Below are 115,343 nucleotides of genomic sequence, written 5' to 3'. Positions count from 1 at the left end.
GGCGCAGCTCGGCGTGCCGGGCCCGGTCCATCAGCTCCCAGACGGCCCGGGCAACCGCGGTGAACGGCGTCGGCTCGGGCACTTCGAGCAGCGGCAGGCCGTACCGGTCGCAGGCCGCGATCAGGGCGCGCGGCACCGTCGCGTGCACCGGCGCGACGCCGAAGCCGAGCGCGGCGCCGCCCGCCGCCACGATCCGGGACACGTAGTCGTCAAGGGCCGCGCCTGAGCCGGTCCCGGCGTCGGCTCTCTCGCTGAAGTGGACGCCCGCGGTCAGGAGCAGCTCGCCGCCGAGTAGATACGGGTACGGGTCGGCCATCTCGCTGGTGTGCACCCCGTGCACCACCACACGCGCGTCGCGCGGGCCCGCGACCTGGGTGAGGCCGAGCTCGGCGCGGGCGAGCAGCGCGGACAGCGGGACCGGCGGCGTGGGCGGCACCGCAAGCGCAGGCGTTTCGGGCTCCGACATGGTGGACGATCCATCCATGGGTAGACGATCCATCCATAGGAAACGGAAAGGATGGATGAAACGTACACTTCAGTGGCGCGTTCCGGCCACTTAGTGTCACGGCCATGGTTGTCGACTACGCGGTCATCGTGGCGTACCTCGCCGGCATGCTCGCCATGGGCTGGTGGGGCATGCGCCGGGCGAAGTCCAAGAGCGAGTTCCTGGTGGCGGGCCGCCGCCTCGGTCCGGCGATGTACTCCGGCACGATGGCCGCCATCGTGCTCGGCGGCGCCTCCACGATCGGCGGCGTCGGGCTCGGCTATCAGTACGGGCTCTCCGGCGCCTGGATGGTGGGCACCATCGGGCTCGGGCTGCTCGCGCTCTCGGTGTTCTTCTCGGCGCGCATCGCCCGCCTGAAGGTCTACACCGTCTCCGAGATGCTCGACCTGCGCTACGGAGGGCGCGCCGGGCTGCTCTCGGGGCTCGTCATGTGGGCGTACACGCTGATGCTGGCGGTCACCTCGACCATTGCGTACGCCTCGATCTTCGACGTCCTCTTCGGGCTCGACCGGACCCTGGCGATCGTCCTGGGCGGCTCGGTGGTGCTCGCGTACTCGACGCTCGGCGGCATGTGGTCGATCACGCTCACCGACATGGTGCAGTTCGTCGTGAAGACCATCGGCGTGCTTCTTCTGTTGCTGCCGATCGCCGTCGTCAAGGCGGGCGGCTTCGCCGAGATGAAGGCGCAGCTGCCCACCGGCTACTTCGACCCGCTCGGCATCGGCGGCGAGACGATCTTCACGTACGTCCTGATCTATACGTTCGGGATGCTGATCGGGCAGGACATCTGGCAGCGCGTGTTCACCGCGCGCAGCGACCGCACGGCCCGCTTGGGCGGCACCGTCGCGGGCGCCTACTGCCTGGCGTACGCGGTCGCCGGGGCCATCATCGGCACGGCAGCGAAGGTCCTCTACCCGAAGCTGCCGAGCGCCGACGACGCCTTCGCCACGATCGTGACGGACGAACTGCCCGTCGGCGTACGCGGGTTGGTCCTCGCGGCCGCCCTCGCGGCGGTGATGTCGACATCCTCCGGTGCCCTGATCGCCTCGGCGACGGTCGCCAACAACGACATCTGGGCGCGGCTGCGGGGGCGCCTCGCCGCCCGCGGCTCCGGGGCGGATGAGCCACACGCCGAGGTCGACGCGGTGGACGAGGTCAAGGGGAACCGGACGTTCATCCTCGTCATGGGCGTCGTGGTGATCGTCGTCGCCACGCAGCTGAACAGCGTCCTCGAAGGCCTGACCGTCGCCTACGACCTCCTTGTCGGCGGGCTCCTGGTGCCGATCCTCGGTGGCCTGCTGTGGAAGCGCGGCACCGCGCAGGGCGCGCTCGCGGCGGTGGCGGCCGGTGGTCTGACGGTGGCCGTGTCGATGGCGGTGCACGGCATTCTCGCCAACGAGCCCGTGTACTACGGCCTGTTGGCGTCCCTCGCGGCGTACGTCGTCGTCTCCCTCGCGACCCCGCCGACCGACCCCGAGGTGCTCGGGGCCTGGCGGGAGCGGCTCGCGGGCCGGGGCGCCGGCGGAACCGACGAGTCCGGCGGAACCGATGAGTCCGGCGGAACCGATGAGTCCGGCGGAAGCGGCGAGTCCGTCGGAAGTTCGGGTTCCGGACAGAGTTATCCACAGGCCGGCGAAGCGGTCTCGAAGCCCAGCTAAAGTCACAAAGCAAGACAGCACAGCGGCGCAATGCAACGAAGCAACGGCGCAAGAAAGAAGGCACAGAACATGAGCAGCACCGAACCCCGTGGCCCCATCGACTCGTCCCGCACCCCGCGGTACGCGGGACCCGCGACGTTCGCGCGGCTGCCCCGCCTCGACGAGGTCGGGCGGGCCGACGTCGCCGTCGTCGGCGTCCCCTTCGACACCGGCGTCTCCTACCGTCCGGGCGCCCGCTTCGGCGGCAACGCCATCCGTGAGGCATCCCGCCTCCTGCGGCCGTACAACCCGGCACAGGACGCCTCGCCGTTCGCCCTCGCGCAGGTCGCGGACGCGGGCGACATAGCCGCCAACCCGTTCAACATCAACGAGGCGGTGGAGACCGTGGAGGCCGCCGCCGACGACCTGCTCGGCACCGGCGCCCGCATGATGACGCTCGGCGGCGACCACACCATCGCCCTGCCGCTGCTCCGCTCCGTCGCCAAGAAGCACGGCCCGGTCGCGCTGCTCCACTTCGACGCCCACCTGGACACGTGGGACACGTACTTCGGCGCCGAGTACACCCACGGCACCCCGTTCCGGCGCGCCTTCGAAGAGGGCATCCTCGACACCTCCGCGCTCTCGCACGTCGGCACCCGCGGCCCGCTCTACGGCAAGCAGGACCTCACGGACGACGAGAAGATGGGCTTCGGCATCGTCACCTCGGCCGACATCTACCGACGCGGCGCCGACGAGGTCGCCGACCAGCTGCGCCAGCGCATCGGCGACCGTCCGCTGTACATATCCATCGACATCGACTGCCTCGACCCGGCCCACGCCCCCGGCACCGGCACCCCCGAGGCGGGCGGCATGACCTCCCGTGAACTCCTGGAGATCCTGCGCGGCCTGTCCTCCTGCAACCTCGTCTCCGCGGACGTCGTCGAGGTCGCCCCGGCCTACGACCACGCCGAGATCACCGCCGTGGCCGCCTCGCACACCGCGTACGAACTGACCACGATCATGTCCCGCCAGATCGCCGAGAGCCGGACCCGGATCCCGGACAGCCGCACCGGAAAGGAGGCCACCGCCCAGTGACCCACGACCACGACCTGGAACTGCGGCCCACTGCGGCGCAGATCGAGGCGGCCCTGAACCCTCCGCCCGGCCGCACCGGCGGCGACCTGGTGATGGAGACCTTGCGCGGCCTCGGCGCGAGCACCGTCTTCGGCCTGCCCGGACAGCACGCCCTCGGCATGTTCGACGCGCTGCGCCGCTCCGATCTGACGTACGTCGGGCTTCGCGTGGAGAACAACGCGGGCTTCGCGGCCGACGCGTACGGCCGGATCAGCGGCGAGGCCGCACCGCTGCTCCTGTCCACCGGGCCAGGCGCGCTGATGTCGCTCGCCGCGCTGCAGGAGGCCGCGGCCGCCAGCGCCCCGGTGCTCGCCATCGGCAGCCAGGTCCCGGTCGCCGGGCTCGGCGGCGGCCGCCACGGCTATCTGCACGAACTGCGCGACCAGTCAGCCTCGTTCCGGGACGTGGTCAAGTCCGTCCACACCGTGCGCACCGCGTCCCAGATTCCGTCCGCGATCGCGGCGGCCTGGGAGTCCGCGCTCACCGCGCCGCATGGCCCGGTGTGGGTGGAGATCCCGCAGGATGTGCTGCTCGCCGAGACGACCCTGCCCGTCGTCACGGCGATGGACGCCACCCCGCGCGAGCTGGTGCCCCGGCCCGAACTGACCGCCGTGGCGGCCGAGTCGCTCGCCACGGCGGAGCGTCCGGCGATCATCGCGGGCGGCGGCGTGGTGCGCGCGGACGCGTCCGGCAAGCTGCGCGCCCTCGCCGAGCGGCTGCACGCCCCCGTGGTCACCACCTTCGGCGGCAAGGGCGCCTTCCCGTGGGAGCATCCGCTCTCGCTCCAGTCCTGGCTGGAGGACCGGCACACCACGGACTTCCTGGAGGACGCGGACGTCCTGCTCGTGGTCGGCTCCGGGCTCGGCGAGCTCTCCTCGAACTACCACACGTTCCGGCCCCGCGGCCGGGTCGTCCAGATCGAGGCGGACGCGGGCAAGCTCGAGTCCAACCACCCCGCGCTCGGCATCCACGCCGACGCCCGCCTGGCCCTGACGGCGCTCCTGGAGACCCTGGACGAGCGGCCCGCCCCGGACCCGGCGGCCGCCGAGCGGGCTGAGGCCAGGGCCGCCGAGCGCGTGGCCGGAGTCCTGGCCGCCGTGCGGGAGCGGATCGACGGCCAGGACCTCGCCCTGGAGCAGCGGGTTCTCGGCGCGGTACGCGAGGCCCTGCCGGACACCGCGCCCAGCTTCTGGGACATGACGATCCTGGCGTACTGGGCCTGGTCCGCCTTCGACCCGCGGCGCCCCAACACCATGCACTCCGCCCAGGGCGCGGGCGGCCTCGGCTACGCCTTCCCGGCGGCACTCGGCGCGGCGGCCGCGGACCCCACGCGGCCGGTCCTCGCGGTCTCCGGCGACGGCGGCGCCATGTACTCCATCGCCGAACTGGCCACGGCCCGGCAGCACGGCCTCAACGTGACCTGGCTGATCGTCGACGACGGCGGCTACGGCATCCTCCGCGAGTACATGACGGACGCCTTCGACGCGGCAACGGGCACGGAACTGGCCCGCCCGGACTTCGTGGCCCTCGCGGAGTCCTTCGGGGTCCCCGGCATACGCACGTCCGTGGACACACTGGCGGAAGACCTGGGCAAGGCCCTGACGGCCCCCGGCCCGTCGGTGGTGGTGCTTCCGGCGGTGCTGCGGATGTTCGCGCCGACGCACGTATAAGCGTCCGCCAGCCAACCGACCGCGGCCCCGTCCACCCAGCCACGCCACAAGCCCACCCGAAGAAGCTCTGCCGAGCGGCTTTCGGGCGGCGTTCGGGCGGTGTCCGGACGGTGTCCGGGGCGGCTTTCGGGCGGCGCGGGTCGTGAAGGACTAGGTCCCTGGATGGGGGCGGCTCGGACCTTCGGTCCTCGATTGTTGCGGAGGGATGAAATCCGCATGCCCCCGTGTTGGGTCAGGCGGTAGATCACATCGACGGGAGGCCATGGTGACCGGCGCGAAGCAGCAGGGGTGGGCACGGCGGCTCGCGGGGTACGCCTGGCGGTACCCGAAGGACGTGGTGCTCGCCCTCGGCGCCTCCCTCGGCGGCATGGCCGTCATGGCCCTCGTCCCACTGATCACCAAGGTGGTCATCGACGACGTCATCGACACCCATAAGCGGTCGCTCGCCGTATGGACCGGGCTGCTGCTCGCCGCCGCCGTCGTGGTCTACGTCCTGACGTACATACGGCGCTACTACGGCGGCCGACTCGCGCTCGACGTCCAGCACGACCTGCGTACCGACATGTACCGGACGATCACCCGGCTCGACGGCAGACGTCAGGACGAGCTGTCCACCGGGCAGGTCGTCGGGCGCGCGACCAGCGACCTCCAGCTGATCCAGTCGCTGCTCTTCATGCTGCCGATGACCATCGGGAACATCCTGCTGTTCCTGATCTCCCTGGCCATCATGGCCTGGCTCTCGCTGCCATTGACGCTGATCGCGCTCGCCGTCGCCCCCGCCCTGTGGTTCATCGCCAAGCGCAGCAGGACCCGTCTGCACCCCGCCACCTGGTACGCCCAGGCCCAGGCGGGCGCGGTCGCGGGCATCGTCGACAGCGCCGTGTCCGGCGTACGCGTGGTGAAGGGCTTCGGGCAGGAGCGGCAGGAGACCGGGAAGCTCAGGGAGGTCGGGCAGCGCCTTTACGCGGGCCGCCTGCGCACCATCCGGCTGAACTCCAAGTACACCCCCGCCCTCCAGTCCGTGCCCGCGCTCGGGCAGGTCGCGATGCTGGCGGTCGGCGGCTGGCTTGCCGTACGCGGCGAGATCACCCTGGGCACCTTCGTCGCCTTCTCCGCCTACCTCGCCCAGCTGGTCGGCCCGGTCCGGATGCTCGCCATGGTGCTCACCGTCGGCCAGCAGGCGCGCGCGGGCGTGGATCGCGTCCTTGACCTCGTCGACACCGAACCGGCGATCAAGGACGGCGGCACCGAGCTGCCCGCCGACGCCCCGGCGAGCGTCGAGTTCGACGACGTGTCGTTCGGATACGGGGACGGGGACGGCGAGGACGGGAACGAGGCGCCCAAGCGCGTGCTCGACGGCTTCTCGCTGACCATCCGGCCCGGCGAGACCGTCGCCGTCGTCGGCTCCTCCGGCAGCGGCAAGTCGACCGTGTCGCTGCTGCTGCCCCGCTACTACGACGTGACGCGCGGCGCCGTCCGGGTCGGCGGGCACGACGTGCGCGACCTGACCTTCGACTCGCTGCGCGCCGCGATCGGCCTCGTGCCCGAGGACTCCTTCCTCTTCTCCGACACCGTCCGCGCCAACCTCGCCTACGGCGCGCCCGACGCCACCCAGGAGCAGATCGAGGCCGCCGCGCGCGCCGCGCAGGCCGACCGCTTCATAGCCGAGCTGCCCGAGGGCTACGACACCAAGGTCGGCGAGCACGGCCTCACCCTCTCCGGCGGCCAGCGCCAGCGCCTCGCCCTGGCCCGCGCCATCCTCACCGACCCCCGGCTGCTCGTCCTCGACGACGCCACCTCGGCCGTCGACGCGCGCGTGGAGCACGAGATCCACGAAGCACTGCGCGGCGTCATGGCCGGGCGTACCACCCTGCTCATCGCCCACCGCCGCTCCACCCTCGGCCTCGCCGACCGGATCGCGGTACTCGACCACGGCCGGCTCGCCGATATCGGCACCCATGAGGAACTGCAGCACCGCTCCGCCCTGTACCGGCGGCTGCTCACCGACCCGGACGAGCTCGGCGGCGTCTCCCCGGGGCACGCCGCGGCCGGGGCGCTCGAGGCCGACGTACGCGCGCAGGAGCGGGACGAGCGGACCGTGCGCGCCGAGCTGGACGCCGAATTCGACGCCGAGCGGGGCATCACCCCCGCCCTGTGGCGCGGTGACCGCGACGCCCAGGGCGACCCGGCCCTGGCCCAGACCCCGGCGACCCCCGAACTCCTCGCCCAGGTCGCGGCGTTGCCCCCGGCCACCGACGTCCCGGACGTCGACGAGGAGCGGGCGGTGCAGCCCGAGACGTCGTACGGCCTGCGCCGACTGCTCCGCGGCTTCGGGCGGCCCCTGCTCTTCGCGCTGTCCCTGGTCGCGGTGGACGCGGGCATGGGCCTGCTGCTCCCCGTCCTGATCCGGCACGGCATCGACGAGGGCGTGTCCCAGCTCGCGCTCGGCGCGGTCTGGACGGCCGCCGGTCTCGGCCTGCTGACCGTACTGATCCAGTGGGCGGCGCAGACCGGCGAGATCCGCAGGACCGGCCGCACCGGCGAGCGGGTGCTCTACGCGCTGCGCCTGAAGATCTTCGCGCAGCTTCAGCGGCTCGGACTCGACTACTACGAGCGGGAGTTGACCGGGCGGATCATGACCCGGATGACGACCGACGTGGACGCCCTGTCGACGTTCCTGCAGACCGGGCTCGTCACCGCCTTCGTCTCCGTGGTCACCTTCCTCGGCATCATGGTCGCGCTCCTCGTGATCGACTTGCAGCTGGCCCTGGTGGTCTTCGCGACCCTGCCGTTGCTGATCGTGGGCACGTACTTCTTCCGCAAGTCCAGCGTCAAGGCGTACGAACTCGCCCGTGAGCGGGTCTCGGCGGTCAACGCCGACCTCCAGGAGTCGGTCTCCGGGCTGCGGATCGTGCAGGCGTTCCGGCGCGAGCGCTCGGGCAACGAGCGGTTCGCCGAGCGGAGCGACAGCTACCGCAGGGCCCGCATCCGCGGCCAGTGGCTGATATCCGTCTACTTCCCGTTCGTGCAGCTGCTCTCCTCGGTGGCGGCGGCCGCGGTGCTCATCGTGGGCGCGGGCCGGGTCGACGCGGGCACGCTGACGACCGGTGCCCTGGTGGCGTATCTGCTCTACATCGAGCTGTTCTTCGCGCCGGTGCAGCAGCTGTCCCAGGTCTTCGACGGCTACCAGCAGGCGACCGTCTCGCTCGGCCGGATCCAGGAGCTGCTGCGCGAGGAGACCTCGACGGCGGCGCCGGAGACACCGCGGGACGTGCGCTCGCTGCGCGGCGCCATAGCGTTCGAGGACGTGCACTTCGCGTACGCCACCGACGGTGTGCCGAACGAGCGGTCCGCCGACGCCGCCGCGAAGGGCGACGAGGCCGGTGCAGAGGCGGTACTCGGGGCCGGTCCCGCGGCCGGTCCCGGCTCCGGTCCCGAGGAGGCGCTCGGCGGGATATCCCTGCGAATACCCGCGGGCCAGACCGTGGCCTTCGTCGGCGAGACCGGCGCGGGCAAGTCGACGCTGGTCAAGCTGGTCGCCCGGTTCTACGACCCGACCTCGGGCCGGGTCACCGTCGACGGCACGGACCTGCGCGACCTGGACCTGACGGCGTACCGCCACCGGCTCGGTGTGGTGCCGCAGGAGGCGTACCTCTTCGTGGGCACGGTGCGCGATGCCATCGCCTACGGCCGCCAGGACGCGACAGACGCCGAGGTCGAGGCCGCGGCCCGGGCCGTGGGCGCGCACGAGATGATCGCCACCCTGGAAGGCGGCTATCTGCACCCGGTCAGCGAGCGCGGCCGCAATCTGTCGGCGGGCCAGCGCCAGCTCATCGCCCTGGCCCGTGCCGAGTTGGTCGACCCGGACGTGCTGCTGCTCGACGAGGCCACGGCCGCCCTGGACCTGGCCACGGAGGCGCAGGTCAACCAGGCCACCGACCGGCTCACCGGCCGCCGCACCACGCTGGTCGTCGCTCACCGCCTGTCCACCGCGGCCCGGGCCGACCGGGTCGTGGTGATGGACCACGGCCGGGTCGCGGAGGACGGCAGCCACGACGAACTGCTCGCCTTGGGCGGGAAGTACGCGCGTCTGTGGCGGACCTTCGTGGGCGAGGAGGAGCCGGCCGCGGCCGCGTAGGCCGGTGCTACGGCCGAGTTGCCCGTCAGTACTTCGACTTGATGCCGGAGATCTTCCGCGTGGACAGGTCCGACTGCACTTCCAGATAGCTGTACCACCGGTCCTCGCCGGTGCCCCAGGTGAGCCGCACCGTCGACCAGGTGTGGCCCATGCCGCTGTCGCCGGCGGTGACCTTCCAGGCGCTGGGGACGTTCTGGGCCCGCAGGACGCCGTCGGCCTCGTTCTGGTGCTCCCACTTGAGCAGCCGCTTGCGTAGTTCGGGAGTGAGGTAGAACTTCCGCAGCTCGCCCGCGACGGTGTTGTCCCCGGGGTCGTTGGCGACGTCGATGTACGCGGCGTAGAAGTGCGCCACCCGCTCGTAGACCGACCCGGGACCGCCGTAGACGGGCGGCGGGTTCTCGTCCGGTGCCTCGGAGGAGGCGGCCGATCGCTCGGCGGCGGTGGACGCGGAGGTTCCCGCCGCGGTCCTGGACTCGGCCGCGGGGGCGGGCTGTTGCGAACGGGACGCGGCCGAGTCTTCCGCGGCCGCACCGTCCGTCCGGGGACTTCGCGGGGGCTCCTGGCTCGCCGCCGCGGCCGGGACGGTGATGAGTGCGGTGAGGGTCATGGCCGCCAGGAGTAACCGGGGTGTGGTCCGGGCCCGGGTCGGGTTCGGTGTCATAAGGGAACCGCCTTTCGCGCTGTGCGCTCTCTCCTGTTGGACCACGCGTATCCCATAGGGGTTGTCCTCCACAACGGAAAGCTCTGGCCAAGCCCGCGCCCCCGGACCGCAACCATGCGGGGGCCCTGCGGCGTCCCTCCTTCAGTACTTCAGTACGCTGCCGGGAACCGTGAGGCAGGGAGGGGCGATAGTGCACGGGAGTGCCGTCATATCGGACCGAGGCGGGCGTGCCCGTAGGTCTGCCGCGCTGACCTGCGTCGCGACCCTGGTCGCCGCGGTGTTGCTCGCCCTCGTCGGCCCAGGCGTCGGTGTCTCGCACGCCGCGTCAAGTTCCTGCGAGGGCCACAAGATACGGACGTTCCGCTTCAAGGCCGGTGAGGTGCGCCTGTACCGGAGCAGCGGGTGGGTCTGCGCCATCACGGTCGCCAAGAAGCCCGGAAAGCTCCAGGTGATGAGCGTCACCGTGAAGCCGCGCGGGCACCGCGCCGTGACCCGCACGGGCCTGTCCACAAAGCGCACGCAGCCGCTGACCGTGTACGCGGGCCACCGCTGCGTGAAGGTCGCGGGCTCGGTCGGCGGCAGTTCGTACGCGTCCCGCTGGATCCTGTGCTGAGCCTTTCGGTCGCTCACACCTTTCGACCGAGGCCGCCGAAACCCCCTCAACAGTCACGAATTCCCCCTGGTGGAGCGGGAGTTGCTCCGCTAGGTTCCGGCCGACATCCGTGACTCAGGGGAGGGTGCATGCGCAAGGCACTCAGATGGCTGCTGTCGCTCGTGGTGCTGACCGGCACCGTGAGCGCGGCGGGGTCGGCCACCGCCGCCCAGCCGCAGCAGCGGCCGCACACTGCCGGAACGGCGGCCGGGACCACCGCCGCGACGGCAACCGAGGAGACCGACATCAAGGACCGGCTCCTCGCGATACCGGGCATGAGCCTGGTCGAGGAGAAGCCCTACGACGGCTACCGCTTCTTCGTCCTGAAGTACACCCAGCCCGTCGACCACGAGAACCCCGGCGCGGGCACCTTCCAGCAGCGCCTCACCGTGCTGCACAAGGACACCTCACGCCCGACCGTCTTCTACACCTCGGGCTACAACGTCTCCACGCAGCCGCGCCGCAGCGAGCCGACCCGGATCGTCGACGGCAACCAGATCTCCATGGAGTACCGCTTCTTCACGCCGTCCCGGCCCGAGCCCGCCGACTGGTCCAAGCTGGACATCCGGCAGGCGGCCGCCGACCAGCACCGCATATTCACCGCGCTCAAGCCGATCTACGAGCAGAAGTGGCTGGCCACCGGCGGCTCCAAGGGCGGCATGACGGCCACGTACTACGAGCGCTTCCACCCCGACGACATGGACGGCGTCGTCGCCTACGTCGCGCCCAACGACGTGGTGAACGAGGAGGACTCGGCGTACGACCGGTTCTTCGCGAACGTCGGCCCCAAGAAGTGCCGCGAGGCGCTGCAGGCGGTGGAGCGCGAGGCGCTGATCCGCCGCGAGCCGCTCCAGAAGCTCTACCAGGAGTACCTTGCCGCGAAGGACCTGACCGTCGACACGGTCGGCACCCTCGACAAGGCGTACGAGGCCACCGTCCTCGACACGGCGTGGGGCTTCTGGCAGTACAGCCATCAGTCGGACTGCCCCAAGGTGCCGGACGCGCCGAACGCCACCGACCAGGAACTCTTCGCCTACATCGAGGAGATCTCCGGCTGGTCGGCGTACGCGGACCAGAGCCTGTCGAACTACACGCCGTACTACTACCAGGCGGGCACCGAGCTGGGCGCGCCCACCATCCAGCAGCCGCATCTGGAGGGCCTGACCCGCTACGGCTACCAGCCGCCGCGGAACTTCGTGCCGCGTGACATCCCGATGGAGTTCAAGCCGCGGACGATGCGGGACATCGACACCTGGGTGCGCAAAAACGCCGAGCGGATGCTCTTCGTGTACGGCGAGAACGACCCCTGGGGTTCTGAGCGGTTCCGTCCCGGCCGGGGCACCGACGAGTCGTACGTGGTGACCGCGCCCGGCGCCAACCACGGCGCGAACGTCGCCGGCCTGGTCGAGGACGAGAAGGCCAAGGCGACCGCGGACATCCTGAAGTGGGCGGGCGTCGCCCCGGCCGCCGTCAAGTCCGACCCGGCGAAGGCCGAGCCGCTCGCCGGGTACGACGCCAAGCTCGACAAGAAGGACGAGCGCCGGACGCTGCGGCCGTAACCGCTTTAACCGGCTGAAGCCGTCCCTACTTCAGTAGGGGCGGCTTCAGCGGCCCGGCTTCAGCGGTCCAGGCTTCAGCGGCCTCGGTTTCAGCAGTCCGCCTACGCCGCCTCATTGAGCAGCCGCAGCAGATGCTTCCGTCCCTCGGTGAGGAGCTCCGGGAGCGCGGCTGCCTCCGGGTACCAGCGGTGCTCGTACTCCCAGCACAGCCAGCCGTCCCAGCCGCGCCTGCTGAGCACCTCGACGCACTCGGTGAGCGGCAGCACGCCAGCGCCGAGCCCGAGCGGCGTCGTGTCCTCGGCCGAGGCGATGTCCTTCACCTGGACGTAGCCGAGATACGGGGCCAACGCCTCGTACGACGCGGCGGGTTGCTCCCCGCCGAGCCAGGTGTGCATCACGTCCCACAGGGCGCCGACCTGAGGGTGCCGTACCTGGTCGAGTACGCGCCGGGCGGCGGCCCCGGTGCGGTGCGAGTCATGGGTCTCCAGGAGGATCCGCACCCCGGCGTCCTTGGCATGCTCCGCGGCCGCCCCGAGCCGCCGCGCGGCGGTGGCGTCGGAGTCGTCCGTACTTTTGTTGTCGCCGCCTCCGGGAAAGACCCGCACATAGGGGGCGCCGATGTCCCGGGCGAGATCGAGGAGGCCCCGGAGCTCCGCGAGCACGGGCTCGTCGTCACCGGCCGCCGCCACGCGCGCGTAGCCCGCGAGGCCCACGACCTCGACCCCGCCCGTCTTGAACTCGGCGGCGACATCGGCCCGTTCGGCCGCATCGAGCCCGGGGTGCACCGGCTCCTCGGGGTGGGCGCGCAACTCGACGCCGTGGTAGCCGTGGGCGGTGGCGAGCCGCACCACGTCGCGCAGGGGCAGTCCTGGTACGCCAAGGGTGGAGAAGGCCAGCTTCATGACGGGCTCCCGGGGTTCGCGGACCGGGGCGGACCCGGTCGAAGCGGACCCTAGGAACGGCCCGGCATCCCGTCAAGCGGCAACGGCACCGCGTCGTACCGCGGTTGACCCGGCCGTACGACGGACGGCCCGCACGCTCATTCCGGCGCCTCGTGCAGCGACAGCCGCCAGTCCTGGCCGACCAGGTCCGCGCCGAAGGAGCGGTGCGCCTTCTCCGCGACCAGGACGAAGCCGTACCGCTCGTAGATAGAGCGGGCGGAGGTCAGCACGTCGTTGGTCCACAGGACCAGCTCGCGGTAGCCCTGCTCGCGGGCGAAGTCGATACAGGCGCCGACGAGTTGGGCGCCGATCCCCAGACCCCGGGCATCCGGCTCCACCAGCAGCAGCCGAAGCCTGGCGGTGCCGGGCGCGTCATCGCGTACACACATCACCGAGCCGACCGGACGCCCGTCGAGCTCGGCGATCCACACCCGCTCCAGATGCGGGTCATGGTCCTGCGCGAAGTCGGCGACGATACGGGCGACCAGACCCTCGTAGTCGGCGTTCCAGCCGTACTCGGCGGCGTAGATCGCGCCGTTGCGCATGACCATCCAGCCCAGGTCTCCGGGGGCGGGTTCGCGCAGCCGCACCCTTTCTGACGGCCGCACGGCGGGAGAGGTCATTGGAAGCCGTCCGTATGGAAGCGGCCGCGGGTGTTGCGCTCGGCACCGGAGGCAATGATGGCGAGGTCGGGGGCGTAGCCGTAGCTGCTGAACGGGAAGTCGATCCTCACGTCCCACGCGCTCGACGTTTCCAAGATCACGTTCGCCATTACGGGCCCTCCGAGGTCTCGTATGCCGATATCAACAACGATAGCCCCGGGGTTCGGTCACGCGTTCCCCGTGGACCCCCGCACCACCAAATCCCCCCGCACCGTAGCCACCCCGCCCGCAGGCTCCGCCTCGCGCCCCATAGCGATCCGCCCGGCCCGCGCGCCCGCCTCCGACAGCGGGAGGCGGACCGTCGTCAGGGCGGGCACCGCGTCAACACAGAAGGGCAGGTCGTCGAAGCCCGCCACGGATACGTCGTCCGGGATCCGCCGCCCGGAGTCGCGCAGCGCCGCGCACGCGCCGAGCGCCACCGTGTCGTTCGCGGCCACGACCGCCGTCAAGTCCGGCTCGCGGCGCAGGAGTTCCAGGGTCGCCTCGTACCCGGAGGCGCGCGTGTACGGGCCGTGCGCGGTCACGCCCGGGTCCGGGACGCCCGCCGCCGCGAGGGCCTCCAGGTGGCCCTCCAGGCGGTGCCGGGTCGTGGTGCGCTCCTCAGGGCCCGCGACGTAGCCGATGCGGCGGTGTCCGAGGGTCAGCAGGTGCTCGGTGAGGCGCCGCCCGCCGCCCCGGTTGTCGAAGGTGAGCGCGACGGCCCCGGTGTCGGGCGTGGGCGGGCGGCCGAGCAGCACCACGCGCGTGCCGGCCTCCGTGAGCCGCTGGAGCTTCGCGGTGAGCGCCACCGCGTGCTCCGGGTTCTCGACGGCGCCGCCGGTGATGACGACGGCCGCGGCGCGCTGCCGCTGCAGCAGCGTGAGATAGGTGAGTTCGCGCTCCGGGGAGCCGCCCGTGTTGCACACCACGGCCAGGCGCTCCCCGCCCGCGCGCCCGCCCGGACCGCCGATCTCGGACTGCACGGCCCCGGCCATGATCCCGAAGAACGGGTCGGCGATGTCGTTGACCAGGATGCCGACCAGGTCCGAGGTGGCGGCGGCGAGCGAGCTCGCCGGTCCGTTGAGCACGTAGTCCAGTTCGTCGACCGCTCGCAGCACCCGCTCGCGGGTGGCGGCGGCGACCGGATAGTTGCCGTTCAGCACGCGGGAGACGGTCGCGGGGGAGACGTGGGCGCGGGCCGCCACGTCCGCCAGTGTCACGGTCATCTCGTCGTCCTCCGGGGAGTGTCCGTAAGTCCCGCCGTGGTGCGGGGGAGGGGCAGGGCCTGTGTCGGACCCAGGCCCCAATCGCTGTCCCCGCGGTGCGGGTTGTTGTCCCGGCCTCTTGTACGGGCTGTGTGGGCAGGCTAGCTTTTTCGCGTATAGAAAGCGCTTGCTGTACTTGTCAGCCCGGTCTACGGAGGGACATTCGTGACACGCAAGACGGTGCGTATCGCCATGAACGGCGTGACCGGCCGGATGGGCCACCGCCAGCACCTCGTCCGCTCGATCCTGGCGCTGCGCGAGCAGGGCGGACTCGACCTCGGCGACGGCACCTCCCTGTGGCCGGAGCCGGTGCTCGTCGGCCGCCGCGCCCACGCCCTGCGGGACCTCGCCGACCGGTACGGCCTGGAGCACTGGACCACCGACCTGGACGCGGCCCTCTCCGACGAGACGATCGACATCTACTTCGACGCACAGGTCACCGCCGCCCGCGAAGAGGCGGTCAAGAAGGCGATCGCCGCCGGAAAGCACCTCTACGTAGAAAAGCCGAGCGCGAGCTCGCTCACCGGCGCCCTCGAACTGGCCCGCCTCGCAGAGGAGACCGGAATCAAGCACGGCGTTGTCCAGGACAAGATCTTCCTGCCGGGCCTGCTCAAGCTGAAGCGGCTGATCGACGGCGGTTTCTTCGGCCGGATCCTGTCCGTGCGCGGCGAGTTCGGCTACTGGGTCTTCGAGGGCGACTGGCAGCAGGCGCAGCGGCCCAGCTGGAACTACCGCGCCGAGGACGGCGGCGGCATCGTCGCGGACATGTTCCCGCACTGGGAGTACGTCCTGCACGAGCTGTTCGGCCGCGTCAGCGCCGTCACCGCGCTCGCCACCACACACGTCCCGCGCCGCTGGGACGAGCGGAACGAGCCGTACCGGGCGACCGCCGACGACGCCGCGTACGGCATCTTCGAGCTCGACGGCGGCGCGGTCGCGCAGATCAACTCGTCCTGGGCGGTACGGGTGCACCGCGACGAGCTGGTGGAGTTCCAGGTCGACGGCACCGAGGGCTCGGCCGTCGCGGGCCTGCGCGGCTGCCGCGCCCAGCACCGCGGCGCGACCCCCAAACCGGTCTGGGACCCTGACGTACCGGCCACCGAGCGGTTCCGCGAGCAGTGGCAGGAGGTGCCGGACAACGGCGCCTTCGACAACGGCTTCAAGGCCCAGTGGCAGCTGTTCCTGCGCCATGTGGTCCTGGACGAGCCGTACCGCTGGGACCTGCTCGCCGGGGCGCGCGGGGTGCAGCTGGCCGAACTCGGCCTCAAGTCCTCGGCCGACGGCCGCCGTTACGAGGTTCCGGAGCTGACCCTGTGACGCTTCGACTGCCGCTCGCGGACGGCTCCGGCACGCGCGCGTACACACCGCGCACCGAACCCCGCCTCCCCTCCGGGGGAGGACCGCTCACCTTCCGTACGGTCTTCGCGGCCGCCCACGTCGTCGCCGACCCGTACGCCGACACGTCCCCGGACGCGCCCGCCGCGGTCGACTGGGACGCCACCCTCGCCTTCCGCCGCCACCTGTGGTCCCACGGCCTCGCCGTCGCCGAGGCGATGGACACCGCACAGCGCGGCATGGGCCTCGACTGGCCGGGCGCCGCCGAACTGATCCGGCGGTCCGCGGCAGAGGCCCGGGCGACCGGCGGCCGGATCGCCTGCGGCGTGGGCACCGACCAGCTCACCGGACCGGCGACACCGGCCGAGGTGCGGGCGGCGTACGAGCAACAGCTCGCGCTCGTGGAGGGGGCGGGCGCGCAGGCCATCCTCATGGCCTCCAGGGCCCTCGCGGCCGCGGCCCGGGGCCCGGAGGACTACGCGGAGGTCTACGGCCACCTGCTGCGGCAGGCCGCCGAGCCGGTGATCCTGCACTGGCTGGGCCCCATGTTCGACCCGGCCCTCGAGGGCTACTGGGGCGCGGCCGACCTGGATACGGCGACGGACACGTTCCTGGAGATCATCGCGGCGCACCCGGACAAGGTGGACGGCGTGAAGATCTCGCTGCTCGACGCGGACCGGGAGGTGGAGCTCCGAAAGCGGCTCCCCTACGGAGTGCGCTGCTACACGGGCGACGACTTCCACTACCCGGAGCTGATCGCGGGCGACGGACACGGTTTCAGCCACGCCCTGCTCGGCATCTTCGACCCGCTCGGGCCGCTGGCGGCGGACGCGGTACGGATCCTGGACACCGGCGATACGGACGGATTCCGGAAACTCCTCGACCCGACGGTCGCGTTGTCCCGCCATCTCTTCGAGGCGCCGACCCGCTTCTACAAGACGGGCGTCGTGCTGCTCGCCTGGCTCGCCGGGCACCAGACGCACTTCACGATGGTCGGCGGCCTCCAGTCGGCCCGCTCGCTGCCGCACCTGGCGCGGGCGTACGAACTCGCCGACGGCCTCGGCCTGTTCCCCGACCCGGACCTGGCGGCATCCCGGATGAAGTCCCTCCTGACCGTGTACGGAGTGCCCCAATGAGGACCACAGACCCAGCCGCCCCAGTCCTCGCCGCCCGCTTCAGCATCAACCAGATGACGGTGAAACAGCTGTCCCTGCCGGAACTGGCCACCGCCTGCGCCGACTTGGGGGTCGGCGGCGTCGGCCTGTGGCGCGAGCCCGTCCAGGAGTACGGCGTCGAGCGGGCGGCGAAGCTCGTGCGGGACACCGGCCTGACGGTCACCACGCTGTGCCGCGGCGGCTTCTTCACGGCGACCGACCGGCACGCGCGCGTGCGGGCGCTCGACGACAACAGAAGAGCGGTCGACGAGGCGGCCGCCCTGAGCACCGACACCCTCGTCCTGGTCTCGGGCGGCCTCCCGCCCGGCAGCCGGGACCTGGGTGCCGCCCGGGAACGCATCGCCGAGGCCCTGGCCGAACTCGCCCCCTACGCGCGCGAACGGGGCATCCGCCTGGCCATCGAGCCGCTGCACCCCATGTACGCGGCGGACCGCTGCGTCGTCTCGACCCTCACCCAGGCCCTTGACCTGGCGGAGCGCTTCGCGCCCGACGAGGTGGGCGTCTGCGTGGACACGTACCACGTCTGGTGGGACGACCGTGCGCCCGCGCAGATCGCCCGCGCGGGTGCGGGCGGCCGCCTGCACGCCTTCCAACTCGCGGACTGGACGGCTCCGCTGCCGCACGGCGTGCTCACCGGCCGCGGCCAACTCGGCGACGGGGCCATTGAGCTGAGCAGGTGGCGGGAGCGCGTGGACGCGGCCGGGTACGCGGGCCCGATCGAGGTGGAGCTGTTCAACGAGGAGCTGTGGGCCAGGGAGGGCAGGTCGGTCCTGGCGGAGACGCTGGCACGCTACAAGGAGCACGTGTAGGGGGCGTCGCGAGGGTTCGTCGCTGTTGTGGCCGTGGCCGTGGCCGTGGCCGTGGCAGTGGCACTGGCCGTGGCAGTGACCGGAAACCGGCGTACTCAGGCCCCGGAAAATTACTGCCCGCGGTCGTACAACCCTTTCCCGGTGACGAAGGTCGTATGGAGCATCAGGACTTCTGGGAGGGGATCTGGGGGGATCGGGAAGTCCTGGCATGGAGGGGGGATCGCCGAGGGGGCCCGGTCGTCGGACCGGGTCCCCTCGATTCGCGCCGCGCCGTGGTCGGCGCCGACCCGGTTATCCACAGGCCGCCCACGCTGTCGTAGCCCGGCGGTAGCGTCGGATCATGTCGAAAACGGTGGGAACCAACGCACCGGGGCGGACGCCGCACCTGGCGGTGGTCGAGGGCGTCCTCGAACGCATCACGTACGCGAACGAGGAGAACGGCTACACGGTCGCCCGGGTCGACACCGGCCGCGGTAGCGGCGACCTGCTCACCGTCGTGGGCTCGCTCCTCGGTGCTCAGGTGGGCGAGTCCCTGCGGATGGAGGGCCGCTGGGGCTCGCACCCGCAGTACGGCAAGCAGTTCACGGTGGAGAACTACACGACGGTCCTTCCCGCCACCATCCAGGGCATCCGCCGGTACCTCGGCTCCGGCCTCGTCAAGGGCATCGGGCCGGTCTTCGCCGACCGCATCACCCAGCACTTCGGCCTGGACACCCTGGACATCATCGAGCACGAGCCGAAGCGCCTCATCGAGGTCCCGGGCCTGGGCCCGAAGCGCACGAAGAAGATCGCCGAAGCCTGGGAGGAGCAGAAGGCCATCAAGGAGGTGATGGTCTTCCTCCAGTCCGTCGAGGTCTCCACCTCCATCGCGGTGCGCATCTACAAGAAGTACGGCGACGCCTCGATCTCCGTCGTCAAGAACCAGCCATACCGCCTGGCCGCCGACGTCTGGGGCATCGGCTTCCTCACCGCCGACCGCATCGCCCAGGCCGTCGGCATCCCGCACGACAGCCCGGAGCGGGTCAAGGCGGGCCTCCAGTACGCCCTTTCGCAGTCCACCGAGCAGGGCCACTGCTTCCTGCCCGAGGAGCAGCTCATCACGGACGCGGTGAAGCTGCTCCAGGTCGACACCGGTCTGGTCATCGACTGCCTCGCCGAACTCGCGCGGGCCGGCGACGAGGAGCCGGGCGTCGTACGCGAGACCGTCCCCGGCCCCGAGGGCGGTGGCGAGACCGTCACGGCCGTCTATCTGGTGCCCTTCCACCGTGCGGAGCTGTCCCTCTCCGGCCAGCTCCTCCGCCTGTTGCGCAGCGACGAGGACCGCCTGGCCGCCTTCCAGGACGTCGCCTGGGACAAGGCCCTGGAGTGGCTGCGCGGCCGCACCGGCGCCGAACTCGCCCCCGAGCAGGAGCAGGCCGTGAAGCTGGCCCTCACCCGCAAGGTCGCCGTCCTGACCGGCGGCCCCGGCTGTGGCAAGTCCTTCACGGTCCGCTCCGTGGTCGAACTGGCCCGCGCCAAGCGGGCCAAGGTGATCCTGGCCGCCCCCACGGGCCGGGCCGCCAAGCGTCTCGCCGAGCTCACCGGTGCCGAGGCGTCCACGGTGCACCGGCTGCTCGAACTCAAGCCGGGCGGCGACGCGGCGTACGACCGGGACCGGCCGCTCGACGCCGACCTGGTGGTGGTCGACGAGGCGTCCATGCTCGACCTGCTGCTCGCCAACAAGCTGGCGAAGGCCGTCCCGCCGGGCGCGCATCTCCTGTTCGTCGGCGATGTCGACCAACTGCCCAGCGTCGGCGCCGGAGAGGTGCTCCGCGACCTCCTCGCAGAGCGGAGCCCGATTCCCGCGGTCCGCCTGACCCGCATCTTCCGGCAGGCGCAGCAGTCCGGCGTGGTCACCAACGCCCACCGGATCAACTCCGGTGCGCCGCCGGTGACTCAGGGCCTGAAGGACTTCTTCCTCTTCGTCGAGGACGACACCGAGGAGGCCGGGCGGCTCACCGTGGACGTGGCCGCGCGGCGGCTGCCCGCCAAGTTCGGCCTCGACCCGCGCCGCGACGTCCAGGTCCTCGCGCCCATGCACCGCGGCCCGGCCGGTGCCGGTGCCCTCAACGGCTTGTTGCAGCAGGCGATTACGCCGGGCCGCCCGGAGCTGCCGGAGAAGAGATTCGGCGGCCGTACGTTCCGCGTCGGCGACAAGGTCACCCAGATCCGCAACAACTACGAGAAAGGGAAAAACGGCGTCTTCAACGGCACCGTCGGCGTGGTCACTTCCCTCGATCCGGACGAGCAACGTCTCACCGTCCTGACGGACGAGGACGAGGAGGTGCCGTACGACTTCGACGAATTGGACGAACTGGCCCACGCCTACGCGGTGACGATCCATCGCTCGCAGGGCAGCGAGTACCCCGCGGTGGTGATTCCGGTCACCACCAGTGCCTGGATGATGCTTCAGCGGAATCTGCTCTACACCGCGGTGACCCGGGCCAAGCGGCTGGTCGTCCTGGTCGGCTCGCGCAAGGCGTTGGGCCAGGCGGTTCGCACTGTTTCGGCCGGGCGCCGCTGCACCGCACTTGACCACCGGCTCCGCGGCACCTGACGATTCGCGGGCTTGATCGTTGATCGATCATTCTGGTGGCAATGGTCACCCAGGGCTTCCGGAACCAGGGCCAAGGGGGGCAGGATGGGCAAGCTGGCGGCACTGAGTGCCGCCGATAAGCCCAATGGTCGACCCCGAGTGCACTCTCCAGGGCCAAATGGGGGATGGTAGAGACAGTCAGGGCACCTCGAAGAAGAGGCACTACGTCGGTGAGGGATGACGTGAGCGAGAACAGCAACAACGCTGTAGTACTGCGGTACGGCGATGGCGAGTACACCTACCCGGTGATCGACAGCACCGTCGGCGACAAGGGCTTCGACATTGGGAAGCTCCGCGCCCAGACCGGTCTGGTGACCCTGGACAGCGGCTACGGCAACACCGCCGCTTATAAATCCGCCATCACCTATCTGGACGGTGAGCGGGGCATCCTGCGCTATCGCGGCTACCCGATCGAGCAGCTCGCCGAGCGCTCGACCTTCCTCGAGGTGGCGTACCTGCTCATCAACGGCGAGCTGCCCACCGTGGACGAGCTTTCCGCGTTCCGTAACGAGATCACCCAGCACACGCTGCTGCACGAGGACGTCAAGCGGTTCTACGACGGCTTCCCGCGCGACGCCCACCCGATGGCCATGCTGTCCTCCGTGGTCAGCGCGCTGTCGACGTTCTACCAGGACAGCCACAACCCATTCGACGAGAAGCAGCGGGACCTCTCGACGATCCGTCTGCTCGCCAAGCTGCCGACGATCGCGGCGTACGCGTACAAGAAGTCCGTGGGTCACCCGGTCGTCTACCCGCGCAACGACCTGGGCTACGTCGAGAACTTCCTGCGCATGACGTTCTCGGTCCCGGCCGCCGAGTTCGACCTGGACCCGACCGTCGTCTCCGCGCTCGACAAGCTGCTCATCCTGCACGCGGACCACGAGCAGAACTGCTCGACCTCCACGGTCCGCCTGGTCGGCTCCTCGCAGGCGAACATGTTCGCCTCGATCTCCGCCGGTATCTCCGCCCTCTGGGGCCCGCTGCACGGCGGCGCCAACCAGTCGGTCCTGGAGATGCTGGAGGGCATCCGGGACGCCGGCGGCGACGTCGACACCTTCATCCGCAAGGTGAAGAACAAGGAGGACGGCGTCCGCCTGATGGGCTTCGGCCACCGGGTCTACAAGAACTTCGACCCGCGCGCCAAGATCATCAAGGCCGCCGCGCACGACGTCCTCTCGGCCCTCGGCAAGTCCGACGAACTGCTCGACATCGCGCTCAAGCTGGAGGAGCACGCGCTGTCCGACGACTACTTCGTCGAGCGCAAGCTCTACCCGAACGTGGACTTCTACACCGGCCTGATCTACCGCGCGATGGGCTTCCCGACCGAGATGTTCACGGTGCTCTTCGCCCTCGGCCGCCTGCCGGGCTGGATCGCCCAGTGGCACGAGATGATCAAGGAGCCGGGCTCCCGCATCGGCCGCCCGCGGCAGATCTACACGGGCGTCGTCGAGCGCGACTTCGTCCCGGTGGAGGCTCGCTGAGCCGCAGGCCCTGGCCGTAAGAGACGGCAGTACGGCACAGTCGTACGAGAGAGAAGCGCCCCGCCGCCGGTCCCCCCACGGGCCGACGCAGCGGGGCGCTTCTCCTTTCTCCCCGGTGCGGATTCCCCCCACGGGATCCGGCCGGGAGCCTGCGGGCGCCCGTCGTGGGCGCCGTGCTTGCGGTCTGCCGGGACCCGTACCTACGGGAGGGCCGCTCAAAGCTCCCCGAGCACGCGCCCCGGCAACGCAGTTCCGGAGACATCCCCCAAGACGTCCCCACACGACCGAAACGCCCCCCAAGACGTTTTGGCCATCGCACTCTTAGACCTGCGAGCCCCTCAAATGGTTACGTTCGGATCTCTGTGATCTGCGTCTCTTGCATATGTCCCGAACATGCGCAAGGGCCCCGATATGGGGATCGAGGTCCAGGCGTAAGAATGTGCGGAACCTCTGGTGAAGATTCCGTGCCCTGCGGGCGGCCGTGCGCCGACGAGCGGCTATGCGAACTTCCGCAGCCGCAGGCTGTTCGTCACCACGAAGACCGACGAGAAGGCCATCGCCGCGCCCGCGATCATCGGGTTGAGCAGACCGGTCGCCGCCAGCGGCAGCGCGGCCACGTTGTAGCCGAAGGCCCAGAAGAGGTTGCCCTTGATGGTGCCGAGGGTCCGCCGCGAGAGCCGGATCGCGTCCGCCGCGACCCGGAGGTCGCCGCGGACCAGGGTGAGGTCCCCGGCCTCGATCGCCGCGTCCGTGCCGGTGCCCATGGCCAGGCCCAGATCGGCGGTGGCGAGCGCGGCCGCGTCATTGACGCCGTCGCCGACCATGGCCACCGTGGCGCCCTCGTCCCGCAGCCGTGCGACGGTGGCGACCTTGTCCTCCGGCAGCACCTCCGCGTACACGCTGTCCGGCGCGATGCCCACCTCGGCCGCCACCGCGTCGGCGACCCGCTTGTTGTCCCCGGTGAGCAGGACCGGCCGCAGGCCGAGCGCGCGCAGCTCGGCGACCGCCTCGGCGCTGTGCTCCTTGACCGCGTCCGCGACGGTGAGGACACCCCGTGCCACCCCGTCCCAGGCCACGGCCACGGCGGTACGCCCCTGGGCCTCCGCCTCGGCCTTGGCGCGAGCAAGATCGGCGGGGAGTTCGATGCCCGGACCGGCCTCGGCGAGCAGCCGCTCGCGGCCGACGAGCACGGTGTGTCCGGCGACGGTGCCGCGCACGCCCAGGCCCGGCACGTTCGCGAAGGAGTCGGTGGCGGGCAGCGCTCCGGCCCGGTCGGCCGCGCCGTCCGCGATGGCCTGCGCGATGGGGTGTTCGGAGGCGTGCTCGACGGCGCCCGCGAGCCGCAACAGCTCGCGCTCGGCGGCTTCGTCGGGGCCACCGGCGACGTACACGTCCTGAAGGGCCATACGTCCGGTGGTGACGGTGCCGGTCTTGTCGAGGACGACGGTGTCCACGTGGCGGGTGGATTCGAGTACCTCAGGACCCTTGATGAGGATGCCGAGTTGGGCGCCGCGGCCGGTGCCGACCATCAGCGCGGTCGGGGTGGCCAGGCCCAGGGCGCACGGGCAGGCGATGATCAGGACGGCGACGGCGGCGGTGAAGGCGGCCGTGGTGTCCCCGGTGACGGCGAGCCAGCCGCCGAGCGTGCCGACGGCGATCAGGAGCACCACGGGGACGAAGACCGCGGAGATCCGGTCCGCGAGGCGCTGCACCTTGGCCTTGCCGCTCTGCGCGTCCTCGACGAGCTTGGCCATCCGGGCGAGTTGGGTGTCGGAGCCGACCCGGGTGGCCTCGACGACCAGGCGTCCGCCCGCGTTGACCGTCGCGCCGGTCACGGCGTCCCCGACGGTCACGTCCACCGGCACGGACTCGCCGGTGAGCATGGAGGCGTCGATCGCCGATGCGCCCTCAACGACAGTGCCGTCGGTGGCGACCTTCTCTCCCGGACGTACGACGAAGTAGTCACCGACTTGCAACTGCCCGACCGGCAGCCGTACTTCTGTACCGCCCTTTCCGTTCGTGCTGTCCTTCAGTACGGCCACGTCCTTGGCGCCCAACTCCATGAGCGCCCGCAGCGCCGAGCCCGCCTTCCGCTTGGAGCGGGCCTCCAGATAGCGGCCGAGCAGGATGAACGTAATGACGCCCGCGGCCACTTCGAGATAGATGGTCGAGGCCCCTTCGGCGCGCGAGACCGTGAAGTCGAAGCCGTGCCGCATGCCCGGCATCCCGGCGTGCCCGAAGAACAGCGCCCACAGCGACCAGCCGAATGCGGCGAGCGTGCCGATCGAGACGAGCGTGTCCATGGTCGCGGCCCCGTGCCGGGCGTTGGCCCACGCCGCGCGGTGGAAGGGCAGCCCGCCCCAGACGACGACCGGGGCGGCGAGGGTCAGCGAGAGCCACTGCCAGTTGTCGAACTGCAGGGCCGGGACCATCGCGAGCAGCACGACCGGCGCGGCGAGCAGGGCGGAGACGCGCACCCGCCGACGCAGCGTCTCGGCGGCGAGGTCGGTGCTGTCGGCGGCACCTTCCTCGGCGGCCTCGGCTCCGGCCTCGGTTCCGGCGTCGGCTCCTGCGTCGGTGTCCGTGACACCGGTTCTCGCCTCGGAGGCGGGCTCGGGGTGCCTCGGGACGATCTCCTCGGCCGTGTACCCGAGCTTCTCGACGGTGGCGATCAGCGTCGCGACCTCGACCTCGACCTCGGGGGCGCGGCTGACCTTGGCCTTCTCGGTGGCGAGGTTGACCGAAGCCGTCACGCCGTCGAGGCGGTTGAGCTTCTTCTCGATCCGGGCCGAGCAGGAGGCACAGGTCATCCCGCCGATGGCGAGCTCCACCGGGGAGTCGCCCGCGGCGGATATCGGCGGATCCTGCTGGCCGGTCTGTGCGGCTTGTGCGGCGGCTTGCTGCATGACGGTTCTTTCTGCGGGGGCCGCTGGGGGGTGCGGAGGACCGGTGGTCCACCGCGGCCCGCTGCCGTTCAGTGTGGCGCGGGCCGCGGTGGGGGACCTAGGGGGTGCGCGATACCGGGAGCCCGTCTCAGGCGCGGCCGGTGAGCTCGTAGCCCGCCTCGTCGACGGCCGCGCGCACGGCCTCCTCGTCGAGCTCGGCCGCGGAGACCACGGTGACCTGGCCGGTGGCGGCCACGGCCTTGACCGAGGTGACCCCGGGGATCTCGGAGATCTCGCTGGAGACGGCGCCCTCGCAGTGACCGCAGGTCATCCCGCTGACCTGGTAGACGGTGGTGACGGGGGCCTGCGCGGCCTCGGTGCCGACGCTGTCGTGGCAGGACCCGGTCGACGAGGATGCGGAGCAGCAGGAGCCGGTCTGGGGGAGTTCTGCCTGGGTGGTCATGTGGTTCTCCTCGTGGTCGTGGTACGGGCGCATGCCGCGCGGCAGGACCGCACAGCGTGGCACACGGGAACCCGGCTTCCCGAGCCTCCCTTACGCTCCATACTCTATACCCCTAGGGGGTAAGCGGCCAAGGGGGGCCCGTGCGTGGCGGGCCCCCCTTGTCACTTCTGGCCGCGGCTACGGTTGCCGGGGCGGGCGTTGACCCAGGTGCGGATGGTGTCCGCGTACCAGAACGGCTTGCCCGCCTCCACGTGGTCGGGCGGGGGGAGCAGGCCGTGCTTGCGGTAGGAGCGCACGGTGTCCGGCTGGACGCGGATATGTGCGGCGATCTCCTTGTACGACCAGAGCCGACGGTCGGTCATCAGTGGCACCTCCCTGTTCGCGCCGTGGTGGCGGCCCGGGGGAGCCGTCAGGGGGACCGGGCGCGGACTCGGTGATGAATCAGGCTGTGCCCGGTGAACGACGCTGAGTGACCGGTGGAGAGCGCTTGTTGAGCGGACGTGACGGGAAACCCATGTGAGTGAGACATGTGTGACGGAAGAAGGACGTTCGTGACAAGGGTGATGCATGCGCCGAGAGGCGAGCCGAGCTGCGAGGCGAGCGATACGCGAGGGATAGGCGAGAGGTGAGGGGAGAGGTCCTGAGCGTGGTCTCAGGCGAGCCTGCCGGTCCTCGAGAAGCGCGTGCCCCTGCCGGGAGGCAGTACCAGGCTGGTGGCCTCGCCCGCGAGGCGGTCGGGTCCGGGCGGCCCCGGCAACCCCTTGGCGCCGAGCGCCGCGCGCCGGGCCGCGGTGAACTCGCCCGGCGTGCACCCGGTCAGCGCGCGGAATTCGCCGCTGAGGTGCGACTGGTCGTAGAAGCCGCAGGTTGCCGCGGTCTCGGCCTGGGAGTGCCCGGCGGCGAGCATCCGGCGGGCGCGCTGGAGCCGAAGGACCCGGGCCGCGGCCTTCGGGCCGAGGCCGATCTGCTCCCGGAAGCGGGACTCCAGCTGCCGTACGCTCCAGCCCACTTCGTCGGCGAGACGGCGCACCGGAAGCGTCCCGTGGGTGCGGACGAGCGTGTCCCAGGCGCGGGCGGTGCGGGCGGAGCAGGGCGTTCCGGCGGCGGCCCAGCGGAGCAGCACCTCGTCTAGCAGGGCGAACCGGGCGGACCAGGTGGGCAGCGCGGCGAGCGCGTCGGCGAGGTCGTCAGCGTTGCCCCAGCGGCTCCGCCCGTACGGGGCGGCGCGGCAGTGACTCGACCGGGTCGGTGACCTGGTCGGCGAGTTCGTACTGGGGGACGCCGAAGAGGGTGAAGGCGGCCCAGGGGGCGATGAGCACCTCGATCCCGGCGAGCCGTCCGTCGTGCTCGCCGAGCACCGGGGCGGTGTGCAGGCCGGAGAGCACGGAGGTGCGGGTGACGGTGGGGCGGCCCGCGCGGTGCAGCCGCAACTGCCCCTGCTCGAAGCCGAGCATCAGGGTCACCGCGCCGACCGGCGCCTCCAGGCGGCGGCGCGGGCTGCCGAGGTCGAGCCGGAAGCCCCGGTACGCGATGACGCCGGGGCGCAGCCGGGAGTGGGGCATGCCCGTGGCGCGCTCCCAGGTGCCGGAGGGGCAGCGGAGTGCGACCACGGGCGGGCTCATGGCCGCGTCCCGTACTTCTGTGGCGCGCGCGGCCGCGGCGTCCCGTACTTCTGTGGCGCACGTGGCTGACGCGCTCTGTACTTCTGTAGAGCGCGCGACCGTGCCCCGTACGCCCGTATGACACAAGCCCCGGGCCCGTGCCGCCGTACGACGCCCGCTAGGCCCCGCAGCTGCGCAGGTATTGACGGGTCCGGCGGGCGATGGGCAGTGGCTGGTCGGGAGGGCATGGATACATGTCCTGTTCCACGATGGCGAAGAGCTCGACGCCCAGGCCCTGCGCGGCGGCGAGGACCGGTTCCAGAGCGGGTGCCCCGGAGGGCGGTTCGCACATCACGCCGCGGGCCACGGCCGGGCCGAAGGGCAACTCCTCGGCCCGCACGGCCGCGAGGATGTCGGGGTCGACCTGCTTGAGGTGGAGGTAGCCGATGCGGGAGCCGTACGTCTCGATCAGCTTGACGTTGTCCCCGCCGCAGTACGCGTAATGCCCGGTGTCCAGACACAGCGAGACCAGCTCCGAGTCGGTGGCGTCGAGGAAACGGGTGACGTTCTCCTCGGTGTCGATATGGGTGTCGGCGTGCGGGTGCACGACGATCCGCAGACCGTAGCGTTCGCCGACTTCACGTCCCAACCTTTCGGTGCCCGCGGCGAGTTGACGCCACTGCTCGGCCGTGAGCTCACGGTCCTCCAGGACCTTTCCGGTCTTGTCGTCGCGCCAGAAGGAGGGGATGACGACCAGGTGGTCCGCGCCCATGTCGCGGGTCAGGGCGGCCACGCGCGAGACGTGTTCCCAGGTGGCGTCCCAGACGGCGGGGCCGTGGTGCAGGCCGGTGAAGACGGTGCCGGCCGACACCTTCAGGCCACGGCGTGCGGTCTCGGCGCCGAGTACGGCCGGGTCGGTGGGCAGATAGCCGTACGGTCCGAGCTCGATCCACTCGTAGCCGGACTCGGCGACCTCGTCGAGGAAGCGTTTCCAGGGGACTTGGTGCGGGTCGTCGGGGAACCACACGCCCCAAGAGTCGGGTGCCGAGCCGATCCGGATTCGCGACAGCGTCGTCGTCATGGCCGCAAGGATCTGGCCGTTTTCCGACCGCTGTCAAGGCATGGTCCTAATGTAAGGACAAAATGTTGACAGGGGTTCCGCCCGGGGCTAGACGTGGGACCCGGCCCACGAGCGAAGGAACATCGAAGGGAGCGGTTGGTGACCCACGATGGCATGGCAGCCGGCAATTCGGCCCCGTACGACCTGATCACGCTGGGACGGATCGGGGTCGATCTTTATCCGCTGCAGACTGGGGTGGCGCTCGCGCAAGTCGAGACCTTCGGGAAGTTCCTCGGCGGCTCCGCCGCGAATGTCGCGGTCGCCGCGGCCCGCCTCGGCCGCCGCACCGCCGTGATCACCCGGACCGGGCAGGACCCGTTCGGGGAGTATCTGCACGAGGCGCTGCGGGAGTTCGGCGTCGACGACCGCTGGGTGACGCCCGTGGCCGGGCTGCCGACCCCGGTGACGTTCTGCGAGATCTTCCCGCCGGACGACTTCCCGCTCTACTTCTACCGCCGCCCCAAGGCCCCCGACCTGGAGATCCACCCCGGCGAGCTCGACCTCGAAGCGATCCGCGCGGCGCGGGTGTTCTGGGTGACCGGGACCGGCCTGAGCGAGGAGCCGAGCCGGACGGCCACGCTTTACGCCCTCGAACAGCGGGCCAAGGCAGGGATGGCGACGGTCTTCGACCTCGACTGGCGGCCCATGTTCTGGACCGACGGCCCCGAGCAGGCCAGGCCGTACTACCGGCAGGCGCTCGCCCACGCCACCGTCGCCGTCGGCAACCTCGACGAGTGCGAGGTCGCCACCGGCGAGCGCGAGCCGTACGCCGCCGCTCGCGCGCTGCTCGAGGCCGGGGTCCGGCTCGCCGTCGTGAAGCAGGGACCCAAGGGCGTACTCGCGATGAACAGCGACGGCGAAAGTGCCGAGGTCCCGCCGGTTCCCGTCGAGGTCGTCAACGGGCTCGGCGCCGGAGACGCCTTCGGCGGCGCGCTGTGTCACGGACTGCTCGGCGGCTGGGAGTTGACGCGGATCATGCGGTACGCCAATGCGGCCGGGGCCATCGTCGCGTCCCGGCTCGCCTGCTCCTCCGCGATGCCGTACGCCGACGAGGTGACGGCCACTTTGGAAGGCGACGCAGCATGATCACACCGCGGCCGGGGCGGACCACCGGGTCTCCGATAACCGCCGGAACCCCTGACTCCACCAGAGCCGGAGTCGAAGCCGGAACCGGAGTCGGAACCGGAACCGGTACCGCCGGGACGAGCCTCGTCGGCCGGATCAGCCCCGCCGAGCTGGCCCGGACGCGGGCCCGGTGGCCGGGGGCCGTGGCCGAGGCGGCCGCGCGGCGTGGGCGGCGGCCGCTGCTCGGGGAGCGCGGGCGGCTGCTCATCGTCGCCGCGGATCATCCGGCGCGCGGCGCGCTCGCCGTCGGGGACCGCCGCTTCGCCATGGCCAACCGCCTTGACCTGCTCGAACGCCTCTGTCTCGCGCTGTCCCGGCCCGGCGTCGACGGGGTGCTCGCCAGTGCCGACGTCCTCGATGATCTGCTGCTGCTCGGCGCCCTGGACCACAAGATCGCTATCGGGTCGATGAACCGTGGCGGACTTGCCGGTTCCGTCTTCGAGCTCGACGACCGGTTCACCGGCCATCGACCCCGAGATCTGGCCCGGCTCGGCCTGGACGCGGGGAAGCTGCTGCTCCGTATCGATCACCGTGACCCCGGCTCGCTCGCCACTTTGCACGCCGCCGCCCGGGTCATCGACGAGATGGCGGAGCGTCAGCTGCCCGTGTTCGTCGAGCCGTTTCTGTCCCGGCGGGTCGACGGGCGGGTGTGCAACGACCTCAGCCCGGAGGCGGTCGCCACGTCGATCGCGATCGCCTCCGGGCTGGCCGGCACCTCCGCGTACACCTGGCTGAAGGTCCCCGTCACCGAGGGCCCGGACGGCGCCCCGGACCCGGACGGCATGGCCCGCGCGATGGAGGCGTCCACGCTTCCGGCGGTGCTGCTCGGCGGTGACGTACGCGGGGACCGGCCCGACGAGACGTACGAACAATGGCGCAAAGCGCTGCAACTGCCCACCGTCCAAGGGCTTGTCGTGGGGCGCTCGCTGCTCTACCCGGCGGATGATGACGTGGCGGCGGCCGTCGACACCGCCGCCGCGCTGCTCGGTCAGGCCGAGTCCGAAGGCAGGGCCTAGGGGGTGTCTCCCCCTGGCCCCCCACACGGGACGTACCGTGAGTTTAGGAGGCGTGATGCACGTACCGGCGGGCAGTGCGGCCATGGGGCCGTACGCCCTGGACATCGACCCGAAGAACGTCGCCCGGGAGGTCCCCTGGGAGTACGCCGGGCTGCGCGTGCTCGAGCTGGCTCCGGGCGCGCTGCACCCGTTCTCCACCGGAGACAGCGAGTGGATCCTCGTTCCCCTCGGCGGCGGCTGTACGGTGCAGGTGGCAGGTGAGTTCTTCGAACTCGTGGGCCGGGACAGCGTGTTCGGCGGAGTCAGTGACTTCGCTTATCTGCCGCGCGACGCCCACGCCCAGATCGCCTCCGGCGCGGGAGGCCGCTTCGCCCTGGCAGGAGCGAGGTGCGAGCGCAGACTCCCCGCCCGCTACGGCCCCGCGCCGGAGGTTCCGGTCGAGCAGCGCGGCAGCGGCAAGTGCGCGCGCGAGGTACGGAACTTCGGCGCCGCCGGGGTCTTCGACTGCGACCGCCTGATCGCCGTGGAGGTGATCACGCCGGGCGGCAACTGGTCCTCGTATCCCCCGCACAAGCACGACGAGCACCGCCCGGGCGTCGAGGCGCAGTTGGAGGAGATCTACTACTTCGAGATCGAGGAGCGCGCGGGCCGTGCCGGGCTCGGCTACCAGCGGGTCTCGCCGTCGCGGCCTGGCGGCACGGACGTGCTCGCCGAGGTGCGCGGCGGCGACGCCGTGCTCGTCCCGGACGGCTGGCACGGCCCGTCCATCGCCCAGCCCGGCCACGCCATGTACTACCTGAACGTCATGGCGGGACCCGGCGAGGAACGGGAATGGAAGATCTGCTTCCACCCCGATCATCAGGAGGGTTACCGATGAGCCCGATGAGCACCACCACGCCGTCGGCGTCCGGCTCCTCCGGCGGCACGCGTCGCCTCACCGTCGCCCAGGCCCTGATCGCTTTCCTGGCCCGGCAGTTCACCGAGCGGGACGGCACCCGGCAGCGGCTGATCGCCGCGACCTGGGGGATCTTCGGGCACGGCAATGTCGCCGGGGTCGGGCAGGCGCTCGTCGAGTACGGCGACGCCATGCCGTACTACCAGGGGCGCAACGAACAGGCCATGGTGCACGCCGCCGTCGGCTACGCCCGCCAGTCCGGGCGGCTCTCGGCGCAGGCCGTCACCACCTCCATCGGTCCCGGTGCCACCAATCTCGTCACCGGCGCCGCGCTTGCGACCATCAACCACCTCCCCGTGCTGCTGCTCCCCGGTGACGTCTTCGCCACCCGGCCCGCCGATCCGGTCCTGCAACAGCTCGAAGTGCCGTATGCGGGCGACGTATCGGTCAATGACTGTCTGCGGCCCGTCTCCCGGTACTTCGACCGCATCACCCGGCCCGAGGCGCTGATCCCGGCCGCGCTTCAGGCCATGCGGGTGCTCGCCGATCCCGCCGCGACGGGTGCCGTGACGCTCGCGCTGCCGCAGGACGTGCAGGCGGAGGCCTACGACTGGCCCGAGGAGTTCTTCGCGGACCGGGTGTGGCGGGTGCGGGCACCGGAGCCGGACTCTCACGATGTCAACGAAGCGGTACGTGCGCTGAGTTCCGCCCGGCGGCCGTTGATTGTCGCGGGCGGTGGTGTGCACTACAGCGGGGCCGAGCAGGCCCTCAAGGAGCTCGCCGACGCCACCGGCATCCCCGTCGCCGCCACCCAGGCGGGGAAGGGCTCGCTCCGGTACGACCACCCGGCCGACGTCGGCGGCATCGGGCACACCGGGACCGCCGTCGCTGACCACCTCGCCCGCACCGCCGACCTGGTGCTCGGCGTCGGCACCCGCTACACCGACTTCACCACCGCGTCCTCGACGCTGTTCGAGAACCCCGAGGTCCGCTTCGTCAACCTCAACATCACCGGTTTCGACGCCCACAAGATGGGCGCCGCTACCGCGCTGGTGGGGGACGCGCGCGTGGGCCTGGAGGTGCTGGAGCGGGAGCTGCGGCAGGGCACCGGGGAGAGCCCCGGCTATCGCGTGGACGCCGTCTACGAGGCCGAGTACACCGAGGCCAAGGCCCGCTGGGAGGAGCAGGTCACCGCCGCCTACGCCGCGCCCGACCAGGACGCCGTGCCCACCCAGGCCCAGGTCCTCGGCTGCCTGGACGCCCTGGTGACCGACGAGGACGTACTGATCAACGCCGCCGGGTCGCTCCCCGGCGACCTGCACAAGCTGTGGCGGACCCGGTCTCCACTTCAGTACCACGTGGAATACGGCTACTCCTGTATGGGATACGAGATTCCGGCGGCGCTCGGCGTTCAGCTGGCCGCGCCGGGGCGGCCGGTGTGGGCCCTGGTCGGCGACGGGACGTATCTGATGATGCCCACCGAAATCGTCACCGCCGTCCAGCGCGGCCTGCCCATCAAGGTCGTGATCCTCCAGAACCACGGGTACGCGTCCATCGGTGGCCTCTCCGAGACGGTCGGCGGCGAGCGGCTCGGCACCGCGTACCGCTTCCAGGCGACGGACGGGACGTACACCGGAGACGTCCTGCCCGTGGACCTGGCCGCCAACGCGGCCTCGCTCGGGATGCCCGTACTGCGCGCGAAAACGGTGCGTGACCTGCGCGAAGCCCTCGCACGCGCGCGTGCCGCCGACGGCCCCACAGGTGTCTATGTGGAGACCGAAATGTCAGACAGAGTGTCGGGCGTGCCGCCCGCGCAGGCGTGGTGGGATGTTCCGGTGGCCGAGACCGCGCACCGCACAGCCGCGGTCAAGGCCCGTGAGGAGTACGACAGGCAGGCAGGGGCACGACGCCGCCCTCTGTGAGCCCTACGGACCCCGTTGCTTATGGACCCCTATAGGGCGGCCCTGTTTTCCGGGCCCCTGTAGAGCCGCCCGCTGCGAAGGAGCTTGACGTCATGACGAACACCTTGCACCACTGGATCGGCGGCAAGACCGTTGCGGGAACCTCGGGGAATTCCGGGCCCGTGACGGACCCGGCGACCGGCGAGGTGGCCCGGCGGGTCGACTTCGCCTCGGCCGCCGAGGTGGACGCCGCGGTCGCCGCCGCCAAGGAGGCGTACCGGACCTGGGGGCAGTCGTCGCTGGCGCAGCGCACGACGATCCTCTTCAAGTTCCGCGCCCTGCTCGACCAGCACCGGGACGAGATCGCCGCGCTGATCACCGCCGAGCACGGCAAGGTGCACTCGGACGCGCTCGGCGAGGTCGCCCGCGGCCTGGAGATCGTCGACCTGGCGTGCGGGATCACGGTGCAGCTCAAGGGCGAGCTGTCCACGTCGGTGGCCACCCGCGTGGACGTCTCCTCGATCCGCCAGCCGCTCGGCGTCGTCGCGGGCATCACGCCGTTCAACTTCCCCGCGATGGTGCCGATGTGGATGTTCCCGCTGGCCATCGCGTGCGGCAACACCTTCGTCCTGAAGCCTTCGGAGAAGGACCCGTCACCGTCCCTGAAGATCGCCGAGCTCCTCTCGGAGGCGGGGCTTCCGGACGGGGTCTTCAACGTCGTGCACGGCGACAAGGTGGCCGTCGACCGGCTCCTCGAGCACCCGGACGTGGCGGCCGTCTCCTTCGTGGGCTCCACCCCGATCGCCCGCTACATTCACACCACGGCGTCGGCCAACGGCAAGCGCGTCCAGGCGCTGGGCGGCGCCAAGAACCACATGCTGGTGCTGCCCGACGCCGACCTGGACGCGGCCGCGGACGCCGCGGTCTCGGCGGCCTACGGCTCGGCCGGTGAGCGCTGCATGGCGATCTCCGCGGTGGTGGCGGTCGGTGCGACCGGCGACGAGCTCGTGGCCAAGATCCGGGAGCGCGCCGAGAAGATCAAGATCGGCCCGGGCGACGACCCGTCCTCCGAGATGGGCCCGCTCATCACGGCCGCCCACCGCGACAAGGTCGCTTCTTATGTGAAGGGCGCCGCGGACCAGGGCTGCGAGGTCGTCCTCGACGGCACCGGGTACACGGTCGAGGGCTACGAGAACGGCCACTGGATCGGGCTCTCGCTGCTCGACCGGGTGCCGGTGACCGCGGACGCCTACAAGGACGAGATCTTCGGCCCGGTCCTGTGCGTCCTGCGCGCCGAGACGTACGAGGAGGGCCTCGCCCTCATCAACAACTCCCCCTTCGGGAACGGCACGGCGATCTTCACCCGGGACGGCGGCGCCGCCCGCCGCTTCCAACTGGAGGTCGAGGCCGGCATGGTCGGCGTGAACGTGCCGATCCCGGTGCCGGTGGGCTACCACTCCTTCGGTGGCTGGAAGGACTCCCTCTTCGGCGACCACCACATCTACGGCAACGACGGCACGCACTTCTACACCCGCGGCAAGGTCGTCACGACCCGCTGGCCCGACCCGGCGGACGCGCCGTCCGGGGTGGACCTCGGGTTCCCGCGTAACCACTGAGCTGCACACCAGCGAAGTACGACCGGGGCGCGTCGCGGCTCAGGTGCGGGTGAACTGCCAGGTCAGTACGGCACATCCGCCCTCCGCGACGGCCCCGGTCGCACGGTACGCGGCCAGGGCGCCGTGGTTGTCCAGGTCGACCCCGACCCACATGTCGTAGCAGCCGCGCTCCTCCGCGAGCGCGGCGAGCTCGGCGATCAGGGCGGAGGCGATGCCACGGCGCCGGTACGGCTCGGCGACCGCCAGCTCGTACAGGCACATCTCCACGCCCTTGTCGGGATGGCACATCTCGATGCCCGTGATGAAGCCCACCGGCGCCTCGGCCCCGGCGGCGTACGCGAGGAAGAGATGGTGTCCGGGGGCGTCCAGGAAGCCGCGGGCCCACTCGGGCCGTGCCGGGCCGTCGAACAGCGGCGAGGCGGCGAGCAGTTCGTCCACAGCGGTCGCACGTCGGATCTCCATGCGGGCGTTCGTACCACGGCTGCGGTATGCGGCACCGCCCTTGTACGACCTGGGGAGGTCGACGTGTTCCGCCCCCGGTCGAGCGCGAATGTCAGTGGCCGCCCGTACGGTTGATCGCATGAACCGTCGATGGTCCAGATTTCGGTCCGGTGCCCCGGGCCGCCCGCGCGGACGGCGGCTGCTCGCGATCGCGGCCGCCGTCGCCGTGTTCGGCGGCGCCGGGACGGCGACGGCGGCGTCCGTGGCCTCCGACGACGGCCCCGAGGTACGACGCCAGGACCGCATGCTGCCGATGGACGGCACGCGGGACGGCGGCGAGCCGCCGGTACGGATCGACACCTCGTACTTCACCGCCGGAAGCACCGACACCGCCCGCCCCGCCGTGCTCATCGGCCACGGCTTCGGCGGCAGCAAGGAGGACGTGCGCGCCCAGGCCGAGCAACTGGCCCGGGACGGGTACGCGGTGCTCACCTGGTCCGCGCGCGGCTTCGGCAAATCGGGCGGAAAGATCGGCCTGAACGCCCCGAAGGGCGAGGTCGCCGACGTCTCCCGGCTCATCGACTGGCTCGCCGACCGCCCCGAGGTCCAGCTCGACGGCGAGGGCGACCCGCGCGTGGGCGTCACCGGCGCCTCGTACGGCGGCGCGGTCTCGCTGCTCGCCGCCGGACACGACCGCCGGGTCGACGCCATCGCCCCGCTGATCACCTACTGGAACCTCGCGGACTCGCTGTTCCCCGACGGCGTCCTCAAGAAGCTGTGGACGGGCGTGTTCTTCGCCACGGGCGGCGGCTGCGAGAGCTTCGAGAAGCAGCTGTGCGAGATGTACGAACGGGTCGCGGTGGCGGGTAAGCCGGACGACGCGGCCCGGAAACTCCTGGAGGAGCGCAGCCCCTCCGCCGTCGGCGACAAGATCAAGGTGCCCAGCCTGATCGTGCAGGGCCAGACCGACTCGCTCTTCCCGCTCGGCCAGGCCGACGCCATGGCCCAGACCATCGGGGACAACGGCGCCCCGGTGGCCGTCGACTGGATCGCCGGCGGCCACGACGGCGGTGACATGGAGCAGGGCCGGGTGTCCGCGCGCGTGGACGCCTGGTTCGACCGCTACCTGAAGGGCGACAAGTCCGCCGACACGGGCGCCCCGTTCCGCGTCAGCCGCGCGGGCGGCGTCGACTCCACGGACGGCCGCACCCGGCTGCGCGGCGCCACCGACGAGGGGTACCCCGGCCTGGACAGCGGCACGCGGAACATCCCGCTCAGCGGCGGCACCAAGTCCCTGACCAACCCGGCGGGTTCGAGCCCGCCCGCGATCTCGTCCGTGCCGGGGCTCGGCGGCAATCTCGCCCAGCTCTCCTCGCTCGGCCTCGGCGGCCTCTCGATGGACTTCCCCGGCCAGTTCGCCCGGTTCGACACCGCGCCACTGAAGAAGGACCTGCGCATCACCGGCTCACCCAAGGTGACCGTGCGCGTGGCCTCCGACCACAAGGACGCGGTGCTCTTCGGGAAGGTCTACGACGTCGGGCCCGACGGCAGACAACAGGTGCTGCCCGCCCAGCTGGTGGCCCCCTTCCGGGTCGAGGACGCGGGTGGCGGGAGCAACGGCAACGGCGGCGCGGGCGGCAAGGGTCGCGAGGTCGAGCTGACGCTGCCCGCCATCGACCACGAGGTGCGGGCCGGGCACCGGCTGCGGCTCGTGCTCTCCGCCACCGACCTCGGATACGCCTCACCGGTCGAGCCCGCGACGTACACCGTGACCGTCGACGGCGACCTGCGGGTGCCCACGGCTCCGGGCGTGGAGACCGCGGCCACGCCGCTGCCCGCCTGGGTGTGGTGGCTGCCGCTCGCCGGGCTCGTCGCCGCGGCCGCGCTCCTGATCGGCGTGCGCCGCCGCACCGCGCCCCCGGCCCCGGACCCGGCACTCGCCGAAGTGCCGCTGCGCATCGAGGACTTGACGAAGCGGTACGGCAAGGACAGCGACGCGTACGCCGTCCAGGACCTCTCCTTCCGCGTCGAGAAGGGCCAGGTGCTCGGCCTGCTCGGGCCCAACGGCGCCGGGAAGACGACGACGCTGCGGATGCTGATGGGCCTGATCACGCCCGACGGCGGCGAGATCCGGGTCTTCGGGCACGCCGTGCGGCCGGGCGCCCCGGTCCTGTCCCGGGTCGGCGCGTTCGTCGAGGGCGCGGGCTTCCTGCCGCACCTCTCGGGCCGCGAGAACCTCGAACTGTACTGGCGCGCCACCGGCCGCCCCGCCGAAGACGCCCACGTAGAAGAGGCGTTGGAGATCGCCGGGCTCGGTAACGCGCTCGCGCGCGCGGTGCGCTCGTACTCGCAGGGCATGCGGCAGCGCCTCGCCATCGCCCAGGCCATGCTCGGCCTGCCGGACCTGCTGATCCTGGACGAGCCCACGAACGGGCTCGACCCGCCGCAGATCCGCGAGATGCGCGAGGTCCTGATCCGGTACGCCGCCCAGGGGCGCACCGTCATCGTCTCCAGCCATCTGCTCGCCGAGGTCGAGCAGACCTGCACGCACCTGGTGGTGATGGACCGCGGCCGACTCGTCCAGGCGGGCCCCGTCGCCGAGATCATCGGCTCCGGCGAGACGCTCCTGGTCGCCACCGAGCGGGCGCCCGAAGAGGCCCTGGTCGAGAAGATGGGCGCCCTGGAGGGCGTGGCGTCGGCGACCGCGGCCGAGGGCGGCGTGCTCGTCCGGCTCGACGGCGCGACGGTCGCGGAACTCCTCGCGGAACTGGTCCGCCTGGAGGTTCCGGTGACCGGCATCGGCCCGCACCGAAGGCTGGAGGACGCCTTCCTGACCCTGATCGGAGGGACGGCATGACCACGCGCACCGAGGCGGGGCGGGACATCTCCGCGCCCGGGTACCGTCCCCGGCGCACCCTGCCCCTCAGGGTGGAGGCGCTGCGGCAGCTCAAGCGGCGCCGGACCCTGGTCATGGCCGGTGTCCTCGCGGTGCTGCCGCTGATCCTGGTCGCGGCGTTCGCCATCGGCGGCACCCCGGACGCCAACCCGGAGCGCGGCGCGACGCTGATGCAGACGGCCACGGCCTCCGGCGCGAACTTCGCCGCCACCTGCCTCTTCGTCTCGGCGGGCTTCCTGCTTGTGGTGCCGGTGGCGCTGTTCTGCGGGGACACCGTGGCGTCCGAGGCGAGCTGGTCGTCGCTGCGCTACCTCCTGGCCGCCCCGGTGCCCCGGGCCCGGCTCCTGTGGAGCAAGCTCGCGGTCGCGCTCGGCCTGAGCGCGGCAGCCATGCTGCTGCTCCCGCTGGTCGCGCTCGCGGTCGGCACGGTGGCGTACGGCTGGGGGCCGCTCGAACTGCCCACGGGCGGTGCGGTGCCGTCCGGCACGGTCGCGGGTCGGCTCTTCGTCGTGGTGGCGTACATCTTCGTGTCCCAACTGGTCACGGCGGGGCTTGCGTTCTGGCTCTCCACCAAGACGGACGCCCCGCTCGGCGCGGTCGGCGGCGCCGTCGGCCTGACGATCGTCGGGAACGTCCTGGACGCGGTCACGGCCCTGGGCGACTGGCGTGACTTCCTGCCCGCGCACTGGCAGTTCGCCTGGATCGACGCGCTCCAGCCGATACCCGAGTGGGGCGGCATGGCGCAGGGCGCGGCGGTGTCCGTGGCGTACGCACTGGTCCTGGTGGCGCTGGCGTTCCGGGGCTTTGCCCGTAAGGACATCGTGAGTTAGGGCCCGTCTCGGGGAGACACCCGCTAGGTCCTGGCCGGAACCGGTTGCCGGTCCTGGGCCTACTGGCACAGCTCCCGCTCCGCCGCCACCGGGTCCGTCGGGAAGCGCAGGGCCGTCCGGTCCCATGCCCCGGTGAGGTTGCGCAGGAAGCGGTCCGGGGTGAGCGGGGCCTCGGTCGCGGCACGCAGTTCGGCCAGGGCCGGGCAGCGCAGGGCGCGTTGTGCGGCGGCCAGCTTCACCGGGTCGGCGCCGGGCGGCAGTTCACCGGTGCCGCGGTCGGCGACGATCCACTCCACCGGGAGGTGCTTGTCGTGCCCGACGCGGCGGTTCGGGTCGCGCTGGGAGTGCGCGGCCAGCGGGTAGGCGAGGCCGATCGGGTCGAGGGCCGCGCCGGAGAGGGGGACCGAGGTGCCGTTATGGCCGAGCACGGTGTAGACACCGGTCACCTCGGGTGTGTTCGCGGCGACCCGGGTGTGGCCGAGCAGCAGGCTCGCCGGTTCCGCCCGGCGGGCCAGCGCCCCGTACGCGGCAGGCCCGTCGGTACCGGCGAAGGTGTGGTGCACCGGGTGCGGGTCGGCGTTCTGGCGGACGTACACGCCGCGTTCGTCGGCGATGCCGCCCGGGCCGAGCTGCCCCTCGTACGGCATCCGCAGCCACCCGGCGCAGACCAGGGCCCAGACGGCGAGCCCCGCGGCGGCGAGCGCCGAGACGCGGGTGAGGGGCACGACGAAGACCGGAAGGAGCATCAGGAACAGTCCCGGCAGCAGCATCCGCCCGTGCATGAAGTCCCCGCCGACCTTGATGACGTACACCCAGCAGAGCGCCCCGGCGACGACCGGCGCGAGCGCGGGCACGAGCGGAAGTCCGAGATCCGGACCGCGACGCACCACCCTCGCCCGGTGTCCGCGACGCACCACCCTCGCCTCGTGTCCGCGACGCACCCGCAGTACGGCGGCAAGCACGGCACCGAGCACGGCAGCGAGGACGGGAGCGAGCACGAACAGCGCGGGCACCCACAGCAGATAAGGGCTCGCGAAGTCCGCGAGATAGCCGAAGCCGCGCGCCCACAGGCTCTGGGACGCCTCCTTGGTGACGGCGGGCAGCGGCACCAGGTGCCCGTAGTAACCCGCGCGGAAGAGTTCGTACGCCGCCGGGGCCGCGCCCGCGATTCCCGCCCCGGCGAGGGCGCGCCGCCACGACGGCCGCACCATCAGCCACTGGGCGCCGAGCAGCACCACGGACACCAGGCCCAGATCGGGCCGTACGAGCGGGCCGAGCCCGGCGACGAAGCACGTCATCGCGGCGCCCGGCGATGTGACGAGGAGCAGCCAAGCACCCGCGAGCCAGCAGGTGGCGAGCCCGGTCTCCAGGCCGGAGGTCGCGAAGTCCCATACGGGCGGCAGCGCGAGCAGCACGAGGGCGCCGAACGGCAGCGCGCGCGTGGTGCCGTACAGGCGCACACAGCCGAGCCCGGCGAGCGCGAACCCGGCGGCCGTGAGCAGCAGCCCGCCGTACACCGCGGCGCTCGGCACATCGGCACCGGGCAGCCCGGCGGCGGCGAGGAGCCACTGCCACAGGGTGCCGGTGGACGCCTCGGCGCGCTCGCCGGGGTTGAACACGGGTCCGTTGCCCGCGAGGATCTGCCGCACCGTGCGCACGTAGATATGCGCGTCGTCGGACATCCACCGCCGCTGGTACCCGGCGACGAGCACGGCCAGGGCGGGCAGCCCGCACAGCAGAACCACCCGCCCGCGGCCGGACGGCCACCGGCGCCCGGAGCCGACCCCCGCGGTCCGGTCGCGGCCTGCGGTGCCCATGGTTCGTGAGGTGTGTGCGTGCTCATGCGTGGTGTGTGCGTGGTCGTACGTGGTGTGTGCCATGGCAAGCACCCTGACCCGAGCGGGGCGCCCGGCGGGGCGGGGCACACCGGCGGCAGCCCGAATTACGCCTGGTCACGGCACCTTCGGGCGACCGTCCGGCCTGCGACCCGGCCTGCGCCCGCCCCGGATAGCCGCCGAGAGGGCCTACGTCAGATCCGCCGCCTGGCCTACGGCCGTCGCGAGTTGGCGTATGTCCGCCTCGCCCGTGTCCCGTGCCAGGCGATCCACCTGGCCCTGGAGTTCGGCCAGGGACATCGTCCCCGGGATCCTGATGAAGCGGTCGCCGTCGCCGTCGCCGGTGCCGGTGCCCTTCGGGTTGAAACCGGAATCGGCGGGCTCGGCGCCGTCCGAGCAGTGGCTCGCGCCCGCGCCGCACGGGGACGGGCGGTACGTCCCCGTGTCCGGACGGCCCGCAGAGCGCAGCGCGTCCGCGAAGTAGGCGGCCGACGCGGCGACCTGGAGTCCGCGGTCGGCGCTGCCCCAGAGCGAGCCCCGCAGGTCCGCGGCGTCGACGGTCGAGGAACTCTCGTGCGGTGCGCGGGTCTTCGGGTCGAGCCAGCGGACCGTGGCGGTGGCGACCCGGCCCCCGCCCCCGCCCCCGTCCGACTCCCCGCTCGCCGACTCCTTGAGGCGCACGGCGTACAGGGCCGTCACCGTGTGGCCGGGGCCGACCTCGCCGCCGTCCACGAGGTCGTCGCGGAAGTCCTCGTCGGCGACGCGCCGGTTGTCGTAGCCGATGAGCCGGAACGATTCGACCGTCTCCGGGTCGAAGGCGACCTGCGCCTTGGCGTCGCGGGCGCGCAGCTCGATATGGGTGGGCAGGTCGTCGACGAACACCTTGCGCGCCTCTTCTTCAGTAGAGACGTACGTGGTGTGCCCGTCGCCCTTGTCCGCGAGCCGCTCCATCAGGGCGTCGCCGTACTCGCTGCCCACGCCGACCCCGAAGAGCGTGATGCCGTGCTCGCGGCGGGCCGTGGAGATCTGCTCCAGGATGGCGTCGGCGCTGGTCTCGCCGGTGTTGGCGAGCGCGTCGGAGAGCAGCACGACGCGGTTGGTGGCGCCGGGGCGGTGGCCCTCGACGGCCGTGTCGTAGCCGGTGCGGATGCCCGCGTCGAGGTTGGTGGAGTCGGTCGGCCGCAGCTCGTCGATGGCCGCGTGCACCCGGCCGCGGTTGCCGCTCCTGGCCGCGTCCTCGCCCGCGCCTTCGCCCGCGCCGCCCTCACCGCCTTCGGCCGCGTGTCCGCCCAGGCGGGTCATCGGCAGTACGGTCTCGGCCTCGCTGCTGAACGTCACGATCGCCACCGAGTCCTCGGGGCGCAGCTGGTTCGTCATGACCCGCAGGGAGTCCCGTACGAGATCGAGGCGGCCGGGTTCGGACATGGAACCGGAGACGTCGATGACGAACGTCAGGGCGGCGGGCGGACGTTGGGACGCATCCGGTGCGGCCTTGCTGGCGAGCCCGACGCGCAGCAGCGACCAGTCCCCGTCGGCCGCGCTCTCGCCCGGCGCCCGGGCCCCGTCCGTGCTGACCGCGAGCCCGTTGCCCTCGGGCTGCGCGTACTCCTGCTGGAAGCTGTTGATGAACTCCTCCGGGCGGACCGTGGACGGCGCGGGCATCCGGCCCTCGCCGAGGGTGCGCCGGGCATAGCCGTACGACGCGGTGTCGACGTCGAGGGCGAAGGTGGAGAGATGGTCGGGATCGGGCGCTACGTCCTTCCCGTTCTCCTGCCGCTTGTCGCCCTCGGCCGCGCCGCCCTGGCCGGGCGCGGGCATGGCACCCTCTGCGCCGCCCCCGGAGCGGCCCTTGTCGACGGCGCCCGTGGCTTGATTGCCGCTGCCGGAGCAGCCGGTGAGCAGGATGCCCCCGGCCGCGGCGAGGGCCACAAGCCTCCTCAGCCCCCTCAGCCCTCGCAACCTCCGGCGCCGATCACCGAATCCCTCGAACCGATCCCGTCCACCCATGCCGGACCCCCTCCACTCGTCCTGCTGTCGTGAATGTGACGTACGAAGGGGGCGCGGGGAGCAGCGTTTTGGGTTGCGGATCGATCACGTTTCGGACACCCGGGGTCAGCGAATGTGCCGCCCCGAGATGGCCCGAGCGATCACCAGGCGCTGGATCTCACTCGTCCCCTCGAAGATCGTGTAGATCTTCGCGTCCCGGTACATCCGCTCCACCGGATGCTCCCGGCTGTACCCGGCGCCGCCGAGCACCTGGATGGCCTTCTCCGTTGCCGCGACGGCCAGTTCGCCCGCGCGCAGCTTGGACATGGAGCCCTGGCCCGCGTCGAAGGTCCTGTCGTTGCGGGCCATCCAGGCGGCCTGCCAGATGAGCAGCCGTACCGCCTCGATCTCGGTGCGCAGGTCGGCGAGGGCGAAGGCGATCGACTGGTTCTCGATGATGGGGCGGCCGAACGCCTCGCGGTCCCCGGCGTATTCGAGCGCGTACTCGTACGCGGCGCGCGCGATTCCGAGCGCCTGGGCGCCGACGGTCGGGCGGCTCACCTCGAACGTGGCCATCGCGGCCTGCCCCTTGCCGCCCTTGCTCGTACCGCCGGAACCGGAACCGGAGCCGCCTCCCGAACCGCCCCCGGGAGCACCCTGCCGAGCCCGGGCAAGCCGAGCGTCGAGCCGCTCCTTGCCCCCGAGCAGACAGTGCCCCGGAACCCGTACGTCATCGAGAAAGACATCCGCCGTATGCGAGGCGCGAAGCCCCAACTTGCGGATCTTTCGGGCGCCTTCGAGTCCCGGAGTGCCCGGCGGCACGATGAACGCCGCCTGGCCGCGGGCGCCGAGCCCGGGCTCCACCGAGGCGACCACCACATGCACGTCGGCGATGCCACCGTTGGTGATCCAGGCCTTCTGCCCGCCGATCACCCACTCGTCCTTGGCCTCGTCGTACCGCGCCCGGGTCCGCATCGCCGAGACGTCCGAACCCGCCTGCGGCTCCGAGACGCAGAACGCCGCGAGCTTCGGTGCGTCCTCGTCCCCGAAGCACTGCGGCACCCACTCGGCGAGCTGGTCCGGCGTACCGGCCGAGAAGATCCCGGCGACCGCGAGCGAGGTGCCGAACAGGGCCATGCCGATCCCGGCGTCACCCCAGAACAGCTCCTCGTTGGCGATCTGGAGCGAGACCCCGGTGGGATCGCCGAAGAGGTCGGCCAGGGACTCGAATCCGTACAGGCCGATCTTCGCGGCCTCCTGGATGATGGGCCAGGGAGTCTCCTCGCGCTCGTCCCACTCGGCCGCCGCCGGGCGCACCACCTCGGCCGCGAAGCCGTGCACCCATTCCCGCAAGTCCTGCTGTTCCTCGGTCAGTTCAAGAGAGAACCCGGTCATGGACGATCACGCCTTGGGTATGTCGAAGTAGCGAGTGAGCCCCGAGGCGAGCGCGACATCGCCCGCGACCTTGAGCTTGCGCGTCATGAACAGCGTGATGGGGCTGGCGTTGCCGGAGACCAGCTTGAGGAACTCCGCATCGCCCATGACCAGGGTGACCCGCGGCTCGGCAGTGCTGCGGCCCTCGCGGACCGTGCAGCGGCCGTCGTCGATCTCGGTCTCGTAGACCGCCTCGCTGACGCCGCCCACCTTCCAGCGGATCAGCGCCTTGAGCGTGCCCGCCGTCTCCGGCTTGAACTGCCGTTCCATGCGCCCGAAGACCTCGGTGAGGACGCGAGCCCGCAGCGCCTCGTCCCGCGCGATCTCGTTGATCTCCTTCGTGGAGAGACCCTTCACGATCCTCGCGAACTCCTCGGGGGAGACGCTCGAGAAGTCGAGTTCCGCCAAGTTGTCCGGGTTGCCGCTGTCCGCCATGGAAGCCTCCTCGCTACCCCTGGTCCATTTCTTACTCGTGAGTAAGCTTACTCAGAAGTCAGAGTCTGGCCAGACCCATTGATTTCTTCTTACGCATCGGTAAGTTGACCGGTGCGTAAGCAACTTCGCACCGCAGGCCGACACACGGAGCCACCATGGGCGTACGCAAGGATCTGAAGAGGGCGAAGCAGCGCAGCGACCTGGCGGCGCGCGTCCATACCGAACTCATCAGGGAGAACGGCGTCGTACGCGAGGTGCGCACCGCCCCGCTCGCCGAGCGCCCGGCCGACGGGGCCACCACCGCGGACATCCCGTTCACCAACGCCGCCGAGGATCCCGACGCGGTGGTCCTGCACCGCAAGGAGGGCGACGCCTGGCGGCCCGTGACGGCCGCGGACTTCGCCCGCGAAGTGACCGCCGCCGCCAAGGGATTGATCGCCGCGGGCCTCGAACCGGGCGGCAGGGTCGCGCTGATGTCGCGTACGCGCTACGAGTGGGCCGTCCTGGACTTCGCCATCTGGGCAGCGGGCGGGCAGACCGTACCCATCTACGCCACCTCGTCGGCCGAGCAGGTGGAGTGGATCGTACGGGACTCCGGGGCCCGCTTCCTGATCGCCGAGACCCCCGAGAACGTGGCGACGGTGCGCACCGCCGCGGCCGAGCTCCCGGAACCCGATGCCCTGCGCGTCTGGGAACTGGACTCCGGCGCGATCGTCGAACTCGCCACCCTGGGCCGGGACGTAGCCGAAGAAGAGGTCGGCAAGCGGCGGGCCGCGCTCACCCCCGACACCATCGCCACCCTCTGCTACACCTCCGGCACCACCGGAAAGCCCAAGGGCTGCGTCCTCACCCACGGCAACCTGCACGCCGAGGCAGCCAACACCGTCGACCTCCTCCACCCCATCTTCAAGGAGGTCACCGGCCAGATCGCCTCGACCCTGCTCTTCCTGCCGCTCGCGCACATCCTGGGCCGGGTCATCCAGGTCGCCTGCATGCTCGCGCGCATCGAGATCGGCCACTGCCCCAGCATCAAGCCCGATGAGCTCCGCCCCGAACTGCGGTCCTTCCGGCCGACGTTCGTGGTCGGCGTGCCGTACCTCTTCGAGAAGATCCACGACACCGGGCGCGCGACCGCCGAGAAGATCGGGCGCGGCGCGTCGTTCGAGCGGGCCGACCGCATCGGGGTGCGGTTCGGCGAGGCGTATCTCGACAAGTTCCTGGAGCGCGGCAAGGGCCCCTCGCTCGGGCTCTATCTCGCCTGGGCGCTCTACGACCTGCTTGTCTACCGCCGCATCCGCAAGGAGGTCGGCGGTCGGCTGCGCTATGCCATCAGCGGCGGTTCGCCCCTGGACCGGCGGCTCAACCTCTTCTTCTACGCGGCCGGGATCATCGTGTACGAGGGGTACGGGCTGACCGAGACGACGGCCGCCGCCACCATCATCCCGCCACTGACGCCGCGCCCGGGCACCGTCGGCCTGCCGGTGCCCGGCACCTCGGTGCGGATCGCGGACGACGGCGAGGTCCTGATCAAGGGCGGCATCGTCTTCGGCTCGTACTGGAACAACGAGGACGCCACCGAACGCGCCCTGGACGACGGCTGGTTCGCCACCGGCGACCTCGGCGAACTCGACGACGACGGCTACCTCACGATCACCGGAAGGAAGAAGGACATCCTGATCACCACCGGCGGCAAGAACGTCTCGCCCGCCGTCCTGGAGGACCGGCTGCGCAGCCGCCCACCCATCGGGCAGTGCATCGTCGTCGGCGACAACCGCCCCTTCATCGGCGCCGTCATCACCCTCGAACCCGACGCCGTCGAGCACTGGCTCGCCGTCCGCAAGGCGCCGAAGGGCACCTCCATGGCCGAGGTGATCAAGGACCCGCGGATGATCGCGGACGTCCAGAAGGCGGTCGACTACGCCAACGAGGCCGTCTCACGCGCCGAGTCGATCCGTGCATTCGTGATCGTCGAGGGCGAGTTCACCGAGGAGAACGGGCTGCTCACCCCGTCCCTGAAGATCAAGCGCCATGCGGTCGCGGCCGCGTACGAGCGGGAGATCGAGGGCCTCTACGGTGCGTAACTCCGGTAGGGCCTGTGTCGGAAGTCGCGTCGTCCGCCCGGAGGGCGGGCGGGACTTCCGACACAGGCCCTAGGTCCACCGGCTGTCGGTGAGCCGCGCGTACACCACCGTATTGCCCTGGTAGCCGAACCCGGCGCCGCGGAACACCCCGCCGCAGGTGATCACGCGCAGTTCGGGCCGGTCCGACTGGCCGTACACCTTCGTGTCGGGAAAGGCGTCGCCGGGCACCAACTCGACGGTGTCCACGGTGAAGACGGCGGTGCGCCCGTCCTCCCGGTCCACCTCCACGGTGTCGCCGGGCTGCACCGCGCCGAGGCGGTAGAAGATCGCGGGCCCGGTGGCCGAGTCGAGGTGCCCGGCCGTGATCGCGGTGCCGACCGCGCCGGGCGCTGTGCCGCCCTCGTACCAGCCCGCCAACTGCGTCTGCCCTTCCGGCGGCACGTCCAGCGTGCCGTCCGGAAGCAGCCCGAGCCCGATCACATCGGTGTCGACGCCGATCGACGGTATGCGCATCCGCAGCGGACGGGCGGCGGGCAGCGCGGGCGCGGTCCGGCCACGCGTCGCGTGCGCGGCGGCATCGGCCTGTGCGAGGGGCGCACGCGGCGGCTGTTCGTCGGCCCGTACGCCCTCGGACATCAGCCAGCCGCCGATGAGCACGCCGAGTGCGGTGAGCCCGGCCAGCGGGGGCCTGATCCGGGGGAGACAGCGGTACGAGGAGGAAGGCACCGTTCGCTCACTTCCGTACGTCGTCGTACCGGACGGGCCGAAGAGAGCCCGTCCGGCGTGTGCGGACGAGACTCAATGGCGCCGCGACCGGCGCCGCCGCCCCATCAGAAGGACACCTCCGATGCCCACGGTCGTGGCGAGTGCGGCACCCGCGACGATCTGGCCGGGCCGTCCGAAGCCGTCGTCCTCGGCGACACCGCCGAGACCGCCTCTGACCTGGCCGGTCGGGGCCGTGGGCGATCCCGTGGGGGCGACCGTGGGCGAGGGTGACGGCGCACCGCTGACCGTGACCCGCTGCGAACCGGCGGACTCACCGCCCGAGCAGATCACCGCCACCGTGTACGTTCCTGGGCTGACACCCTGCCAGGAGGCGCTCTGCCGGTCGCCGCCCCTGGCGAGATCGACCTGCTCGCCCCCGGCGAAGCTGGCATTTCCGCGCCCCATCAGGGAGGCCCGGCCGCCGTTGGGGCAGTCCGTCGTGGTGACCTGCACGAACGAGCCGCTCACGGTCACATTGATGCCGGTGATCGGCGCGGCGTGGGCCGCTGCCGCCGGGCTCGCGGCAAGGGCGAACGGGGCCGCGACGGCGGCGATGGCGAGCCCGGAGCGCAGGGATATTCGCATCGTACGCATGAGCAATGTCCTCCACAGAAGCCCGGGAGGCGGCACCCCGACGGCGCCGCCGGAACTGGGGTGGTCCCGTGCTCCGTTACCACCGAGCCAATGCGTTGGACGTGCGGAACGCATGCGGGGGCGGCCCGGGGGTGGCTGTGCGGGTGAACGGCTGCGCCGAACGGGGCAACTGTTTCAGCCCGTCCGGCGTTTGAGGACGAGCGCGTTCAGCGCGATCGGGGGTCTGGGGGCGCAGCCGCCAGGTGCGGCAACCGAGCCGACGGCACGGATACGTGTGACGGAAGCCGGGGAGCCTAGGCCTCGCGCTCGTACCGCAGCGTCCTGCCATCCGGGAACTCCCGGACCAGCGTCCCGGCCTGGACACGCAGCGTCGACGCCTGCCCCGTGGTGCACGCACCCGAGGACGCCGCGCGATCCACCGCGGGCGGGGCCATGCGCACCACGTGGTCACCGGCCCCGGCCGAGACCAGGTCCATGCCCGCCTCGCAGTGCTCCGCGGGACCGTCCGAGACCAGCCTCGCCGCGGCGCTGCCCACGGCCTTCTGCGTGACGGTCATCCGCTGGGTGCCGCCGTTCGGCAGCGCGCGGCTCCAGGTGCCGAGGAGTGCGGCCGGAAGCCGCTCGGGCCCGCGGACCTTGTGCAGAACGGCGGTGCGGCCCGCCGCCTGCCAGCGGAGCGTGTCGCCGCCCTCGGCGGTGAGCCGGTGCTCGCCGAGTGCCGAACAGCGGCCGGCGGGGACGCTGCCGACCACCTTGGTGTCGAGGCGCATCGGCCCGGTGCCGGGTACGTCGGCGGCGAGCTTGCCGTCGCTCTTGCACGCGTACGACTTGCCGAGGCTGATGCTGTTGGCGACCACCTCGCCGACCTGACCCTTGCTGATGACGAACCGCCGGAACTGGCCGGTGGGTTCGCCGTCCCGCTCCACCTCGCCCGCCCAGGTGCCGACGTAGTCGCGCGGTACGTCGGAGGCGGGGCCGCCGCTTTGCGGCTTGTTCCCGCCCCCGCCGAACGGCCCGATCCCGGCGGTCGTCGCGGCGACCCCGGCCGCGGCCACCACGGCGACGACGCCGAGGGCGAGGGCCGCCAGGCGTCGTCCGCGGCGGGGCGGGGGTGCGGGGGCGGGGTCCGGGGCGGCCGGGGCGGCGGGGGGCGTCGGGGTCGCGTAGACCTGGTGCGGGTGCTCGGCCGCGTGCGGTCCGTGCGGGGTCGGGCCCGGGGCCGGGTCCGGCTTCGGCAGCGTGAGGGTCAACGGCTCGTGCCCGGAGTCCGCGCCCGCACCCGCCCCCACGTCCGTACCCACGTCCGTACCCGCACCCGTATCCGTGCCCGTATCCGCACCGAGAGAGGGCTCGGCAGCAGTGGCATGAGGCGGAGTGTCCGTATCGAGCAACTGCACGGCGTTCCGGCCGAGTTCGGCGATGATCCGGGCGGGCAGCCACGGCGGCGACGAGGTGCCGGACGGCACCGGCTGCACCCGCTCGGTGACCTCCTCGGGCGCGGGCCGCGCCGCCGGATCCTTGGCGAGGCAGTCGGCGATGAGGGAGCGCAGCGGCTCCTCGATCCCCGCGAGGTCCGGCTCCTCCTGCGCGATCCGGTACATCACCGCGTGCACGTTCCCGGCGCTCCCGCTGCCGAACGGCGGCTGCCCGGTCGCCGCGTACGCGAGCAGCGCCCCCATGCAGAACACATCGCTCGCCGGGGTCACCGGTTCGCCCCTGATCTGCTCCGGCGACATGAAGCTGGGCGAGCCGACGACCATGCCCGCGGTGGTCAGCGTCGTCTCGGGGACCGTGTCCAGGGCCCGCGCGATGCCGAAGTCGATGACCCGGGGCCCGTCGATGGTGATCAGTACGTTGGACGGCTTGAGGTCGCGGTGCACGAGCCCGGCGCCGTGGATGTCGAGCAGCGCCCCGGCCAGGCCGTACGCGAGCGTGCGGACGGAATCGGCGGGCAGCGGGCCGTGGCCGCGCGGCGAGACGAGGTACTCGAGGGACGGGCCCGCGATATAGCCGGTGGCGACCCAGGGCGTCGCGGCCTCCGTATCGGCGTCGAGCACGGGCGCGGTCCAGCGGTCGCCGACCCGCCGCGCCGCCTCGACCTCCATCCGGAACCGCTGCCGGAACAGCGGCTCGGCGGCCAGCTCCGCCTTGATCAGCTTGACGGCGACGGTGCGGCCGCCCGCGGAACGCGCGAGGTGGACCCGGCCCATACCGCCGCTGCCCAGGAGGCGCAGCAGCCGGTACGGACCGACCTGACCGCCGTGCTCGTGCTCGTGGCCGGCTGCCATCCTGGGGTTCCTCCGTGCGTGGTGCGTTCAGTGTGCTGCGGCGTTATTGCGTGCTGGGGTGTTACTGCGTGCTGCGGTGTCACTGCGGTCCGGTGTGTTCCGGTGTGTCAGGTACGTGTCCACTCCGCTATGTGTCCACTCTGCGTCACCAAGGTCACGAGTCGGCCGCTGCGGGGTCTCTGTCCGGCGCGTTCCGGCCCGTTGTGACGAGGCGTGTTGCGCTACGTCATGTCGTACTCCGCAGCGCCGCCCAGGTGTTGGTGCCCACATCGCCGTCGACGTCGATGCCCTTGGCCTTCTGGAAGCGTTTCACGGCGGCGAGCGTGGCGTCCCCGAACTGGCCGTCGATGCCCGCCTCCCCGAGGCTGTACCCGCGCTTGCTGAGCATGCACTGGACCTGCACCACGCGCTCGCCCTTGTCCCCGTACTGCGTCAGCTCGTTGCCCGAGTAGTACGTGCACTGCGTGATCCACGGCGGCTTCTGCGGCTTGGTGGGGGTCGGTGAGGACGGCTTGCTCGGCGAGTCGCCGGGGTCGGGTTCGGACGTACGGGTCGGTGTCCCGTCATCCGGTTCCGGCTCGTCCCCGCCGTCGGTGGCGGTCGGCTTGTCGTCCGGCGGGGGAGCGCCACTGTCGTCCGGGCCGGACTCGGAGGCCGAGGCGGACGGGGAGGCGGGGCCGCGGGAGCCGGAGGGCTCGGGGCGCGGGGACGGGGACGCGTCGGCGGTGGCCGAGGGCTTGGTGGACGGGCGGTCCGTGGCGGCGTTCCCGGGGTCCGGGCGGGTGAGCAGAAAGGCGGCCAGCGCCACGGCGCACACGGCGACGGAGGCCGTGACGGCGAGCGCGATCCGCTTCTTGCGCCGCCCGGGGGCGGGGTGCGCGCCGGTGCCGTCGCCGTCCGGACCGGCCGCCATGCCCGCGCCGCCGGGCCCGACCGGTGTGGCGGGGTCGGTGGGTGTGTGGGGCCCGACGGGTGTGGCGGGGCCGGTGGGTGTAGCTGGGCCGGTGGGCGTGGCGGGACCCTGCGGCCCCACCGGACCCGCTGTGCCGGGTGCACCAGGCATACCTGGCGCACCCGGCATCCCAGGCACACCCGGTGTCCCCGCGGCCCAGGCACCCGCCCCGGCGCCCGGCACCGCCCCATGCCCCATCCCCGCCCCGGGCAGCCGGAGTTGGACGGTCTGGTCCACGGGCATCCGGTGCAGCACCTCGTACGCCCGCTGCCGCGCGAGCACCTGCTCGAGCAACGGGCCCTGCCAGGGCGCGTCTCCCGAAGCGCGGCCCTCAGCCGTCCACATCAGATCCCGCTCCGTCGGCCGGACCTCCCGGTCCTTGCTGAGGCAGGCAGTGAGTTCGGACGCCAACTCGGCGTCAAGGTCTGCGAGTTCGACGAGGATCTCCGGATCGGGTTCCTCGAAGGCCACCCGGTGCATCACGTCGACCCCGGTGCCGTCCCCGAAGGGGGCGCGCCCGGTGGCGGCGAACACCAGCGTGCAGGCGAGCGAGAAGACGTCCGAGACGGCGTCGGAGTGGCCGTCCCGCAGCCGCTCCGGCGACATATAGGCGGGGGTGCCGACCGCCTTGCCGGTGACGGTGATGGAACTGCTGTCCGCGGCCTGCGAGATACCGAAGTCGATCACGTGCGCGCCGGCGGCGGACAGGATCACGTTGGACGGCTTCAGGTCCCGGTGTACGACCTGCGCGGCGGCCAGGTCCGCGAGCGCCTGCCCGAGGTCCCCGACGAGGCGCCAGACGCTCGCCGCCGGGAGCGGCCCGAACTCGTGCACCGCCTCGGAGAGGTTGGGCCCCGGCAGATACTCGGTGGCCATCCAGAGCATCTCGTGGTCGAAGCCGGTGTTGAGCAGCCGGGGGGCGTGCGCGCTGCGTACCCGGTCGAGCACGGCCGCCTCGCGCTGGAACCGGCGGCGGAACTCGGGGCTCTCGGTGTACTCGGGCCGGATCACCTTGACCGCGGCGAGCCCGGCGGTGCCGTCGCCCGGCCGGGCCAGGTACACCCGTCCCATGCCGCCGCTGCCGAGCAGCCCCAGCGGTACGTACGGTCCGATCCGCGCCGGGTCGGCGGGCCGCAGCCGCTCGGCCCCGGCCTGCGCCAACGCGTCCGTTCCGGAGGGCCCGGGAGGCCCGTCCCCTGTCGGCGCCGACCACTGGTCCGGCATGACTTCCCCCGTGTGTCCGCAAGTCTCTCCGCCGGACGGTCCCTCCGGTCCGCCGGTCCTGGTCCGCCGACGGCCCTGAGCGGTTGTCGGAGCGGCACCGTCGGCATGCCGAGGCTATCGCAGCGCGGTGACAGCAGGGAGCCGCGCGGACACGGTCAGCCGCGGCCCATCGCCCGGTTCAGCCGGATCTCGATGAGGACGCGGTCCGGGTTGGTGCGCGGCGTGCGGCCGTACCGCTCGGCGTACCGCTCGACCGCCTCGGCGACCAGCTCCGGCTCGGTGCGTATCCGCGCAATGCCCTCCAGGGTGGCCCAGCGCCTGCGGTCCACCTGGCAGAGAGAGACGCGGGCGCCCCGGGGCTCCGCGGCCAGGACGTTCGCGACCTTCGTACTGGACTTGCTCGTGATCACCCGCGCGAGCCCGGCCTCCGGGTCGTACGTCGCCCCTACCGGCACGACGTGCGGGGTGCCGTCCGGGCGCAGCGTGGTGAGCGTGCACAAATGACGCTCACGCCAGAACGCGAGGTACTCGGGGCCGGGGTGAAGGGGATCCACTGCCATCCGCGCAGCGTAAGCCTCACCCCGCACGCCCATCCCGGCAGGGGGTGGCGCACGGGGATCGCCAGCCGACCAAATCCCTCAAGCCCCCGTGCCGGACGGCGAGTTCCCGCTCGCTCCTCACACCCCGCCGGACGGCCGCGAGGAGGAGGCACGGTCGCGTATGAGCCCGCGGAAGTGGGCCAGGCTCCGCTCCGCCGAGGGGCGCAGGGCAGGAGCGAGGGCGCGGGCGTCGGCGCGCAGCCGATCCGCCGCGTCGGCGCCGAGCGTCGCCACGGCCTCGTCGGCGAAGGACGGCTCGGCGAGCCAGTCGTCGAGCAGCGCCGGGGTGATCTCCAGATGGAACTGAAGCCCCCAGGCGGCCGGGCCCGCGCGGAAGGCCTGGCATTCAGTGGTACTTGTGCGGGCCAGGACGCGGGTGTCGTCCTCCGGTGCGATGCGGTCCCCGTGCCAGTGGAGCACCCCAGGGGCCTCGGCCAAGGGCCCGACGACGGGGTCGGTGCGGTCCACGTCGTCCAGCGGCGCCCAGCCGATCTCGGGCCGCCGACCGAGCTCGGCACCGGTCCGCACCGTAAGCCCCTGCGCACGGGCGAGGAGTTGGGCGCCCAGACACACGCCCAGCGTCGGCACCTCCGCCCGCAAGGCCTCGGCCAGCAGGTCCCGTTCAACCTTCAGGGCGGGGTAACCGGCGACATCGTCCACGTTCATGGTGCCGCCCATGACGACCAGGCCCGCCAGATCGGCCACGCTCGGCAGTCCGTCCACCCCGGCCCCGGGAGTCTCGACCAGATTCCGGATCACGATCTCCAGACCACTGCCCTCCAGCGCGTCCAGGATCATGCCGGGCTTCTCGACCTCGACGTGCTGAAGGACCAGAACGGTACGCGCGGACATGGTGCGGCTCCCCCCGAGACAGAAAACAAACAGGCGCGCCAACCGTAACGCGAGGCACTGACAGTGCCCGCGAGCTGCGGAAACGGGCGGGGGCTCGACCGACACCGCAGAGCGCGGTGCGACGGCGATCGGGCGGCGGAGCAGCCCTTGTCGGGCCTACTGCTCAGCCCATGAAAGAGCGCCCCCGGCAGGACTCGAACCTGCGGCCAAGCGCTTAGAAGGCGCCTGCTCTATCCACTGAGCTACGGGGGCCGGTTGGTGTGGCCGGTGGCCTGGAGCCCGGGTGTGGGGGAGATCCGTGACCTTGCCGGGGACAAGGATAGGGCTCCTGCGTCCCTGACCCCGGTGCTTCGCCTCCACGGCGCGATGTGGAGGTTCGGTGAAGCGGTCCCGATAATCGCAGGCGGGTACGAATCCTGCATCGCTTTTGACGTCTCGCGCCCCGGGTGTTGTGCACTCGTTATGCCTGCGCCCCGGACGTCCCGTCTGTCTCAAGTGTCCGACCGGCGCGCAGGGCCGTCCATATCCTTTGGAAAGACGCCAAAATTGGGCATTCTTCGCATGTGGTGACCTTGGACGTACGGCCTCAGCTGCTCGACGCACTCTCTGCCCTGCGCGACCGCGTCGCCGCCGCACGCTTCCCGCTCCCGCTCGCGGGGGCGGCACGCGCGCGTGCCAACCGGGACGAGTTGCTCGCACAGCTCGACGACTATCTCGTTCCCCGTCTCCGCCAGCCCGAAGCTCCGCTGCTCGCGGTGATCGGCGGATCGACCGGGGCCGGCAAGTCGACCCTGGTCAACTCCCTTGTGGGGCGCCAGGTCAGCGAGGCGGGAGTACTGCGGCCCACCACGCGTACGCCGGTCCTCGTCTGCAACCCGGACGACCACCAGTGGTTCGCTGGCCTGCGCGTCCTGCCCGAACTCACCCGCGTATGGCAGCCGCAGAACGAGAACGCCGACGGGGCCGAGGCCCGGCAGCCGCGCGGCACTCGCGGCGGGCGCGGACCGCACGCTGCGCGTGACGGGCACGGCGGAAGTGACCGGACCGATGAGCGGGCGCTGCGGATCGAGACCGCCGCCACCCTGCCGCGCGGGCTCGCCCTGCTCGACGCCCCCGACATCGACTCGCTCGTCGCCGAGAACCGTGAGCTCGCCGCCGAACTGATCTGCGCCGCCGACGTGTGGGTCATGGTCACCACCGCCGGGCGCTACGCGGACGCCGTGCCGTGGCACCTGCTGCGTACCGCGAAGGAGTACAAGGTGACCCTCGTGACCGTCCTCGACCGGGTGCCGCACCAAGTGGTCGCGGAGGTCTCACAACAGTACGGCGCGCTGCTCGCCAAGGCCGGACTCGGTGAGGTGCCCCGCTTCACCATCCCCGAACTGCCCGAATCCGCGGGCGGCGGCGGACTCCTGCCCGCCACAGCAGTAGCGCCGCTGCGCGCCTGGCTCACCCACCGCGCCCAGGACCCGGCCGCCAGGCTGCACGCGATGAGCCGTACCGCGACCGGCCTGCTCGACTCCCTGAAGGCCCGGATGCCCGAGCTCGCCGGGGCCGTCGCCGCCCAGCACGCCGCCTCGCTGCGCCTGACGGCGGCGGTCGAGGAGGCGTACGCACGCGAGCACGCGCGCGTGCGGGGGCGGTTGACGGCCGGTGGCGTGCTCGCGGGCGAGGCGCTCAGCCGGTGGCGGAGCTACCCCCTGGACTGCAGCGCGGCCGAACTCCTCGACGCGCTCGTGGAAAGCCTGGCCTCTCTTCTGTTGTGCGCGATTACGGCCGCCGACGAGCACATCGAGGAGGTGTGGCGCCGCGAACCCGCCGCGGCCGCACCCGGACTGACGCGGAGCGACTCCGGCGCGGAGAACGCCGAGCACCGGGTGGGCCTGGCCGTGCGGCGCTGGCGGCGGGTCCTTGAGGAGTACGCGGAGGACGAGGCCTCCGTGTTCGAGAACCCGCCGGACGCCGAGTCCGTCGCCGCCCTCGTCGCCACCGCCCTGGTCGGCGGGCGACGGGCCCGCTCGGCCGGTGAACGGCTCGCCGTGCGCATCGGCGCACACGGGGCGCTGCGGCTGCGCGACCGCGGCGGGCGCCTGCTCACCTCGTACGTAGAAAAGACGCTCTTTACCGAACGCGACCACAGGCTCGCGCCGCTCGACGCCCTGGACGTCCACGCGGAACCCCAGGCCGAGCTCATTGCCGCACTGTCCCTACTCGAGAAGGCGAGGTGACCGCGGTGACGGCCGTCACTGACCACACGGGCGGACAGGAGCCCACGGAGCACACCGGGGGCACCGCCGCAGACCCCGCTGCGGACCCCGTCGAGCACCCCTGGGACGACGGCCTGATCGCCCGCCGTGCGGAAGGCCGCGCGACCGGCACCCACGAGGTGCTCGACCCCACAAGCACCGTCCACGCGCGCGTGCCGGACGACCACCGGTACGGCGCCGTCGTCGACGCGCCCCTGCGGGCCCGCCTCGACGCCCTGCGCGAACTCGTCGGCCTGTCCCGCGCCCGGCTCGATGCCCACACCCTCGCCGAGGCCGGCCGGGTCCTCGACCGGGCCGCCGCCCGCCGGGGCCTGTCCGACCAGCACACCGTCGTCGCCATCGCGGGCGCCACCGGCAGCGGCAAGTCGGCCCTCTTCAACGCCCTTGCAGGAGCGGCCATTTCCGACACCGGAGTGCGCCGCCCCACTACCGCCGCGCCCCTGGCGTGCAGCTGGTCGGACGGCGCCGGGGGACTCCTCGACCGGCTCGCCATCCCGGGTCGGCTGCGCCGCCGCCCGCCGCACTACGCCGGGCACGCCCAGTCCCTCGACGGCCTGGTCCTCGTCGACCTGCCCGACCACGACTCCGCGGCCGTCGAGCACCGCCGGCAGGTGGACCGCATCCTGACCCTGGTCGACGCGGTCATCTGGGTCGTCGACCCGGAGAAGTACGCCGACGCCGTGCTGCACGAGCGCTATCTGCGGCCCCTGGCGGGCCACGCCGAGGTCACCTTCGTCGTCCTCAACCAGACCGACCGCCTGCCCGGGGACGCCGCCCACCTGGTCCTCGACGACCTGCGGCGGCTCCTCGACGAGGACGGCGTCGCGCTCGGCGAGCACGGCGAGCCGGGCGCCACGGTGCTCGCCCTTTCCGCGCTCACCGGCGAGGGCGTCGACGAACTCCGCGACTCCCTGGGGCAGTTCGTCGCACAGCGCACCGCCGCGGCCCGCCGCATCGCCGCCGACCTGGACGCCGCGGCGGCCCGGCTGCGCCCCGTGTACGCGGCGGGACAGCGGGTCGGCCTGAGCGAGCGGGCCCGCGAGGCGTTCACCGACCGGCTCGCGGAGGCGGTCGGCGCCGCGGCCGCGGGCCAGGCGGCGGAGCGGTCCTGGCGCCGGAACGCGGGCAAGGCGTGCGGCACACCGTGGCTGCGGCTCTGGCGGTGGTACGACGACCGGCGCGCCCCCACCCCGCTGCCCAGGTCCCGCAAGGCGTCGCCGGACGACGAGGAGGCCACCGCCCGGCAGCGGGTCGAGCAGGCGGTGCGCCAGGTCGGCGACGAGGCGGCGGCCGCGCTTCCGGCCCCGTGGGCCCAGGCCGTACGGGAGTCGGCGGCCCGTGGCGCGGAAGGGCTGCCCGAGGCCCTGGACGAGCTCGCGGCCACCGCCACGGTGCCCGCGCGGCGGCCCCCGCGCCCCGCCTGGTGGCCCTTCGCGGTCCTCGCGCAGGCGTCCATGACCCTGCTTCAGATCGTCGGCGGGCTCTGGCTGGTGGGGCAGATCGTCGGCGCGGTCGAACCGGACCTGTGGCCTCCGGTGTTCCTGATGCTGGCCGGGATCGTGGGCGGGCCGGGCGTCGAGGGGGCCTGCCGGATGGCGGCGCGCGGACCGGCACGGCGCTACGGCCTGGAGGCGGAGCGGCGGTTGCGGGAGGCCGCGGCGGCGTGCGGCCGGGCCCGGGTGCTCGATCCCGTCGCCGCGGAGCTGCTGCGGTACCGGGAGGTGCGCGAGCAGTACGTGAAGGTGACCGGGCTCGTGGCGCGGCAAGGGGCGCTGGGGTCCCCCTCACGAGCGACGGAGTTGTCCACAACCCGCCGGTAGTCCACAGGGCCGAGCGGGCCCGGGACGACGGGGGCAATCTGGCATCACGGCGGATCGACCGGGGCCGTGCAGCGGTCACCGGTCGCCGCCGTGTCACTGGGAGTTACGAGGAGTCACTGGGAAGCCTGCGCGCGTCACGGGGGCGCGTCACGGGGGCCTGTCACAGGGGAGGGGCAGCATGAACGAGACGATGGTGACGGTGGTGGGGAACGTCGCGACGAAACCGGTGTTCCGTGAGTCGCCGAGCGGCGCGATGTCGACGCGCTTCCGGCTGGCGGTCACCGCCCGCCGGTTCGACCGGGCCAGCGGGACGTGGAAGGACGGGCACACCAACTTCTTCACGGTATGGGCCTGGCGGGCCCTCGCGGAGAACCTCGCCTCGGCGGTGTCCGTCGGTGAACCCCTCATCGTGCAGGGCCGGTTGAAAGTACGCGACGAGAGTCACGGCGCGCAGCACTGGACCTCGGCGGACATCGAGGCCCTGGCCGTGGGGCACGACATGGCGCGCGGTACGTCGGCCTTCCGCCGGGTGACCCGGACCGAGCCGACGGCCGCGCCGGACGGCCGCCCGGAGCCGCAGTTCGAACGTCCCCCGGAGACGCCACCCGAGGGTGCCGCGGCCGCCGCTCCTGCCGAGGCCGTCCCGCCCGAAGTGGACGTTCTCCAGGCGGAGTTCACCGGATCAGGGCCGCCGGATCGTACCGTCACGGACCAGGCGGCAGCGCACTGATACGGCAAAAGCCCTGCATTCAAGGTCAAGTTGCCCGGTGATTTGTCGATAAGGCCAGGTCGAAACGCGTGCGGCGATAACGATTGCGAGTCGGAACGGCTATCTGATGACATGCCAGGGATTCGCGGTGCGCGGCGTACCTAGGATGCCGGGCGTAACTCACGGGGCAGTTGATGCTGCTGGCGGGACTCCAACCCCCCATGTGAACACCCCCACGCGATGAGATCCCGCCCGAAGGGGAATTCAGTGCTTTCTTCGTTCTCGGTACGTCGGCGGGGCGCCGCTCGCCTTGCCGTCACGGCACTCGTGTCCGGCCTGGTGGCGTGCGGCGCGGTGTTCGGCGCAGGCGCTGCTGCGGCCGACGAGCCCCCGCAGCACCAGGGCGGCGCGAGCGCCACCCTGGGCGGGCTCAAGACCTACGACCAGGCCGTCATACGTCAGCAGGGCGAGGAGCGGCAGATACCCGCCGGCCTCTTCGAGATGGCGGTGGACGACGGCGGGATGCTGCAGACGTACTGCATCGACATCCACAACCCGACGCAGAAGGACGCCAAGTACGGGGAGGTGCCCTGGAGTTCGACCTCGCTGAACAGCAACCACGAGGCGGGGAAGATCAACTGGATCCTGCAGAACTCCTACCCGCAGGTGAACGACCTCGCGCTGCTCGCCAAGAAGGCGGGGGCCGACAGCCTGACCGAGGAGGCCGCGGCGGCCGGTACCCAGGTGGCGATCTGGCGGTTCTCGGACCACGCCGACGTGGAGGCCGTCGACCCGCAGGCGGAGAAGCTCGCCGACTATCTGCAGCAGCGGGCCCGGGATCTCGCCGAGCCCCGGGCGTCGCTGACCCTGGAGCCGCCGGCGGTCTCCGGTAAGCCGGGGGAGCGGCTCGGGCCGGTCACCGTGCGCACCAACGGGGAGCGGGTGGTCGTGTCGCCGCCCGCGGACGCCGCCGCGACCGGTGCGCGGGTGGTCGACAAGAAGGGCGAGCCGGTCACCTCGGCGGCCAACGGCAGCGAGCTGTACTTCGACGTACCGGAGGGTGCCGCGGACGGCTCGGCCGAGCTGATCGTGCAGACCTCGACCACGGTGCCGGTCGGCCGGGCCTTCGCCTCCGAGACCAACAGCCAGACGCAGATCCTGGCCGGTTCCAGCGAGTCGACGGTATCCGCGACGGCCTCCGCGAACTGGGCCAAGAAGGGGGCGATACCCGCCCTGTCCGCGCAGCGGAACTGCGCCAAGGGCGGCGTGGACATCACGGCGGCGAACAAGGGGGACGAGCCGTTCACCTTCCGGCTGATGGGCTTCAAGCACACCATCGAAGCCGGGGAGTCGCGGACGGTCACGATCCCGCTACAGGAGGATCAGGCGTACGACTTCACGATCACTGGGCCTGGCGGCTTCGAGGAGCGGTTCCACGGCGTGCTCGACTGCCGGACGGCGGGCAGCGTCGACGGACAGTCGGCGCAGGGCCCGGCCGAGCCGAGCCCGGCCTCGGCGGGCGGCGACAGCGGCACGCAGGGTGCCGGTGACCTCGCCGCGACCGGCAGTTCCAGCGCGACCCCGATCATCGCGGGCATCGCGATCGCCCTGCTCGTGATCGGCGGCCTGGCGGTGTTCCTGCTCCGCAAGAAGACCACCGAGACCACCGAGACTGACGAGTCCGGAGACTGACGAGTCGGGAGAGTAACTGCCCGGCTACGGCAGGCGGCTCCGGGGGAGTCGCCTGCCGTGCCGTAGTTCTCCCCCTGTCTCCCCTGGGTCGATCTCCTGGTCCCCCCCACCAGCCCGGTGGGACGATTTCAGGAGAACCCTGCAAAGGGAGACGAAAATGTCTGCGATCAAGGAAAGCATCGATATCGATCGCCGTCCCGAGGAGGTGTACTCGTACGTCACTTCCCCCTCCAAGCTGCCGGAATGGCAGGCGAGTGCCGTATCCGCGCACGAGGTGGGGGACGCGCCGTTCGGTATGGGCTCCAAGGTTGAGGTGACCCGGCGCATCGGGCGCCGCAAGATCCCGTCGACCATGGAGGTCACCGAGTTCGATCCGCCGAGGAGTTGGCGTCTCCACGGCATCGACGGCCCGGTCAGAGGTGACGTCCACGGCACGGTCGAGCCGCTCGACGACGGCAGACGCTCGCGCCTGACGATCGACCTCGACTTCGAGGGGCGTGGTCTCGGCAAGTTGCTCGTGCCGCTGGTCGTCCGCCCGCGCGCCCGCAAGGAGGTCCCGAAGAACGAGCAGACGCTCAAGCACCTCCTGGAGCACAACTCCACCTAGGACCCTCTCCTTGCCAAGAGCGACCAACAGTGACAGATCGACTACCGGCGTGCTCTGCGGACGGGCAGGTCACGGGCCCGCAGGGGTACTGGTTTTCGTCGCTGGTCAAGCGTCAGGCAAGATGGGGTGTATCTGCCCACTTCCAGTTCTGCCGGACGGTTTCTCTTGGCTGAGTTCATTTACACCATGCGCAAGGCGCGCAAGGCGCACGGCGACAAGGTGATCCTCGACGACGTCACCCTGAACTTCCTGCCCGGCGCGAAGATCGGAGTGGTCGGGCCGAACGGTGCCGGTAAGTCGACCGTTCTGCAGATCATGGCCGGGCTTCAGCAGCCGTCGAACGGTGACGCGTTCCTCTCGCCCGGGTACAGCGTCGGCATCCTGCTGCAGGAGCCCCCGCTGAACGAGGAGAAGACGGTCCTCGAGAACGTTCAGGAGGGCGTCGCCGAGACCAAGGCGAAGCTCGACCGGTTCAACGAGATCGCCGAGCAGATGGCGACCGAGTACACCGACGAGCTGATGGAGGAGATGGGCAAGCTCCAGGAGGACCTCGACCACTCCAACGCCTGGGACCTGGACGCCCAGCTCGAGCAGGCCATGGACGCGCTCGGCTGCCCGCCCGGAGACTGGCCGGTCACCACCCTCTCCGGTGGTGAGAAGCGCCGCGTCGCACTCTGCAAGCTGCTGCTCGAGGCCCCCGACCTGCTCCTGCTCGACGAGCCCACCAACCACCTGGACGCCGAGTCCGTCCAGTGGCTGGAGCAGCACCTCGCCAAGTACGCGGGCACCGTCGTCGCGATCACCCACGACCGGTACTTCCTGGACAACGTCGCCGAGTGGATCCTCGAGCTCGACCGCGGCCGCGCCTTCCCGTACGAGGGCAATTACTCCACGTACCTGGAGAAGAAGCAGTCCCGGCTCAAGGTCGAGGGCCAGAAGGACGCCAAGCGCGCCAAGCGGCTCAAGGACGAGCTGGACTGGGTGCGCTCCAACGCCAAGGGCCGGCAGGCCAAGTCCAAGGCGCGCCTGGCCCGTTACGAGGAGATGGCCGCCGAGGCCGAGAAGATGCGGAAGCTGGACTTCGAGGAGATCCAGATTCCGCCGGGCCCGCGCCTGGGCAATGTCGTCGTCGAGGTCGACCAGCTCAACAAGGCCTTCGGCGAGAAGGTCCTCGTCGACAACCTGAGCTTCACCCTGCCCCGGAACGGCATCGTCGGTGTCATCGGCCCCAACGGCGCCGGTAAGACCACGCTGTTCAAGATGATCCAGGGCTTCGAGGAGCCGGACGAGGGCGCCATCAAGGTCGGCGACACCGTCAAGATCAGCTACGTCGACCAGGGCCGGTCCAACATCGACCCGAAGAAGACCCTCTGGGAGGTCGTCTCCGACGGGCTCGACTACATCAACGTCGGCCAGGTCGAGATGCCGTCCCGGGCGTACGTCTCCGCCTTCGGGTTCAAGGGCCCGGACCAGCAGAAGCCCGCGGGCGTGCTCTCCGGCGGTGAGCGCAACCGCCTCAACCTCGCGCTCACCCTCAAGCAGGGCGGCAACCTGCTGCTCCTCGACGAGCCGACCAACGACCTGGATGTTGAGACGCTCTCGAGCCTTGAGAACGCGCTGCTCGACTTCCCCGGCTGCGCCGTGGTCGTCTCCCACGACCGGTGGTTCCTGGACCGCGTCGCGACGCACATCCTGGCGTACGAGGGCGACTCCAAGTGGTTCTGGTTCGAGGGCAACTTCGAGTCGTACGAGAAGAACAAGGTCGAGCGCCTCGGCCCGGACGCGGCCCGGCCGCACCGTGCCACGTACAAGAAGCTGACCCGAGGCTGAGGTTCGGACGCCAGTGACCAGGCACATTTACCCCTGCACGCTGCGCTGGTCGGACATGGACGCCTTCGGGCACGTCAACAATGCCCGCTTCCTCACGTACCTGGAGGAAGCGCGCATCGACTTCATGTTCCGGCTCGCGCCCGGGGACGGGTCCCCGTCGTTCTCCGGCGGTTCCGTCGTGGCCCGGCACGAGATCGACTACGTGCGGCCGCTGGTGCACCGGCACGAGCCCGTCGTCGTCGAGTCGTGGGTCACGAAGATCGGCGCGGCCTCGCTCACCATCGCGTACGAGGTGAAGGAGCCGGAGGAGGACGGGCAGGTGTACGTCCGTGCCGCCACCATCGTCGTGCCCTTCGACCTCGAGGCGCAGCGGCCGCGGCGCATCACGCCCGAGGAGAAGGCGGTCCTCCAGCAGTACATGGACGAGCCGGAGGGCGAGAAGGACCGGTCGGGGGCGCTTGTCGCATGACGGCGCCGACGCCAACGGTGCGATTCGCCGATGCCGGGGAGGCGGCCGACCTGGCCGCCTTCCTGGCCCGCCTGATCCACTACGACAAGGCGTCCGCGGTGCGCCTCCAGGCGGGCGGGGGCGTGCTCGCCGTGTTCGGGCGGCCGCCGTCCTTCGAGGTGCTCGCGATCCGTACGGCACGTCTTGCGGCCGACTCGGCCGAGGCTCTGCCTGGTGGGCTCGATGTGACCGTGTCCGCCGGGGAGTTGCTCGAGTCCATCGACGACTCGGCGGGCACGGCCGTGGTGCCCGAGGCCGTCACCGGGCCGCCGTGGGCGGGTGTGCTGCCGCCGCGCGGCGGCTGGCGCGAGGTGCCGGGGCTGCCCTCGCTCGATGGGGTGCGCCGGGCCGTGGCCGTCGCGGTCGCCGAATTCCGGGCCCGCACCGAGGCGTTGGACCCGGAGAAGCGCACCCGGGCCGAGCTCGACCGCATCGGCCGGGAAATCTGGTCGCGGCCCGTGGGCGACACGGGCCTTCCGGTACGGGCGGCGCATGCCGCGCAGGCGCTGGGCTTCCTGCGGGCGGGCGGACCGCACGGCGGACCCCAAGGGGGATCGGAAGGCGGGGCTCAAGAGGGCGCCGCCGGGGGCGAGTTGGCGCTGTTCGAGTCGGGGGCGTGGCTGCGACTGCGTACGGCTTATGGGTCGGTCGCGGTACGCCGGGTCGGGCTCGGGGCACTGAGCGTTACTCCGGCCTGAGTGGCCTGAGTGGCCTGAGTGGCCTGAGTGGCCTGAGTGGCCTGAGTGGCCTGAGTGGCCTCGGTGGCCTGCGCGGCTTCGCGGCATGGCCGCCCGGTGTCAGTCCGCCGTGTTGACCATCGACGCCGCGGCGTACGTCAGGTAGTTCCAGAGCGTGCGGTCGTGCTCCTCGGAGAGGTTCAGCTCGTCGACCGCCGCGCGCATGTGCTTCAGCCAGGCGTCGTGCGCCGCCCTGTTCACCGCGAACGGGGCATGGCGCATCCGCAGCCGGGGGTGGCCGCGGTTGTCGCTGTAGGTGCGGGGGCCGCCCCAGTACTGCATCAGGAACAGCACGAGCCGTTCCTCGGCCGGGCCGAGGTCCTCCTCCGGGTACATCGGCCGCAGCAGCGGGTCCTCGGCGACTCCCTGGTAGAACCGGTGCACGAGGCGCCGGAAGGTCTCCTCGCCACCGATCTGCTCGTAGAAGGTCTGCTCCTGGAGTGTGCCGCGCGGAATCTCATTCACCCGTCCATGCTCTCAGACCGGGCGGCCGAGGACCGGGGGCCTAGGTCTTTCGTTCCCGTACGGGGGGGCGGGGCTCCTTCCCGTACGGGGGTGGGGTGGGTCTCGCTTGTGGGGCGGGATCGCAGGACAGTGGAGATATGGCTCTGCCGGAACCCGCCGCCGACCGCGCTGCCGCGGCGCGCGCCGCGCTGGTGCGGGAGATCGAGGCGAGCGGCGCCTTCGCGGGCGACCCGGCCTGGCGGGCCGCGTTCGCCGCGGTGCCGCGGCACCTGTTCGTGCCGTACTACTACATCGGCGCACTCGGCGGCCACGAGCGGCTCTGGGGCGAGGACCCCGACCCCGCGCTGCGGGAGCGCTGGCTGCATGGGGCGTACGTCGATACGCCGCTGGCCACCCGGGTACGCGACGGGGAGCTCGTCTCGTCCAGCAGCCAGCCGTCCCTCATGGCCAGGATGCTGGTCGAGCTGCGGGTGGCGGAGGGGATGAACGTCCTCGAGATCGGCGCCGGGACCGGGTACAACGCGGCGCTGCTCGCGTACCGCCTGGGCGACGAGAACGTGACCACCGTCGACCTCGACACGGAGATCACCGAGTCCGCCCGACGCCACCTGGACAAGGCCGGATACCACCCGAGGGTGATCACCGGCGACGGGGCGCGCGGCTGTCCCGAGCGGGCGCCGTACGACCGGATCATCGCGACCTGCACCCTGTCGACGGTGCCGCGGGCCTGGCTCGGGCAGTGCCGCGCGGACGCGCTGATCCTGACGCCGCTGGCCACGGGCCTGGTCATGCTGCGGGTACGAGACGCGGAGCATGCCGAGGGGCGGTTCCTGCACACCCCGGCGTACTTCGTGCCGCTGCGCGGCGGTCGCCCGCGGGCGGAACGGCCTGCGGGCCTCGCGGCCGGGCTGCCCCGGCGCGCGGTGCACAGCGACCTGTTCCGCTTCCTGCTCGCGCTGACCGACGGCGTACTGGACCCCCACGAGGCGCTCGCGCTGTGGCGACGGGAGGGGCGGCCGGGACGCGAGCGGTTCGGCGTGACGGTGAGCGGGGCGGAGGTGTGGGCCTGGTTGGACGATCCCTCGGGGGCTTACGCCTGGCCTTTGCCCTGATCAGTCCCACCTGACCCGACCCGACCCGACCCGACCCGACCCGACCCGACCTGGCCTGGCCTGGCCTGGCCTGACCTGGGCTGGTGTGCCCCAGGTCAGGCCACGTCAGACCGTACTCAGCCGCGTCGGACCGTGATCGTCGTCCAGGCGCCTACGTGCACGCGGTCGCCGTCCTGAAGTGGTACGGGGACGAACGGCTGGATGGGCTCGTCGCCGCCGTTGACCGTGGTGCCGTTGGTGGAGTTCTGGTCGACGACCGCCCAGCTGCCGTCCGGCTGCTGGACCAGGACCGCGTGCTGGTGCGAGACGCCCGGGTCCTCCGGCGGCACCGACAGGTCGATGTCCGGGGTGTCGCCGGTGGACTGGCGGCGGCGGCCGATCGTGATCTGGTTGCCGACCAGCGGACGCTGCTGTTCCGGGGAGTACGCGGGCAGGTTCAGCGCCGCCGCCTCGGGGCCGCTGCGCTGCATCATCGCCATGAAGTACTCACGGTCCGGACCGATCGTCGCGGTCCAGCCGGCCGGGGCCGCCTGGTGCGGGGGTCCCTGGTGTGGAGGCGGGTAGCCGTAACCGCCGCCGGGACAGCCCTGGTCGGGGAAGCCCTGGCCGGGGCCTTGACCCGGACCTTGACCTGGGCCTTGACCCGGACCCTGCCCGGGCCCCTGGCCCTGGCCCGGGAAGCCCTGTTGCTCCGGAACGCCCTGGTCCGGGAAGCCGGGCCGGGGCTGCTGCGGGGCCTGCGGTCCCGGGGCCGGGGGTGCGGGTGGGGCAGCGCCCTGCTGCGGCGGGGGTGCGCCCTGACCGATGGCCTGGCCGGGCGGCGGGAGCATCCAGTCGTCGTTGTCGCCGTGACTCGGGGCCGGGGGCTGCTGCGGGCCGGGGCCACCACCCGAGCCGTGCGGGGGCGGCGGTCCCTGCTGGAAGCCCTGGGGCGGTACGGGGGCCTGCGGGGGCTGCTGGCCTTGCGGCGGCGGGGGCTGCTGCGGCGGGAAGGGTGCGCCGGGTCCGCCGGGCCCACCGGGTCCACCAGGCCCACCGGGTCCGCCGGGTGCGCCCAGGCCGCCGGGAGGCACCGGCATCGCAGGCCCGCCCGGACCGGCGCCCGGACCACCGGGTGCACCGGGGCCGTTGTCCTGGCCCGGCGCACGCCGATTCTGGGGTTCCGGCTGGAGGGGCTCGGCGGGGCGGTTCATCTGGGACGGCCGCGAGCTCGTGTATTCACCCGGGGGCGGTCCTTGCGGCGGGCCCTGAGGCGCGCCCGGAGGCGGTCCCTGCTGGGACTGGAAGCCCGGGGGCAGGTTGACGCCGGGCGGCGGCTGCGGTGGGCCGGGCGGGGTGTGCGTCGTCGGCGTATTGGTGAGGAAGTTCCAACGGCACTGCTCGCAGAACGGGGCACCCGCCTCACGCGGCGTACCGCACTGCGGGCAGTGCTCGGCCCCGCCCGGCGCACCCGGTCCACCCGGCTGGCCGGGCTGCTGCGGGTAGCCGTACCCACCACCGGGCGGCGGCGGACCCTGCTGGCCGGGCGGAACGGGCTGTCCGGGCGGACCCTGCTGTCCGGGCTGCTGCGGGTAGCCGTAGCCACCACCGGGCTGCTGCGGATAGCCATAGCCACCCCCGGGCGGCGGGGGCGGGGGCGGAGGCGTTGCGCCGGCGGGCGCGCCTGCTCCTGCCATGCGGTGGCCGCAGACCTCGCACCAGTCGTCGGAACCCGACTGGTGTCCGTTCGGGCAGGTCGGCATGTCGGCGCTTCCCCCTCACTTGCTTCTTGTTGGTTCGACTTGGTTCGACTTAGTTCGACTTGCTTTGGCTTGCTTCGGCGCGAAGAGGCTGACTTCGGCACGAAGACGTTACTTCGTCACGCGAACGGTTCTGGTCGACCGGGTTTCGAGCGTCATCTCGTCGGCGTCCTCGACCTTCGCTTTGAGTCGCACAGTACCGGTCGTGGCATCGACGACGTCGACCACCTTCGAAAGGAGTTTCGCAGTCTCGGTGTTCCCGGAGCCGGTGGCCAGCTGAACGGCACGTCCCAGTCTGGCAGTTGCGCCCGCTATATCTCCCGTTTTGCGGGCATCGAGCCCTTCCTGGATGACCTGGGCCAGTTCCGCCTGTCCGGTGTAGTGCGCGACCTGCGGGTTGATCGCCGTCGAGGCCGCCATGTCGTCCGTCCATACGGCGCGTACGAGGCCCTGCCCGAGCGGTGTGACGCTGCCGTCTGTGCGCGGGATCACCAGGGAGACCCGGGCGGCCAGCATCTCGTGGCCGATTCCGGCGTCCGGCACCGCGACGCACACGTGGTAGTCGCGGGACTCGTCGCCCCACGAACCGGTCGGATAGTCGCCCGCGCGCGGGCCCACGTCGGTGCGCCGGGCGGTCAGGTCCTCGACGGTGGGGGCGACCTGCTTGACGTACTTGATCTCCGCACCAAGGGGCGTCCACACGCGCAGCGCGACGTCGGCGACCTCCTTGCCCATGGCCGTCTCCATCATCTGCGTGAAGTCGGCGGCGAGGCCCGACGGGTCGGCCACGATGTCGGCCGTGCCGAGCAGCGCGGCGGCGATCCCGGTGACCTCCTTGACCTCCCAGTCCGTGCCCACGCCGCGGGCGTCGCAGGTGAAGCGGCCCGCGCAGGCGTCCAGGGCGGCCCGCAGCTCGGCCGGTGACTCGTGTTCGTTGCGACCGTCGGTGAGCAGGATGGCGTGCCGTACCGCCGAGTTCGGGGCCGGATCGGAGTCGGAGCCGGAGTCGGAGAGCAGGCGGTCCGTCAGGCGCAGCCAGGTGCCGATCGCGGTGCCTCCGCCCGCGGTGAGGCGGCGCAGCGCCTGCTTGGCCTGGCCGCGGGTGTACGCGTCGGCGGTGGCGAGTCGGCCGTCGCCCGGGTAGATCTCCGTGGCGACATGGGTACCGGCGACGACCGCGAAGCGGACGCCGTCGCGCAGGGTGTCGAGGGCGGCGGCGGTGGCCGCGCGGGCGCTGCGCAGCTTGGTCGGCGGGTAGTCCATCGAGCCCGAGCAGTCCACCATCAGCACGACCGCCGCGTCCGCTCCCGCAGCGCCGGTGCCGGGTGCGGCCTGGCCACCGAGGGTGCCGCCGCCGGTGGACGTCACTGTGACGATGGCGTTGACCTCGCGGCCGCCTTCCGGCAGGTACTCGTTCTGGTACACGTCGACGGCGAACCGTGGCACGTACGACTTCGAGAATTTGGCCATGGACGGTCCCGTATCGGTGGTTTTCGTATGTTGTTCGTCCGGTGGTTCGTCCGGTGGTTCGTGCGGTGGTTCGTGCGGCACGCCAGGTACGCCGACGTACGCCAGGTACGTCAGGCCGATCCTGCCCCTTGCGGCGCGACCGGGAACGGCAGGACCGCCACTGTTACGTTGTCGTGGCCGCCGCCGTCCAGGGCGTGGCCCACGAGGACCTGCGCGGCGTGCAGCGGGCGGTCCGCGGCGTCCGGCGGCGCGGCCGCGGCCATCTGTTCGGCGGCCTCCGCGTAATTCCACAGGCCGTCCGTGCACACCAGCACCGCACCCGGCCGGTCGGGCTTGAACGAGGCGGTGTGCGGCTCGAGTTCGTACGCGTCGGCGCCGAGCCAGCCGGTGATGGCGTGGGCGCGTTCGTCGGCGTACGCCTCGGCCTCGCTCATCAGGCCCGCCGCGACCATCTGCGCCGCCCAGGAGTCGTCCTCGGTGAGCCGGGCGGCGGGCGCGGAGCGGTCGACCGGGACCCAGTAGACGCGGGAGTCGCCGACCCAGCCGACGACCAGGAGGCCCCCGGCGACGACCGCGCCGACGAGGGTGCAGGCCGGGGCGTTCTGGCGGACGGGCTCCGGGGTGCTCTCCGGGTCCGCGGCCAGGGAGTTGACCGCGTCGGACGCGGCGACGATCGCCTCGTGCATGGCCTGCTGCGGGTGGGTGCCGCGGGGCAGGGTGGCGAGCAGCGCCTCGTTGGCGGCGTCCGCGGCGGCCATGGACGCCTCGTCCGGGCGGGACGACGAGGACACCCCGTCGCAGACCACGGCCACGACCGCGGGGGAGCCGTCGGGCAGTGCGGTGGCCGAGACCGCGAAGGCGTCCTCGTTGCGGTGGTGGCGCAGGCCCCGGTCGCTGACCGCGGCGACCGCGTCCAACTCCTGCTCCATGTGGTCCCGTTCGCGCGGCTGGGCGTGGCCGCAGCGCTCGCAGTAGCCGTCGGGGTCGACCTGGCCGGTGCGGCAGGCGACGCAGAGCTGGATGCCTGCGGGGGGTGTGGGCGTGAGGGTGGTGGGAGCAGGAGCAGGAACAGAATCGGGCGCAGGCGCAGGCGCAGGCGCAGGCGCAGGCGCGGGCGCGGGCGCGGACGGGGTACGGGGGTCGGGCGGCGTGGGTCCGTCGCCGGACGGGGCGAGTTCGATGCCGGCGGAGTCGGTGCCCGCGAGATCACTGGCGAGGTGCACCGGCGCCGGGGTGTCCGAACTATCCACCTCCGGGGCCTCGGGCCACACCACGGGCTCGCCGGACGGTGCGGGCACGTTGGGCGTCGGTGCGGTCGCTGTCTCCGTCTCCGTCTCCGTCTCCGTTTCCGGGGCGCTCGGCGGCGCGGTCGGCACCGCCCCTTTGATGACGACGGTGGGGTGGTCGCCCGCGGACGGCTCGCGGGGCGTCGACAGGTCGTACCCGCACGCGCCGCAGAACAGGTCACCCGACTCCAGCGGCTCCGCGCAGCTGGGACATGTCGACATGGCAGCCCCGTCGGTCAACTGGTCCATCTGCGGCGTCACTCCATCACACCCAGGTCCGGGGGCGGAGACGGTTGGCCCGCTCCACCAGTTCGATCCTCTCCTCGCCGCCCTGTGCCAGGCGGGCGAGCGTCCGGTACGAGCGCTCCAGGCCGAGGCGCAGGCCCCGCTCGTCCAGGCCGCAGTCGAGCAGCACCATGGGCACGGCCAGCTGCGACGGTGCCGCGCCGCGGCCACCGGCGAGTACCCAGTCAAGGGCCGTGCCAAGGACCTCGGCCGAGAGCTGTTCGCGGCGGACCGCGTCAAGGCCGAGCTCGCGCAGCGCCTCGACCTGGCCTGCGGCGGCGGTCAGGTCGTCGAGCAGCGGCTCGTGCGCCGCCCGGTCCCGAAGTCGGGCCCGTACGGCGGCGATTCGGGCCGCCGTGTAATGAATCGACGCTTCCGGTACGGCTTCCAGCGTACGCACCGCACCGCGCCGGTCCCCCGCGGCCAGCTGCACCCGGGCGAGCCCGAAGGCGGCGCTGACGTGACCGGGGTCGGTGCTCCAGACGAGCCGGTAGTACTCGGCGGCGTTGTCCAACTGGTCCAGGACCTGGGCACATACGCCGAGCGCGAGCTTCGGCGCGGGCTCTCCGGGGAACGCGTCGTAGACCGCGTCGAAGGAGAGCGCGGCCGACTCGAAGTCACCGGTGGTGAGGGAAACCACACCCCGGTACCAGACCACCCGCCAGTCGTCGGGGTGTTGCAGTTCGAGGTCGGCCAGGGCGGAGGCGGCGGCGGTGTGCTCGGACCGCTCCAGTCCGGCCAGCTCCAAGCGGGCCCGCAGTTCCCGCAGGCGCAGTTCGAGGGAGGGCGGGTCGGACACCGGGGCCGAGGCGAGCGCAGCGAGCAGCTCGGCGGGCGCGGAGGCCATGAGCCCGGCGAGGAAACCGGCGTTGGGGTCGCCCGGGTCGACGCGGGGGACCGGCAGGGCGAGGGCCGTCGCAGCGGCGTCCAGCGGGCGGATGAGGCGCCCCGAGCCGGGGTTGCCCCCCACGCCTCCGGCGTGAGGCGTTCTGCTCCCGGCACCTCCGGTGCCCGCCATGCCGCCTCCGGCGCCCGCGGGGGATGCCATTCCGGCACCCCCTGCCCCCGGTGAGGCTCCCGCGGAGCTCGCCCCCCGCACCCCCGACCGGGAAACGTCCGCCCCGCCCCGCTCCGCGAACAACTCCGTATCCGTCACCCGCACTTCGGGCCCGAACAGCGGCGACAGGGCCGGTCGCGGGCGGCCCGTCCGGAGGGCGACCACCTCGCGCAGGACGCCCGTCAGCTGCTCGGCCATCTCCTGCGCGGAGGCGAACCTGCGGGCCGGGTCCGGGTCGGTGGCGCGTACGAGGAGCCGGTAGAACGACTCGTACCGCTGGAACACCTCGATGTTGCCCGGGTCGGGCAGCGAGTCCACGAAGACGTTCGTATAGCCCTGGAAGTCGAAGGTGAGCACCGCGAGTGTGCGCGCGACCGTGTAGAGGTCGGAGGCGACGGACGGGCCGAGGTCGGCGACCTCGGGGGCCTGGTAGCCGACCGTGCCGTAGATCGCCGACTCCTGGTCGTCCATCCGCCGGACCGCGCCCATGTCGATGAGCTTCAACTGGTCCTGCTGCTGAATGGCGTTGTCCACCTTGAAGTCGCAGTACAGGAGGTTGCGGCCGTGCAGATGGCCGAGGGCTTCAAGGGCCTCGATGCCGTACGCGCAGGCCTGCTCGACCGGCAGCGGGTCGCGTCTGCCGTCGGCCGTGCGGCGCTCGTTGGCGAGCTCCTTGAGTGACTTGCCGCCGACGTACTCCATCACGATGTAGCCGTCGAGCGAGCCGGTGCGCTGGTCGAGGTGTTCGACGAAGTTGTAGATCCGGACGATGTTGGCGTGCTCGATCTCGGCGAGGAAGCGCCGCTCGGAGATCGCCGCGGCCATGGCGTCCTGGTCGCCGGTGTCGAGCAGGCCCTTGAGGACCACCCAGCGGTCGGAGACCGCGCGGTCGACGGCGAGGTAGATCCAGCCGAGGCCGCCGTGCGCGAGGCAGCCCACGACCTCGTACTGGCCGTGCACGATATCGCCCGCGCGCAGCTTCGGCACGAAGGAGTACGGATGGCCGCACTTGGTGCAGAACCCTTCCGTCCGCCCCGGTCGCCCGCCGCGCGGCCGCCCCACGGGAGCCCCGCAACTGGCCCGTGAACAGAACCGCTTGCGCTCCGGAACCTCCGGCTCGGCCTGCACCACGTCCCTCGGGTCGGGGCGCGGCACCGGGGGCACCTCGACCAGACCGGCCCCGAGACGGCCACGCCCCGAGCCGGTACCCGCCGAGGAACCCGAGCTCCGCACGGAGACCGACCGGGTGGACGTACGGCCACTGCCCCCGGCCGCTCCTCGGGACAGCCGCCCGGAGACGGAACGCGGTGACGTCGAGGAGCGCGAAGAACGCGAAGAACGCGAAGAACGCGAAGAACGCGAGGAGCGTGAAGAGCTCGACGAGTGCGAAGCACGCGTCGCTTGCGAGGACCGGCCGGACCGTGACGATCCGGCCACCCCCGTAGCCGGAGAACTCACCATCCCGTTCGGCGCCACCACCGGCGCCAATCCGCAGACGTCGCAGTACAGCTCCCCGCCGCCCACGTCCTCGTACGCGCCCTCGCATTCCGGGCGCTGACACACCGCCGCCGCGCTCATGGCGTACCCCCCGTACCCCCCGTACCTTCCGCACCCCCGTGTCCCGCCGACGGACCGGCGTCCTCCACCGGTCCGCCCGGGCGGGTCCCGCCGAGCACCTCCGCCGTCGCCTGCTGGTACCGCAGCACCGCCTCCTCCGCGACCCGCAGGTCACAGGGGGCGCTCCAGAGCATCCGGCGGGCCGCGTCGTACCGCTCGATCAGGAGCGGGTCCTCGGCGGCACCGTGTCGGGCCACCTTGGCCTTGTACGCGTCGAGGCGGCCGCGCAGCTCCGCGCGGACCGCGAGCGGTGCGGTGACGGCGGTCAACGACTCGCGGGCGCGCAGGAGTTCGTCCTCGGCCCGCTGCTCCAGGGACTCCAGGAGCGGCGAGAGCCGGTGCCACTGGGCGCGCCTGCGGTATTCGGCGGCGGTCGCCAGCTGCTCCTGGAGCGCGGTGGGCGGGCCGCTGACCGCCGGTACTTCAGTAGCGGCGATTTTCGCCAGGACCTCGCCGCGTGCCGCCCGCGCCTCGGCGAGGGTGCGGTCGGCGCGGGACAGCAGGTCGCGCAGTCGGCCGAGCCGGAGTTCGGCGTCCTGGCGGACCGTGAGCACCGCGTCGATCTCACGGCGTACGTCCTCCAGGGCGCGCGCCTGCACGTCGTAGCGGGTGGTGTCGGGGCGGCCGCCGCCGGGCGCCGTGTGCCCGGGCGCGGGCCGCCAGAAGGCGAGCGGGTCGGAGATCACCTGGGCGCGCAGAGACGTCAACTCGCGGGTGATGCGCTCCAGATCGTCACCCGCGGGGTGCTCACCGGGGCGTACGCCGACGGACCCGGCCAGCTGCCGGGTGCGGGCCAGCTCGGCCGCGAGCAGGTCGATGCGGGCGGGCAGCGCGGACCAGACGGCGTCGGCCGCGACGACCGTGTCGAGCGAGCTCGCGTACAGCTCGTTCATCCGCTCCACGAGCTCTTCGAGCGTGAACTCCTCGGAGAGCCGGGCGGGTTGCCCTTGCAGTTCCGGTGTCCCGGCCGGTGGCGGGCCGCCGGGGACGGTGACGCTGGGGCCGCGGAGGAGTTCGGTGAGCTCGGTCAGGTCGTCGCGGTTCGGGTAGCGCCTGCGGGCGCGGCGGGCGCGGGCGCCGTCGAGGGCGGCCGTATAGGCGTCGAAGTACGTCCACAGGCGGGTGATGGTCTGCTCGGTGCCCGCCCAGCGCTCCTCTGTAGTACCGGAGAGCTCGGCGCCTTCGAGGAGACGGCGGCCCGCGTGGTCCTGTAGCGCGAGCAGCGAGCTCTCGATGGCTTCGTGCTCCCTGCTCAGCCTGGCCAGGGCGCGGTCCACCTCGTCCCGGTCCATGACGGGGCCCTCACGGAACGGAGTTCCCCCGGTCGGGTAGGGGGAGGGTCCCGTGCCCATCGATCACCTCTCGCAATGCGGTCTCGCAGTGGTTCCGGCTGAGTTGTTCCGGTTGAGCGGTTTCGGCTCAGTGGTCCGGCTCGGTGGTTTCGGTCGACTTGATCTTCTCGGTAGTGGGGGCCGGTTGGGTAGAGGGCCGTCGGCTCCGGCCGTGTGGATCACGTGGGCCCAACTGGGCTCAGCCGTCGTGGTACTTCGGCTTGGGCGGCCCGTCGACGTTCTTCAGGTCGTCGGCCAGCCAGCGCTCGTACGACGCCTGCCAGCCGTTCTTCTTGTCCTTGCGGTAGTCCTCGAGCACCTGGTTCACGCGGCGCACCAGGTCGGGCGCGTCCTTGCTCATGGCCACGCCGTAGTACTCGGTGGTGAACGGCGGTTCGTCCACAAGACGCACCGTCGGATCCTGGGCGGCCTGGCCCGCGGCGAGGGCGCTGTCGGTCACCACCGCATCGACCTCGCCGAGCTGGAGCCTTACCAGACAGTCGAGTTGGTTGGGGACCGTGGTGGATATATCGGCGCCGTACGCCCTCTTCTTGAGCTCGGCCTCGGCCGTGGAACCGGCCGCGCTGCAGAGCTTCTTGCCCTTGAGCGAGGAGTTGTAGCCGGTGATCTTCGAGCCGTTGGGCACCAGGAGCTGCTGCCCGGTCTTGAAGTAGGCGGTGGAGAAGGCGACGTCCTTCGCCCGGTCGCAGTTGATGGTCATCGTGCGCACGACCATGTCGACCTGGCCGGACCGGATGGCCTGCACGCGCTGGTTGGTGGGGACGGCGCGGAACACGACCTTCTTCTCGTCGCCGAGTATGTCCTCGGCTATCGCGCGCACCAGGTCGATGTCGAAGCCCTCGAGCTTGCCGGTGGCGGGGTTGCGGAAGCCCCACCGGTAGCTGTTCTGGTCGACGCCGACGACGAGACGGTCCTTCGGGCTGTCGGTGCCGGTCTTCTCGCGTTCCTTGATCTCGTCGATGGCGGGGCCGTCCTCGTCGGACGGTTCGAGGCTGCGCTCGGGCTCCTCGCACGCGTCGGCGAGCGTGGATTCCGCATGGCCGATGCCCGGGCCGCCGATGCCGGGCAGATCGCCGTCGGAGTGCTTCAGCGGTACGACCGTGAGCAGCACGGTCAGCGCGCAGGCGAACGCCATCGCGGCGACGCCGCCCCAGCCGCGGAGCCTGCGCAGCGCTCGGAGGGCCCTGCCGTGGGCCCCGGGGGCCCGTGTCGCCGTACGGGCTTGATACCCCACTTCGCCTCCTCTCGTGCTCACCGGTACTCCGACAGCCTGCGCCCGATGCCGAGCACCGCGCCCGCGGCGGCAAGGGCGGCGAGGACACCCGCGCCGACCGGCAGTCCGGTCAGCGCGGAACGGCCGTCCTGCGCCGTGCCCTTGAAGTCCCGCTGTTCGTGCGCGACCGCCCGCGCGAGGGCCTTGTCGGCCCGGTCGAAGGACTGCCCCGTCGACCCGTCCGCCCCGTCGTCCGACCCGCCGTCACCGATGACCCGTTCGAGCGCGCGCTCGTAGTCCCCCTGTGTATCGGCTTCGCGGGCCGCTTCGTGGCGCTTCTTCCATTCCGCCACGGCAGCCATCGCCGCGTCGACGGGTTTGCCGCCCGCCGTGTCGTCGGCAAGCAGCCGGGCCTCGCCGAGGGAGCCCATACCGGCCCGGTCCGTGCCGCCGTCCCCGAGACCCGCTATGAGGCGCCGGTAGTCCACTTCGTACTGGTCCTTGCCCGCGTCCGGGCCGTCCGGCACGGTCACCGCGCCGCGCGAGACCAGGGTGAGATTCTCGTTGCTGCGGGCCTGAAGAGCGCTGATCCGGGCGTCGTTGAGCACATTCAACGACCGTATGCCCTGGTCGTACGACTCCGTCAGGCCGGACCAGGCCAGTGTGTGACCGGCCGCGAGCCAGAGCAGCAGCGCCGTGGAGCACGCCGTCGCGGCCACCAGGCCCGGGTTGAACACCCGGTTGGTACGCCGGTAGAGCCGCCGCTGCGCCCACACCAGGGCCGCGAGCGCGAGCACGCCAAGGGCGAACGCCGCCCAGGGCGCCGACTTGGCGTCCGCGTAGTCGGCGTCGAGGCGGGCCTTCTCCGCCGCGTACAGCTTCGCGGCGACGGGGAGCATCTCCTTCTGCATCAGGTCGTTGGCGTTGCGCAGATAGGCGCCGCCGAGGGGGAGGCCCTGACGGTTGTACGTACGGGCCGTCTCGATCCGCTCGGTGTACCGGGGGAGGAGTTCGTTCAGGCGGGATATGAGCGCGGCGGATGAATCCGAGGCGGTGCCGGAGGCCGTGCCGGTGGCATCCGTGCCCTGGCTGTTGGCCGCGGCCATCGCCAGGTTCCGGGCGGCCGTCTCGATGTCCTCGCGGTACCGCTCGCGCAGCTCTGCGGGCTCCTGGCCGCCGGTCAGAAAGCCGCTCGCCGCCGCGGTGTTGGCGTCCGCCAGGGAGCGGTACACCGCCGCGGCGTCCGCGCTCAGGGGCTGGCTGCGGTGCAGTACGTCGTCGGCGGCGGCCGAGCGGTCGGCGAGCTGCCAGGCGGTGACGGTGCCGAACGCGAGCACCAGGGCGGCGAGGACGGCGCCGATGATGCGGAGCTTGCCGGGCTCCGTCGTCGCGGCGGCGCGCAGCCGGTCCGCCGACTCGGCCAGGGCGGTGCGCCGGGCCGGCGGTTCGCCGGCCGCTGTCGCGGTGCTGGCGGTCGGCGGGTGTGTCACGTGTTGACCTCCCCCATGGTCATCTCCTGGTCGCCCAGTATGGCCGCGGGGACTGACATCGGCACCGGTTGTTCGCGGATCTGTCTGTCTCGCGGTCTTCCTCCTGTACACGTTTCGTGGATCAGTTCGGTTCCCCACCCCGCCCCTTCCCGACTGTGTCGATATGCGGCTAACGCCGCGTGGTTGCAGCGGCTTCGGGGGCTGCCGCCCCCGGACCCCCGCGCAGATATCGCGCAGGGGGGTACCTCCCTGCTCGAGCGCAGCCGAGAGCTTGGGGGAGCGCTCGTCCGCAAACGCCGGACGGGCTGGGAGTTACCGGATGGGCTGAAGTGAACGCCGTACGGGCTAAGAACTGAAATGCTTCCGCACCCGTTCCTCCACCCCCACCGGTGCCCCCACTCGATCCAGGCCGAGCAGTGCCGCCCCCAGGACCGGGCGGGCCGCGATCACCCGGGGCACCGCTCGTGGGGCCTTGGCGGTGAGGCCCGCGCGGACCCGGTCGTTCAGGTCGGGGTGGCCCGCCGCGAGGACCGAACCGCCCAACAGGACCGGAACTTCCGCTTCCAGGAGGTCGAGGCGGGCCAGGGCCACCGTGGCCATGGACACCACCTCGTCCGCCAGGCGGTTCACCAGGGAGCGGGCCACCGGGTCGCCCGCGCCCGCAGTGGCGAAGACCACGGGGGCCAGTTCGTGCCGTCGCCGCGCCGGGATCCGGCCCAGGTGCAGGGCCTCGATCAGGGCGTACATAGAAGGGAGGCCGAAGTGTTCGGGGAGTGTGTGGGCCAGCTCCGTCGGGCCGCCTCGTCCGTCCTCGGCTCGGGCCGCGTGCCACAGAGCCTCTTCGGCCAGGCCCCAACCGCCGCCCCAGTCGCCGGAGATCCGGCCGATCGCCGGGAAGCGGGCGGTGCGGCCGTCCGGGGTCAGGCCGACGCAGTTGATTCCGGCGCCGCAGACCACGGCGACCCCGAGCGGCTCGGCCCCGGCGGGCAGGCCCGCGCGCAGGATCGCGAAGGTGTCGTTGCGGACGTCGACGTGGCGGCCCCAGGCGCGGGCCTCCAGTGCGGCCGCCAACTGCTGCTCCTCCACGGGCAGATCGGCGTTGGCGAGGCAGGCCGAGACGTGAAGGATCTCGCCGGTTCCGGCCGCCCGCGCCGCCGCGAGGGCCCGCCCCACCGGTGTGGCGAGCGCGTCCACGGCCGCGTCGACGCCGACCACGGGCGGCCGGAACCCGCCGCCCCGTGCCGTCGCGACGACCCCGCCGTCCGCCGCGACCACCGCGACGTCGGTCTTGCTGTTCCCCGCGTCGATCGCGAGGACGGCCCCTGTGGCGGTGCCGCGCGTAGCCGACGCGCTTGTCCTCATGCCCACGCGAGGTGCTCCCGGTTGTGCGCGAGCAGCCGGTCGGTGAGCGCGTCGGCGGCGTCGTACTGGCCGATCAGGGGGTGGGCCAGGAGCGCCTTGAAGACCCGGTCGCGGCCGCCGCGCAGCGCGGCTTCCAGCGCCAGCTCCTCGTACGCCGTCACGTTCGTGATCAATCCGCGGAAGAGCGGGTCCAGTTCGGGGACGGCGAGCGGCCGCGGGCCGTCGCGGCCCACGGTGGCCTGGACCTCGATCACGGCATCGTCGGGCAGGAACGGCAGCGTGCCGTGGTTGTACGCGTTCACCACCTGGTACGGGCTGCCGCCGCTGCCCAGCAGGGACGCGGCCAGGTCGACGGCGGCCTCCGAGTAGTAGGCGCCGCCCCGCTTGGCAAGGAGTTCCGGTTCCTCGTCCAGGGCCGGGTCGGCGTACAGCTTCAGCAACTGGCGTTCCATGGCGGCCACTTCGGCGGCCCGCGACGGTTTCTCGCGCAGCTCTCGTACGACCTCGTCGTGGGCGTAGAAGTAGCGCAGGTAGTACGACGGCACGACGCCGAGCCGGTCGAGGAGCGGGCGGGGCAGGTGCAGCGAGTCGGCGATCGCGTCGCCGTGCTCGGCGAGCAGCTTGGGCAGTACGTCCGCGCCGTCGGGGCCGCCGAGGCGTACGCCGGTCTCCCAGGTGAGGTGGTTGAGGCCGATGTGGTTCAGGAACACCTGGGACGGGTCGGCGTCCAGGAGCGCGGCGAAGCGGCGCTGGAAGCCGATCGCCACATTGCACAGGCCGACCGCCTTGTGTCCGGCCTGAAGCAGGGCGCGGGTGACGATGCCGACCGGGTTGGTGAAGTCGACGATCCAGGCGTCCGGGTTGGCGCGCCGCACCCGCTCGGCGATGTCCAGGACGACCGGCACGGTGCGCAGCGCCTTGGCGAGGCCGCCCGCGCCGGTGGTCTCCTGGCCGACGCAGCCGCACTCCAGGGGCCAGGTCTCGTCCTCGTTACGGGCCGCCTGGCCGCCGACGCGCAACTGGAGCAGCACGGCGTCGGCGCCGTCGACGGCCGGGTCCAGGTCGGCCGTGGTCACGACCCGGGCGCCGTGTCCCCGCTTGGCGAGGATGCGCCGGGCGAGGGCGCCGACGAGCTCCAGGCGGTCGGCCGCCGGGTCGACGAGGACGAGCTCCTCGACCGGAAGGACGTCCCGTAGCCGGGCGAAGCCGTCGACGAGTTCGGGGGTGTAGGTGGAACCGCCGCCGATCACGGCCAGTTTCATGCGTTCAGCCTTTCACTCCGGTCAGGGTGACGCCTTCGACGAACGCTTTCTGGGCGAAGAAGAAGACGACGATGACGGGGGCCATGACGAGCAGCGTCGCCGCCATGGTGAGGTTCCAGTCGGTGTGGTGGGCGCCCTTGAACGATTCGAGGCCGTAACTCAGCGTCCAGGCCGCGGGGTTCTCCGAGGCGTAGATCTGCGGCCCGAAGTAGTCGTTCCAGCAGAAGAAGAACTGGAACAGCGCGACCGCCGCGATACCGGGTCTGGCCATCGGCAGGACGACCCGGACGAGCGCGCGGAGTTCACCGCAGCCGTCGACGCGGGCCGAGTCCAGATATTCGTCGGGGATGGTCAGGAGGAATTGCCGCAGCAGGAAGATGGAGAAGGCGTCGCCGAAGGCGAGCGGAATGATCAGTGGCCATAGGGTTCCGGCCAGGTCGAGCTGTTTCGCCCAGAACAGATACATCGGGATGATGACGACCTGCGGCGGCAGCATCATCATCGAGACGACCAGGAGCAGCGACAAGTGGCGCCCCCGGAAACGGAACTTGGCCAGGGCGTACGCCACCGGCACGGACGAGACGACCGTGAGCAGGGTGCCGAGGCCCGCGTACAGGAGCGAATTCCGCCACCAGGTGAGGAAGCCGGGCGCCTCGAAAACCTTGCGGTAGTTGTCCCATTCCCAGGTGCGCGGCCACAGGTCCCGGGTGAGTGCCTGCTGGTCGCTCATCAAGGAGGTGAGCAGAATGAACACGAACGGCAGGACGAAGAAGAGCGTTGCGGCGACCGCGAGCGCATGCACCCCGACCCAGTGGAACAGCCTCTTGTGGGTCATCCTCTCGCGGGTCATCGCTCACCCGCCCCGAGCAGACCGCCGCGGCGGCGCATGAGAAGGGCCGTGCATGCCATGGCGAGGGCGAAGAGTACGAGTGCGACGACACAGGCGGAACCGTAGTCGAAGCGCTGGAAGCCCAGGTTGTAGACGAGTTGGGGCAGCGTGAGCGTGGATTTCTCCGGATAGCCGGGCTCGAATTGCTGCCCGCTGCCGCCGATGATTCCGGAGGCGACCTTGGAGGCGACGATCGGCTGGGTGTAGTACTGCATGGTCTGGATGACCCCGGTGACCACGGCGAAAAGGACGATGGGCGAGATATTCGGCAGCGTGACGTAACGGAAGCGCTGCCAGGGCCCGGCGCCGTCCAGCTCGGCCGCCTCGTACTGCTCTTTCGGTACGTCGAGCAGCGCGGCCATGAAGATGACCATCAGGTCGCCGATGCCCCAGACCGCGAGAATCGTCAGTCCGGGCTTGGACCAGCCTGGCTCGTTGAACCAGCCGGGCGCCGCGATGCCCATGGTCTCCAGGGCCGAATTGACCGGCCCGGTAGCGGGGTTGAGCAGAAAGACGAAGGCGAGCGTCGCGGCCACGGGCGGGGCGAGATACGGCAGGTAGAACAGGGTCCGGAAGGCGCCGGTGGCCGTCTTGATCTTCGTGATGAGCAGTCCGATGCCGAGCCCGAACACCACCCGGCAGCTCACCATCACCACGACCAGCCACAGCGTGTTGCGCAGGGCGGGCCAGAACATGGCGTAACTGCCGAAGACATAGGACCAGTTGGCGGTCGCGTTCCAGGAGGGCGTACCGAAGCCGTCGTACTTCATGAAGGAGAAGTACACGGTGGAGATCAGCGGATACGCGAAGAAGACGCCGAATCCGATCAGCCACGGGGACAGGAAGGCCACCGTGCGCAGTGCGCTGCGCGTGCGCTTCGCGCGCAGCGTGTACGGGGTGTACGTGGTCATGGAACCGTTGCCCCGTGCCTACTTGGCCTGGGCGATATCGGTGTCGATTTCCCTGGCGGTCTTCTCCAGACCGGCCTGGAGGTCCGGCACCGCGCCCTTTTCCACCTGGTAGCCGAAGTTCTGCAGCGACTGCTGGTAGGTGATGCCGTTGATGGCGCCGTCGCTGGTGTTGGAGTCCGGGTGCATGGCGATGTCGAGGAACGTCTGGAAGCGCGGGTCCAGCTTCAGCTTCGGGGACTTCAGGGCCGCGAAGGTGGAGGGGACATTGCGGATGGCATGGGCGAACTGCACCACCGCGTCCGTGTCGGTGGACATGTACTTCACCAGTTCCCAGGCGGCGTTCTTCTTCTCGCTGGCCGGGGCGATGCCCATGACGGTGCCGGAGAGATATCCCTTGCCGTAGCTGTCGAGCTGGTCCTTCGGTACGGGCAGCGGCGCGACGCCGATCTCGAATCCGGGGTCGGTCTCCTCGGCCATGCCGAGCCGCCACTCGCCGTCCAGCTGCATGGCCACCTGGCCGGTGTGGAAGGGGTGCTTGGCGCCCCATTCGTCCCCGAAGGTCTTCAGATACTTCTCCAGCTTCGCGTACCCGCCGAGCTTCTTCACGAGATTCCGCTGCCAGGTGTACATCTCCTTGAACGACGGGTCCTTGGCGACATTGGACTTGCCGTCCTTGGTGAAGTACGTAGGGCTCCACTGCGAGAGGTAGTGCGAGGGCACGGTCTCGTAGCCGTGGTAGTTCGGCATGAAGCCGAGCTGTTCGTAACTGTCGCCGCCCTTGGTCGGTTCGGTGAGCTTGACGGCGGCCTCGTCGAACTCCTCCCAGGTCTTCGGCGGACTCTTGATACCGGCCTCGGCGAACGCGTCCTTGTTGTAGTAGAGCCCGTACGCATCGCTCAGGAGCGGCAGGGAGCAGCGGGTGCCCTCGAATCGGGTGTAGTCGAGCAGCGGCTTCGGAAAGGTCTTCTCCAGATCGAGCCCCGACTTCTCGATGAACGGTTTCAGATCGGTGAAGGCCCCGGATGAACAGAACTTGCCGACGTTGGCGGTGGTGAACGACGCGACGACGTCCGGGCTGTTGGAACCGCCCGTGCGCAGCGCCTGGTTGAGCTTTTCGTCGTTGATGCCGCCGACGGCCTTGACCTTGATGTTCGGATGCTTCTTCTCGAAGCGCTCGATATTCGCGTTGATCGCCTTGACCTCGCCGGGCGCGGTCCAGCCGTGCCAGAACGTGAGGGTGGCCTTGGCCTTGGGATCGTCCTCGGCGCCGGACTCGGGGGAGCCGACGCAGCCGGTGGCGAGGACGGTTATCGACGCGACGGTGGCGGCCAGTACTGCTCGGTTTCTGCGCATGACGGTGTCTCCCTCGGCGGGGGTGGCGGAGGTGGCAGGTGGGGCAGGTGGGGCAGGTGTGGCAGGGGCGGTGAGGCGGAACCGTGCGGGTGGTGCGGATCTGTGCCCCGGGTGCTAGCGGGAGGTGTCGAAGACCTCGTCCCGGGTGTCGGTGAGCGCGCTCTCCAGGGCGCCGCGCAGGACGGGATCCTCGGTGACCTCGCCGAGCACGAGCCGGGGCCGGGACGCGGCCAGTTCGGCCAGCTCCGACTGGATCAGGGCGCGCAGCGGCTCACCGCCCGCGGCAAGGACGCCGCCCGACAGGACGATGAGCCCCGGGTCGAGTACGGCGACGACGGAGGCGAGGCCGGTGGCGACGCGTTGCGCGGTCTGCTGGAGGAGCTCGCGGAGGGCTTCGGCGTCGCTGTCGGCTTCCCGGTTTCCGTGCTCGGGGTCGGCCGCTTGTGCCGCTTGTGCCGCTTGTGCCGCGCGTGTGAGGAGTGCGGACGCGGTCGCGGCGTACGGCTGCTCGGGCGTCTCGATGCCGAGGGACTTGGCGATACGGGGTACCGCCTGGGCCCCGGCCAGCTCCTGGAATCCGCCGCTTCCGGCCTTCGCGACCTGCCGTACGAGTGGCGTGCCCGGCACCGGCAGAAAGCCGACCTCGCCCGCGCCGCCGGTCCACCCCCGGTGCGGGCGGCCGCCGATGACGAGGGCGGCGCCGATGCCCTCCTGGTTCCACAGAAGTACGAAATCCTCGTCGTCCCGGGCCGCGCCCACGCCGCGCTCGGCGATGGCGGCGAGGTTGACGTCGTTCTCGTACCCGACGGGCATGGGGAGTGCGGCGGCGAGCGCGTCGAGGAGGTCGGGGGCGTGCCAGCCGGGCAGGTGGTGGGCGTAGCGCAGGCGGCCGGTGTTCGGGTCGAAGGCGCCGGGGGTGCCGATGACGATGCGGTGCAGCTCGGAGCGGGCGAGCCCGGCGTCCTTGACGGCGCCGTCGAGGGTGTCGAGGACCTGGCGTACGGCGTCGTTGCCGGAGCGGCCCGGGGTGGCGAGCGCGAACCGGCCGACGGTGGTGCCGGTCAGGTCGGCTACGGCGGCGCGGATGCGTTCGGGGGTGACGTCGAGTCCGGCGACGTGGGCGGCGCCCGCGTTCAGGGCGTACAGCTGGGCGTTGGGGCCCGGGCGGCCCTCGCTGGTGCCGGTCTGCACGACGAGTCCGGCGGATTCCAGGCGGGCGAGGAGCTGGGAGGCCGTGGGCTTGGAGAGGCCGGTGAGTCTGCCGATGCGGGTGCGGGAGAGGGGGCCGTGGGTGAGGAGGAGGTCGAGGGCGGCTCGGTCGTTCATGGCCCGCAGTACGCGGGGCGTTCCCGGGGTCCCGGATGCCGCCATGGGCTCGCTCCTCAGTCTCGCTGCTGCCTGCACTGTTAGGAAGGTTTCCTATTACGTGCGGCGGGTGCGAGTCAATGGCTGAGGTGGGCTCTCTTTCCCCACCCCGCCCCTGCCCCCAAGCCCCTCCGGCGTTCAGATCCAGCCCCTCCGGCGTTTGAGGAGCGGGGGTCCGGGGGCGCTGCATCCATTAGCGGCTTCGCCGCGGGCCCCGAAGCGGCTGCGAGCTCTCGGGAAGGGGCGGGCAGGGGGAACACCCCCCAGGGAGGCGCCCCCGTTACTTCGACAAGTTGGGCTGCTGGACCGGGGACGCCGCGATCGACTGCGGCGACATCGGGGACGCGTACGCCGAGGGGGCCGCGACCGCCGGGGCCGCAGGGGCCCCGTCCTCGGTGTCCTCGGCGGCCACCGGTACGCCGCCCACGATGCGGATGCCCGCCTCGTCGAAGGCCTCCTTGATGCGCCAGCGCAGCTCCCGCTCGATGCCGAGGGCCTTGCCCGGCATCGTCTTCGCCGAGACGTGGACGACCATCTGGTCCAGGTGGACCGAGTCGAGGCCGAGGACCTCGACCGGGCCCCAGAGGCGCTCGTTCCACGGCTCGTCCTTGGCCATCGTGTCGCCGACCTCGGCCAGCGTGTCCCGCACCTTCGTCAGGTCCTCGTCCGGCCGCACCGTCACGTCCACGTGCGCCGTGGCCCAGCCCTGCGAGAGGTTGCCTATCCGCTTGACCTCGCCATTGCGTACGTACCAGATCGCACCGTTCTCGCCGCGCAGCTTGGTCACCCGCAGGCCCACCTCGATCACCTCGCCGGAGGCCACCCCGGCGTCGATGGAGTCACCGACCCCGTACTGGTCCTCCAGAATCATGAAGACGCCGGAGAGGAAGTCCGTCACGAGGTTGCGGGCACCGAAGCCCAGTGCTACGCCCGCGACGCCCGCGCTGGCGAGCAGCGGCGCGAGGTTGATCTCGAAGGTGCCGAGGACCATCAGGGCGGCCGTGCCGAGAATCACGAACGAGGTGACCGAGCGCAGCACCGAGCCGATCGCCTCGGAGCGCTGCCGACGCCGCTCCGCGTTGACGAGCAGACCGCCGAGCGCGGTGCCGTCGACGGCCTGGGCGCCGCGGTTCATCCGCTCGATGAGCTTGGTGATCGTCCGCCGGATCACGCTGCGCAGGACCACCGCGATGGCGACGATCAGCACCACTCTGAGCCCGATGCCGAGCCACGTGGACCAGTTCTGCTCCACCCAGCTCGCGGCGTTCGTGGCCTTTACCTGGGCGTCGTCGAGCGTGGGCGCGGACCCCGAGGGCTCGGGGGACCCGGCGGCGCGCGCCAAGGCGTACGGGAGCACGGCTGGTACCTCCTGATGTGGCGACCTGCCCGCGAAGCGAAGGGACCTCGACCGAAGGGATCTCGGCCAAGGGATCTCGACCAGAGACCGAAGGGATCTCGACCAGAGGAAAAGGCGCGGACAGAGCCACCACACTAACGGGCCATTCTGTGTGGATCGTTGTGATGTTGTGAGGAGAGACGGTGACCACACCGTCCTCCGGGGGCAGAACCAAGGTGTGCCCGACGGCACAGAAGTGTGTCCGACGGCACATCGGCACCCCGCGCGGACGCCGTCGCCGCTGCGCAGAGCGGTCGCGGAGGCCGCTCCGGGGTGCACTCGGGGCACATTCCCTCGTCCCGTTACCGGCACATGGTGGCGCTACGACCAGGCATGAGGGGAGACTGTTTGCAGATCGTCCCGGCGCGAGCCACGCGCCGCCGGCGTTATAGGAGGCATCCGTGCCGCATGTCCTGGTCCTCAACGCGTCGTACGAGCCGCTCGGCGTCGTACCGCTCCGACGCGCGCTCGTCCTCGTCCTCGAGAACAAGGCTGTCTGCCTCGAGGAGACCGGCGCCTTCATGCACAGCGCGACCCGCACCATCCCCGCACCCAGCGTGGTCCGGCTCAAGCGCTTCGTGCGGGTCCCCTATCGGGGGCCCGTTCCGTTGACCCGGCGTGCACTGTTCGCCAGAGATGGCGGCCGGTGCATGTACTGCGGTGGCGTCGCAACCAGCGTCGACCACGTCATCCCCAAGAGCCGCGGCGGCCAGCACGCCTGGGAGAACGTGGTGGCGTCCTGCCGCCGCTGCAACCACGTGAAGGCCGACCGGCACCTGCTCGAGCTGGGCTGGCGCCTTCGTCACAAACCCGCCCCACCCTCCGGCCTGGCCTGGCGCATCATCGGGACCGGCCATAGGGATCCGCGCTGGCTGCCGTACTTGCAGCCCTTCGGCGCGGACGACGCCTTGGCCCGGATCGACGGCATCTCTGCCTGACGACCCGGGTTTTTGCGTGCCTGGGACGGCCACGGGGTCCCGCGGGGCCATCCCAGGACGTGTGTCGGACGTGCGGCAGACGTGCGTTACGCGTACCGCAGCTGCCCGGGCCGCACCGCCCGCCCGAGCAAGGGCAGCGCGGTCGCGGTGGCCAGCAGGCACACCACGTACACCCCGACCGGGGCGAGCAGCGGAAGCAGCGGGAACGGCCAGCCCGCCATGCCGATCCACCGGTACCCGCCGTAGAGCACCGCTCCGCCGCCGCTGGCGAGCAGCAGGGCGGGCGCCAGCGGCAGCGCCGTCTCCAGGAGCACCGCCCGGCGCAGCACGGCGCGCGGCACCCCGGCCGCGACCTGCGCGGCGAGCGCCCGGCGCTGGGTCGCCAGGGACTCGGCGGTGCCGACGGCGAGCGCGGAGAGGCTGATCGCGAGCGCGACGAGCAGGCCGAGCCCGACGAGCCGGAACCCGCCGTGGTAGTACTCCGCGGGCAACGTGTGGCCTTCCATGACCTTCAGGTGCTCCGTCAGGAGCTGCCATATGCCGAGGAAGCCGACCCCGACGACGGTGACGAGCAGCACGGCCGCGTGCGTACGGGCGGCCGCCCACGGGTCGGCGCGAAGGCGCCCGGCGGCGATCACGACCGCGGGCCGCGACGAGCGCGCGAAGCGGTGGCCGAGCGCCTTGGCGCAGGCCCCGGAGAGGGTCACGGCGCCGAGGCCGACCAGGCCGACGACGGCGACCGCCCCGATCGGCACCAGGGCGTCGGACAGGCCACCCCGGCCCTCGGCCAGGAGCGCCGCGATCCCCCCGCCGAGCACCGCGAGGATCCCTGCCGAGACGAACGGCCGGGTACGGCCCCCCTCCGGCCGCACCCGCCGCACCCAGCCGAGCGGCGACGCCACGACGTGCCGCAGCGCGAAGGCGCTGACCACCGCGGCGAGTGCGGGCAGGGCCAGGGTGACCAGGACCAGGAAGCCCCAGGTGAGCGGCGCCGGAGCGTGCCCGGCCACGGCAAGCAGCAGCCCGAACCCGGCGAACCCGGCGAGCGAGCCGAGCAGGCCGGACACCCCCACCTCCAGGGCGGCGATCCGCCGCACCTGGCGCGGCGTCGCCCCGGCCAGGCGCAGTGCGGCGAGCCGCCGGTCGCGGTGCACGGCGCCGATCCGCGCGCACTGGCCGAGGAAGCCGAGCACCGGCACGAGCAGCCCGAGCAGCGCGGCGATCACGCCGCGGCGGGTGCCCTCGGAGTCGAGCAGCCCGTTGCCGTACGCCGCGTTCCGGTAGCTGCCTTCGAGCGCGGCGGTGGTGACGGCCGCGAGCGCGAACCCGGTGGCAAGCAGCGCCCCGAGAACGGTCAGCGAGATCCGCCACCACTCGCGCCGGTCGGAGCCGCGGAGCAGCTGCCGGGCGAGCCGGGCGTCGGCGAGCAGGCCGGGGCGGCCGTCGCGCCTCTTCGCGGCCACAAGGGCGTCAGCCGTCACGGCGCACCGCCTCGCCGCCGACGGGGTTCGCCTCGCTGCCCGCCGTGCGCACCACCCCGTCCCGCAGCTCCACCTCGCGGTCCGCGTACGCCGCCACCTGGGCGTCGTGCGTGATCAGGAGGACCGCCGTGTCCGTCTCGCGGGCGGTGTGGGTCAGGGCCGTCAGGACCTGTTCGCCGCCGAGCGAGTCGAGGGCGCCGGTCGGCTCGTCCGCGAAGACGACCTTCGGTCCGGTCACCAACGCGCGGGCCATGGCGGCGCGTTGGGCCTGGCCGCCACTCAGCTGGCCCGGCCGCTGCTCCGCCTGGCCCCGGACCCCGAAGCGCTCGAGCCACTCGGCCGCCTTGGCGTGGGCCGCCCCCCGCGCGGTCCCGGCAAGGAGCAGTGGCAGCGCGACGTTGTCGGCCACGGTCAGCTCCGGGATGAGCTGGCCGAACTGGAAGACGATGCCGAACTCGGTGCGGCGCAGCCGCGAGCGGCGCTCCTCCGGGGCCCGGTCAAGGCGTTCGCTCGCGTAGACCACCGAGCCGTCGTCGGGCGTGACGATGCCCGCGAGGCAGTGAAGGAGAGTGGACTTGCCGCTTCCGCTCGCGCCCGTGATGGCGAGGATCTCGCCGGGCGCGAGGTCAAGACTCGCGCCGCGCAGCGCGGCGTTGGCGCCGTACGCCTTGTGCAGGCCGCGCGCCGTGATCAGCGTGGCCCCCGGTGTCGTACTCATGCGGTGGTGATCTCCTCGGTGAGAGAGGCGAGGCGACCGGCGGTGGTGTTCATCCAGCGCAGGTCGGCGTCGAGGTGGTTGAGGGCGTAGTCGGCGGAGAGGACGGTCGCGAGGTCCGTGCCCGGGGCGGTCTTGACCGCGGTCAGCTCGCGCATCCGCGCTTTGTGCGCGGTGCGTTGGGCGTCCAGATAGGCCGCCGGGTCGCAGTCCGCGCCGGATGCCGCGGCCAGGACGGCGACGACGACCTTCGCGAAGATCTCGTTGGTCACGAAGGGCGCGGGCGGCGTGATCCGGCCGAGCCACTCGGCGAGTTCACGGTCGCCCGCTTCGGTCGCGCGGTACAGCGTGCGCTCCGGGCCGCCGTCGGCGTCGGTCCCGTCGACCTCGGCGAGGCCGTCCCGTACGAGGCGTTGCAGGGTCGTATAGACCTGGCCGTACGCCAACGGGCGGGCCTGCGGAAAGCGTTCGTCGTGCCGCCGCTTCAAGTCGTAGCCGTGGCTCGGACCTCCGGCGAGCAGTCCGAGCAGGACGTGGCGGGTGCTCATGGCGATCAGTATGTACTAAGTACATGTACTGAGTGAATAGTGGGGTGAAGAAAGAGAGGGTCTGGGGGCCGCCAGGCCCCCAGCCTTCACTCCTGCACCGCGTAAGCCTCCACACCCCACAGCGAGTACCCGAACCGGGTCCCTCGCTTCTCGCCCTGGACCCGCACGAAGCGGACGTCCTTCGCGTCCATCCGGACCGACTCACGCCCGCCCTTGCCGTCGCGGACCGTCGCCGCCGTGCGCCAGCGCTTGCCGTCCGTGGAGACCTCGATGCGGTACGCCGCCGCGTACGCGTCCTGCCAGTGGAGCGACACGCGGCCCAGGCGGACCGGGCGCTTCAGCTCCACCTGCCACCAGGCGTCGTCCTCGGCGGGCGAGGACCAGCGGGTCTCCGGATCGCCGTCGCCCGCGGCCGAGGCCGGGAAGTCCTTCGTCTCGTCGCCGGACGACGTGGCCTTCCCCTTGGGGACCAGGTCCGGGCCGCCGGTGCGCGGATGCGTCCGCACGGTCAGGGTGCGGGTCTCCTCGCCGAAGGTCAGCGGCACTTCGTACGTCCCCGTAGGGGTGCCCGGCGCCACCGTGACCTCTATGGGCAGCTGCACCTCGGCGCCGCGCGGCAGCCGGGCCGATTCCGGCAGCCGTATGCCAATGCCCTTGGGGGGCTTCGCGGTCAGGTGGCCGCGTACGTCGCCGGGGCGTCGGGAGGCGAGGGTCGCCTTTACGCGCTGCGCGGGGCCGCCGATCTCCGCGTCCGTCTCCGTACGGTCGAGGTCGAACGAGGCGTCCCCGGTGTCGCCGAACCACGGCGCGACCCGGTGCACCGCCGAGCGGTCGGCCCGGTCCTCGGTGACCACCCGCACCGCGTCCGCGCGCACCCCATCGCTGCGGGTCTCCGTCCAGCCGGAGCCGGAGAGCCTGCCGAGCCGCCGCCAGCCCTCGCCCGGGATATGCGCCTCCACGGCGCCCTCCGTGCCCGGCTCGGTGAGTGCCGTCACCGCCTCCAAGGGGCGCGGGCGCTTCAGGTTCACCGTGTACGAGGCGGCGTCCCGGTCCACGCGGCCCGCCTTGTGGTCGCGGCCCTGCCAGGCCGCGGACCGGGAGCGGACGCGCTCGAGGAACGGGTCGAGGACGCCCTTGCCCACCGTCACGCGGCTCGCCCGCAGCGGCTCGCGCAGCGCGTCCAGGGCGCGCGAGGCCCGCCATGCCTTCGCGCCGTCGCCGTGCGCCTGGGCGAGCAGCAGGTCCACGGCGTGCTCGCCCGCCTCGCCGTACCGCGCCAACTGCTCGGCCCACGGCCGTACTTCAGTAGCGAGCGCGGTCAGCTCGGGGCGCTCGCTGTCGCGCAGCCGCCGCGGTGTCTCGCGCATCACCGTGAAGGCGGCGCGCAGCTTCTTGCCCGCCGCGTCCACGCGGTCGAGACGGGCGTCGCGGCTGCCCCAGCCCCCGGCGGACCCGGCGTCCAGGGACTTCCAGAGCGCGTCCATGAGCGGCCGCAGATACGCGGACTCATCGGCGCCGAGCACCGAGGACGCGTCATTTCCGGCCAGCGCGCGGACCGCCTCGCGAGCTTTCTCGTCCGGGCCCGCCAGGTCGTTGACGGCCGCCCGCCAGGACTCGCCCGGCCGGTAACTCTTCGGGTTCCAGGCGTAGTCGGCGGCCGTGAACAGCGGGATACGGGAGGCCGCGGGCTGCTCCATCGCGTTGGCGAGCAGCCCCGCGGAGCCCGACGCGACCGCCGGTTCCCGGCCCATGTAGGGGCCGAGGAAGATACGATCCTGCGCGAAGTCGTTGACCGGATAGTTGTCCATGGTGACCAGCGGGTGCCCGAACGCCTCGCGGGCCCCGGCCAGTTCGCGCCCGGTGATGGTGCGCGGCACCACGCCGACGCCGGTCCACGCCACCTGCACCCGCCGGTCGAGGCCCTCGGCGAGCGCCTTGCGGTAGGCGGTCGCGCCCTCCTGGTAGTACTCGGTCGGCATCAGCGAGAGCGCCGCTGCACCCGCGGTGTTTTCGGTGCCGTACCGCTCCCGCAGATGCTCCGCCACCGCGCCCGCCACCCGCGCCTGCGCCCGCGCGGCGGCCTCGGGCCCGGAGCCGAATGCCTTGGCGTCCTCGTCGCAGTGCCACTCGCGGTACGAGACGTCCTGGAACTGGAGCTGGAACGCGCGCACTCCGAGGGCCCACATGGCGTCGACCTTCTTCAGTAGCGCCTTGGTGTCGTCCTCGGACGCCATGCACATGGCCTGCCCGGGCGCCACCGCCCAGGCGAGCGTCACGTGGTTACGGCGGGCCCGCTCGGCCAGGGCACGGAAGTCGGCCCGCTGCTCGGCCGGGTACGGCTCGCGCCAGCGCGCCTGTCGGTACGGGTCGTCGCCGGGCGCGTACACATACCGGTTCTGCTTGGTACGGCCCATGAAGTCCAGTTGCGCGAGCCGCTGTTCACGGCTCCACGGCGTGCCGAAGAACCCCTCGGCCAGGCCACGCACGGCGGTGCCGGGCCAGTCGCGGACCCGTACACCCGGGATATGGGTGCTTTTGTCGTACGTCGTGCCGGCCCCGTCGGCGAGCAGCTGCCGGAGGGTCTGGGCCGCGTGGAAGAGGCCGTCCGCGCCGGTCCCGGCGAGCGCGACCGTGTCGCGGCCCGCGACCTGCCCCACGGCGAGCCGGTACCCGCCCTCCGGCAGATCGCCGCGCGCGGGGGCGCGCAGGGCGCGCAGCGCGGCCTCGGCTCCGGAGCGGTCGCCCGGCGCGGTGTCGTCACCGGCGCGCACCACCAGGCCGTGTGAGGGCAGTGACGCCGTCGAGCCAGCCCCGGAGACCTCGGTGACCTGACGGGCCCCGGCCGCGCGGAACAGGGTGCGCAGCGCCTCGATCGCGTACGGATCCGCACCCTCGTCAGTGACAAGCGTCACATCCTCGCCGAGCGGCACGGACGGCCCCGCGGCCGTCATCGACTGTGGCCTTGGCCACACCGCGGGGAGCGAGCCGTCGCCCTCGCGCTCCGGGGAGCCGGGCAAGTCCGGGGCGGTGAGTGCCGGGCCCGGGGGTGCGGCCAGAGCGCCGGGCGCGCCGCCGAGCAGTCCGCTGATCACGGCGGCCGCGATCGCTACGGCCCTCTTCCTGCGCCGCACCTGCACGGCCCTCCTGCCCTTCTGATCCGGCCTGTTGAGGCCCCCTCGACGGCCCCGCCGACACAAGGGCGCCAGGGTGGACCCGAGCCCACCACCACCGCGCCGACAGTGTCAACGGGAGTATGCGCCAGGTCCACTCCGTGGCCTTGGGTGGCGCGAGTGGGGCGGTGGCGTCCATCATGCGAGCCCCGGCGAAGGGTTTGCGGCGAACCTCCGTGCCGGGAACAAATTGTGAGCCGAAACACGTTGGTTGCATGCGATCCGATTCCCTGGGTAGGGCTGCTGTCTGACCCTGCCACTCACCTCAAGGAGGCCCTCGTGGCCGCATCGGCACAGCTCCTGCTCGACGCGCTCTCCAAACGCCCGGAGCCGCGCGGCCTGCCGGACCTCTCCCTCGTGTCCGACCCGGATTCCGGGCTGCTCGGCTCCTGCTCCTGCTGTGTGGAACCTCCCTTGACGAGCGAACCCCCGCTGGCGGACGCCGAGCCCCTGACCAGCGAACCCCCGCTCGCCGACGCCGCCCCGCTGACCAGCGAGCCGACCGCCACCGGCACGGCCTCGGGACTCGACCCCTCGACGCACTAGGTCTTACGGATCACATGTCCGTGCCGCCGGCTCGGTGACCGCACCTGGGGGCTGCGCCCCCAGAGCCCCTTTCGCCGGAGACGGGCGGGGCTCGTCCTCGAACGCCGGACGGGCTGAGTCGATGTGCCGCCGGGACCGGCCGGTGTGCTAAACCCGTCGATGTGCTGGACCCCTCTCGACGTACTCGTACGAGAAGACTTCCGGGGGCGCGCGGATGACCCTTGACCGGCTGGCCGCCCTCCACGGCGTCGCCACCTCCTACAACCCCGCCCCCGACCGCACGGTCCAGGCGCCGCCCCCCACCGTCGTCGCGGCCCTCGCCGCGCTCGGCGTGGACGCCTCGTCGCCGGAGGCGGTGCGCGCCGCGCTCGCGGCCCGCGAGGCCGAGCTGCGCGACCGGCTCCTGCCGCCCACCGTGGTGCAGTGGCCGGACGCCCCCGCACCGGCCCTCACGGCACTCCCGCCCGGCACCCGGCTGTGTATCGCCACCGAAGAGGGCGGGACCGTGACCGCGACCGTGAGCACCGCGGAGAGCGGCGAGGCCGAACTCCCCGTCCCCGCGCTCCCGTTAGGCGTCCACGCCCTGCACGCCGAAGCGCCCGACGGACGTACCGCCGACGCGCACCTCGTCGTCGCCCCGGCGCGTGCGCCCGAGCCGCCGCCGGGCCGGTCGTACGGGCTGCTCGTGCAGCTCTACTCGCTGCTCTCCACCCGCTCCTGGGGCATGGGTGACCTCGGGGACCTCGCCGATCTCGCGGCCTGGTCGGGCCGGGCGCTCGGGGTCGACTTCCTCCAGCTCAACCCGCTGCACGCGGCCGTGCAGGCGGCTCCCGGGGAGCCCACCGACCCGTCCCCGTACCGCCCGTCGTCCCGCCGCTTCCCGGACCCGGTGCATCTGCGGATCGAGGACATCCCGGAGTACGCCCATCTCTCCCCGGACGCGCGTAAGCGCGCCGCCGACCTGCTCGAACGGGCGGAGCGGCGGCGCGAAGCGGTGCTCCGCGAGGGTGCGCTGATCGACCGGGACGCGGTGTGGGCGCTCAAGTCGGCGGCGCTCGAACTGATCCTGGACGTCCCGCTCAGCCCCGGACGCCGCGCCGCCTACTGCGACTTCCTCGCCGCCCAGGGCCCGGCCCTGGAGACGCACGCCACCTACCGCGCGCTCGCCGAACGGCACGGCCCCGACTGGCGGGACTGGCCCAAGGAGTTGACCGATCCGGCGTCCCCGGCCATCGCGCGGGCCGCGGCCGAGCTGATCGACCGTATCGACGTCCACTGCCGGCTCGCCTGGCTCACCGACACCCAACTCGCCGCCGCCGACCGGGCCGCGCGCGAGGCCGGTATGGGCATCGGGCTCGTGCACGACCTGGCCGTGGGCGTGCACCCGGGTGGCGCCGACGCCTGGGCGCAGCGGGCCTGCCACGCCGCGGGCATGACCGTCGGCGCGCCGCCCGACGCCTTCAACTCCCGTGGCCAGGACTGGGGTTTGCCGCCCTGGCGCCCGGACGCGCTCGCGGCGGTCGGCTACGCCCCGTTCCGCGATCTGCTGCGTGGCCTGCTCGCGCACGCCGGGGCGCTCCGGATCGACCATGTGATGGGGCTGTTCCGGCTGTGGTGGATCCCGGAGGGACGGCCGCCCACCGAGGGCACGTACGTCCACTACGACGCCGACGCCATGCTCGCGATCCTCGTCCTGGAGGCGCACCGCGCGGGCGCCGCCGTCATCGGCGAGGACCTCGGCACCGTCGCGCCCGGCGTGCGCGAGGCGCTGCGGGAGCGCGGCGTGCTCGGCACCTCGGTCCTCTGGTTCGAGCGCGACTGGGACGGCAACGGCGGCCCGCTGCCGCCCGAGGACTGGCGCCCCGACTGCCTCGCCACCGTCACCACCCACGACCTGCCGCCCACCGCGGCCCGGCTGACCGGCGCACACGTCCGGCTCCGGCACCGCCTCGGCCTGCTGCCCGCCCCGGAGGGCTCGGGGGACGGCTTCCCGCTCGCCACGGCGCTGGCGGGCGAGGCCGCCGAGGTCGGGGAGTGGCTGGCCGCGCTCGCCCGGCTCGGCCTGCTGCCCCCGGGCAGCACGGACGAACAGGCCCGTATCCGCGCCTTCTACGCCTTTCTGCTCCGCACCCCGGCCCGCATGGTCGGCCTCTGGCTCCCGGACGCGGTCGGCGACCGCCGCCCGCAGAACGTCCCCGGCACCTGCGACGCGTACCCGAACTGGCGGCTCCCCGTCGCCGACGCCACCGGCCGCCCGGTGACCCTGGAGGACCTCGCCGCCGCGCCCCGGCTGCATGCCCTGGCCACGGCGCTGGGCCAGCAGGGCCTACGGGCGTGACGGTCCCGTACGGGCACCCCGGCCGCGCGGGCGGTACGGGCATTCGCTACGTTGGCCCTGTGGACAAGAAGAACGCCTTGCGCGCCGGCGCCGTAGCAGCCGGTACGACGCTGATGATGCTGCTCATGTCGTCCCCCGCGCTCGCGCTGACGCCCGACGACGGCGACGACCCCGGCCCGGGCCTGAGCGTGGTCGAGACCCTCGGTCTCTACGTCGTGGCCCCCATCGTGCTGTTCCTGGTCATCGCCGGTCTGGTGATGGTCGGCGACAAGTCCCGCAAGCAGCAGAAGCAGCAGGGCTGACGCCGCAGCTTTTAGCTTTCCGGTCGAGCGGGGTCCGCCATCACGCGGACCCCGCTCGACTTTTTCATGCCTTAATCGTTCAGTTCACCTAAAGAGAATTATCGAAACTTTTCGATAGACCTGAGTGAAGGTGGAGTGCGACGGTAGATCCCGAAAGCGATCAAGAAAGTGATCAAGAGACGCCGAAGGGATAGTGAGTGGCACTCCTCGACCAGGTCCGCAGCAGCACCACGACAGCACCGACAGCACCGACACCCCAGCCCCCGGCCGCCCCGCGACGCAGGACCGCGTCCGCCGCCGGACTGGGAATCGTGTTCGCGACCGTCGCCACGGTCGTCTGGTCGGGCAGCTTCGTCACCGCCCGTGCCCTGGCCGAGACCGTCCCGCCCATCCAGCACGCGTTCTGGCGCTGGATCGTCGCCCTCGTGGCCGTCGCCCCGTTCGCGGCCCGCGCCGCCTGGCGCGAGCGGCACGCGATCCGCCGCCACTTCGGCTTCGTACTCCTTGCTTCATTGCTCGGCGTCACGGTCTACAACACCCTGGTCAACCAGGCGGGCATCTCCACCTCCGCCGGAAACATGGGCATGATCATGGCCGCTTCGCCGGTCGTCATGGCGGCCTACGAACGCCTCGGCGGCACCCGGCTCGGCGCCCGCCGCATCACGGGCCTGCTCGTCGCCTGCGCGGGCGTACTCCTGCTCGTGAGCAAGGGCTCACTCGCCCTGGACTTCACCGCGGGCGACCTGTGGATGCTGGCCGCGGCCCTGTGCTTCGCGTCGTACAGCGCGCTGCTTCGCCGTAAGCCCGCGGACATCGGCGGCCCGGCCTTCCTGTTCACGTCGTTCCTGCTCGGCGCGGTGATGCTCGCTCCGGTGTACGCGGTGAGCGTCGCCGTCCAGGGCGGCTTCACGCCGACCGTGGACACGGTCTCGCCGCTCCTGTACGTGGGCGTGGTGTCCTCCGCGGTCGCCTTCTTCGCCTGGAACAAGGCCATCTCGCTGATCGGCGCCGCCCGCGCCGGGGTCATCTACTACCTTCAGCCGGTCTGCGTCGCGCTGCTCTCGTACGCGGTGCTCGGCGAGGCCACGGGCTGGTTCCAGGTCCTGTGCATGGCCCTGATCCTCGGCGGGGTCGTGCTGGGCGCGAGCCGCGCCGGAAGCGGCAAGTAGGTTGCTGACATGACCGAGTGGGACATCAAGAAGCTGCAGATCCTCCGCACGCTGCGGGACCGGGGCACGGTCACGGCCACCGCGGAGGCCCTGCTCATGACCCCCTCGGCCGTATCGCAGCAGCTGTCGAACCTGAGCAAACAGGTAGGCGTACCGCTCCTGGAGGCCCACGGCCGCCGCGTACGCCTGACGGACGCGGCCCATCTCGTCCTCCGGCACGCGGAGGCGGTCTTCGCCCAACTGGAGCGGGCGGACGCCGAGTTGGCGGGCTATGCGCGGGGCGAGGCGGGCGAGGTCCGGGTCGGCGCCTTCTCGACGGCGGTCCCCGCGCTTGTCGTCCCGGCGGTACGGGAGCTTCGCGCCGCGGCACCCGCCCTTGAGGTCCGGGTACGGGAGGCGGAGGCGGCCGAGTCGTACGACCTGCTCTCGGCGGGCGAAGTGGACCTGGCCTTGTCGTTGGCCGCGCACGCCCCCACGGCCCGCGACCCGAAATTCACGCGGATCCCGCTGCTCGCCGACCCCCTGGACGTAGCGCTGCCGGTGGACCACCCCCGTGCCGCGGAGGGGGAGTTGCACTTGGCGGACCTGGCCGGAGAGCAATGGATCTTCGGCGGCAGCGGCCCTTGGTCGGAGATCACGCTCGCCGCGTGCGAGGCTGCGGGCTTCGTACCGGAACAGGCCCACAGCGCCGCTGGCTGGACAGCCATCATGGCCATGGTCGAGTCGGGCATGGGCATCGCGCTCGTGCCGCGGATGGCGGCGGTGCGGCGGGCGGGCGTGGCGATGTGCGTCCTGTCCGGCGACCAGCCGAGACGGCACGTGGTGGCGGCGGTGCGCCGGGGTGCGGAGGAGGGGCCTGCGGTGGCTCGGGTCCTTGAGGCGTTGCGGACGGCGGCGTCTCAGCGCAACTGCCAGACGTAGACGCCGTCGTCGCCTCCTGTGACGAGGTGACGGTCGTTCGGGGTGAATCCGACGTGCCCGGCCTTGATCCCGTGACCGCCCGTCAGACGGTGGAGCTGCCGCCCGGTCCATGTGTCCCAGACACTCACCTCGCCGAGGGTGCCAACCGCGGCCAAGCGCGCGCCGTCGTGGCTGAAGTCGAAGACATCGGTGGCGTTGCCGAGGTCTTCACCCAGCGTGGCCAGATGTTGACCGGTGTCCGGACGGAGTAGACGTACGTCGAGTCCATTACCGACGGCCAGGAGGCTTCCGTCCGGGCTGAACACGACGCGGTCCGCGCCGAGTTCGTCGACCTGGATGCGTCGAGGCTTGCGTCGCCACTTCTGGGTGTCCCAGAGCAGGACCGAGCTGTTCGCGCTGCTGGCGCTGGCCAACCACCGGCCGTCGGGACTGAACGCGAAATGGTTCGCCCAGCCGTCGTGGCACTTCGACCGCACCAACTGCTTGCCCGAGCCGATGTCCAGCACCCGCACAACCCCCGCGTCGGTCCCCACGGCCAGTGTGTGACCGCCGGGACTGAAGGCCAGCGCCGTGACGAACGGATTATGCCCTTGGGTGTCCTTGTCGACCCGGAGCACCGGCCGACCCGTCGGCGACTCCCATACCTGAACCGTGCAGTCGAGATCGTCGGTGGCGAGCAGCCGGCCGTCCGGAGCGATGGTGAGCCGTTCGGAGAACAGCCCCAGCTCGCTCCTCAGGGTGTTCAGGTGCCGTCCGTTCTGTGTGTCCCAGAGCCGTACGGTGCCGTCATAGCTCGACGTGGCAAGCAGGCTCCCGTACGGGCTCAAGGCCAGTGCCCGGACCGCATCGTCATGGCCGTGCAGGGTGTGCAGAAGGCGGCCCTCCACCGGGGCCCAGAGCTGTGGCTGTCCGCCGTCGACCGCGGTGGCGACCAGCGGGGCCGTGGGGTGAACGGCCATCGCGGTGAGCCACCGCTCCTGCGCGGTGCTGCCGGAGGTCTCCCAGACCGGCAGGGCGTGCAGCAGGCCCGGCACTGTGGCGGCCTTCGCGCGCGTCGAAGCGGACCGGGGCGGGGGCACCGGTCCGGCCTTCCCGCGCGAGCGAGCGGGCACGGGCGGAGGCGAGGGCACCGTTTTGGCTTTCGCGGGCGCGGGCGCGGGCGCGGGCGCGGGCGAAGGCGCAGGCGTCGATTTGGTCTCCGCGGGCGGCGGGGCGACTGGCGAAGGGAGCAGCGCGCGTGCGGCCTGCGCGACCGTCGGGATGTCGCTCCCGGCAATGCGCTTCAGGTGCCGCTGGGCCAGTCGGGCGCGCCCGATGTCCCCGTCGGACAGCCACTCGCCGAGTACGGTCACGCCGCCGATGCGGACCGCGGGCAGCGGGCTGTCCAGGGCCACCCGTACGGCCTCCGGCAGGTCGGGCTCCGCGGCGGCCGGTACGGCGGTCCGGGCGAGCCAGATCCTGCCCTCGGCGCCGTAGACCCAACGCTGCGGCGTCTGTTCCGCCCCCCGCTCCGCCACGTATGCCGCCGCATGGTCGAAAGCGTCCTCGACCGAGATGTACCCGTCGCCGTCCCTGTCGGCCGCACCCGTACGCAACCCGTCGACAAGCCCGGTCGTGAACACCGAACCGCTCGGGGCGCCCGCCGCCCCCGTCAGACTCTCGCCCTCGAACGAGTACTCCCGCGACCGCGAGGCCGTCAGCACGGCCCGCCCGCGCCCATGGCCCACGAGCCGGTGCCCGAGGTTCACATCCTGGTCGTCCGCCTTCGCCCCCTGCGCGAACGCCCCGCTGAAGCAACAGTCCAGGACCACCACTTGGCGCCGCGCCCGGCACTCGTCCAGTTGCTCCAGCAGCCACCCGGCCTCGACGCCGGACGACGCGAGCCGGTCCTTCCGGGTGTCCGCGCCCGCGAAGTACAGGCGCCCGCGCGCATCCAGCAGCCCGTGGCAGGAGAAGTACACGAGCAGCAGCTCGTCCGTCCCGCGCCCGGCGAGGAAGTCGTCGACCCCGCCGCGTATCTCCTGCGCCGTCGGGTCGGTCAGGCCGCGCACGTCGAAGCCGCCGATGTCCGGGGAGCCCAGAACCTCCGCCAGCGCCTCCGCATCCCGGGCAGGCGCCCGCAGCCGGGCGAGACCGGCGTCTGCGTACGACGAAACGGTGACGACGAGCGCGGACCGTGGCCCGGTAGGCAGCTCCGGCAGGTCAGGACGAGATGTTCTGCCGCTCAAGCCAGACCTCGATCAGCTGCTCCTGCCGCTCCGGGCTGATGCCCGTCACCTTCAGGGTGTCCTCACCGAAGGTGATCTCCACCGACCTCTCGCTGCGCGCGGCCCACCGCTTCACGGCGTTCACCACGGCACGCGCCCCCTGCGTGATGCCGAACCGGACGAGCAGCGCACCCATCGTGGTGCCGACACCCTTGGCCTGCGGCGGCACGTCCTCCGCGGCGGCCAGCGGTTCGACGCCGTCCACGTCGAGTTCGAGCAGCTCGGCCCGCAACTGCTGGGCCAGCGCGTCCAGTTCGGCCGCATCCTCGTCCGCCTCGGGCACAACCCGTACGACGTACGACTCCGCCATTCCCCCACCCACGGTTCTGCTTACCCCCTGCCGCTGAGCGAGACGAAGGCCGCCCAGGTGGCGGGGGAGACGGTGAGTATCGGGCCCTCGGGGTCCTTGGAGTCGCGGATGTGGATGGCGGAGGGGTGGGTGGCGACCTCGACGCAGGAGCCGCCTTCGTCGGCGCTGTAGCTGGACTTGTACCAGTCGTAGGCCACTTCGACGCACGCGCCGCCCTCGTCGCTGCTGTAGCTCGACTTGAACCAGTGCTTCATGATTCTCCTAGAAGACCGTCCAGCAGTTGGGCGCTGAAGCTAGGGGACAGGGCCTGCGATTGCAGCATCCCATACTTGGACTGGTAGAAGCTGACCTCTTCCGGATCATCGATCTGCACGCTGAGCCGCTGGACCTCCAGATACGTCAGGCGCTCGTTCTCGTGCGTCTCCAGGAGGATGAACGGGCCGGCGAGGCCCGCGTGCGGGATGACGTCCATCGGCATGATCTGTAGGCCCACGGACTGGAGTTCACTGACCTCGCGCATCCTGCGCAGCGTGGCCCACCAGGCCTCCTGCCCGCCGAACTGCTTCTTCAGAGCAGCCTCTTCGACGATGAAGTGCGCCCAAGGCGGCCGGTCCCGCTCCCAGATCTGCTGTCGTTCGAGCCGGGCGGCCACCCACTCGTCCACCTCGTCCTCGGCGACCGGTGGATAGCGGTTGGCGAAGACCGCCCGCATGTAGTCCTCGGTCTGCAGCAGCCCGGGCACGTTCTGCGTCTCGTACCACAGGATCATCCGCGCCTCCTGCTCGTACTCCACCAACTCCTGGACCGGCAGCGGGAACTTCTCCTTCTGCGGCATCCGGGAGACGAAGGTCTCCAACGCCTTCTTCGTTTCGAGGACTTGGTCGATCAGGATGGCGAGATCCAGGTGCAGCGGCCGCCGTCCCTGCTCGATCGACGCCATCTTGTCCTCGCTGATGCACAGCTGCCGCGCCAGCTCCGCCTGTTTCACACCGGCGAACCGGCGGAAGTTGGCGATCATCGCGCCCAGTGCGTGCCACGAATGCAGTTTCTTCTGCGATGCGTTCATGCCTGCCCCCATTCCCCTGCGGACCCTCCGTCCGCCCCGACAAAGGTCGTACATCTGAGATGTACGAGTCGACGCACTGCACAAGACTAGTCACCGACAGTGACAGTCGCCCCATGAACAAAGAACCCCAACTCCCGTTCCGCCGCGAGGCGTTCTACCGCCGCGAGCGCAGGTCCATCCCCAAAGCCAGGACCTTCACCCATCGCGCGCTGGCCGACTGGGGCGCCGACGCCCGCAGCGACGACGTACTGCTCTGCGTGAGCGAGCTCGCGACCAACGCGCTGGTGCACGGCGTACCGCCCGGCCGCGGCTTCCGGCTGCATCTCGCGCTGCACACCGACGGAGTCCTGCGCGTCGAAGTGCACGACAGCGGCGACGGCGACGTACGACTCCCGGTCCGGCGACCGGATGCCGAGGACGGGCGGGGGCTGCTGCTCGTCGCGGCGTTCGCGGACAAGTGGGGCGTCGGGGAGCGGAACCCCGGGAAGATCGTGTGGTGCGAGTTCGGGCTCAGCCCCAGCGGACCTGGGCCTTGTCCTGCCACAGGTCGAGGAGCGTAGCGTCGCCGTCGACGTCGAGGCCGGACGTACCGGTCCGATTCCAGAGCAGCAGGTACAGCGCCTCGGCCGGACCGCTCAGGCGGCAGTCCACCGGATCACCGTTGTCGTGCCGCACCACGACCAGGTCCTCCGTACCGAACTGGATCCGCCAGGAAGCCTCCGCATCCGTCGCCCGCAGCGCGAGCGTGCGCGGGGTCGGGCCGAGGAGCCGGGCCGCGCGGTCCGGGCGGGACCAGAAGCCGCCGAGGAGTTCGTCCAGGCCGCACACGGCCACGTCGGTGGCGACCGACGGGCGCTGCCCGGCCGCGAGTTGGGCGTCGACCCGGTGCACCGTGGTCTCGTGGGCCTGGCGTCGGGCCCAGAAGGCGAGCGGGGAGGACGCGGGCAGGAACGCCCAGCACTTCAGCTCCGGGTCGGCGGTGGCGAGGGCTTCGACCAGGGCGGTGTGGCGGTCGCGGTACCAGGTCACCGGCGAGGTCCCGGCGCTCGGCGGCGCGATGAGCTCGTCGACCTCCGCTCGCGGGAACGGTTCGGTGCGGCGGCCGGTGACGTAGGCGGCGGCCCAGCGGTGTACGCCGCCGGTGTGCTCGAGGAGGTCGCGTACCGTCCAGCCGGGACAGCTCGGCACGGGCGCGTCGAGGCCGGCCTTCTCGGCGGCCGCGGCCAGCTCGCTCCCGGCGTCGCGCAGGACGTCGAGGTGGCGTTCCACGGTCAGGCTTTCCCGGATCGGCATGCCTGGACGGTAGCGCTTTGCTCAGCTCGAAGCCGCTCCCTCGGACGTCGTAACCGTCCGGAGGAGCACCTGGGACGCCAGGTCCACGAGCTCGTGGAGCATCGACAGATGGGCCGCGTCGCCGCCCAGTTCGTCGAGCAGGCGGTACGCCTCCCCGCGGAACCCGCTGATGTCCTCCTCGTACCGGCCGAGAACGGCGGGCGAAAGGAGAACCTCGGTGAGCTCAGCCCTGGCCCGCCGGGAACGCGCCGCGGTGGCGTGCAGGTCCAGGATGTGTTGCCTGGTCCGGGGTGCCACGTCTTCGAGGGCGCACGCGAGCAGATAGGTCACGGTGCCGTTCCGGAAGTCTTCGTGGCGGCCGGTCACAATGTCGTCCTGGTCGTTGAATACCTGCCACAGGACGCCGAATACGTTCCCGAACTCGCGCCAGGTCTCCACCCGGTGCTTCTCGGCACCGGCCAATTCCGCACCCATGGCCGTGACCATGCTGAACGGGGCGCCGGATTTGCCGCGGTAGGCCGCGACCACGGCGCTCCGGGTGGCGGTACCCGTGTCTGCGCCGAGGTCCGCCAATTGGCCCTCGGTGGCGGCGATCCAGCAGTTCACGAGCTCGGCCGTCAGCGCGTCGCGTGCCGAGCGCGGGATCCGCTGCGACCGAACCACGAGCAGGGGTAACGAGTTTCCGCTGATGGCGGTCGCGAGCAGCGCTTCGCTCTCGCCGAGGTCACCGGCGCCGACCGCTGCCTGGCCGTCGGCCGCGTCGTCCAGGTAGCACGCCGACGTCCACCACAGGTCGTGGACGACAGCCAGCGGGACGGCCGGTGCGGGATCGCCGGTCTCGACGGCGTGGACGATCATGGGTAGCACCGCGAGCGGGTACTTGAACCGCCGGGACCGCAGCAGTTCGGAAACCGCGCGCCTGACCTCAGGCGCCGACGGGCCGAGCCGTTCAAGAGTGGCATCACGCTCTGCCTCGATGTCCGCGGATGACTTCCTGTACAGCTCCAGATACGCCATGGAATTCATCAAGTGAGCTTAACAATTGCTTCAAAAAGTTTCGATGGACGTGACTGTTTGTTCCGTACCAAGCTGCAGGCATGACCTCGACCTATGACGCATCTCCTTACGCGGGCGGCGACCCGTACGCCGACTACCGCACCGGCTCTGGCATCGGCTCCGGCGACTTCGGCTTCACGGACCTGGTCGACCTCGCCGACCGGCGCTTCGGCGGCGCCGTCGTCGCCGCGAACGACGAGTTCTTCGCCGAGCGCGAGAACCTGCTCCTGCGCCACCCGGCCGTCTTCGACCCCGAGCACTTCGGGCACAAGGGCAAGGTCATGGACGGCTGGGAGACCCGGCGCCGTCGGGGGTCCGGCGCCGCGAACCCGTTTCCCGCGCCCGGAGACCACGACTGGGCCGTCATCCGCCTCGGCACGCCCGGCGTGATCCGCGGCGTCGTCGTCGACACGGCGCACTTCCGTGGCAACTACCCGCAGCGCGTAAGCATCCAGGCCGCCGCGTTCCCCGGCACCCCCACCCCCGAGGAACTCCTCGCCGACGAGGTGAAGTGGGACGACCTCGTGCCCCCGACCCGGGTGTACGGCCACGCCGCCAACGGCTTCGAGGTCACCGGCCCCGCCGCCGAGCGCCGCTACACCCACGTACGCCTGTGCCAGCACCCCGACGGCGGGATCGCCCGCTTCCGGGTGCACGGCGAGGTCGTGCCCGACCCCGAGTGGCTGGACCTGCTCGGCACCGTCGACCTCGCCTCCGTCCTCAACGGCGGTGTCGTGGAAGACGCTTCGGACCGCTTCTTCTCGGCGCCCGGCAACATCGTCCTGCCCGACCTCTCCCGCAAGATGGAGGACGGCTGGGAGACCCGGCGCCGCCGCGACCACGGCCACGACTGGGTACGGCTGCGGCTCGCGGGCCAGGGCGAGATCCGCGCCGTGGAGATCGACACCGCGTACTACAAGGGGAACGCGGCGGGTTGGGTGTCCCTGGAGGGCCAGGACGGCAACGCCGGGGACGGCGAGAGCGGGGACGACGGTGACTGGTTCGAGATCCTGCCGCGCACCCCGCTCGAACCCGACACCCTGCACCGCATCAAGCTCCCGACCCCGGCCACCGCGACCCGCGTACGCCTGAACATCTATCCGGACGGTGGGATAGCCCGGCTTCGGGTGCATGGGGCGCTCACCGCGCGCGGGGTGGCGGAACTGCGCGAGCGATACGCGGCTTTGACGTCCTGACAGAACCCGTACCTCGCCCGTTCAAACCGCTAACAGCCGGTAAGTGATGCTTCACACAGGCCGTAACTTCCATTTTCAACAGCGGCTACGATGCGGAGCGCCTTGTTCACTATGGGGCGTGGGTCACGCCCCGCGACGGGAGTGATTCCCAGTGGGGTCCCAGCTGGCCGTTCCGCCCATCTATTCGCCCTTCGCCGCAGCGATCCATCCCCGGCACCTGGTCATCGACCGGCGCACCGCCGCATGGGCAGAAACGTTCCGCATCGGCTCCGACGAGCTGCGCGGCAGACTCGTCTCCCATGACATAGGCGGATTCTCGGCACGAATACTTCCCGAGGGCCGCGAAGAGGTCGTCTCGCTGCTCTCGGATTTCGTCCTCTGGCTCTTCGGCGTGGACGACGGCCACTGTGAGGAAGGCGAACTGGGATACCGCCCGGGGGAGTTGTCCGGCTATCTGTCGCGTCTCCTTCGGGTCGCCCAGAACCCCGAGGTGCCCATGCTCCTCGACGACCCGCTCGCCGACGGCCTGCGGGACCTGCGCCGCCGCGTCGACCGCTACGGCACCGCGGGGCAGGCCGCGCGCTGGGTGGATGCCCTGCGCGAGTACTTCTTCTCCGTGGTGTGGGAGGCCCACCACCGCAACGCGGGCACCGTGCCCGACCTCAACGACTACACCCTGATGCGGCTCTACGACGGCGCCACCTCCGTCGTCCTGCCCATGCTGGAGATGGGGTACGGCTACGAACTGCAGCCCCACGAAAGGGACCGCGCCGCGGTGCGGGCCGCGGCCGAGATGGCGTCGTTCATCATCACGTGGGACAACGACATCTTCTCGTACCACAAGGAAGCGCGCACCGACGGCTTCTACCTCAACGCGCTGCGCGTCCTGGAGCGCGAGCGCGGCCTCGACTCGGAGGCCGCGCTCGACCTGGCGATCTCCCAGCGGGACCGGGTGACGACCCTGTTCCTGCGGCTGTCCGCGCGGCTGAGTGCCGACGGCAGCCCGCAGTTGCGTCAGTACCTCGACAGCCTGGGCAGCTTCATCCGCGGCGCCCAGGACTGGGGCATCACCTCGGTGCGGTACACCACCCCGGACGACCCGGCCGACATGCCCTCGGGATTCCGGGACACCCCGGTCGACTCCGGCCTGCGGCCGCTCGACATTCCGGCGGTGTCGTGGTGGTGGGATCTCGTACCACGCCACTCCGCCCCTGTCCCCGCTGGTTTCCGGCCGTAAAGGACTCTCCCTGTGTCAGCTGACTTGCGATCACTGCCCCGCGCACCCGGTGCACTGCCCGTTCTCGGTCACGTCCTGAAGCTCTGGCGCGATCCACTCGGTTTCCTCAAGGGCCTACGGAACACGGGGGAGTTGGTGCGCGTCGACCTGGGCACCCTGCCCATGTATGTCGCCACCACTGCCGAGCTGGTCCATGAGATCACCGTCAAGAAGGCTCGTAGCTTCGAGAAGGGCAGGCTCTACGACCGGGTCCGCCCGCTGGTGGGAGAGGGGCTCGCGACCGCGAGCGGTGAGATTCACCGCAGGCACCGGCGACTCATGCAGCCCATGTTCCACAAGGAGCGCATCTCCGGGTACGCCGACGTGATGAGCAGCCGCGCCATGGCGCTCGCCGAGTCGTGGGTCGACGGTCAGGAGCTCGCCCTTGAGCAGGTGATGGGTCAGTACACCATCGAGACCCTGGCCGAGACGATGTTCTCCACCGACATCGGGCGCCCCGCCGTCGAGGCCGTACGCCGCGACCTTCCGATCATTCTCAAGAACATGCTGATACGGGCAGCATCCCCCAAGCTCCTGGACCGGCTACCGATCAAGCCCAACCGTGACTTCGACGCCGCGTCGGCGAGCATGCGCGGTGTCATCGACGAGGTCATCGCCGGTACCCGCCGCTCCGGTGCCACGGGCCGGGCCGACCTGCTGTCCGTGCTGCTCGACGCCCGCGACGCGGACACGGGTGAGGCACTGACCGATGAAGAGGTGCGCGACGAGCTCGTCACCATCCTGTTCGCCGGTACTGAGACGACGGCGTCCACTTTGTCGTGGGCCTTCCACGAGCTGGCCCGCCACCCCGACGTGGAAAAGCAGGTGATCGCCGAGATCGACGAGGTGGTGGGCGACCGTCCGGTCACCATCGAGGACGTCCCGCGGCTCCCGGCCATCCGGCGGGTACTCGACGAAGTGATCCGCCTCTACGGCGTCACGCTGCTGATGCGCCGCACCATCGATGAGGTGGAGCTCGGAGGGGTCGTGGTACCGGCCGGAACCGAGATCGCCTTCAGCCTGTACGCGCTCCACCGCGACCCAGGTATATATGCCGACGCGGACGCCTTCGACCCCGACCGGTGGCTGCCGGAACGGCGCGCGGGGCTCGGACGCGAGGAGTTCGTGCCGTTCGGCTCGGGTAACCGCAAGTGCATCGGGGACGCCTTCGCCTGGACGGAGGCGACGATCGCACTGGCGACGATTCTGCGCCGCTGGCACCTTCGCCCGCTGCCGGGCCACGAACCACGAGCCGCGGCGTCGGCGATGGCTCACCCTGACCACGTGCCGATGCGGGTGGTGGCCCGGGTGGGGTGAGCCCCTGTCGTCACCCGCCCGCCGGCCTCGCGGGCGGGCGGGTGACGGGGAGTGTGACGACAGGACCTAGCGGAACAGCCGTGACCACCACGACCTGCGGGCGGTGCGCGGCGGCGTTGGCGTGGCCACCGCCGGGGATGACGTCGATTCCTCCGGAAGGGGCGTCGCCAGCTGCCGCGGTGCGGACACGGAACTCGTGGTCTCCGTGCCACGCGGTGTGAAGGTCACCGGGAGTGCCACCAGCGGGTGGGACATCATGGACGCCGCGCGCGGCAACTCGCTTTCCGGCACCGCGAGTTCCAGGTCGGGCAGACGGGCGAGCAGGGCGTCGATGCCGGTGTCGGCGATGGCGCGCCCGATGTCCTGGCCCGGGCACTCGTGCTGGCCGCCACTGAAGGCGAGGTGGGAACGGTTGCCGTGTACCGGGGTGGCCAGGTCGGGCCGGATCTCGGGGTCGACGTTCCCGGCCGCGAGGCCGAGCAGCAGGGCGTCGCCCTCCTTGATCCTCTGCCCGCCCAGCTCGGTGTCGCCGGTGGCCCACCGTCCCATGACAGTGGTGAGCGGGGGATCGTCCCACAGCACCTGCTCCAGGGCGTCCGGCAGCGTCATGTGACCACCCGACAGGCTCGCACGGAAGCGCCGGTCGGTGAGGACTATGCGCAAGGTGTTGGCGATCAGGTTGGCGGTCGTCTCGAAGGCGGCGATGAGTACGAGCCGCGCGTGCTCGACGATCTCGTCGTCGGTGAGGGCCGTTTCGTGTTCCAGGAGCCACGACGTGAAGTCACGGCCCGGCTTCTCGCGCTTGAGTGTGAGGAGTTGGCGCAGCGACTGAGTGATGTATTCGTTGCTCTGGACCGCCGTATCGGTGCCCTTCAGCATGTCCCGGGCCGCCTCGACGATCCGCGGCCCGTACTTGTCGGGCATGCCGACCAGCTGGGTCATCACGAGCATCGGCAGTTGCTCGGCAAAGTCCTGGACCAGGTCGGCGTGGCCACGCTCGGCGAAGTGGTCGATCAGCTGGTTCGCGAAGCGCGTGACATAGCGGCGCACACCGCGCCGGTCGATGCGCTCCAGGGACTCGGTGACCGCGCCGCGCAGCCGCTGGTGTTCCGCGCCGTCAGCGAAGATGCAACTGGGCTGCCAGGCGGCGACCGGAGCCAGCGGATGGTCGGCGGACACCCTGCCCTCGCGCCAGTCCCGCCAGCGCCGTGAGTCGCGGGAGAACCGCGAGGGCGTACGGGCGACGTCGAGGTTCTCGCGGTGTCCGAGTACCAGCCACGCGGGCAGGTCGCCGGGCAGCAATACCGGTGCGACAGAGCCGTGTTCGGCCCGCAGCCTTTCGTAGAGGCCGCGGGGGTCGGTCTCCGCCTCCGGCCCGTAGAGGCGCCGCACCTCCTCCGGGCCGAGACCGTGCGCCGGGCAGCCCGGGGGAGGCGTCGCAGCGTCGGACGAAGACGAGGGAGAAGGGGTGCTCACGATGCCTCCGAAGTCGCGGCGAGGTTCTGCAGATAGCGCATCAGTGTCATCAGGACGTCTCGTGATGACGCCCGCATCCGGGCGTCGCACTCCACGATCGGTACCGTCTCCGGCAGGTCGAGCGCGGTGCGGAGTTCCTCGATGGGGTGATGAGGGGCCTCCGGGAAGGAGTTGACGGCGACGACGAAGGGGACGCCGCGCTCCTCCAGGCGGCCGATCACGTCGAAGCTGACCTCCAGGCGGCGGGTGTCCACCAGGACCACCGCGCCGAGTGCGCCCTCGAAGAGGCCGCGCCACAGGAACCAGAAGCGCTCCTGGCCGGGGGTGCCGAAGAGGTACAGGACCAGCTCTTCGTTGATGCTGATGCGGCCGAAGTCCATGGCCACCGTGGTGGTGGACTTGCGTTCCACGCCCTCCGTGTCGTCGACGCCGACGCCGGCCTGGGTCATGGTCTCCTCGGTCGTCAGCGGGCGGATCTCGCTCACCGAGCCGACCAGGGTGGTCTTGCCGACGCCGAAGCCGCCGACGACCACCACCTTGACCGCGGCGGCCGCCGTCTGCGGCAGCATGTCCTCGCTCCGCGGCCCGGCGGTGACCATGGAGCCGGGGCCCTCAGAGCTTCTGTAGTCCATCGATCACTGCCTCAATCAACGCGATGTCGGGGAGTTGGGCGGGCGGTACGGGCGGCCGCGTAAGCACCCGCTTCTCGGCGATCAGATCGCTGAGAAGGACGGTGACGACGCTGACCGGCAGGCCCAGGTGGGCGGAGATCTCCGCGACGGAGAGCGGCCGGTGGCAGATCCGTACGATCGCCGCCTGCTCCGGCTGCATCCCCGGCCTGGGCCCCGACTTGGCGACGATCAGGGTGACCAGGTCGAGCGAGGCCGACGCGGACGCTCCGCTGCGGCCGCCGGTGATGACATAGAGCCGCTCGGGCCCGTCCTCGTCCCAGTCCGGTGCGGGTCCGTCGGGTCGGCTTCGTGCCACCTCAGAAGCCCGCCGCGTCCTGCCGGGGCGGGCTGCTGAGGTGCTCTCCGATGCGCAGTACGAGGTCCCGCATCCGCTGGCCCATCAGGCCCGCGTCCACACCCTCGTCGGCCAGTACGGCGAGGAACGCGCCCGCGCCCGCGGCCATCAGGTAGAAGAAGCCGCCGTCCATCTCGATCACGACGAGCCGCATCCGGCCCTCGCTGTGCGGGAGTTCGGCCGCCACGGCCCCGGCGAGGCTCTGCAGGCCCGCGCAGGCCGCGGCGAGCCGGTCGGCGGCGTCGGTGTCACCGCCGTACTGGGCCATGCGCAGGCCGTCGGCGGAGAGCACCACCACCTGCCGGGTCTGCGGGACGCCCTCGGCGAGGTCCTTCAGCATCCAGTCCATGTTTGTCCCGGAGTTTGTCCCGTTGTACGGCGTGGAGGCACTCCCGGCTTGCTGCTGCATCACTGCTCGTTCCCCTTGCTGGTCGACGCCGGGGAGGCGTCGCTGTCCTGTGCGGGCTCGGCGACGCCGGGCCCGCTGGTGGTGTTCCCTCCGCCGTGCTGTGTTCGTGAGGGCGCCTCCGGCTCCCCGGACAGGCCGCTCTGGAACGCGGCCAGCCACATGCCCGGCTGCACCTGCTCCTGCGCGGGCTCCGGCTCGGCGCGGCCCGCGGCAGGAGCGGCCGGTGCCGCGGGTGCGGCGGGCGGTGCCGCCGCGGTCCTGCGGCGGCGCTGCGGAAGGCCGTTCGCGGTGCGCTCGGTGACCACCGGAACGTCGTCCTCCAGAAGCGGGTTGACGGGGCCGGTGGACGGACGCTGCCGGGCGGGCACGTCGCCGGGCGCCTCGGCCGCCGCGTGCGCGGGGACGTGCCCGGACGCCTGGGCCGGGAGCGGCTGGGCGGCGGCCGGGGGCTGGGCCTGGGCCTGCGCCTGCGCCTGGGCCGGTGCCGCGTTCTGCGCGTAGCTCTGCGGGTTCTGCGCGTACGACGCCGGAGCCGGAGCCGGAGCCTGCCGCGCCGCCGGTGCCGCCACCGCCGGGCGCGGCCCCGACGACGCGCCGATGCCATGCGCGAGCCCCGTCGCCTTCGCCGCCGTAGTGATCAGGTTCTGCGGCACGACGAGAACGGCACGCACACCCCCGTACGCCGACGGACGCAGCGACACCTGGAAGCCGTACGCCTGCGACAGCCGCCCGACCACGGCGAGGCCCAGGCGCGGCGACTCGCCCAGGTCGTTGACGTCGATGCCCTGCTGCGCCTGCTGGAGCATCCGCTCCGCGCGCCTGCGGGCCTCCTCGCTCATCGAGACGCCGCCGTCCTCGATCTCGATGGCGATCCCCGACTGCACGTCCACGGCGGTCAGATGGACCTTGGTCTGCGGCGGCGAGTAGCGGGTCGCGTTGTCGAGCAGCTCCGCGAGCGCGTGGATCAGCGGCTCGACCGCGGTGCCGACGACGGCGATCTCGGTGACCGAGTGCAGCTCGACGCGCTGGTAGTCGATGATCCGGGACATCGCGCCACGCATCACCGAGTACAGCGGCACCGCCTTCGACCACTGACGGCCGGGGCGCGCGCCACCGAGCACGGCGATGGAGTCGGCGAGCCGGCCGATCAGGGCGGTGCCGTGGTCGATCTGGAGCAGATCGCCGAAGACGTCCGGGGCGTGGCCGTGCCGGTCCTCCATGTCCCGGAGTTCCTGGGCCTGTTGGTGCACGATCGCCTGCACGCGACGGGCGATATTGACGAACGCCCGCTGCGCCGAGTCACGCAGGTCCTCCTCGGCGGTCACCGCGTCGATCACGGAGCGGAGCACCGCCAGGTGCGCGTCGGGGGCATGTAGGGAGGCAAGTACGTCCTCGGGGAACTCGCCCCGGCGCAACCGGTCCACGGCCTCCGGAAGCAGTACCTCCGCGAGCCGGACGGTCTCCGCCTCCTGCCGGGCAAGCGCCTCCTCGCGCTCCTCGGCCGCCGCGTTCAGCTCGGCTATCCGGCGGCCGCGGCGGGCCGCCACATTGCAGGCCGCGCCGGTCAGAAGCACCGCCGCCGCACCGGTCGCGGCCACAGCGACCCGAGCCGAACCGGCCACGAGATAGGTGGCCGCGACGGTCGCGGCGGCGAGCACGACCGGGGGCAACAGCCACAGCGGGAAGGGGGATTTGGGACTTCCCGGGGGTGTCCCCGTACGAACCCTCTGCACTGCGACTCCCGTACGTACCGAAGATCACTGGACAGTTCGGTAGCGTAACGCGTTCGGAGTACTGAGGCTGACGTCAGGTCAAGTCCATGGCGTAATCCGTACGGTGGCATTCCGGTACCGGGGCGCGTATGTCACGACACGCGCGCCCCGACACCGGAACCGTCGAAACGTCAGGCCGCCGCGGCGTCCGCCGCCTGCGCCTTGAGCGCCCGCTCCACACCGGAACGGGACTCCGAAATCAGCCTGCGCAGCGCCGCGTTGGGCTCCGCGGTGGCCAGCCACGCGTCGGTGGTCTCCAGCGTGGCCCGCTCGACCTGGAGCACCGGGTACAGGCCGACGGCGATCTGCTGCGCCATCTCGTGCGAGCGGGACTCCCACACGTCCTTGACCGCCGCGAAGAACTTCTCCGTGTACGGGGCGAGCAGCTCCCGCTGGTCGGTCTGGACGAAGCCGCCGATCACGGCCTCCTGCACGGCGTTCGGCAGCTTGTCGGACTCCACGACCGAGGCCCAGGCCTCCGCCTTGGCCTCCGGGGTGGGCCGGGCCGCCCGCGCGGTGGCCGCGTGCCGCTCACCGGCCGCCGTCTTGTCCCGCTCGGCCTCGGCGGCGATCTCCGCCTCACCGGCCCGCCCGGTGGCGGCGAGCCGCTGCAGGAACGCCCAGCGCAGCTCGGTGTCGACGACCAGGCCCTCGATCGTCTCCGAGCCGTCCAACAGCGCGGCAAGCAGGTCGAGTTGCTCCTCCGTGCGCGCCGTGGCCGCGAACGCGCGGGCCCAGGCCAGCTGATGGTCGCTGCCCGGCTCGGCGGAGCGCAGGTGCTTCAGGGCCGCCTCGGTCCAGCGGGCGAGCCCCGTCTCACGCCACTCCGGCGCCGCGTACAGGTCGAGCGCCAGCTTCACCTGCCGGTGCAGCGACTGCACGACGCCGATGTCCGACTCCTTGCCGATGCCGGAGAGGACCAGCTTCAGGTAGTCGCGGGTGGCGAGCTCGCCGTCGCGGGTCTGGTCCCAGGCCGAGGCCCAGCACAGGGCGCGCGGCAGCGAGGCCTCGAAGTCGCCGAGGTGCTGCGTGACGAACCGGAGCGAGTGCGGGTCGAGGCGGACCTTCGCGTACGACAGGTCGTCGTCGTTGAGCAGGATCACCGCGGGCCGGTGCCGCCCGACCAGCTGGGGCACCACGGTCAGGTCCCCTTCGACGTCCAGCTCGATGCGCTCGCTGCGCATCAGCTTGCCGGTGGTGTCATCGAGGTCGTACAGGCCGATAGCGATCCGGTGCGGCCGGAGCACCGGCTCGCCCTTGGCGCCCGTGGGCAGGGCGGGGGCCTCCTGCCGTACGGCGAAGGACGTGATGACGCCGTTGGCGTCGGTGTCGACGGTCGGCCGCAGGATGTTGATGCCCGCGGTCTCCAGCCACAGCTTCGACCAGGTGGCCAGGTCCCGGCCGCTGGTCTCCTCCAGGGCGCCGAGCAGGTCGGTGAGCCGGGTGTTCCCGTACGCGTGCCGCTTGAAGTACGCCTGCACGCCGCGGAAGAACTCGTCCATCCCGACGTACGCCACGAGCTGCTTGAGGACGCTGGCGCCCTTGGCGTAGGTGATGCCGTCGAAATTCACGAGAACGTCATCGAGGTCACGGATTTCGGCCATGATCGGGTGCGTGGACGGCAGCTGGTCCTGCCGGTACGCCCAGGTCTTCATGGAGTTGGCGAACGTGGTCCACGAGTGCGGCCAGCGGGACTCGGGCGCGTACGCCTGGCAGGCGATGGACGTGAAGGTGGCGAACGACTCGTTCAGCCACAGGTCGTTCCACCACTCCATGGTGACGAGGTCGCCGAACCACATGTGGGCGAGCTCGTGCAGGATGGTCTCGGCGCGGGTCTCGTACGCGGCGTCGGTGACCTTCGAGCGGAAGACGTACTGGTCGCGGATGGTGACGGCGCCCGCGTTCTCCATCGCCCCGGCGTTGAACTCGGGCACGAAGAGCTGGTCGTACTTCGCGAACGGGTACGCGTAGTCGAACTTCTCCTGGAACCAGGCGAAGCCCTGCCGGGTCACGTCGAAGATCGCGTCGGCGTCGAGGAACTCGGCGAGCGAGGGGCGGCAGTAGATCCCGAGCGGCACGGACTGCCCGTCCGGCCCCTCGTAGCTGCTGTGCACGCTGTGGTACGGCCCGACGATCAGGGCGGTGATGTACGTCGAGATCCGCGGCGTCGGCTCGAAGACCCAGACGTCATCCGTGGGCTCCGGGGTCGGCGAGTTGGAGATCACGGTCCAGCCGGAGGGCGCCTTCACGGTGAACTGGAAGGTGGCCTTCAGGTCCGGCTGCTCGAACGAGGCGAAGACCCGGCGGGCGTCGGGCACCTCGAACTGCGTATAGAGATACGCCTGGTCGTCGACGGGGTCGACGAAGCGGTGCAGGCCCTCACCGGTATTGGTGTACGCGCAGTCCGCGACCACCCGCAGCTCGTTCCGGCCCGCGAGCAGGTCCGCGAGCGCGATCCGGGAGTCCGCGAAGACGGCCGCCGGGTCGAGCGCGGTGCCGTTGAGCACGACCTCGTGCACGGTGGGCGCGACCAGGTCGATGAAGGTGGTGGCCCCGGACTCGGCGCTGTCGAAGCGCACGGTGGTCACGGAGCGGTAGGTGCCGCCCTCCTGCGCGCCGCTGAGATCGAGATCGATCTCGTAGGAGTCCACGGCAAGCAGGCGCGCCCGCTCCTGCGCCTCTTCGCGGGTGAGATTGGTACCAGGCACGCGGTCATCTCCTCGTCATGACGTGAATGGGGCTATTCAGCCATCCTTCCACGAGGGAGGCGGTGCCTGCGGCGGTGTTTTTCTCCCCAGCCCCGCCCCTTCCCGAAAGCTTGCAGCAACTTCGGGGGCTCCGCCCCCGGACCCCCGCTCCTCAAACGCCGGAGGGGCTGATTCTTG

The 115,343-nt window shown here is 71.7% G+C and carries 91 protein-coding genes, 1 tRNA gene and 1 pseudogene (1 of these 93 running past the window's edge); 38 read left to right on the top strand and 55 right to left on the bottom strand.

Annotation, left to right across the window (positions count from 1 at the left end; all coding sequences use genetic code 11):
• On the bottom strand, positions 1 to 466 hold the 5' portion of the coding sequence (locus ACWD10_RS14400) for a PucR family transcriptional regulator (RefSeq protein ID WP_451090591.1). 1,022 nt of this gene lie to the left of the window's left edge; the window shows 466 of its 1,488 coding nt (coding positions 1-466); it begins with the start codon at positions 464 to 466; its stop codon lies off the left edge, out of view.
• 104 nt (positions 467 to 570) lie between these two features.
• Between ACWD10_RS14400 and ACWD10_RS14395 the strand changes: the two genes are divergently transcribed.
• The 4 genes from ACWD10_RS14395 (at position 571) to ACWD10_RS14380 (ending at position 9,084) form a co-directional block, all read left to right on the top strand.
• Positions 571 to 2,163: a sodium:solute symporter gene (locus ACWD10_RS14395; RefSeq protein ID WP_451090589.1), complete on the top strand. Its 1,593-nt coding sequence runs from the start codon at positions 571 to 573 to the stop codon at positions 2,161 to 2,163.
• A 69-nt stretch (positions 2,164 to 2,232) separates the two neighbouring features.
• The gene (gene speB / locus ACWD10_RS14390; RefSeq protein ID WP_451090587.1) at positions 2,233 to 3,237 is read left to right on the top strand and encodes an agmatinase; all 1,005 of its coding nucleotides are present in this window, start codon (positions 2,233 to 2,235) and stop codon (positions 3,235 to 3,237) included.
• On the top strand, positions 3,234 to 4,946 hold the full coding sequence (locus tag ACWD10_RS14385) for a thiamine pyrophosphate-binding protein (protein WP_451090585.1): 1,713 nt from the start codon (positions 3,234 to 3,236) through the stop codon (positions 4,944 to 4,946). Before speB ends, ACWD10_RS14385 begins: the two co-directional genes overlap by 4 nt.
• Before the next feature lie 262 nt (positions 4,947 to 5,208).
• Positions 5,209 to 9,084: an ABC transporter ATP-binding protein gene (locus tag ACWD10_RS14380; protein ID WP_451090583.1), complete on the top strand. Its 3,876-nt coding sequence runs from the start codon at positions 5,209 to 5,211 to the stop codon at positions 9,082 to 9,084.
• Positions 9,085 to 9,109: 25 nt separating this feature from the next.
• Here the strand turns inward: ACWD10_RS14380 and ACWD10_RS14375 are convergent, their stop codons facing one another.
• The gene (locus tag ACWD10_RS14375; protein WP_451090581.1) at positions 9,110 to 9,745 is read right to left on the bottom strand and encodes a hypothetical protein; all 636 of its coding nucleotides are present in this window, start codon (positions 9,743 to 9,745) and stop codon (positions 9,110 to 9,112) included.
• Positions 9,746 to 9,935: 190 nt separating this feature from the next.
• Here ACWD10_RS14375 and ACWD10_RS14370 point away from each other — a divergent pair, with 190 nt between their 5' ends.
• Both ACWD10_RS14370 and ACWD10_RS14365 read left to right on the top strand, forming a co-directional pair.
• Positions 9,936 to 10,358, top strand: a complete 423-nt coding sequence (locus ACWD10_RS14370; RefSeq protein WP_451090579.1) for a hypothetical protein — start codon at positions 9,936 to 9,938, stop codon at positions 10,356 to 10,358.
• Positions 10,359 to 10,486: 128 nt separating this feature from the next.
• Positions 10,487 to 11,956 carry a S28 family serine protease gene (locus ACWD10_RS14365; protein WP_451090577.1) on the top strand — a complete coding sequence of 490 codons (1,470 nt, stop codon included), beginning with the start codon at positions 10,487 to 10,489 and terminating at the stop codon, positions 11,954 to 11,956.
• A 101-nt stretch (positions 11,957 to 12,057) separates the two neighbouring features.
• On the opposite strand, the gene ACWD10_RS14360 is transcribed toward ACWD10_RS14365, so the two are convergent.
• The 4 genes and pseudogenes from ACWD10_RS14360 to ACWD10_RS14345 form a co-directional block, all read right to left on the bottom strand.
• The gene (locus ACWD10_RS14360) at positions 12,058 to 12,858 is read right to left on the bottom strand and encodes a sugar phosphate isomerase/epimerase family protein (protein WP_451090575.1); all 801 of its coding nucleotides are present in this window, start codon (positions 12,856 to 12,858) and stop codon (positions 12,058 to 12,060) included.
• 137 nt (positions 12,859 to 12,995) lie between these two features.
• Positions 12,996 to 13,493: pseudogene (locus ACWD10_RS14355) on the bottom strand (GNAT family N-acetyltransferase); the annotation flags it as partial.
• A 23-nt stretch (positions 13,494 to 13,516) separates the two neighbouring features.
• Positions 13,517 to 13,669: a hypothetical protein gene (locus ACWD10_RS14350; RefSeq protein ID WP_451090573.1), complete on the bottom strand. Its 153-nt coding sequence runs from the start codon at positions 13,667 to 13,669 to the stop codon at positions 13,517 to 13,519.
• A 57-nt stretch (positions 13,670 to 13,726) separates the two neighbouring features.
• Entirely contained in the window at positions 13,727 to 14,764 is a 1,038-nt protein-coding gene (locus ACWD10_RS14345; protein WP_451090571.1) for a LacI family DNA-binding transcriptional regulator, read from the bottom strand.
• Between the two features lie 204 nt (positions 14,765 to 14,968).
• Between ACWD10_RS14345 and ACWD10_RS14340 the strand changes: the two genes are divergently transcribed.
• The 5 genes from ACWD10_RS14340 (at position 14,969) to ACWD10_RS14320 (ending at position 22,238) form a co-directional block, all read left to right on the top strand.
• Entirely contained in the window at positions 14,969 to 16,120 is a 1,152-nt protein-coding gene (locus ACWD10_RS14340; RefSeq protein ID WP_451090569.1) for a Gfo/Idh/MocA family protein, read from the top strand.
• Positions 16,117 to 17,274, top strand: coding sequence for a dihydrodipicolinate synthase family protein (locus tag ACWD10_RS14335; RefSeq protein ID WP_451090567.1), 1,158 nt, complete (start codon positions 16,117 to 16,119; stop codon positions 17,272 to 17,274). The genes ACWD10_RS14340 and ACWD10_RS14335 overlap by 4 nt, the downstream gene beginning before the upstream one ends.
• The gene (locus ACWD10_RS14330) at positions 17,271 to 18,122 is read left to right on the top strand and encodes a sugar phosphate isomerase/epimerase family protein (RefSeq protein WP_451090565.1); all 852 of its coding nucleotides are present in this window, start codon (positions 17,271 to 17,273) and stop codon (positions 18,120 to 18,122) included. Before ACWD10_RS14335 ends, ACWD10_RS14330 begins: the two co-directional genes overlap by 4 nt.
• Before the next feature lie 340 nt (positions 18,123 to 18,462).
• The gene (recD2, locus tag ACWD10_RS14325; RefSeq protein WP_451090563.1) at positions 18,463 to 20,718 is read left to right on the top strand and encodes an SF1B family DNA helicase RecD2; all 2,256 of its coding nucleotides are present in this window, start codon (positions 18,463 to 18,465) and stop codon (positions 20,716 to 20,718) included.
• Positions 20,719 to 20,927: 209 nt separating this feature from the next.
• Positions 20,928 to 22,238, top strand: a complete 1,311-nt coding sequence (locus ACWD10_RS14320) for a citrate synthase (RefSeq protein WP_451090561.1) — start codon at positions 20,928 to 20,930, stop codon at positions 22,236 to 22,238.
• Between the two features lie 497 nt (positions 22,239 to 22,735).
• Here ACWD10_RS14320 and ACWD10_RS14315 read toward each other — a convergent pair whose 3' ends face one another.
• The 6 genes from ACWD10_RS14315 to ACWD10_RS14290 form a co-directional block, all read right to left on the bottom strand.
• The gene (locus ACWD10_RS14315) at positions 22,736 to 25,048 is read right to left on the bottom strand and encodes a heavy metal translocating P-type ATPase (protein ID WP_451090765.1); all 2,313 of its coding nucleotides are present in this window, start codon (positions 25,046 to 25,048) and stop codon (positions 22,736 to 22,738) included.
• 223 nt (positions 25,049 to 25,271) lie between these two features.
• Positions 25,272 to 25,586 (bottom strand): heavy-metal-associated domain-containing protein, encoded by a 315-nt coding sequence (locus tag ACWD10_RS14310; RefSeq protein ID WP_451090559.1) that lies wholly within the window; start codon positions 25,584 to 25,586, stop codon positions 25,272 to 25,274.
• Positions 25,587 to 25,747: 161 nt separating this feature from the next.
• The gene (locus tag ACWD10_RS14305) at positions 25,748 to 25,948 is read right to left on the bottom strand and encodes a helix-turn-helix transcriptional regulator (RefSeq protein ID WP_451090557.1); all 201 of its coding nucleotides are present in this window, start codon (positions 25,946 to 25,948) and stop codon (positions 25,748 to 25,750) included.
• Positions 25,949 to 26,238: 290 nt separating this feature from the next.
• Positions 26,239 to 26,709, bottom strand: a complete 471-nt coding sequence (locus ACWD10_RS14300) for a helix-turn-helix transcriptional regulator (RefSeq protein ID WP_451090555.1) — start codon at positions 26,707 to 26,709, stop codon at positions 26,239 to 26,241.
• 64 nt (positions 26,710 to 26,773) lie between these two features.
• The gene (locus ACWD10_RS14295; protein WP_451090553.1) at positions 26,774 to 27,208 is read right to left on the bottom strand and encodes a hypothetical protein; all 435 of its coding nucleotides are present in this window, start codon (positions 27,206 to 27,208) and stop codon (positions 26,774 to 26,776) included.
• A gap of 157 nt (positions 27,209 to 27,365) precedes the next feature.
• Positions 27,366 to 28,268: a sugar phosphate isomerase/epimerase family protein gene (locus ACWD10_RS14290; RefSeq protein ID WP_451090551.1), complete on the bottom strand. Its 903-nt coding sequence runs from the start codon at positions 28,266 to 28,268 to the stop codon at positions 27,366 to 27,368.
• A 153-nt stretch (positions 28,269 to 28,421) separates the two neighbouring features.
• On the opposite strand from ACWD10_RS14290, the gene iolC reads away from it, so the two are divergent.
• The 5 genes from iolC to mmsA all read left to right on the top strand — a co-directional run bounded on the left by iolC (position 28,422) and on the right by mmsA (position 34,860).
• The gene (gene iolC, locus ACWD10_RS14285; protein ID WP_451090549.1) at positions 28,422 to 29,393 is read left to right on the top strand and encodes a 5-dehydro-2-deoxygluconokinase; all 972 of its coding nucleotides are present in this window, start codon (positions 28,422 to 28,424) and stop codon (positions 29,391 to 29,393) included.
• Entirely contained in the window at positions 29,390 to 30,448 is a 1,059-nt protein-coding gene (locus ACWD10_RS14280) for a Cgl0159 family (beta/alpha)8-fold protein (RefSeq protein ID WP_451090547.1), read from the top strand. The genes iolC and ACWD10_RS14280 overlap by 4 nt, the downstream gene beginning before the upstream one ends.
• A 55-nt stretch (positions 30,449 to 30,503) precedes the next feature.
• Positions 30,504 to 31,325 (top strand): 5-deoxy-glucuronate isomerase, encoded by an 822-nt coding sequence (gene iolB / locus ACWD10_RS14275; protein WP_451090545.1) that lies wholly within the window; start codon positions 30,504 to 30,506, stop codon positions 31,323 to 31,325.
• Positions 31,322 to 33,265, top strand: a complete 1,944-nt coding sequence (gene iolD / locus ACWD10_RS14270; protein ID WP_451090543.1) for a 3D-(3,5/4)-trihydroxycyclohexane-1,2-dione acylhydrolase (decyclizing) — start codon at positions 31,322 to 31,324, stop codon at positions 33,263 to 33,265. Before iolB ends, iolD begins: the two co-directional genes overlap by 4 nt.
• A gap of 92 nt (positions 33,266 to 33,357) precedes the next feature.
• A complete protein-coding gene (gene mmsA, locus ACWD10_RS14265) occupies positions 33,358 to 34,860 on the top strand; it encodes a CoA-acylating methylmalonate-semialdehyde dehydrogenase (RefSeq protein WP_451090541.1) in 1,503 nt (500 codons plus the stop codon).
• A gap of 39 nt (positions 34,861 to 34,899) precedes the next feature.
• Here the strand turns inward: mmsA and ACWD10_RS14260 are convergent, their stop codons facing one another.
• Complete coding sequence (locus ACWD10_RS14260) at positions 34,900 to 35,322, bottom strand: GNAT family N-acetyltransferase (protein WP_451090539.1); 423 nt, start codon at positions 35,320 to 35,322, stop codon at positions 34,900 to 34,902.
• A 118-nt stretch (positions 35,323 to 35,440) separates the two neighbouring features.
• Between ACWD10_RS14260 and ACWD10_RS14255 the strand changes: the two genes are divergently transcribed.
• Together ACWD10_RS14255 and ACWD10_RS14250 are read left to right on the top strand one after the other, a co-directional pair.
• Entirely contained in the window at positions 35,441 to 38,158 is a 2,718-nt protein-coding gene (locus ACWD10_RS14255; protein ID WP_451090537.1) for an alpha/beta fold hydrolase, read from the top strand.
• Positions 38,155 to 39,027, top strand: a complete 873-nt coding sequence (locus ACWD10_RS14250; protein WP_451090535.1) for an ABC transporter permease — start codon at positions 38,155 to 38,157, stop codon at positions 39,025 to 39,027. The genes ACWD10_RS14255 and ACWD10_RS14250 overlap by 4 nt, the downstream gene beginning before the upstream one ends.
• A gap of 59 nt (positions 39,028 to 39,086) precedes the next feature.
• Here ACWD10_RS14250 and ACWD10_RS14245 read toward each other — a convergent pair whose 3' ends face one another.
• The 4 genes from ACWD10_RS14245 to ACWD10_RS14230 form a co-directional block, all read right to left on the bottom strand.
• Positions 39,087 to 40,907 (bottom strand): hypothetical protein, encoded by a 1,821-nt coding sequence (locus tag ACWD10_RS14245; protein ID WP_451090533.1) that lies wholly within the window; start codon positions 40,905 to 40,907, stop codon positions 39,087 to 39,089.
• 144 nt (positions 40,908 to 41,051) lie between these two features.
• Positions 41,052 to 42,869, bottom strand: a complete 1,818-nt coding sequence (locus tag ACWD10_RS14240; RefSeq protein ID WP_451090531.1) for a YfbK domain-containing protein — start codon at positions 42,867 to 42,869, stop codon at positions 41,052 to 41,054.
• Between the two features lie 105 nt (positions 42,870 to 42,974).
• The gene (locus ACWD10_RS14235) at positions 42,975 to 44,243 is read right to left on the bottom strand and encodes an acyl-CoA dehydrogenase family protein (RefSeq protein ID WP_451090529.1); all 1,269 of its coding nucleotides are present in this window, start codon (positions 44,241 to 44,243) and stop codon (positions 42,975 to 42,977) included.
• Between the two features lie 6 nt (positions 44,244 to 44,249).
• Complete coding sequence (locus tag ACWD10_RS14230) at positions 44,250 to 44,717, bottom strand: SCP2 sterol-binding domain-containing protein (RefSeq protein WP_451090527.1); 468 nt, start codon at positions 44,715 to 44,717, stop codon at positions 44,250 to 44,252.
• A gap of 155 nt (positions 44,718 to 44,872) precedes the next feature.
• Between ACWD10_RS14230 and ACWD10_RS14225 the strand changes: the two genes are divergently transcribed.
• The gene (locus ACWD10_RS14225; protein ID WP_451090525.1) at positions 44,873 to 46,798 is read left to right on the top strand and encodes an AMP-dependent synthetase/ligase; all 1,926 of its coding nucleotides are present in this window, start codon (positions 44,873 to 44,875) and stop codon (positions 46,796 to 46,798) included.
• Positions 46,799 to 46,867: 69 nt separating this feature from the next.
• Here ACWD10_RS14225 and ACWD10_RS14220 read toward each other — a convergent pair whose 3' ends face one another.
• The 7 genes from ACWD10_RS14220 to ACWD10_RS14190 all read right to left on the bottom strand — a co-directional run bounded on the left by ACWD10_RS14220 (position 46,868) and on the right by ACWD10_RS14190 (position 54,324).
• Entirely contained in the window at positions 46,868 to 47,524 is a 657-nt protein-coding gene (locus ACWD10_RS14220; protein ID WP_451090523.1) for a class F sortase, read from the bottom strand.
• Positions 47,525 to 47,596: 72 nt separating this feature from the next.
• Positions 47,597 to 48,157 carry a hypothetical protein gene (locus ACWD10_RS14215; protein WP_451090521.1) on the bottom strand — a complete coding sequence of 187 codons (561 nt, stop codon included), beginning with the start codon at positions 48,155 to 48,157 and terminating at the stop codon, positions 47,597 to 47,599.
• Positions 48,158 to 48,450: 293 nt separating this feature from the next.
• Positions 48,451 to 50,445 (bottom strand): serine/threonine-protein kinase, encoded by a 1,995-nt coding sequence (locus ACWD10_RS14210; RefSeq protein ID WP_451090519.1) that lies wholly within the window; start codon positions 50,443 to 50,445, stop codon positions 48,451 to 48,453.
• Between the two features lie 226 nt (positions 50,446 to 50,671).
• A complete protein-coding gene (locus ACWD10_RS14205; protein WP_451090517.1) occupies positions 50,672 to 52,621 on the bottom strand; it encodes a protein kinase domain-containing protein in 1,950 nt (649 codons plus the stop codon).
• 155 nt (positions 52,622 to 52,776) lie between these two features.
• A complete protein-coding gene (locus tag ACWD10_RS14200; protein WP_451090515.1) occupies positions 52,777 to 53,181 on the bottom strand; it encodes a pyridoxamine 5'-phosphate oxidase family protein in 405 nt (134 codons plus the stop codon).
• Between the two features lie 117 nt (positions 53,182 to 53,298).
• The gene (locus tag ACWD10_RS14195; RefSeq protein ID WP_451090513.1) at positions 53,299 to 54,072 is read right to left on the bottom strand and encodes a type 1 glutamine amidotransferase; all 774 of its coding nucleotides are present in this window, start codon (positions 54,070 to 54,072) and stop codon (positions 53,299 to 53,301) included.
• Positions 54,073 to 54,251: 179 nt separating this feature from the next.
• Positions 54,252 to 54,324 (bottom strand) — tRNA-Arg (locus ACWD10_RS14190).
• A gap of 311 nt (positions 54,325 to 54,635) precedes the next feature.
• On the opposite strand from ACWD10_RS14190, the gene ACWD10_RS14185 reads away from it, so the two are divergent.
• The 8 genes from ACWD10_RS14185 to ACWD10_RS14150 all read left to right on the top strand — a co-directional run bounded on the left by ACWD10_RS14185 (position 54,636) and on the right by ACWD10_RS14150 (position 64,203).
• Entirely contained in the window at positions 54,636 to 56,300 is a 1,665-nt protein-coding gene (locus ACWD10_RS14185; RefSeq protein ID WP_451090511.1) for a dynamin family protein, read from the top strand.
• Between the two features lie 5 nt (positions 56,301 to 56,305).
• A complete protein-coding gene (locus ACWD10_RS14180; RefSeq protein WP_451090509.1) occupies positions 56,306 to 58,159 on the top strand; it encodes a YfjP family GTPase in 1,854 nt (617 codons plus the stop codon).
• 178 nt (positions 58,160 to 58,337) lie between these two features.
• A complete protein-coding gene (locus ACWD10_RS14175) occupies positions 58,338 to 58,889 on the top strand; it encodes a single-stranded DNA-binding protein (RefSeq protein ID WP_451090507.1) in 552 nt (183 codons plus the stop codon).
• A gap of 219 nt (positions 58,890 to 59,108) precedes the next feature.
• Positions 59,109 to 60,560, top strand: coding sequence for a Cys-Gln thioester bond-forming surface protein (locus tag ACWD10_RS14170; protein WP_451090505.1), 1,452 nt, complete (start codon positions 59,109 to 59,111; stop codon positions 60,558 to 60,560).
• 157 nt (positions 60,561 to 60,717) lie between these two features.
• A complete protein-coding gene (locus tag ACWD10_RS14165) occupies positions 60,718 to 61,167 on the top strand; it encodes an SRPBCC family protein (RefSeq protein ID WP_451090503.1) in 450 nt (149 codons plus the stop codon).
• A gap of 165 nt (positions 61,168 to 61,332) precedes the next feature.
• Positions 61,333 to 62,997: an energy-dependent translational throttle protein EttA gene (gene ettA / locus ACWD10_RS14160; protein WP_451090501.1), complete on the top strand. Its 1,665-nt coding sequence runs from the start codon at positions 61,333 to 61,335 to the stop codon at positions 62,995 to 62,997.
• Between the two features lie 13 nt (positions 62,998 to 63,010).
• Positions 63,011 to 63,466 (top strand): acyl-CoA thioesterase, encoded by a 456-nt coding sequence (locus ACWD10_RS14155; protein ID WP_451090499.1) that lies wholly within the window; start codon positions 63,011 to 63,013, stop codon positions 63,464 to 63,466.
• Positions 63,463 to 64,203 carry a hypothetical protein gene (locus ACWD10_RS14150; protein WP_451090497.1) on the top strand — a complete coding sequence of 247 codons (741 nt, stop codon included), beginning with the start codon at positions 63,463 to 63,465 and terminating at the stop codon, positions 64,201 to 64,203. Before ACWD10_RS14155 ends, ACWD10_RS14150 begins: the two co-directional genes overlap by 4 nt.
• A 99-nt stretch (positions 64,204 to 64,302) precedes the next feature.
• Here ACWD10_RS14150 and ACWD10_RS14145 read toward each other — a convergent pair whose 3' ends face one another.
• Complete coding sequence (locus ACWD10_RS14145) at positions 64,303 to 64,707, bottom strand: globin (protein ID WP_451090495.1); 405 nt, start codon at positions 64,705 to 64,707, stop codon at positions 64,303 to 64,305.
• A gap of 137 nt (positions 64,708 to 64,844) precedes the next feature.
• On the opposite strand from ACWD10_RS14145, the gene ACWD10_RS14140 reads away from it, so the two are divergent.
• A complete protein-coding gene (locus ACWD10_RS14140) occupies positions 64,845 to 65,819 on the top strand; it encodes a methyltransferase domain-containing protein (RefSeq protein ID WP_451090493.1) in 975 nt (324 codons plus the stop codon).
• 116 nt (positions 65,820 to 65,935) lie between these two features.
• Here ACWD10_RS14140 and ACWD10_RS14135 read toward each other — a convergent pair whose 3' ends face one another.
• The 14 genes from ACWD10_RS14135 to ACWD10_RS14070 form a co-directional block, all read right to left on the bottom strand.
• Positions 65,936 to 67,561 (bottom strand): FHA domain-containing protein, encoded by a 1,626-nt coding sequence (locus ACWD10_RS14135; protein WP_451090491.1) that lies wholly within the window; start codon positions 67,559 to 67,561, stop codon positions 65,936 to 65,938.
• Positions 67,562 to 67,669: 108 nt separating this feature from the next.
• Positions 67,670 to 69,028, bottom strand: a complete 1,359-nt coding sequence (locus ACWD10_RS14130) for a VWA domain-containing protein (RefSeq protein ID WP_451090489.1) — start codon at positions 69,026 to 69,028, stop codon at positions 67,670 to 67,672.
• A gap of 110 nt (positions 69,029 to 69,138) precedes the next feature.
• Positions 69,139 to 70,563, bottom strand: coding sequence for a PP2C family serine/threonine-protein phosphatase (locus ACWD10_RS14125; protein WP_451090487.1), 1,425 nt, complete (start codon positions 70,561 to 70,563; stop codon positions 69,139 to 69,141).
• Between the two features lie 16 nt (positions 70,564 to 70,579).
• Positions 70,580 to 73,234 (bottom strand): tetratricopeptide repeat protein, encoded by a 2,655-nt coding sequence (locus ACWD10_RS14120; protein ID WP_451090486.1) that lies wholly within the window; start codon positions 73,232 to 73,234, stop codon positions 70,580 to 70,582.
• Complete coding sequence (locus tag ACWD10_RS14115) at positions 73,231 to 74,565, bottom strand: hypothetical protein (RefSeq protein ID WP_451090763.1); 1,335 nt, start codon at positions 74,563 to 74,565, stop codon at positions 73,231 to 73,233. Before ACWD10_RS14115 ends, ACWD10_RS14120 begins: the two co-directional genes overlap by 4 nt.
• Positions 74,566 to 74,803: 238 nt before the next feature.
• Positions 74,804 to 75,760 (bottom strand): glutamate ABC transporter substrate-binding protein, encoded by a 957-nt coding sequence (locus tag ACWD10_RS14110; RefSeq protein ID WP_451090761.1) that lies wholly within the window; start codon positions 75,758 to 75,760, stop codon positions 74,804 to 74,806.
• Between the two features lie 116 nt (positions 75,761 to 75,876).
• The gene (locus tag ACWD10_RS14105) at positions 75,877 to 77,328 is read right to left on the bottom strand and encodes a hypothetical protein (protein ID WP_451090484.1); all 1,452 of its coding nucleotides are present in this window, start codon (positions 77,326 to 77,328) and stop codon (positions 75,877 to 75,879) included.
• Positions 77,329 to 77,673: 345 nt separating this feature from the next.
• Complete coding sequence (locus tag ACWD10_RS14100) at positions 77,674 to 78,690, bottom strand: N-acetylglucosamine kinase (protein ID WP_451090482.1); 1,017 nt, start codon at positions 78,688 to 78,690, stop codon at positions 77,674 to 77,676.
• Positions 78,687 to 79,952 (bottom strand): 6-phospho-beta-glucosidase, encoded by a 1,266-nt coding sequence (locus ACWD10_RS14095; protein ID WP_451090480.1) that lies wholly within the window; start codon positions 79,950 to 79,952, stop codon positions 78,687 to 78,689. Before ACWD10_RS14095 ends, ACWD10_RS14100 begins: the two co-directional genes overlap by 4 nt.
• Before the next feature lie 4 nt (positions 79,953 to 79,956).
• Positions 79,957 to 80,787 carry a carbohydrate ABC transporter permease gene (locus ACWD10_RS14090; RefSeq protein ID WP_451090478.1) on the bottom strand — a complete coding sequence of 277 codons (831 nt, stop codon included), beginning with the start codon at positions 80,785 to 80,787 and terminating at the stop codon, positions 79,957 to 79,959.
• A gap of 11 nt (positions 80,788 to 80,798) precedes the next feature.
• The gene (locus ACWD10_RS14085; RefSeq protein WP_451090476.1) at positions 80,799 to 81,752 is read right to left on the bottom strand and encodes a carbohydrate ABC transporter permease; all 954 of its coding nucleotides are present in this window, start codon (positions 81,750 to 81,752) and stop codon (positions 80,799 to 80,801) included.
• Between the two features lie 18 nt (positions 81,753 to 81,770).
• Entirely contained in the window at positions 81,771 to 83,105 is a 1,335-nt protein-coding gene (locus tag ACWD10_RS14080) for an ABC transporter substrate-binding protein (protein ID WP_451090474.1), read from the bottom strand.
• 114 nt (positions 83,106 to 83,219) lie between these two features.
• Entirely contained in the window at positions 83,220 to 84,476 is a 1,257-nt protein-coding gene (locus ACWD10_RS14075; protein ID WP_451090472.1) for an ROK family transcriptional regulator, read from the bottom strand.
• A 274-nt stretch (positions 84,477 to 84,750) separates the two neighbouring features.
• Entirely contained in the window at positions 84,751 to 85,827 is a 1,077-nt protein-coding gene (locus ACWD10_RS14070) for a mechanosensitive ion channel family protein (protein ID WP_451090470.1), read from the bottom strand.
• A 440-nt stretch (positions 85,828 to 86,267) separates the two neighbouring features.
• Here ACWD10_RS14070 and ACWD10_RS14065 point away from each other — a divergent pair, with 440 nt between their 5' ends.
• Complete coding sequence (locus ACWD10_RS14065; protein ID WP_451090468.1) at positions 86,268 to 86,804, top strand: HNH endonuclease; 537 nt, start codon at positions 86,268 to 86,270, stop codon at positions 86,802 to 86,804.
• Positions 86,805 to 86,890: 86 nt separating this feature from the next.
• Here the strand turns inward: ACWD10_RS14065 and ACWD10_RS14060 are convergent, their stop codons facing one another.
• From ACWD10_RS14060 to ACWD10_RS14045, 4 genes are all read right to left on the bottom strand, one after another.
• Complete coding sequence (locus ACWD10_RS14060; protein WP_451090466.1) at positions 86,891 to 88,285, bottom strand: FtsX-like permease family protein; 1,395 nt, start codon at positions 88,283 to 88,285, stop codon at positions 86,891 to 86,893.
• The gene (locus ACWD10_RS14055; RefSeq protein WP_451090464.1) at positions 88,275 to 89,003 is read right to left on the bottom strand and encodes an ABC transporter ATP-binding protein; all 729 of its coding nucleotides are present in this window, start codon (positions 89,001 to 89,003) and stop codon (positions 88,275 to 88,277) included. Before ACWD10_RS14055 ends, ACWD10_RS14060 begins: the two co-directional genes overlap by 11 nt.
• Positions 89,000 to 89,548: a PadR family transcriptional regulator gene (locus ACWD10_RS14050; protein WP_451090462.1), complete on the bottom strand. Its 549-nt coding sequence runs from the start codon at positions 89,546 to 89,548 to the stop codon at positions 89,000 to 89,002. The genes ACWD10_RS14055 and ACWD10_RS14050 overlap by 4 nt, the downstream gene beginning before the upstream one ends.
• An 86-nt stretch (positions 89,549 to 89,634) precedes the next feature.
• Positions 89,635 to 92,685: a beta-N-acetylglucosaminidase domain-containing protein gene (locus ACWD10_RS14045; protein WP_451090460.1), complete on the bottom strand. Its 3,051-nt coding sequence runs from the start codon at positions 92,683 to 92,685 to the stop codon at positions 89,635 to 89,637.
• Between the two features lie 312 nt (positions 92,686 to 92,997).
• Here ACWD10_RS14045 and ACWD10_RS14040 point away from each other — a divergent pair, with 312 nt between their 5' ends.
• The 5 genes from ACWD10_RS14040 to ACWD10_RS14020 all read left to right on the top strand — a co-directional run bounded on the left by ACWD10_RS14040 (position 92,998) and on the right by ACWD10_RS14020 (position 97,994).
• Positions 92,998 to 93,264: a hypothetical protein gene (locus tag ACWD10_RS14040; RefSeq protein ID WP_451090458.1), complete on the top strand. Its 267-nt coding sequence runs from the start codon at positions 92,998 to 93,000 to the stop codon at positions 93,262 to 93,264.
• A gap of 214 nt (positions 93,265 to 93,478) precedes the next feature.
• Entirely contained in the window at positions 93,479 to 95,602 is a 2,124-nt protein-coding gene (gene malQ / locus ACWD10_RS14035; protein ID WP_451090456.1) for a 4-alpha-glucanotransferase, read from the top strand.
• Between the two features lie 59 nt (positions 95,603 to 95,661).
• Positions 95,662 to 95,904 carry a hypothetical protein gene (locus tag ACWD10_RS14030; RefSeq protein WP_451090454.1) on the top strand — a complete coding sequence of 81 codons (243 nt, stop codon included), beginning with the start codon at positions 95,662 to 95,664 and terminating at the stop codon, positions 95,902 to 95,904.
• Positions 95,905 to 96,101: 197 nt separating this feature from the next.
• Positions 96,102 to 97,073: a DMT family transporter gene (locus ACWD10_RS14025; protein WP_451090452.1), complete on the top strand. Its 972-nt coding sequence runs from the start codon at positions 96,102 to 96,104 to the stop codon at positions 97,071 to 97,073.
• A 9-nt stretch (positions 97,074 to 97,082) separates the two neighbouring features.
• The gene (locus ACWD10_RS14020; protein WP_451090450.1) at positions 97,083 to 97,994 is read left to right on the top strand and encodes a LysR family transcriptional regulator; all 912 of its coding nucleotides are present in this window, start codon (positions 97,083 to 97,085) and stop codon (positions 97,992 to 97,994) included.
• On the opposite strand, the gene ACWD10_RS14015 is transcribed toward ACWD10_RS14020, so the two are convergent.
• From ACWD10_RS14015 to ACWD10_RS14000, 4 genes are read right to left on the bottom strand one after another with little or no spacing between them, the layout of a single operon-like run.
• Entirely contained in the window at positions 97,973 to 100,222 is a 2,250-nt protein-coding gene (locus tag ACWD10_RS14015) for a caspase, EACC1-associated type (RefSeq protein WP_451090448.1), read from the bottom strand. The two genes, ACWD10_RS14020 and ACWD10_RS14015, sit on opposite strands and share 22 nt — an antisense overlap.
• A complete protein-coding gene (locus tag ACWD10_RS14010) occupies positions 100,197 to 100,571 on the bottom strand; it encodes a hypothetical protein (RefSeq protein ID WP_451090446.1) in 375 nt (124 codons plus the stop codon). Before ACWD10_RS14010 ends, ACWD10_RS14015 begins: the two co-directional genes overlap by 26 nt.
• Before the next feature lie 20 nt (positions 100,572 to 100,591).
• Positions 100,592 to 100,825: a DUF397 domain-containing protein gene (locus tag ACWD10_RS14005; RefSeq protein WP_451090444.1), complete on the bottom strand. Its 234-nt coding sequence runs from the start codon at positions 100,823 to 100,825 to the stop codon at positions 100,592 to 100,594.
• Complete coding sequence (locus tag ACWD10_RS14000) at positions 100,822 to 101,637, bottom strand: helix-turn-helix domain-containing protein (protein ID WP_451090442.1); 816 nt, start codon at positions 101,635 to 101,637, stop codon at positions 100,822 to 100,824. Before ACWD10_RS14000 ends, ACWD10_RS14005 begins: the two co-directional genes overlap by 4 nt.
• A 113-nt stretch (positions 101,638 to 101,750) precedes the next feature.
• Here ACWD10_RS14000 and ACWD10_RS13995 point away from each other — a divergent pair, with 113 nt between their 5' ends.
• Entirely contained in the window at positions 101,751 to 102,197 is a 447-nt protein-coding gene (locus tag ACWD10_RS13995) for an ATP-binding protein (protein ID WP_451090440.1), read from the top strand.
• On the opposite strand, the gene ACWD10_RS13990 is transcribed toward ACWD10_RS13995, so the two are convergent.
• Positions 102,148 to 102,930 (bottom strand): maleylpyruvate isomerase family mycothiol-dependent enzyme, encoded by a 783-nt coding sequence (locus tag ACWD10_RS13990; RefSeq protein WP_451090438.1) that lies wholly within the window; start codon positions 102,928 to 102,930, stop codon positions 102,148 to 102,150. The two genes, ACWD10_RS13995 and ACWD10_RS13990, sit on opposite strands and share 50 nt — an antisense overlap.
• Positions 102,931 to 102,951: 21 nt before the next feature.
• Positions 102,952 to 103,956, bottom strand: a complete 1,005-nt coding sequence (locus ACWD10_RS13985; protein ID WP_451090436.1) for a polyprenyl synthetase family protein — start codon at positions 103,954 to 103,956, stop codon at positions 102,952 to 102,954.
• Positions 103,957 to 104,027: 71 nt separating this feature from the next.
• On the opposite strand from ACWD10_RS13985, the gene alc reads away from it, so the two are divergent.
• The 3 genes from alc (at position 104,028) to ACWD10_RS13970 (ending at position 107,775) form a co-directional block, all read left to right on the top strand.
• A complete protein-coding gene (alc, locus tag ACWD10_RS13980) occupies positions 104,028 to 105,182 on the top strand; it encodes an allantoicase (RefSeq protein ID WP_451090434.1) in 1,155 nt (384 codons plus the stop codon).
• Between the two features lie 151 nt (positions 105,183 to 105,333).
• Entirely contained in the window at positions 105,334 to 106,419 is a 1,086-nt protein-coding gene (locus ACWD10_RS13975; protein ID WP_451090432.1) for a selina-4(15),7(11)-diene synthase, read from the top strand.
• Positions 106,420 to 106,431: 12 nt separating this feature from the next.
• A complete protein-coding gene (locus ACWD10_RS13970) occupies positions 106,432 to 107,775 on the top strand; it encodes a cytochrome P450 (protein WP_451090430.1) in 1,344 nt (447 codons plus the stop codon).
• 66 nt (positions 107,776 to 107,841) lie between these two features.
• Here the strand turns inward: ACWD10_RS13970 and ACWD10_RS13965 are convergent, their stop codons facing one another.
• The 6 genes from ACWD10_RS13965 to pepN form a co-directional block, all read right to left on the bottom strand.
• Positions 107,842 to 109,251, bottom strand: coding sequence for a cytochrome P450 (locus ACWD10_RS13965; protein WP_451090428.1), 1,410 nt, complete (start codon positions 109,249 to 109,251; stop codon positions 107,842 to 107,844).
• Complete coding sequence (locus ACWD10_RS13960; protein WP_451090426.1) at positions 109,248 to 109,883, bottom strand: GTP-binding protein; 636 nt, start codon at positions 109,881 to 109,883, stop codon at positions 109,248 to 109,250. The genes ACWD10_RS13965 and ACWD10_RS13960 overlap by 4 nt, the downstream gene beginning before the upstream one ends.
• Positions 109,864 to 110,238, bottom strand: coding sequence for a DUF742 domain-containing protein (locus ACWD10_RS13955; protein WP_451090424.1), 375 nt, complete (start codon positions 110,236 to 110,238; stop codon positions 109,864 to 109,866). Before ACWD10_RS13955 ends, ACWD10_RS13960 begins: the two co-directional genes overlap by 20 nt.
• Before the next feature lies 1 nt (position 110,239).
• Positions 110,240 to 110,626, bottom strand: a complete 387-nt coding sequence (locus tag ACWD10_RS13950) for a roadblock/LC7 domain-containing protein (RefSeq protein WP_451090422.1) — start codon at positions 110,624 to 110,626, stop codon at positions 110,240 to 110,242.
• Between the two features lie 59 nt (positions 110,627 to 110,685).
• On the bottom strand, positions 110,686 to 112,356 hold the full coding sequence (locus ACWD10_RS13945; protein ID WP_451090420.1) for a sensor histidine kinase: 1,671 nt from the start codon (positions 112,354 to 112,356) through the stop codon (positions 110,686 to 110,688).
• Positions 112,357 to 112,589: 233 nt separating this feature from the next.
• Positions 112,590 to 115,166, bottom strand: a complete 2,577-nt coding sequence (gene pepN / locus ACWD10_RS13940; RefSeq protein ID WP_451090418.1) for an aminopeptidase N — start codon at positions 115,164 to 115,166, stop codon at positions 112,590 to 112,592.
• Positions 115,167 to 115,343: the final 177 nt, after the last annotated feature.

It is taken from the genome of Streptomyces sp. NPDC002851 (genome assembly GCF_053591935.1).
The sequence above is the reverse complement of the archived record's forward strand: the minus strand, read 5'-3'. Positions and strand labels throughout refer to the sequence as shown.

Excerpts from the sequence above, each read along its gene's own strand:
- ACWD10_RS14395 (WP_451090589.1), top strand. The coding sequence starts at position 571 with ATGGTTGTCGACTACGCGGTCATCGTGGCGTACCTCGCCGGCATGCTC.
- speB (WP_451090587.1), top strand. The coding sequence starts at position 2,233 with ATGAGCAGCACCGAACCCCGTGGCCCCATCGACTCGTCCCGCACCCCG.
- ACWD10_RS14380 (WP_451090583.1), top strand. The coding sequence starts at position 5,209 with ATGGTGACCGGCGCGAAGCAGCAGGGGTGGGCACGGCGGCTCGCGGGG.
- ACWD10_RS14375 (WP_451090581.1), bottom strand. The coding sequence starts at position 9,745 with ATGACACCGAACCCGACCCGGGCCCGGACCACACCCCGGTTACTCCTG.
- ACWD10_RS14365 (WP_451090577.1), top strand. The coding sequence starts at position 10,487 with ATGCGCAAGGCACTCAGATGGCTGCTGTCGCTCGTGGTGCTGACCGGC.
- ACWD10_RS14360 (WP_451090575.1), bottom strand. The coding sequence starts at position 12,858 with ATGAAGCTGGCCTTCTCCACCCTTGGCGTACCAGGACTGCCCCTGCGC.
- ACWD10_RS14350 (WP_451090573.1), bottom strand. The coding sequence starts at position 13,669 with ATGGCGAACGTGATCTTGGAAACGTCGAGCGCGTGGGACGTGAGGATC.
- ACWD10_RS14345 (WP_451090571.1), bottom strand. The coding sequence starts at position 14,764 with ATGACCGTGACACTGGCGGACGTGGCGGCCCGCGCCCACGTCTCCCCC.
- ACWD10_RS14330 (WP_451090565.1), top strand. The coding sequence starts at position 17,271 with ATGAGGACCACAGACCCAGCCGCCCCAGTCCTCGCCGCCCGCTTCAGC.
- recD2 (WP_451090563.1), top strand. The coding sequence starts at position 18,463 with ATGTCGAAAACGGTGGGAACCAACGCACCGGGGCGGACGCCGCACCTG.
- ACWD10_RS14315 (WP_451090765.1), bottom strand. The coding sequence starts at position 25,048 with ATGACCTGTGCCTCCTGCTCGGCCCGGATCGAGAAGAAGCTCAACCGC.
- ACWD10_RS14310 (WP_451090559.1), bottom strand. The coding sequence starts at position 25,586 with ATGACCACCCAGGCAGAACTCCCCCAGACCGGCTCCTGCTGCTCCGCA.
- ACWD10_RS14305 (WP_451090557.1), bottom strand. The coding sequence starts at position 25,948 with ATGACCGACCGTCGGCTCTGGTCGTACAAGGAGATCGCCGCACATATC.
- ACWD10_RS14295 (WP_451090553.1), bottom strand. The coding sequence starts at position 27,208 with ATGAGCCCGCCCGTGGTCGCACTCCGCTGCCCCTCCGGCACCTGGGAG.
- ACWD10_RS14290 (WP_451090551.1), bottom strand. The coding sequence starts at position 28,268 with ATGACGACGACGCTGTCGCGAATCCGGATCGGCTCGGCACCCGACTCT.
- iolC (WP_451090549.1), top strand. The coding sequence starts at position 28,422 with ATGGCAGCCGGCAATTCGGCCCCGTACGACCTGATCACGCTGGGACGG.
- ACWD10_RS14280 (WP_451090547.1), top strand. The coding sequence starts at position 29,390 with ATGATCACACCGCGGCCGGGGCGGACCACCGGGTCTCCGATAACCGCC.
- iolB (WP_451090545.1), top strand. The coding sequence starts at position 30,504 with ATGCACGTACCGGCGGGCAGTGCGGCCATGGGGCCGTACGCCCTGGAC.
- iolD (WP_451090543.1), top strand. The coding sequence starts at position 31,322 with ATGAGCCCGATGAGCACCACCACGCCGTCGGCGTCCGGCTCCTCCGGC.
- mmsA (WP_451090541.1), top strand. The coding sequence starts at position 33,358 with ATGACGAACACCTTGCACCACTGGATCGGCGGCAAGACCGTTGCGGGA.
- ACWD10_RS14260 (WP_451090539.1), bottom strand. The coding sequence starts at position 35,322 with ATGGAGATCCGACGTGCGACCGCTGTGGACGAACTGCTCGCCGCCTCG.
- ACWD10_RS14255 (WP_451090537.1), top strand. The coding sequence starts at position 35,441 with ATGAACCGTCGATGGTCCAGATTTCGGTCCGGTGCCCCGGGCCGCCCG.
- ACWD10_RS14250 (WP_451090535.1), top strand. The coding sequence starts at position 38,155 with ATGACCACGCGCACCGAGGCGGGGCGGGACATCTCCGCGCCCGGGTAC.
- ACWD10_RS14245 (WP_451090533.1), bottom strand. The coding sequence starts at position 40,907 with ATGGCACACACCACGTACGACCACGCACACACCACGCATGAGCACGCA.
- ACWD10_RS14240 (WP_451090531.1), bottom strand. The coding sequence starts at position 42,869 with ATGGGTGGACGGGATCGGTTCGAGGGATTCGGTGATCGGCGCCGGAGG.
- ACWD10_RS14235 (WP_451090529.1), bottom strand. The coding sequence starts at position 44,243 with ATGACCGGGTTCTCTCTTGAACTGACCGAGGAACAGCAGGACTTGCGG.
- ACWD10_RS14230 (WP_451090527.1), bottom strand. The coding sequence starts at position 44,717 with ATGGCGGACAGCGGCAACCCGGACAACTTGGCGGAACTCGACTTCTCG.
- ACWD10_RS14225 (WP_451090525.1), top strand. The coding sequence starts at position 44,873 with ATGGGCGTACGCAAGGATCTGAAGAGGGCGAAGCAGCGCAGCGACCTG.
- ACWD10_RS14215 (WP_451090521.1), bottom strand. The coding sequence starts at position 48,157 with ATGCGTACGATGCGAATATCCCTGCGCTCCGGGCTCGCCATCGCCGCC.
- ACWD10_RS14210 (WP_451090519.1), bottom strand. The coding sequence starts at position 50,445 with ATGGCAGCCGGCCACGAGCACGAGCACGGCGGTCAGGTCGGTCCGTAC.
- ACWD10_RS14205 (WP_451090517.1), bottom strand. The coding sequence starts at position 52,621 with ATGCCGGACCAGTGGTCGGCGCCGACAGGGGACGGGCCTCCCGGGCCC.
- ACWD10_RS14200 (WP_451090515.1), bottom strand. The coding sequence starts at position 53,181 with ATGGCAGTGGATCCCCTTCACCCCGGCCCCGAGTACCTCGCGTTCTGG.
- ACWD10_RS14195 (WP_451090513.1), bottom strand. The coding sequence starts at position 54,072 with ATGTCCGCGCGTACCGTTCTGGTCCTTCAGCACGTCGAGGTCGAGAAG.
- ACWD10_RS14175 (WP_451090507.1), top strand. The coding sequence starts at position 58,338 with ATGAACGAGACGATGGTGACGGTGGTGGGGAACGTCGCGACGAAACCG.
- ACWD10_RS14170 (WP_451090505.1), top strand. The coding sequence starts at position 59,109 with ATGAGATCCCGCCCGAAGGGGAATTCAGTGCTTTCTTCGTTCTCGGTA.
- ACWD10_RS14165 (WP_451090503.1), top strand. The coding sequence starts at position 60,718 with ATGTCTGCGATCAAGGAAAGCATCGATATCGATCGCCGTCCCGAGGAG.
- ACWD10_RS14150 (WP_451090497.1), top strand. The coding sequence starts at position 63,463 with ATGACGGCGCCGACGCCAACGGTGCGATTCGCCGATGCCGGGGAGGCG.
- ACWD10_RS14140 (WP_451090493.1), top strand. The coding sequence starts at position 64,845 with ATGGCTCTGCCGGAACCCGCCGCCGACCGCGCTGCCGCGGCGCGCGCC.
- ACWD10_RS14135 (WP_451090491.1), bottom strand. The coding sequence starts at position 67,561 with ATGCCGACCTGCCCGAACGGACACCAGTCGGGTTCCGACGACTGGTGC.
- ACWD10_RS14130 (WP_451090489.1), bottom strand. The coding sequence starts at position 69,028 with ATGGCCAAATTCTCGAAGTCGTACGTGCCACGGTTCGCCGTCGACGTG.
- ACWD10_RS14125 (WP_451090487.1), bottom strand. The coding sequence starts at position 70,563 with ATGGACCAGTTGACCGACGGGGCTGCCATGTCGACATGTCCCAGCTGC.
- ACWD10_RS14120 (WP_451090486.1), bottom strand. The coding sequence starts at position 73,234 with ATGAGCGCGGCGGCGGTGTGTCAGCGCCCGGAATGCGAGGGCGCGTAC.
- ACWD10_RS14115 (WP_451090763.1), bottom strand. The coding sequence starts at position 74,565 with ATGGACCGGGACGAGGTGGACCGCGCCCTGGCCAGGCTGAGCAGGGAG.
- ACWD10_RS14110 (WP_451090761.1), bottom strand. The coding sequence starts at position 75,760 with ATGGCGTTCGCCTGCGCGCTGACCGTGCTGCTCACGGTCGTACCGCTG.
- ACWD10_RS14100 (WP_451090482.1), bottom strand. The coding sequence starts at position 78,690 with ATGAGGACAAGCGCGTCGGCTACGCGCGGCACCGCCACAGGGGCCGTC.
- ACWD10_RS14095 (WP_451090480.1), bottom strand. The coding sequence starts at position 79,952 with ATGAAACTGGCCGTGATCGGCGGCGGTTCCACCTACACCCCCGAACTC.
- ACWD10_RS14090 (WP_451090478.1), bottom strand. The coding sequence starts at position 80,787 with ATGACCCACAAGAGGCTGTTCCACTGGGTCGGGGTGCATGCGCTCGCG.
- ACWD10_RS14085 (WP_451090476.1), bottom strand. The coding sequence starts at position 81,752 with ATGACCACGTACACCCCGTACACGCTGCGCGCGAAGCGCACGCGCAGC.
- ACWD10_RS14080 (WP_451090474.1), bottom strand. The coding sequence starts at position 83,105 with ATGCGCAGAAACCGAGCAGTACTGGCCGCCACCGTCGCGTCGATAACC.
- ACWD10_RS14075 (WP_451090472.1), bottom strand. The coding sequence starts at position 84,476 with ATGGCGGCATCCGGGACCCCGGGAACGCCCCGCGTACTGCGGGCCATG.
- ACWD10_RS14055 (WP_451090464.1), bottom strand. The coding sequence starts at position 89,003 with ATGAGTACGACACCGGGGGCCACGCTGATCACGGCGCGCGGCCTGCAC.
- ACWD10_RS14050 (WP_451090462.1), bottom strand. The coding sequence starts at position 89,548 with ATGAGCACCCGCCACGTCCTGCTCGGACTGCTCGCCGGAGGTCCGAGC.
- malQ (WP_451090456.1), top strand. The coding sequence starts at position 93,479 with ATGACCCTTGACCGGCTGGCCGCCCTCCACGGCGTCGCCACCTCCTAC.
- ACWD10_RS14020 (WP_451090450.1), top strand. The coding sequence starts at position 97,083 with ATGACCGAGTGGGACATCAAGAAGCTGCAGATCCTCCGCACGCTGCGG.
- ACWD10_RS14010 (WP_451090446.1), bottom strand. The coding sequence starts at position 100,571 with ATGGCGGAGTCGTACGTCGTACGGGTTGTGCCCGAGGCGGACGAGGAT.
- ACWD10_RS14005 (WP_451090444.1), bottom strand. The coding sequence starts at position 100,825 with ATGAAGCACTGGTTCAAGTCGAGCTACAGCAGCGACGAGGGCGGCGCG.
- ACWD10_RS14000 (WP_451090442.1), bottom strand. The coding sequence starts at position 101,637 with ATGAACGCATCGCAGAAGAAACTGCATTCGTGGCACGCACTGGGCGCG.
- ACWD10_RS13995 (WP_451090440.1), top strand. The coding sequence starts at position 101,751 with ATGAACAAAGAACCCCAACTCCCGTTCCGCCGCGAGGCGTTCTACCGC.
- ACWD10_RS13990 (WP_451090438.1), bottom strand. The coding sequence starts at position 102,930 with ATGCCGATCCGGGAAAGCCTGACCGTGGAACGCCACCTCGACGTCCTG.
- ACWD10_RS13985 (WP_451090436.1), bottom strand. The coding sequence starts at position 103,956 with ATGAATTCCATGGCGTATCTGGAGCTGTACAGGAAGTCATCCGCGGAC.
- alc (WP_451090434.1), top strand. The coding sequence starts at position 104,028 with ATGACCTCGACCTATGACGCATCTCCTTACGCGGGCGGCGACCCGTAC.
- ACWD10_RS13960 (WP_451090426.1), bottom strand. The coding sequence starts at position 109,883 with ATGGACTACAGAAGCTCTGAGGGCCCCGGCTCCATGGTCACCGCCGGG.
- ACWD10_RS13950 (WP_451090422.1), bottom strand. The coding sequence starts at position 110,626 with ATGGACTGGATGCTGAAGGACCTCGCCGAGGGCGTCCCGCAGACCCGG.